General features: G+C 63.4%; 121 protein-coding genes and 1 pseudogene (1 of these 122 only partly in view). 70 read left to right on the plus strand and 52 right to left on the minus strand.

The features are described from left to right. From CIT25_RS12710 to rpsP, 4 genes are all read left to right on the plus strand, one after another. Window positions 1-10, plus strand: partial view of a glycosyltransferase gene (locus CIT25_RS12710; RefSeq protein ID WP_095484841.1) — the final stretch only. The gene continues 932 nt to the left of window position 1, outside the view; 10 of the gene's 942 nt are visible here — the last part of the coding sequence; its start codon lies off the left edge, out of view; the stop codon is at window positions 8-10. A gap of 445 nt (window positions 11-455) precedes the next feature. After that, window positions 456-2,063 carry a signal recognition particle protein gene (gene ffh, locus CIT25_RS12720; protein WP_095484843.1) on the plus strand — a complete coding sequence of 536 codons (1,608 nt, stop codon included), beginning with the start codon at window positions 456-458 and terminating at the stop codon, window positions 2,061-2,063. 7 nt (window positions 2,064-2,070) lie between these two features. Beyond that, entirely contained in the window at window positions 2,071-2,397 is a 327-nt protein-coding gene (locus tag CIT25_RS12725; protein ID WP_095484844.1) for a chorismate mutase, read from the plus strand. 51 nt (window positions 2,398-2,448) lie between these two features. Then, entirely contained in the window at window positions 2,449-2,850 is a 402-nt protein-coding gene (gene rpsP, locus CIT25_RS12730) for a 30S ribosomal protein S16 (protein WP_095484845.1), read from the plus strand. A 79-nt stretch (window positions 2,851-2,929) separates the two neighbouring features. On the opposite strand, the gene CIT25_RS12735 is transcribed toward rpsP, so the two are convergent. The 3 genes from CIT25_RS12735 to CIT25_RS12745 all read right to left on the minus strand — a co-directional run bounded on the left by CIT25_RS12735 (window position 2,930) and on the right by CIT25_RS12745 (window position 4,800). Further along, window positions 2,930-3,193 carry a glycine zipper domain-containing protein gene (locus CIT25_RS12735; RefSeq protein WP_095484846.1) on the minus strand — a complete coding sequence of 88 codons (264 nt, stop codon included), beginning with the start codon at window positions 3,191-3,193 and terminating at the stop codon, window positions 2,930-2,932. 156 nt (window positions 3,194-3,349) lie between these two features. Further along, complete coding sequence (locus CIT25_RS12740) at window positions 3,350-3,760, minus strand: DoxX family protein (RefSeq protein ID WP_095484847.1); 411 nt, start codon at window positions 3,758-3,760, stop codon at window positions 3,350-3,352. A 134-nt stretch (window positions 3,761-3,894) separates the two neighbouring features. After that, on the minus strand, window positions 3,895-4,800 hold the full coding sequence (locus tag CIT25_RS12745; protein ID WP_095484848.1) for a bestrophin family protein: 906 nt from the start codon (window positions 4,798-4,800) through the stop codon (window positions 3,895-3,897). Between the two features lie 158 nt (window positions 4,801-4,958). On the opposite strand from CIT25_RS12745, the gene CIT25_RS12750 reads away from it, so the two are divergent. Next, window positions 4,959-5,384: an ACT domain-containing protein gene (locus CIT25_RS12750; protein WP_095484849.1), complete on the plus strand. Its 426-nt coding sequence runs from the start codon at window positions 4,959-4,961 to the stop codon at window positions 5,382-5,384. Window positions 5,385-5,501: 117 nt separating this feature from the next. On the opposite strand, the gene CIT25_RS12755 is transcribed toward CIT25_RS12750, so the two are convergent. Then, window positions 5,502-6,536 carry an aspartate-semialdehyde dehydrogenase gene (locus CIT25_RS12755; RefSeq protein ID WP_095484850.1) on the minus strand — a complete coding sequence of 345 codons (1,035 nt, stop codon included), beginning with the start codon at window positions 6,534-6,536 and terminating at the stop codon, window positions 5,502-5,504. A gap of 627 nt (window positions 6,537-7,163) precedes the next feature. Between CIT25_RS12755 and CIT25_RS12760 the strand changes: the two genes are divergently transcribed. From CIT25_RS12760 to CIT25_RS37470, 4 genes and pseudogenes are all read left to right on the plus strand, one after another. After that, window positions 7,164-9,026: a DEAD/DEAH box helicase gene (locus CIT25_RS12760; protein WP_095484851.1), complete on the plus strand. Its 1,863-nt coding sequence runs from the start codon at window positions 7,164-7,166 to the stop codon at window positions 9,024-9,026. A gap of 121 nt (window positions 9,027-9,147) precedes the next feature. Beyond that, window positions 9,148-9,327 (plus strand): annotated as a pseudogene (locus CIT25_RS38455) (hypothetical protein); the annotation flags it as partial. A 119-nt stretch (window positions 9,328-9,446) separates the two neighbouring features. Next, window positions 9,447-10,133: a DUF805 domain-containing protein gene (locus CIT25_RS12765; RefSeq protein WP_095484852.1), complete on the plus strand. Its 687-nt coding sequence runs from the start codon at window positions 9,447-9,449 to the stop codon at window positions 10,131-10,133. 313 nt (window positions 10,134-10,446) lie between these two features. Continuing rightward, window positions 10,447-10,842: a DUF805 domain-containing protein gene (locus CIT25_RS37470; RefSeq protein WP_245329828.1), complete on the plus strand. Its 396-nt coding sequence runs from the start codon at window positions 10,447-10,449 to the stop codon at window positions 10,840-10,842. Here the strand turns inward: CIT25_RS37470 and CIT25_RS12775 are convergent. From CIT25_RS12775 to CIT25_RS12790, 4 genes are all read right to left on the minus strand, one after another. Continuing rightward, the gene (locus CIT25_RS12775) at window positions 10,832-11,320 is read right to left on the minus strand and encodes a GNAT family N-acetyltransferase (protein WP_095484853.1); all 489 of its coding nucleotides are present in this window, start codon (window positions 11,318-11,320) and stop codon (window positions 10,832-10,834) included. The two genes, CIT25_RS37470 and CIT25_RS12775, sit on opposite strands and share 11 nt — an antisense overlap. Window positions 11,321-11,324: 4 nt before the next feature. Next, a complete protein-coding gene (gene leuB, locus CIT25_RS12780; RefSeq protein WP_095484854.1) occupies window positions 11,325-12,428 on the minus strand; it encodes a 3-isopropylmalate dehydrogenase in 1,104 nt (367 codons plus the stop codon). A 214-nt stretch (window positions 12,429-12,642) separates the two neighbouring features. Further along, complete coding sequence (locus CIT25_RS12785) at window positions 12,643-13,026, minus strand: RidA family protein (RefSeq protein WP_095484855.1); 384 nt, start codon at window positions 13,024-13,026, stop codon at window positions 12,643-12,645. A 126-nt stretch (window positions 13,027-13,152) separates the two neighbouring features. Further along, window positions 13,153-14,376, minus strand: coding sequence for an argininosuccinate synthase (locus CIT25_RS12790; protein ID WP_095484856.1), 1,224 nt, complete (start codon window positions 14,374-14,376; stop codon window positions 13,153-13,155). A 184-nt stretch (window positions 14,377-14,560) separates the two neighbouring features. Here CIT25_RS12790 and CIT25_RS12795 point away from each other — a divergent pair, with 184 nt between their 5' ends. Beyond that, window positions 14,561-15,202, plus strand: a complete 642-nt coding sequence (locus CIT25_RS12795) for a LysE family translocator (RefSeq protein WP_095484857.1) — start codon at window positions 14,561-14,563, stop codon at window positions 15,200-15,202. Here CIT25_RS12795 and CIT25_RS12800 read toward each other — a convergent pair. The 6 genes from CIT25_RS12800 to CIT25_RS12825 form a co-directional block, all read right to left on the minus strand. Beyond that, a complete protein-coding gene (locus CIT25_RS12800) occupies window positions 15,174-15,659 on the minus strand; it encodes a hypothetical protein (protein WP_095484858.1) in 486 nt (161 codons plus the stop codon). The genes CIT25_RS12795 and CIT25_RS12800 overlap by 29 nt on opposite strands. Next, complete coding sequence (locus CIT25_RS12805) at window positions 15,656-16,120, minus strand: hypothetical protein (RefSeq protein WP_095484859.1); 465 nt, start codon at window positions 16,118-16,120, stop codon at window positions 15,656-15,658. Before CIT25_RS12805 ends, CIT25_RS12800 begins: the two co-directional genes overlap by 4 nt. Continuing rightward, window positions 16,117-17,352, minus strand: a complete 1,236-nt coding sequence (rlmN, locus tag CIT25_RS12810; protein ID WP_095484860.1) for a dual-specificity RNA methyltransferase RlmN — start codon at window positions 17,350-17,352, stop codon at window positions 16,117-16,119. Before rlmN ends, CIT25_RS12805 begins: the two co-directional genes overlap by 4 nt. A 194-nt stretch (window positions 17,353-17,546) precedes the next feature. Beyond that, a complete protein-coding gene (locus tag CIT25_RS12815) occupies window positions 17,547-18,050 on the minus strand; it encodes an invasion associated locus B family protein (protein WP_095484861.1) in 504 nt (167 codons plus the stop codon). A 240-nt stretch (window positions 18,051-18,290) separates the two neighbouring features. Next, window positions 18,291-18,653, minus strand: coding sequence for a YkvA family protein (locus CIT25_RS12820; RefSeq protein ID WP_095484862.1), 363 nt, complete (start codon window positions 18,651-18,653; stop codon window positions 18,291-18,293). A gap of 229 nt (window positions 18,654-18,882) precedes the next feature. Next, window positions 18,883-19,176: a 4a-hydroxytetrahydrobiopterin dehydratase gene (locus tag CIT25_RS12825; protein ID WP_095484863.1), complete on the minus strand. Its 294-nt coding sequence runs from the start codon at window positions 19,174-19,176 to the stop codon at window positions 18,883-18,885. 52 nt (window positions 19,177-19,228) lie between these two features. Between CIT25_RS12825 and CIT25_RS12830 the strand changes: the two genes are divergently transcribed. Then, on the plus strand, window positions 19,229-19,747 hold the full coding sequence (locus CIT25_RS12830) for a low molecular weight protein-tyrosine-phosphatase (RefSeq protein ID WP_095484864.1): 519 nt from the start codon (window positions 19,229-19,231) through the stop codon (window positions 19,745-19,747). Here CIT25_RS12830 and thpR read toward each other — a convergent pair. Both thpR and CIT25_RS12840 read right to left on the minus strand, forming a co-directional pair. Then, a complete protein-coding gene (gene thpR, locus CIT25_RS12835; RefSeq protein WP_095484865.1) occupies window positions 19,651-20,247 on the minus strand; it encodes an RNA 2',3'-cyclic phosphodiesterase in 597 nt (198 codons plus the stop codon). The genes CIT25_RS12830 and thpR overlap by 97 nt on opposite strands. A gap of 138 nt (window positions 20,248-20,385) precedes the next feature. Beyond that, window positions 20,386-21,030 carry an arylesterase gene (locus CIT25_RS12840; protein WP_095484866.1) on the minus strand — a complete coding sequence of 215 codons (645 nt, stop codon included), beginning with the start codon at window positions 21,028-21,030 and terminating at the stop codon, window positions 20,386-20,388. 85 nt (window positions 21,031-21,115) lie between these two features. Here CIT25_RS12840 and CIT25_RS12845 point away from each other — a divergent pair, with 85 nt between their 5' ends. From CIT25_RS12845 to CIT25_RS12860, 4 genes are all read left to right on the plus strand, one after another. Beyond that, on the plus strand, window positions 21,116-21,811 hold the full coding sequence (locus tag CIT25_RS12845; RefSeq protein ID WP_095484867.1) for an ABC transporter ATP-binding protein: 696 nt from the start codon (window positions 21,116-21,118) through the stop codon (window positions 21,809-21,811). Between the two features lie 187 nt (window positions 21,812-21,998). Next, window positions 21,999-24,497, plus strand: a complete 2,499-nt coding sequence (locus tag CIT25_RS12850; RefSeq protein WP_095485112.1) for an ABC transporter permease — start codon at window positions 21,999-22,001, stop codon at window positions 24,495-24,497. Window positions 24,498-24,726: 229 nt separating this feature from the next. Continuing rightward, window positions 24,727-25,506 (plus strand): Bax inhibitor-1/YccA family protein, encoded by a 780-nt coding sequence (locus CIT25_RS12855; protein ID WP_095484868.1) that lies wholly within the window; start codon window positions 24,727-24,729, stop codon window positions 25,504-25,506. A gap of 165 nt (window positions 25,507-25,671) precedes the next feature. After that, window positions 25,672-26,244, plus strand: a complete 573-nt coding sequence (locus CIT25_RS12860; protein ID WP_095484869.1) for a GNAT family N-acetyltransferase — start codon at window positions 25,672-25,674, stop codon at window positions 26,242-26,244. Here CIT25_RS12860 and CIT25_RS12865 read toward each other — a convergent pair whose 3' ends face one another. Continuing rightward, window positions 26,245-26,631, minus strand: coding sequence for a DUF2794 domain-containing protein (locus CIT25_RS12865; RefSeq protein ID WP_095484870.1), 387 nt, complete (start codon window positions 26,629-26,631; stop codon window positions 26,245-26,247). 604 nt (window positions 26,632-27,235) lie between these two features. Then, window positions 27,236-28,030, minus strand: coding sequence for a DUF1223 domain-containing protein (locus CIT25_RS12870; protein WP_095484871.1), 795 nt, complete (start codon window positions 28,028-28,030; stop codon window positions 27,236-27,238). 176 nt (window positions 28,031-28,206) lie between these two features. Here CIT25_RS12870 and CIT25_RS12875 point away from each other — a divergent pair, with 176 nt between their 5' ends. Beyond that, window positions 28,207-28,869 carry a ceramidase domain-containing protein gene (locus tag CIT25_RS12875; protein ID WP_095484872.1) on the plus strand — a complete coding sequence of 221 codons (663 nt, stop codon included), beginning with the start codon at window positions 28,207-28,209 and terminating at the stop codon, window positions 28,867-28,869. A 63-nt stretch (window positions 28,870-28,932) separates the two neighbouring features. On the opposite strand, the gene acnA is transcribed toward CIT25_RS12875, so the two are convergent. Further along, complete coding sequence (acnA, locus tag CIT25_RS12880) at window positions 28,933-31,623, minus strand: aconitate hydratase AcnA (RefSeq protein ID WP_095484873.1); 2,691 nt, start codon at window positions 31,621-31,623, stop codon at window positions 28,933-28,935. A 284-nt stretch (window positions 31,624-31,907) separates the two neighbouring features. Between acnA and ccmA the strand changes: the two genes are divergently transcribed. The 5 genes from ccmA to CIT25_RS12910 all read left to right on the plus strand — a co-directional run bounded on the left by ccmA (window position 31,908) and on the right by CIT25_RS12910 (window position 35,356). Further along, window positions 31,908-32,516 (plus strand): heme ABC exporter ATP-binding protein CcmA, encoded by a 609-nt coding sequence (ccmA, locus tag CIT25_RS12885; RefSeq protein ID WP_095484874.1) that lies wholly within the window; start codon window positions 31,908-31,910, stop codon window positions 32,514-32,516. Window positions 32,517-32,745: 229 nt separating this feature from the next. After that, the gene (gene ccmB, locus CIT25_RS12895; RefSeq protein ID WP_095484876.1) at window positions 32,746-33,411 is read left to right on the plus strand and encodes a heme exporter protein CcmB; all 666 of its coding nucleotides are present in this window, start codon (window positions 32,746-32,748) and stop codon (window positions 33,409-33,411) included. 137 nt (window positions 33,412-33,548) lie between these two features. Beyond that, the gene (gene ccmD / locus CIT25_RS12900; protein ID WP_095484877.1) at window positions 33,549-33,722 is read left to right on the plus strand and encodes a heme exporter protein CcmD; all 174 of its coding nucleotides are present in this window, start codon (window positions 33,549-33,551) and stop codon (window positions 33,720-33,722) included. Then, window positions 33,719-34,297 carry a DsbE family thiol:disulfide interchange protein gene (locus CIT25_RS12905; RefSeq protein WP_095484878.1) on the plus strand — a complete coding sequence of 193 codons (579 nt, stop codon included), beginning with the start codon at window positions 33,719-33,721 and terminating at the stop codon, window positions 34,295-34,297. The genes ccmD and CIT25_RS12905 overlap by 4 nt, the downstream gene beginning before the upstream one ends. A gap of 15 nt (window positions 34,298-34,312) precedes the next feature. Beyond that, window positions 34,313-35,356 (plus strand): DUF2332 domain-containing protein, encoded by a 1,044-nt coding sequence (locus CIT25_RS12910; protein WP_095484879.1) that lies wholly within the window; start codon window positions 34,313-34,315, stop codon window positions 35,354-35,356. A 94-nt stretch (window positions 35,357-35,450) separates the two neighbouring features. On the opposite strand, the gene CIT25_RS12915 is transcribed toward CIT25_RS12910, so the two are convergent. Further along, window positions 35,451-35,618, minus strand: a complete 168-nt coding sequence (locus CIT25_RS12915) for a hypothetical protein (RefSeq protein ID WP_095485113.1) — start codon at window positions 35,616-35,618, stop codon at window positions 35,451-35,453. 290 nt (window positions 35,619-35,908) lie between these two features. On the opposite strand from CIT25_RS12915, the gene CIT25_RS12920 reads away from it, so the two are divergent. After that, window positions 35,909-36,829, plus strand: a complete 921-nt coding sequence (locus CIT25_RS12920; protein WP_095485114.1) for an SMP-30/gluconolactonase/LRE family protein — start codon at window positions 35,909-35,911, stop codon at window positions 36,827-36,829. A 66-nt stretch (window positions 36,830-36,895) separates the two neighbouring features. Beyond that, entirely contained in the window at window positions 36,896-37,072 is a 177-nt protein-coding gene (locus tag CIT25_RS12925) for a tautomerase family protein (protein WP_245329829.1), read from the plus strand. Window positions 37,073-37,167: 95 nt separating this feature from the next. Here CIT25_RS12925 and CIT25_RS12930 read toward each other — a convergent pair whose 3' ends face one another. The 7 genes from CIT25_RS12930 to CIT25_RS12960 form a co-directional block, all read right to left on the minus strand. Next, window positions 37,168-37,788 carry a pyridoxamine 5'-phosphate oxidase family protein gene (locus tag CIT25_RS12930; RefSeq protein WP_095484880.1) on the minus strand — a complete coding sequence of 207 codons (621 nt, stop codon included), beginning with the start codon at window positions 37,786-37,788 and terminating at the stop codon, window positions 37,168-37,170. A 16-nt stretch (window positions 37,789-37,804) separates the two neighbouring features. Beyond that, window positions 37,805-38,479 (minus strand): septation protein A, encoded by a 675-nt coding sequence (locus CIT25_RS12935; protein ID WP_095484881.1) that lies wholly within the window; start codon window positions 38,477-38,479, stop codon window positions 37,805-37,807. A 61-nt stretch (window positions 38,480-38,540) separates the two neighbouring features. Next, window positions 38,541-40,241, minus strand: coding sequence for a signal recognition particle-docking protein FtsY (gene ftsY, locus CIT25_RS12940; RefSeq protein WP_095484882.1), 1,701 nt, complete (start codon window positions 40,239-40,241; stop codon window positions 38,541-38,543). Between the two features lie 11 nt (window positions 40,242-40,252). Then, window positions 40,253-41,554 carry a tRNA (N(6)-L-threonylcarbamoyladenosine(37)-C(2))-methylthiotransferase MtaB gene (gene mtaB / locus CIT25_RS12945; protein ID WP_095485115.1) on the minus strand — a complete coding sequence of 434 codons (1,302 nt, stop codon included), beginning with the start codon at window positions 41,552-41,554 and terminating at the stop codon, window positions 40,253-40,255. Then, window positions 41,554-42,438, minus strand: a complete 885-nt coding sequence (dapF, locus tag CIT25_RS12950; RefSeq protein ID WP_095484883.1) for a diaminopimelate epimerase — start codon at window positions 42,436-42,438, stop codon at window positions 41,554-41,556. The genes mtaB and dapF overlap by 1 nt, the downstream gene beginning before the upstream one ends. 122 nt (window positions 42,439-42,560) lie before the next feature. Beyond that, the gene (locus CIT25_RS12955) at window positions 42,561-42,722 is read right to left on the minus strand and encodes a DUF1328 family protein (protein WP_095484884.1); all 162 of its coding nucleotides are present in this window, start codon (window positions 42,720-42,722) and stop codon (window positions 42,561-42,563) included. Between the two features lie 120 nt (window positions 42,723-42,842). Beyond that, window positions 42,843-43,853 (minus strand): MBL fold metallo-hydrolase, encoded by a 1,011-nt coding sequence (locus tag CIT25_RS12960; RefSeq protein WP_095484885.1) that lies wholly within the window; start codon window positions 43,851-43,853, stop codon window positions 42,843-42,845. 295 nt (window positions 43,854-44,148) lie between these two features. Here CIT25_RS12960 and CIT25_RS12965 point away from each other — a divergent pair, with 295 nt between their 5' ends. Next, the gene (locus tag CIT25_RS12965) at window positions 44,149-44,700 is read left to right on the plus strand and encodes an AprI/Inh family metalloprotease inhibitor (RefSeq protein ID WP_095484886.1); all 552 of its coding nucleotides are present in this window, start codon (window positions 44,149-44,151) and stop codon (window positions 44,698-44,700) included. 183 nt (window positions 44,701-44,883) lie between these two features. Continuing rightward, window positions 44,884-46,086 (plus strand): cell division protein ZapE, encoded by a 1,203-nt coding sequence (gene zapE, locus CIT25_RS12970; protein ID WP_095484887.1) that lies wholly within the window; start codon window positions 44,884-44,886, stop codon window positions 46,084-46,086. Here the strand turns inward: zapE and CIT25_RS12975 are convergent. Beyond that, window positions 46,083-46,511 (minus strand): GNAT family N-acetyltransferase, encoded by a 429-nt coding sequence (locus CIT25_RS12975; protein WP_095484888.1) that lies wholly within the window; start codon window positions 46,509-46,511, stop codon window positions 46,083-46,085. The genes zapE and CIT25_RS12975 overlap by 4 nt on opposite strands. Window positions 46,512-46,750: 239 nt before the next feature. Here CIT25_RS12975 and mdh point away from each other — a divergent pair, with 239 nt between their 5' ends. From mdh to lpdA, 9 genes are all read left to right on the plus strand, one after another. Next, complete coding sequence (mdh, locus tag CIT25_RS12980; RefSeq protein ID WP_095484889.1) at window positions 46,751-47,719, plus strand: malate dehydrogenase; 969 nt, start codon at window positions 46,751-46,753, stop codon at window positions 47,717-47,719. Window positions 47,720-47,750: 31 nt separating this feature from the next. Next, complete coding sequence (sucC, locus tag CIT25_RS12985; protein WP_095484890.1) at window positions 47,751-48,944, plus strand: ADP-forming succinate--CoA ligase subunit beta; 1,194 nt, start codon at window positions 47,751-47,753, stop codon at window positions 48,942-48,944. Between the two features lie 4 nt (window positions 48,945-48,948). Continuing rightward, window positions 48,949-49,320 carry a cupin domain-containing protein gene (locus tag CIT25_RS12990; RefSeq protein ID WP_095484891.1) on the plus strand — a complete coding sequence of 124 codons (372 nt, stop codon included), beginning with the start codon at window positions 48,949-48,951 and terminating at the stop codon, window positions 49,318-49,320. Between the two features lie 64 nt (window positions 49,321-49,384). Continuing rightward, complete coding sequence (gene sucD, locus CIT25_RS12995) at window positions 49,385-50,287, plus strand: succinate--CoA ligase subunit alpha (RefSeq protein ID WP_095484892.1); 903 nt, start codon at window positions 49,385-49,387, stop codon at window positions 50,285-50,287. 123 nt (window positions 50,288-50,410) lie between these two features. Beyond that, window positions 50,411-53,398, plus strand: coding sequence for a 2-oxoglutarate dehydrogenase E1 component (locus tag CIT25_RS13000; protein WP_095484893.1), 2,988 nt, complete (start codon window positions 50,411-50,413; stop codon window positions 53,396-53,398). 31 nt (window positions 53,399-53,429) lie between these two features. Then, complete coding sequence (gene odhB, locus CIT25_RS13005; protein ID WP_095484894.1) at window positions 53,430-54,731, plus strand: 2-oxoglutarate dehydrogenase complex dihydrolipoyllysine-residue succinyltransferase; 1,302 nt, start codon at window positions 53,430-53,432, stop codon at window positions 54,729-54,731. Window positions 54,732-54,755: 24 nt separating this feature from the next. Further along, entirely contained in the window at window positions 54,756-55,286 is a 531-nt protein-coding gene (locus tag CIT25_RS13010; protein ID WP_425351742.1) for a hypothetical protein, read from the plus strand. Beyond that, window positions 55,283-56,038 (plus strand): SDR family oxidoreductase, encoded by a 756-nt coding sequence (locus tag CIT25_RS13015; RefSeq protein WP_095484896.1) that lies wholly within the window; start codon window positions 55,283-55,285, stop codon window positions 56,036-56,038. The genes CIT25_RS13010 and CIT25_RS13015 overlap by 4 nt, the downstream gene beginning before the upstream one ends. Window positions 56,039-56,078: 40 nt before the next feature. Further along, entirely contained in the window at window positions 56,079-57,485 is a 1,407-nt protein-coding gene (gene lpdA / locus CIT25_RS13020) for a dihydrolipoyl dehydrogenase (RefSeq protein WP_095484897.1), read from the plus strand. Window positions 57,486-58,052: 567 nt separating this feature from the next. Here lpdA and CIT25_RS13030 read toward each other — a convergent pair. From CIT25_RS13030 to CIT25_RS13040, 3 genes are all read right to left on the minus strand, one after another. After that, window positions 58,053-58,268, minus strand: coding sequence for a hypothetical protein (locus CIT25_RS13030; protein WP_095484899.1), 216 nt, complete (start codon window positions 58,266-58,268; stop codon window positions 58,053-58,055). A 170-nt stretch (window positions 58,269-58,438) separates the two neighbouring features. After that, a complete protein-coding gene (locus tag CIT25_RS13035; RefSeq protein WP_245329830.1) occupies window positions 58,439-58,636 on the minus strand; it encodes a hypothetical protein in 198 nt (65 codons plus the stop codon). 112 nt (window positions 58,637-58,748) lie between these two features. After that, complete coding sequence (locus CIT25_RS13040) at window positions 58,749-59,687, minus strand: tyrosine recombinase XerC (RefSeq protein ID WP_095484900.1); 939 nt, start codon at window positions 59,685-59,687, stop codon at window positions 58,749-58,751. Between the two features lie 145 nt (window positions 59,688-59,832). Between CIT25_RS13040 and rimM the strand changes: the two genes are divergently transcribed. After that, complete coding sequence (rimM, locus tag CIT25_RS13045) at window positions 59,833-60,432, plus strand: ribosome maturation factor RimM (protein WP_095484901.1); 600 nt, start codon at window positions 59,833-59,835, stop codon at window positions 60,430-60,432. After that, complete coding sequence (gene trmD, locus CIT25_RS13050; RefSeq protein ID WP_095484902.1) at window positions 60,429-61,127, plus strand: tRNA (guanosine(37)-N1)-methyltransferase TrmD; 699 nt, start codon at window positions 60,429-60,431, stop codon at window positions 61,125-61,127. Before rimM ends, trmD begins: the two co-directional genes overlap by 4 nt. Here trmD and CIT25_RS13055 read toward each other — a convergent pair. Next, entirely contained in the window at window positions 61,109-61,861 is a 753-nt protein-coding gene (locus CIT25_RS13055; protein WP_095484903.1) for a sulfite exporter TauE/SafE family protein, read from the minus strand. The genes trmD and CIT25_RS13055 overlap by 19 nt on opposite strands. Window positions 61,862-62,178: 317 nt before the next feature. On the opposite strand from CIT25_RS13055, the gene rplS reads away from it, so the two are divergent. The 5 genes from rplS to leuC all read left to right on the plus strand — a co-directional run bounded on the left by rplS (window position 62,179) and on the right by leuC (window position 67,343). Beyond that, window positions 62,179-62,718, plus strand: a complete 540-nt coding sequence (rplS, locus tag CIT25_RS13060) for a 50S ribosomal protein L19 (protein ID WP_095484904.1) — start codon at window positions 62,179-62,181, stop codon at window positions 62,716-62,718. A 255-nt stretch (window positions 62,719-62,973) separates the two neighbouring features. Continuing rightward, complete coding sequence (locus CIT25_RS13065) at window positions 62,974-63,762, plus strand: transporter substrate-binding domain-containing protein (protein WP_095484905.1); 789 nt, start codon at window positions 62,974-62,976, stop codon at window positions 63,760-63,762. A gap of 263 nt (window positions 63,763-64,025) precedes the next feature. Beyond that, window positions 64,026-64,841, plus strand: a complete 816-nt coding sequence (locus tag CIT25_RS13075; RefSeq protein WP_095484906.1) for an amino acid ABC transporter permease — start codon at window positions 64,026-64,028, stop codon at window positions 64,839-64,841. Window positions 64,842-64,897: 56 nt separating this feature from the next. Further along, window positions 64,898-65,533, plus strand: a complete 636-nt coding sequence (locus tag CIT25_RS13080) for a class I SAM-dependent DNA methyltransferase (protein WP_095484907.1) — start codon at window positions 64,898-64,900, stop codon at window positions 65,531-65,533. 400 nt (window positions 65,534-65,933) lie between these two features. Then, window positions 65,934-67,343, plus strand: coding sequence for a 3-isopropylmalate dehydratase large subunit (gene leuC / locus CIT25_RS13095; protein ID WP_095484909.1), 1,410 nt, complete (start codon window positions 65,934-65,936; stop codon window positions 67,341-67,343). Between the two features lie 83 nt (window positions 67,344-67,426). Here the strand turns inward: leuC and CIT25_RS13100 are convergent, their stop codons facing one another. Further along, window positions 67,427-67,738: a hypothetical protein gene (locus CIT25_RS13100; protein WP_095484910.1), complete on the minus strand. Its 312-nt coding sequence runs from the start codon at window positions 67,736-67,738 to the stop codon at window positions 67,427-67,429. 179 nt (window positions 67,739-67,917) lie between these two features. Here CIT25_RS13100 and CIT25_RS13105 point away from each other — a divergent pair, with 179 nt between their 5' ends. Together CIT25_RS13105 and CIT25_RS13110 are read left to right on the plus strand one after the other, a co-directional pair. Next, window positions 67,918-69,129 (plus strand): GGDEF domain-containing protein, encoded by a 1,212-nt coding sequence (locus tag CIT25_RS13105; RefSeq protein ID WP_095484911.1) that lies wholly within the window; start codon window positions 67,918-67,920, stop codon window positions 69,127-69,129. A gap of 76 nt (window positions 69,130-69,205) precedes the next feature. Next, window positions 69,206-70,417: a GGDEF domain-containing protein gene (locus tag CIT25_RS13110; protein WP_095484912.1), complete on the plus strand. Its 1,212-nt coding sequence runs from the start codon at window positions 69,206-69,208 to the stop codon at window positions 70,415-70,417. On the opposite strand, the gene CIT25_RS13115 is transcribed toward CIT25_RS13110, so the two are convergent. Then, window positions 70,401-70,751 (minus strand): hypothetical protein, encoded by a 351-nt coding sequence (locus CIT25_RS13115; protein ID WP_095485116.1) that lies wholly within the window; start codon window positions 70,749-70,751, stop codon window positions 70,401-70,403. The genes CIT25_RS13110 and CIT25_RS13115 overlap by 17 nt on opposite strands. A 231-nt stretch (window positions 70,752-70,982) precedes the next feature. Between CIT25_RS13115 and CIT25_RS13120 the strand changes: the two genes are divergently transcribed. The 7 genes from CIT25_RS13120 (at window position 70,983) to CIT25_RS13150 (ending at window position 76,029) form a co-directional block, all read left to right on the plus strand. Next, the gene (locus tag CIT25_RS13120) at window positions 70,983-71,327 is read left to right on the plus strand and encodes a hypothetical protein (protein ID WP_095484913.1); all 345 of its coding nucleotides are present in this window, start codon (window positions 70,983-70,985) and stop codon (window positions 71,325-71,327) included. A 226-nt stretch (window positions 71,328-71,553) separates the two neighbouring features. Continuing rightward, window positions 71,554-71,973, plus strand: coding sequence for a succinate dehydrogenase, cytochrome b556 subunit (sdhC, locus tag CIT25_RS13125; protein ID WP_095484914.1), 420 nt, complete (start codon window positions 71,554-71,556; stop codon window positions 71,971-71,973). A gap of 23 nt (window positions 71,974-71,996) precedes the next feature. Beyond that, a complete protein-coding gene (gene sdhD, locus CIT25_RS13130; RefSeq protein WP_370453314.1) occupies window positions 71,997-72,371 on the plus strand; it encodes a succinate dehydrogenase, hydrophobic membrane anchor protein in 375 nt (124 codons plus the stop codon). A gap of 4 nt (window positions 72,372-72,375) precedes the next feature. Then, on the plus strand, window positions 72,376-74,214 hold the full coding sequence (gene sdhA / locus CIT25_RS13135) for a succinate dehydrogenase flavoprotein subunit (protein WP_095485117.1): 1,839 nt from the start codon (window positions 72,376-72,378) through the stop codon (window positions 74,212-74,214). Between the two features lie 2 nt (window positions 74,215-74,216). Continuing rightward, a complete protein-coding gene (locus CIT25_RS36850) occupies window positions 74,217-74,369 on the plus strand; it encodes a hypothetical protein (RefSeq protein WP_167391050.1) in 153 nt (50 codons plus the stop codon). After that, window positions 74,369-75,148, plus strand: coding sequence for a succinate dehydrogenase iron-sulfur subunit (locus CIT25_RS13140; RefSeq protein ID WP_095484916.1), 780 nt, complete (start codon window positions 74,369-74,371; stop codon window positions 75,146-75,148). Before CIT25_RS36850 ends, CIT25_RS13140 begins: the two co-directional genes overlap by 1 nt. A gap of 236 nt (window positions 75,149-75,384) precedes the next feature. Beyond that, window positions 75,385-76,029 (plus strand): YceH family protein, encoded by a 645-nt coding sequence (locus CIT25_RS13150; RefSeq protein WP_095484917.1) that lies wholly within the window; start codon window positions 75,385-75,387, stop codon window positions 76,027-76,029. A 310-nt stretch (window positions 76,030-76,339) separates the two neighbouring features. On the opposite strand, the gene CIT25_RS13155 is transcribed toward CIT25_RS13150, so the two are convergent. After that, complete coding sequence (locus CIT25_RS13155) at window positions 76,340-76,765, minus strand: OsmC family protein (RefSeq protein ID WP_095485118.1); 426 nt, start codon at window positions 76,763-76,765, stop codon at window positions 76,340-76,342. A gap of 224 nt (window positions 76,766-76,989) precedes the next feature. Here CIT25_RS13155 and CIT25_RS13160 point away from each other — a divergent pair, with 224 nt between their 5' ends. The 3 genes from CIT25_RS13160 (at window position 76,990) to CIT25_RS13170 (ending at window position 78,212) form a co-directional block, all read left to right on the plus strand. Beyond that, complete coding sequence (locus tag CIT25_RS13160) at window positions 76,990-77,214, plus strand: hypothetical protein (protein ID WP_095485119.1); 225 nt, start codon at window positions 76,990-76,992, stop codon at window positions 77,212-77,214. After that, window positions 77,211-77,567, plus strand: a complete 357-nt coding sequence (locus CIT25_RS13165) for a YciI family protein (RefSeq protein ID WP_095484918.1) — start codon at window positions 77,211-77,213, stop codon at window positions 77,565-77,567. Before CIT25_RS13160 ends, CIT25_RS13165 begins: the two co-directional genes overlap by 4 nt. 117 nt (window positions 77,568-77,684) lie before the next feature. After that, window positions 77,685-78,212: a hypothetical protein gene (locus CIT25_RS13170; protein WP_095484919.1), complete on the plus strand. Its 528-nt coding sequence runs from the start codon at window positions 77,685-77,687 to the stop codon at window positions 78,210-78,212. Between the two features lie 46 nt (window positions 78,213-78,258). Here CIT25_RS13170 and CIT25_RS13175 read toward each other — a convergent pair whose 3' ends face one another. After that, window positions 78,259-79,521, minus strand: coding sequence for a ubiquinone biosynthesis hydroxylase (locus CIT25_RS13175; protein WP_095484920.1), 1,263 nt, complete (start codon window positions 79,519-79,521; stop codon window positions 78,259-78,261). 121 nt (window positions 79,522-79,642) lie between these two features. Here CIT25_RS13175 and tesB point away from each other — a divergent pair, with 121 nt between their 5' ends. The 6 genes from tesB to CIT25_RS13205 all read left to right on the plus strand — a co-directional run bounded on the left by tesB (window position 79,643) and on the right by CIT25_RS13205 (window position 87,394). Then, the gene (gene tesB / locus CIT25_RS13180) at window positions 79,643-80,518 is read left to right on the plus strand and encodes an acyl-CoA thioesterase II (RefSeq protein WP_095485120.1); all 876 of its coding nucleotides are present in this window, start codon (window positions 79,643-79,645) and stop codon (window positions 80,516-80,518) included. A gap of 220 nt (window positions 80,519-80,738) precedes the next feature. Further along, window positions 80,739-81,077 (plus strand): P-II family nitrogen regulator, encoded by a 339-nt coding sequence (locus CIT25_RS13185; protein ID WP_073985197.1) that lies wholly within the window; start codon window positions 80,739-80,741, stop codon window positions 81,075-81,077. Between the two features lie 31 nt (window positions 81,078-81,108). Continuing rightward, on the plus strand, window positions 81,109-82,536 hold the full coding sequence (locus CIT25_RS13190; protein WP_095484921.1) for an ammonium transporter: 1,428 nt from the start codon (window positions 81,109-81,111) through the stop codon (window positions 82,534-82,536). Between the two features lie 258 nt (window positions 82,537-82,794). Then, entirely contained in the window at window positions 82,795-85,449 is a 2,655-nt protein-coding gene (locus CIT25_RS13195; protein ID WP_095484922.1) for an FtsK/SpoIIIE family DNA translocase, read from the plus strand. Between the two features lie 166 nt (window positions 85,450-85,615). Next, a complete protein-coding gene (locus CIT25_RS13200) occupies window positions 85,616-86,299 on the plus strand; it encodes an outer-membrane lipoprotein carrier protein LolA (protein ID WP_095484923.1) in 684 nt (227 codons plus the stop codon). 288 nt (window positions 86,300-86,587) lie between these two features. Then, window positions 86,588-87,394, plus strand: coding sequence for an exodeoxyribonuclease III (locus tag CIT25_RS13205; protein ID WP_095484924.1), 807 nt, complete (start codon window positions 86,588-86,590; stop codon window positions 87,392-87,394). A gap of 73 nt (window positions 87,395-87,467) precedes the next feature. On the opposite strand, the gene CIT25_RS13210 is transcribed toward CIT25_RS13205, so the two are convergent. Both CIT25_RS13210 and CIT25_RS13215 read right to left on the minus strand, forming a co-directional pair. After that, the gene (locus CIT25_RS13210) at window positions 87,468-87,923 is read right to left on the minus strand and encodes a cyclic nucleotide-binding domain-containing protein (protein WP_095484925.1); all 456 of its coding nucleotides are present in this window, start codon (window positions 87,921-87,923) and stop codon (window positions 87,468-87,470) included. Between the two features lie 230 nt (window positions 87,924-88,153). Next, entirely contained in the window at window positions 88,154-88,837 is a 684-nt protein-coding gene (locus CIT25_RS13215; RefSeq protein ID WP_029349304.1) for a response regulator transcription factor, read from the minus strand. 147 nt (window positions 88,838-88,984) lie between these two features. Between CIT25_RS13215 and CIT25_RS13220 the strand changes: the two genes are divergently transcribed. After that, entirely contained in the window at window positions 88,985-89,518 is a 534-nt protein-coding gene (locus CIT25_RS13220) for a L,D-transpeptidase family protein (RefSeq protein ID WP_245329832.1), read from the plus strand. Between the two features lie 108 nt (window positions 89,519-89,626). On the opposite strand, the gene CIT25_RS13225 is transcribed toward CIT25_RS13220, so the two are convergent. Beyond that, the gene (locus tag CIT25_RS13225; RefSeq protein WP_095484927.1) at window positions 89,627-89,866 is read right to left on the minus strand and encodes a hypothetical protein; all 240 of its coding nucleotides are present in this window, start codon (window positions 89,864-89,866) and stop codon (window positions 89,627-89,629) included. 163 nt (window positions 89,867-90,029) lie between these two features. Between CIT25_RS13225 and gcvA the strand changes: the two genes are divergently transcribed. After that, window positions 90,030-90,950 carry a transcriptional regulator GcvA gene (gene gcvA, locus CIT25_RS13230; RefSeq protein ID WP_095484928.1) on the plus strand — a complete coding sequence of 307 codons (921 nt, stop codon included), beginning with the start codon at window positions 90,030-90,032 and terminating at the stop codon, window positions 90,948-90,950. Window positions 90,951-91,069: 119 nt separating this feature from the next. Here gcvA and CIT25_RS13235 read toward each other — a convergent pair whose 3' ends face one another. The 6 genes from CIT25_RS13235 to tsaD form a co-directional block, all read right to left on the minus strand. Beyond that, window positions 91,070-91,486 carry a DUF1761 domain-containing protein gene (locus CIT25_RS13235; RefSeq protein ID WP_095484929.1) on the minus strand — a complete coding sequence of 139 codons (417 nt, stop codon included), beginning with the start codon at window positions 91,484-91,486 and terminating at the stop codon, window positions 91,070-91,072. Between the two features lie 129 nt (window positions 91,487-91,615). Continuing rightward, window positions 91,616-92,314 carry a class I SAM-dependent methyltransferase gene (locus tag CIT25_RS13240; protein ID WP_206072937.1) on the minus strand — a complete coding sequence of 233 codons (699 nt, stop codon included), beginning with the start codon at window positions 92,312-92,314 and terminating at the stop codon, window positions 91,616-91,618. Then, entirely contained in the window at window positions 92,269-92,694 is a 426-nt protein-coding gene (locus CIT25_RS13245) for an EVE domain-containing protein (protein ID WP_095484931.1), read from the minus strand. Before CIT25_RS13245 ends, CIT25_RS13240 begins: the two co-directional genes overlap by 46 nt. A 126-nt stretch (window positions 92,695-92,820) precedes the next feature. Continuing rightward, window positions 92,821-93,117, minus strand: a complete 297-nt coding sequence (locus tag CIT25_RS13250; RefSeq protein WP_095484932.1) for a YciI-like protein — start codon at window positions 93,115-93,117, stop codon at window positions 92,821-92,823. A gap of 130 nt (window positions 93,118-93,247) precedes the next feature. Further along, window positions 93,248-94,258: an NAD(P)H-dependent glycerol-3-phosphate dehydrogenase gene (locus CIT25_RS13255; protein ID WP_095484933.1), complete on the minus strand. Its 1,011-nt coding sequence runs from the start codon at window positions 94,256-94,258 to the stop codon at window positions 93,248-93,250. Continuing rightward, window positions 94,255-95,340: a tRNA (adenosine(37)-N6)-threonylcarbamoyltransferase complex transferase subunit TsaD gene (tsaD, locus tag CIT25_RS13260; RefSeq protein WP_206072946.1), complete on the minus strand. Its 1,086-nt coding sequence runs from the start codon at window positions 95,338-95,340 to the stop codon at window positions 94,255-94,257. Before tsaD ends, CIT25_RS13255 begins: the two co-directional genes overlap by 4 nt. A 112-nt stretch (window positions 95,341-95,452) precedes the next feature. Between tsaD and hemC the strand changes: the two genes are divergently transcribed. From hemC to CIT25_RS13290, 6 genes are all read left to right on the plus strand, one after another. Next, complete coding sequence (gene hemC / locus CIT25_RS13265) at window positions 95,453-96,379, plus strand: hydroxymethylbilane synthase (RefSeq protein WP_095484935.1); 927 nt, start codon at window positions 95,453-95,455, stop codon at window positions 96,377-96,379. Between the two features lies 1 nt (window position 96,380). Next, window positions 96,381-97,097 (plus strand): uroporphyrinogen-III synthase, encoded by a 717-nt coding sequence (locus tag CIT25_RS13270; protein WP_095484936.1) that lies wholly within the window; start codon window positions 96,381-96,383, stop codon window positions 97,095-97,097. A 92-nt stretch (window positions 97,098-97,189) separates the two neighbouring features. Further along, on the plus strand, window positions 97,190-98,662 hold the full coding sequence (locus tag CIT25_RS13275) for a COG4223 family protein (protein ID WP_095484937.1): 1,473 nt from the start codon (window positions 97,190-97,192) through the stop codon (window positions 98,660-98,662). 10 nt (window positions 98,663-98,672) lie between these two features. Then, the gene (locus tag CIT25_RS13280) at window positions 98,673-100,274 is read left to right on the plus strand and encodes a heme biosynthesis protein HemY (protein ID WP_095484938.1); all 1,602 of its coding nucleotides are present in this window, start codon (window positions 98,673-98,675) and stop codon (window positions 100,272-100,274) included. Between the two features lie 45 nt (window positions 100,275-100,319). Further along, complete coding sequence (locus CIT25_RS13285) at window positions 100,320-100,871, plus strand: tellurite resistance TerB family protein (protein WP_245329833.1); 552 nt, start codon at window positions 100,320-100,322, stop codon at window positions 100,869-100,871. Beyond that, on the plus strand, window positions 100,756-101,385 hold the full coding sequence (locus CIT25_RS13290; protein ID WP_245329843.1) for a glutamine amidotransferase: 630 nt from the start codon (window positions 100,756-100,758) through the stop codon (window positions 101,383-101,385). The genes CIT25_RS13285 and CIT25_RS13290 overlap by 116 nt, the downstream gene beginning before the upstream one ends. A 71-nt stretch (window positions 101,386-101,456) precedes the next feature. Here CIT25_RS13290 and CIT25_RS13295 read toward each other — a convergent pair whose 3' ends face one another. Together CIT25_RS13295 and CIT25_RS13300 are read right to left on the minus strand one after the other, a co-directional pair. Further along, window positions 101,457-101,894: a VOC family protein gene (locus CIT25_RS13295; RefSeq protein ID WP_095484940.1), complete on the minus strand. Its 438-nt coding sequence runs from the start codon at window positions 101,892-101,894 to the stop codon at window positions 101,457-101,459. Window positions 101,895-102,029: 135 nt separating this feature from the next. After that, on the minus strand, window positions 102,030-102,683 hold the full coding sequence (locus CIT25_RS13300; RefSeq protein ID WP_095484941.1) for a TetR/AcrR family transcriptional regulator: 654 nt from the start codon (window positions 102,681-102,683) through the stop codon (window positions 102,030-102,032). Between the two features lie 78 nt (window positions 102,684-102,761). On the opposite strand from CIT25_RS13300, the gene CIT25_RS13305 reads away from it, so the two are divergent. Continuing rightward, window positions 102,762-103,376 (plus strand): NAD(P)H-dependent oxidoreductase, encoded by a 615-nt coding sequence (locus CIT25_RS13305; RefSeq protein WP_095484942.1) that lies wholly within the window; start codon window positions 102,762-102,764, stop codon window positions 103,374-103,376. Window positions 103,377-103,493: 117 nt separating this feature from the next. Here CIT25_RS13305 and CIT25_RS13310 read toward each other — a convergent pair whose 3' ends face one another. Both CIT25_RS13310 and CIT25_RS13315 read right to left on the minus strand, forming a co-directional pair. Further along, complete coding sequence (locus CIT25_RS13310) at window positions 103,494-104,309, minus strand: oxidoreductase (protein ID WP_095484943.1); 816 nt, start codon at window positions 104,307-104,309, stop codon at window positions 103,494-103,496. Between the two features lie 88 nt (window positions 104,310-104,397). Next, window positions 104,398-104,856, minus strand: a complete 459-nt coding sequence (locus tag CIT25_RS13315) for a hypothetical protein (RefSeq protein WP_245329834.1) — start codon at window positions 104,854-104,856, stop codon at window positions 104,398-104,400. An 88-nt stretch (window positions 104,857-104,944) separates the two neighbouring features. Between CIT25_RS13315 and CIT25_RS13320 the strand changes: the two genes are divergently transcribed. Continuing rightward, window positions 104,945-105,376 (plus strand): winged helix-turn-helix transcriptional regulator, encoded by a 432-nt coding sequence (locus tag CIT25_RS13320; protein ID WP_206072938.1) that lies wholly within the window; start codon window positions 104,945-104,947, stop codon window positions 105,374-105,376. Between the two features lie 41 nt (window positions 105,377-105,417). On the opposite strand, the gene fabF is transcribed toward CIT25_RS13320, so the two are convergent. Together fabF and CIT25_RS13330 are read right to left on the minus strand one after the other, a co-directional pair. Next, on the minus strand, window positions 105,418-106,722 hold the full coding sequence (fabF, locus tag CIT25_RS13325; RefSeq protein WP_095484944.1) for a beta-ketoacyl-ACP synthase II: 1,305 nt from the start codon (window positions 106,720-106,722) through the stop codon (window positions 105,418-105,420). Window positions 106,723-106,769: 47 nt separating this feature from the next. Continuing rightward, window positions 106,770-107,348: a TetR/AcrR family transcriptional regulator gene (locus CIT25_RS13330; protein ID WP_095485123.1), complete on the minus strand. Its 579-nt coding sequence runs from the start codon at window positions 107,346-107,348 to the stop codon at window positions 106,770-106,772. Window positions 107,349-107,555: 207 nt separating this feature from the next. Here CIT25_RS13330 and CIT25_RS13335 point away from each other — a divergent pair, with 207 nt between their 5' ends. Next, the gene (locus tag CIT25_RS13335; protein ID WP_095484945.1) at window positions 107,556-108,014 is read left to right on the plus strand and encodes a nuclear transport factor 2 family protein; all 459 of its coding nucleotides are present in this window, start codon (window positions 107,556-107,558) and stop codon (window positions 108,012-108,014) included. 150 nt (window positions 108,015-108,164) lie between these two features. On the opposite strand, the gene CIT25_RS13340 is transcribed toward CIT25_RS13335, so the two are convergent. Then, a complete protein-coding gene (locus CIT25_RS13340; RefSeq protein ID WP_095484946.1) occupies window positions 108,165-109,403 on the minus strand; it encodes an MFS transporter in 1,239 nt (412 codons plus the stop codon). Between the last annotated feature and the right edge of the window lie 141 nt (window positions 109,404-109,544).

A 109,544-nucleotide genomic window follows, 5' to 3' on the forward strand; every position in this document is an offset into this window, starting at 1 on the left:
GCTGCCGTGAATCGCCCCTTTTTTCCTTCTCCCCTTGTGGGAGAAGGTGGATTGGCGCGTAGCGCCGAGACGGATGAGGGGTGTTGGACGGAGTGCCGTCGCAGCCAAGCTGGAGCACCCCTCATCCGAAGAGCTTCGCTCGGCCACCTTCTCCCACAAGGGGAGAAGGGAAGGGCCGCACCTGGCCGTATTCGGCCCACGCCTTGACTCCGCGCCCGATTTCCTGTCTACACGCCGCGAATTCCGCGACGAGTATCCCTCCGAGCAAGCCGACCGGGACGCCGAAACCTCGTTGAGGTGACGTGCTGTAAATCGATCCTGGAGGCCAACATCCGGCAGCGCTGTGCGCCCCCGGGTGCTTTTTGGCTTTGGACTTTTGCTCGGATTGTTTGGACACTGGGCGCGAACGCATTACCTCTCGGGCATCATCCGGGTGCCAGGGAAAAGGAAAAAGAATGTTTGAATCGCTACAGGAGCGTCTTGGCTCGATCCTGAACGGCCTCACTGGCCGCGGTGCCCTGTCCGAGGCCGATGTCTCGGCGGCGCTGCGCGAGGTGCGCCGTGCGCTGCTCGAGGCAGACGTGGCGCTGGAAGTGGTGCGTTCCTTCACCGACAAGGTGCGCGAGAAGGCCGTCGGCGCTGCTGTGGTGAAGTCGATCAAGCCGGGCCAGATGGTCGTCAAGATCGTCCATGACGAGCTGGTCGAGATGCTGGGCGCCGAGGGCGTCGCCATCGACCTCAACGCACCGGCTCCGGTCGTCATCATGATGGTTGGCCTGCAGGGCTCCGGCAAGACGACGACATCGGCCAAGATCGCCAAGCGCCTCAACGAGCGTCAGAACAAGAAGGTCCTGATGGCCTCGCTCGACACGCGGCGTCCCGCCGCGCAGGAGCAGCTCCGTCAGCTCGGCGAGCAGGTCAATGTCGCCACGCTGCCGATCGTCGAGGGCCAGACGCCGGTCGACATCGCCCGCCGCGCCGTGCAGGCGGCAAAGCTCGGCGGCCATGACATCGTGATCCTCGACACCGCCGGCCGCACCCATATCGATGAGCCGCTGATGGTCGAGATGGCCGACATCAAGAAGGTGTCGTCGCCGCACGAAATCCTTTTGGTCGCCGATTCGCTGACCGGCCAAGACGCCGTCAATCTGGCGAAAAGCTTCGATGAGCGCGTCGGCATCACCGGACTGGTGCTGACCCGCATGGATGGCGACGGCCGTGGTGGCGCAGCACTTTCCATGCGCGCCGTCACCGGCAAGCCGATCAAGCTGATCGGCACCGGCGAGAAAATGGACGGGCTGGAGGAATTCCATCCCAAGCGCATCGCCGACCGCATCCTCGGCATGGGCGACATCATCAGCCTCGTCGAAAAGGCTGCCGAAAACATCGACGCCGAACAGGCAGCGGCGATGGCCAAGAAGATGCAGTCGGGCAAGTTCGACCTGAACGACCTTGCCGGCCAGCTTCAGCAGATGTCGAAGATGGGTGGCATGGGCGGCATCATGGGCATGATGCCGGGCATGGGCAAGATGAAGGACCAGATGGCCGCCGCCGGTCTCGACGACAAGATGTTCGGCCGCCAGCTCGCCATCATCTCGTCGATGACCAAGGCCGAGCGCGCCAACCCCGACATTCTGAAGCACTCGCGCAAGAAGCGCATCGCCGCCGGCTCCGGCACCGATGCGGCCGAAATCAACAAGCTCCTGAAGATGCACCGCGGCATGGCCGACATGATGAAGGCGATGGGCGGCAAGGGCAAAGGTGGTGGCCTGATGCGCGGCATGATGGGCGGCCTGGCGCAGAAGATGGGCCTCGGCGGCATGATGCCAGGGGGTATGGGCGGCCCGGGCGGCATGATGGGCGGCGGCATGCCGGACCTGTCCAAGATGGACCCCAAGCAGCTCGAAGCCTTGCAGAAGCAGGCGCAGGCAGCCGGTCTCGGCGGCATGAAGGGTCTTCCCGGCGGCCTTCCCGGTGGTGGCGGCCTGCCCGGGCTGCCCGGCGGCATGAAGCTTCCTGGTTTGGGCGGTGGCGGGCTGCCCGGACTCGGCAAGAAGAAGTGAGGGCGCCATGAACGAAGAAAAGGACATGGCCGACGCACGTGCGGCGCTGGTCGACTACCGCGCCTCGATCGACAACATCGACGCGGCGCTCATCCACATGCTGGCCGAGCGTTTCCGCTGCACCAAGGCGGTCGGCGTGCTGAAGGCGTCGCATGGCCTGCCGCCGGCCGATCCGGCGCGGGAGCAGCAGCAGATCGCCCGCCTTCGCCAACTGGCGAAGGACGCCCATCTCGACCCGGATTTCGCGGAGAAGTTCCTGAACTTCGTCGTCCGCGAAGTGATCCGGCATCACGAGCAGATCGCCGCATCAAACGGCGTTACGAAAACCGGCTGACAACAATCATAAACCCCGATCAACGAAAATAAGAGTTTTAGGAGAAAAGAAATGCCACTGAAAATCCGACTGGCCCGTGCGGGCTCGAAGAAGCGTCCCTATTACCACGTCGTCGTCGCCGACGCCCGTTCGCCGCGCGACGGCCGTTTCATTGAGTCGCTCGGCTCGTGGAACCCGCTGCTCCCCAAGGACGGCGAGCGCGTCAAGGTCGACGCCGACCGCGTCAAGCATTGGCTCGAGCACGGCGCCCAGCCGACTGACCGCGTGCTGCGCTTCCTCGACGAGGCCGGCATTGCCAAGCGAGAGGCCCGCTCCAACCCGAAGAAGGCCGAGCCCGGCAAGAAGGCGCAGGAACGCGCCGCACTTCTGAAGAAGGCTCAGGAAGACGCAGCCGCCGCTGTTGCCGCCGCGGCAGCCGCGCCGGCCGAGGCGGAAGCCGCGACCGCCGAATAATTCGCTTTCTATCCCCTACGAAACGGCGGGCGCTTTTGTCCGCCGTTTTGCTGTTTCGTCCGATTTATGACGTGGCCGATCAATAGCCTTCCGGGCAGCGGGCGATGTAGACACGCCCATTGCGACCGCGATAGCGGCACTGGCCGCTTTCCGTGGCACGACCGATCAGTGCGCCGGCGACGGCGCCGACAGCACCACCGACCAGCGCACCTCCAACTGCGTCATCGGCCACTGCAGCACCGACCGCAGCGCCGCCCAGGCCACCGACCGCAGCGCCCTGTTCTGTCCGGGAGCAGGCTGCGAGCGAGGTTGCCAATACCATCAGGACTACCAGTTTCTTCATTGTCGTTCCTCCCAAAACGGGGGTTTTCCGTCCTCACCGCCACATCTCCTAACTCGCAACCGGGCGATTTGATCCAAAGGCAACGAAGAAGGGCAGCGGCAGAAAGCGCCCTCTCTGGTGGCGCGACCGCCATAGAACGGCTTTCGAGACCGCCGCTTAACGCGTGAAAGGGATCAGCGCGCGCACCCTGGGATCGCGCAGGAAAAGGCCGCCCCACAGGATGACGCCGAGATAGACGCCGAACAGTGTGTGCGAGAATAGCGGGCTGCCGATACGTATATGGGTCGCGATCGCGCCGCCGAGATAGGCGGTGAGCAGGATGGCGCCGAGCACCGAGGTGCGCGGCACCGCATAGAGCGCGGTCGAGACCAGCCCGATGACGCCGAGCATGCGCGAGACGTTGGGATCGGCCGGCCAGCCGAGCTCAACCATGGTCTGGGTGACGATATCGAGCGGCGGCAGCTTGATGACGCCGTCGAAGATCATGAACAGCACGATGAGGGCGCTGAGCCCGCGGCCGGTCCACAGCGCGCGCGGCGTGACGGATGCTGTTGGAGAAATGGTCATTGATGTTCCCTTCGGCTGTTTTGAGCACTGATCCTCTTAGCCAGGACCCGAACCAAGGACGCGGCGTGAGATGGCGATCCGACACGCCTCTGGTTTTTGGGCGCGCGGTGCTGCGATGGGCGCGGGAACAAACCCTAGGAAAAATAGAACTTTTCGGCGGGGATCATTTTCGGCGGCGCCTCGCCGAGCGCCTCGAACACCGAGATTTCACAGACGCGGCAAAGGCCGTCGAGGGCGAGATCGTTGGCCTCGGTGCCGAACGGGTCCTCCAGTTCTTCCGAAAGCGCGTCGAGGCCGAAGAAGGTGTAGGCGATCAGCGCGGTGAACAGCGGCGTCGCCCAGCCGGCCGTCGAAGCGAGCCCAAACGGCAGCAGCAGGCAGAAGATATAGGCGGTGCGCTGCAGGAGCAGCGTGTAGGCAAACGGAAGCGGTGTTCCCATGATGCGCTCGCAGCCGGCCTGCGCTGCGGCGATTTCAGCCAGGCGCTCGTCGAGGATGCGATAGCCCATGACGTCGATCGCCCCGGACTTGTACAGCGCGGCGGCTCGCTCGCCCATCCGCCGCACCATGGCGTCGGGCGGGTTGGCCGCGCTGGCGGCTTTTTCGGCTTCGTCGCCGATGAACGCGCGTGCATCCGACGTGGCGTCCACCCGCCTGAGCAGGCCGCGCAGGAAGTGGCAGAAGGCGATCGCCTCCATCAAGAAGCCACGCAGTTCCGCCCGGTTTTCGATCAGCCCGGTACTGGCACGTGCCAGATTGCGGATGTCGAAGACAAGCTGGCCCCACAGCTTGCGCGCCTCCCACCAGCGGTCATAGGCGGCATTGTTGCGGAAGCCGAGATAGATCGACAGCGCCACACCGAGCAAGGCGAACGGCGCGGGGCCGGCATTGCCGAAATCGAGCTTCAGCGCCCTGACCGCCAGCACCACCAGCGCGCCATAGACGCCGAAGCCGAAGATTTGCGGCAGGATGCGCGGCACCACCGAGCCGCGCATGATGAAGAACAGATGCAAGAATCCCGGCCGCGGGCGAACGATCATCGAAACCCCTTTCACGGACCGACAATGGTCCTGAATCAGTTACATTGTGCGATGCAGTACACGAACAAGCCCGGCCGCCAGCGACATGGCGATGTCGTCTTGCCGGTTTGGGGCAAAGTAAATTATCGAAAATCCGCAAGACACTCGGGAGCAAATCGATGGCCGGCGAGACCGATCTGAAAAAACTGCTGGCGACGATGGCGCCGGAATTGCGACCCGGCATCCATGTCTTCGCCAAACTGCCGCCCGATGCGCCCATGCCAGACAGCCTCGAGCCGGTGATGCTGTTTCGCGAGCGCGAGGGCACGACGGTGATCGCGCTTGAAGAGAAAGCCAAGGCCGCTGGCCTGGAAACCGTCTTCCGCTGCCGGATGGTGACGCTGAACATCCATTCGTCGCTGGAGGCGGTAGGCTTCCTCGCCGCCATCACCACGCGTCTGGCCGCCGCCGAAATCGGCGTCAATCCGGTCTCGGCCTTCTATCACGACCATTTGTTCGTCCCGGCCGACCGGGCGGAGGAGGCGATAGATGTGCTGCGGAGGCTGGCGGAGGAGAATCGGGGGGTGACTACCTTTCCCCCGTGAGCTGGGAGAAGGGAGCTATCCGGCCGAAGGCCGAGCCCGCGTCCGCGGGCCGCCGGCTGTCCGGCACCCCCGCGGAGGGCCCGCCGCGGCAGCGGCGATACGGCCCGTGAGCGAAAACTAAGCCGCCTTCTTCTTCGGCTGGATCAGTCCGCGCTCGATCAGCAATTCGGCGATCTGCACCGCGTTGAGTGCGGCGCCCTTGCGCAGATTGTCGGAGACGATCCACATCGACAGGCCATTGTCGATGGTCGAATCTTCGCGAATGCGCGAGATGAAGGTGGCATCCTCGCCGGCCGAATCCAGCGGCGTGATGTAGCCGCCGTCCTCGCGCTTGTCGAGGACCTGACAGCCTGGCGCCTCGCGCAGAATCTCACGTGCCTCGTCTGCGGTTATCGGCTTTTCGAACTCGATGTTGACCGCTTCCGAATGGCCGATGAACACCGGCACGCGCACGCAGGTCGCCGTCAGCTTGATCTTGGGGTCGAGCATCTTTTTGGTTTCGGCCACCATCTTCCACTCTTCCTTGGTGAAGCCGTCGTCGAGGAAGACGTCGATGTGCGGGATGACGTTGAAGGCGATGCGCTTGGTGAACTTCTTGACGTCGACCTGGTCGGCGACGAAAACCGCGCGTGTCTGCGTGAACAGCTCGTCCATGCCTTCCTTGCCGGCGCCGGATACCGATTGATAGGTGGCGACGACGACGCGCTTGATGGTGGCGAAGTCGTGCAGCGGCTTCAGCGCCACGACGAGCTGCGCCGTCGAGCAATTCGGGTTCGCGATGATGTTCTTGCGCGTGAACAGCGAAATCGCGTCCGGGTTCACTTCCGGCACGATCAGCGGCACGTCCTGGTCATAGCGGAAGGCCGACGAATTATCGATGACGACGCAGCCCTGCTTGCCGATCTTTGGCGACCATTCCTTCGAGACATTGCCGCCGGCCGACATGATGCAGATGTCGGTGTCGGAAAAATCATATTGGTCGAGCGTCCTGACCTTCAGCGTGCGGTCGCCGAACGACACTTCCGTGCCCTGGCTGCGCCGCGAGGCCAGCGCCACCACCTCGCTCACCGGAAAGCCGCGCTCTTCCAGTATGTTGAGCATTTCCCGGCCCACATTGCCCGTGGCGCCGACGATTGCAACCTTGAAACTCATCGAAATCTCCTGTCCTCTCCGCTCGGTTTTTGGAGAAAACCCGCCGGCCGATGCGGGTTTCAACCCCCGGGCCGGACCCGGGAGAGGGTGGTTAGGCCAAGGGAACTCAGACCGTTTTAGTGGTCGTTTTAGCCGTAGTTTTGCTGGAACGAGGAGACGCGCCGACGCGCCCGGCCCAATGGTTTGCATTGCGGCCGGGGAGGTCGAATGCAAGAAGCGCCATCAAAAGGCCGCGCATCGAAACTATCCCGTTCGGTGCCGGCTTTTACGCGGTTTGCGTAAAGAGTCAATCGCGACGAGCGAGGCGGCAACGCAATCGCGAGGTTGAATAGCCCGCCCCTTTTTGGGCGTTTGCGCTGCCCCTCACCCTTACCCTCTCCCCGTGAAAAACGGGGAGAGGGGTCGCCGGCGTTGCGGCTAAGCCCCTTCTCCCCGTTCTTCACGGGGAGAAGATGCTGGCAGGCAGATGAGGGGCAGCGCCGACATTGACAATTGATCGCGGTTTTTTGCGCACCCTGTACAATGATGGTCGCGCGAAGTACGAACGGCCAAGATTGTTTGGCTGGCGCTGCGCCGGCCCCGGCATGCGCTCCGATGAGCACAGACCTTGAATTCCGAAAGAAGCATATGTCCAATTTCGAAGCTATTGTCCCCGCGCTGGCAAAGGCGCTGGAAAACCGCGGCTATGTCGAGCTGACGCCGGTGCAGAAGGCGGTTCTCGAGCTCGGGCAGGCCGATGCGCTGGTTTCGGCGCAGACCGGCTCCGGCAAGACCGTCGCCTTCGGGCTGGCTCTGGCGCCGACCCTTCTCGATGGCGCCGAACGCTTTTCCCACGCCGCCGCACCGCTGGCGCTGGCCGTGGCGCCGACGCGCGAACTGGCCCTGCAGGTAACGCGCGAGCTGGAATGGCTCTACGAACTGACCGGCGCGACCGTGGCATCCTGCGTCGGCGGCATGGACATGCGCACCGAACGGCGCACGCTGGAACGCGGCGCCCACATCGTCGTCGGCACGCCTGGCCGGCTGCGCGACCACATCACTCGGCATTCGCTCGACATGTCGGCGCTCAAGGCCGTGGTGCTCGACGAGGCCGACGAGATGCTCGATCTCGGCTTTCGCGAGGATCTCGAATTCATCCTCGACGCTGCCCCGGCCGAGCGCCGCACACTGATGTTTTCCGCCACCGTGCCGCGCTCCATCGCCACGCTGGCCAAAGGCTACCAGCGCGACGCGGTACGCATCTCGGCCTCCGGCGAGGAAAAGCAGCATCTCGACATCGAATACCGGGCGCTGAGCGTAGCCCAGGCCGACCGGGAAAACGCCATCATCAACGTGCTGCGCTATTACGAGGCGAAGAACGCACTGGTGTTCTGCAACACGCGCGCTGCCGTCAATCACCTGACCGCGCGCTTCAACAACCGCAACTTTTCCGTCGTGGCGCTTTCGGGCGAGCTGAGCCAGAACGAGCGCAGCCACGCGCTGCAGGCGATGCGCGACGGCCGCGCAAAAGTCTGCATCGCCACCGACGTGGCGGCGCGCGGCATCGACCTGCCCAACCTCGAACTGGTGATCCACGCCGACCTGCCGACCAATCCGGAGACGCTTCTGCACCGAAGCGGGCGGACGGGCCGGGCGGGACGCAAAGGCGTCAGCGCGCTGATCGTGCCCAACAATGCCCGCAGGCGCACCGAACGCCTGCTGCAAAGCGCCGGCCTTGCGGCGACATGGGCAAGCCCGCCTTCGGCCGACGACGTCCTGCGCCGTGACGACGAGCGCATCCTCGCCGACCCGGTCTTGAGCGAACCTGTGACGGACGATGAGCGCGGCTTCGTCAGCACGCTTCTCGACCAACGTGGCGCCGAACTGGTGGCGGCGGCCTTCGTGCGTCTCTGCCGCTCCAGCCGATCGGCGCCCGAGGATCTCTTAGACGTCGCTCCGTTCACGCCGTCGGGCGACGGGCCCTCTGGCGATAAATCCGTCCGTCGCGACGAGGCGCCAAGCCGCCGCGACGATTTCGGCGACAGTGTCTGGTTCTCGCTGTCGGTGGGGCGCCGGCAGAATGCCGAGCCGCGCTGGCTGATCCCGATGCTGTGCCGGACAGGCGGCATCAGCAAGCGCGAGATCGGCGCCATCAAGATGCAACCGGAGGAAACCTTCGTGCAGATCGCGGCCGACTGGGCCGACCGGTTTCTCCAGGCGATCGGCCCGGACCGCAAGCTGCAGAACAACATCAGCGTGAGGCGGCTGGACGGCACTCCCGACCTGTCGCGGGCCGGCTATCAGGAACCACGGCCGGACAAGAAACCGCATCGTGGCAAGCGGACGTTCGACCAGAACGCGCCGAAGCCGAAATTCGAGAAGCGCGCGGCGCCGGCGGGACAGCGCGACGCCGCGTTCGAGGCAAAGCCCTGGGCCGGTAAGGCAGGCAAACCGAAATTCGAAAAGACCGGACCCGCCAAGAACAAGAAGTCGAAGAAGCGGCCGGCTTAGTTCCTCGACACGGTGATTCCGTCAGGCCGATACGAAGCGAACGTCGACAGTTCCTTTCTATAGCAGAGACCCTGGGATCTATGCGGTAACAGGAAGAAGACCGTAGCGTCGGCGATCCTTCGCGCCCCCCTCTGTCCTGCCGGACATCTCCCCCACAAGGGGGGAGATTAGATGTCACCTCGGCTTTCGCCAATCTCCAACGTTGAAAGAGGGCAGGACGGCGAGGCTGCCGATCTCCCCCCTTGTGGGGGAGATGTCCGGCAGGACAGAGGGGGGCGCTGTCCCGCCGACGCCTCCCGCAAAGTTCTCCACCACCGCATCGTCGTGACACAGGTCGATGCACTGCATTTCGCAGACACCCCTTGCGATCCGCCGCAACTCTAGACAGTCTGGGCGAGACGCGAATGGGGGTGGGCAAGCATGCGCGGCGAGGTTCTTCACTATGACGAAACCCAAGGCTTCGGTTTCATCACCGGAGCGGACGGCAACCGCTACAGCTTCGCGCGCGAGAATCTGCGCCGCGAGACGTCGATGGCCAAGGGCGCGCTCGTTGAGTTCCAGCCGGGTGGCGGGCATGCGCGCGATGTCTTTTCGATTAACGCCCAGACGGCTGCGGCCGGTGCTCCTGCTGCTCCCTCTCGGACCGGCAACGCGCCTGAGGCGCCTAAGCCGCAACATTTCGGCCGGTCCGCCGACAACGAGCCCGCTGCCGCTACCGGATTGTGGGATTACTTCTGGCGGGGCCTGACTGAAAATTACTTCAACTTCGCCGGTCGTGCCCGCCGCAAGGAATATTGGGGCTTTTGCCTGTTCTGGACGATCGCGCTGACCGTGGTCGTCGGCATTGGCCTCCTCATCGACGACTCCATGGGCAATATGGAGGAGTTGCCGGCAGTAACGGTCGGTCTTTGCGGCGTGTTTGTGCTGGCGACAATCCCGCCATGGATCGGACTGAACGTGCGGCGCCTGCATGACATCGGCTTGACCGGCTGGCTTTTTCTGGTGGTGTTCATCCCGACCATCGGCGGGCTGATCATCCTGGTCTTCGCGCTGGTCCCGACGCAGGCCCGTGAAAACCAGTGGGGCTCGGTGCCGGCAGGCGTCTAGCTTAAAACGTGTACCTTGCAACTGACTACAACTCTTGATAGTATCAAGGCGGCACAGTATTTGGGGGCAAGGCAATGCGCGGCGCGGTTTGCCAGGATCAGGGTTTTGGATACATCAATGGGGCCGACGGCAAGCGCTACATCGTCGGGCATGAGGATCTGAGTCCCGGCGTGGTGTTGGTCAGAGGCGCGCCCGTCGAGTTTCAGCCGGACGATGGGGCTGCGCGCGCCGTCATTGCAGGAAGGCCAAGCGCTGCCGAATCCAGCAGCCTCATTCCCCGTGGCGTTGAACCTGCCCAATCCACCACCGGATTATGGACGTATTTCTGGCACGCATTCAAAGTGAGACATGTCAGCTTCACCGGCCGCGCCGCAAGGAATTTTGGGGCTTTTTTCTGTTCACGCTGATCGTGTTCTTCGCGCTTTTTGCCTTCGGCGTTCTCATCAATGCAGCGATCACAGCTATCGTAGGCGACCTGGAATTTGGAGCTTTGGGTTATGCGCCAGCCTTCTTGTTCCTGCTTCTGACTGTCTTGCCGTGGTTTGCCCTTATGGTACGACGCCTGCACGACATCGGCGTGAGCGGCTGGTTCGTTTTGCTGTACTTCGTTCCCGGCTTCAACACGCTGGGTGTGTTGGCCCTTGGGCTTATCCCATCCAAGGTCGGTGAAAACCCTTGGGGGCCGGTGCCGGCGGGCGTCAGGATTTAATCGCGATCGCCTTCAGCGCCTCGCCGGACAGCCTGAGAAAGACTTTCTGGCCATGGCGGTCGGCACCAAGCCCGTCGTAGAAGCGTAGCGCACCTTCGTTCCAGTCCTCGGTGGTCAGGTCGATGCGGCCGATGCCTTCGCGCAGGCAATGGCCGGCGAGAAATGCCATCAGAGCCCGACCGACACCGGCATTGCGGACGTTTTCCCGCACGAACAGATCCTTGAGGAACAGCAGCCGTTCGAGATCGATGCCGGGATGTGCGATCGCAACCGACGCAAGCCCGCAAATCTCGCCCTCGGCGAAGGCGAGTGCGAAATGCGGATAGGCCGGGCTTTCCTGGTCAAGCCATTTCTGCGAGGCAGACAGAGCCCGGTCGGCATCGATCGGCGGCTGCCGGTAATGCACCGCCATCTCGCACAGCATGGCGGCGAGTGCAGCCGCATCCCCGGTCGTCGCCCAGCGGACGTCGACCGCCACAGGCTCAGCCCAGGAACTTGGCGATGATCGCATCGCCCATCTCGGTGGTGCCGACCTCGGTCATCCCTGGCGAATGAATATCCCTGGTGCGCAGGCCGTCGTCGAGCACGGCGGCGATGGCGCTTTCCAGACGGTCTGCTTCGGTTACCATGCCGAAGGAATAGCGCATGCACATGGCGAAGGAGGCGACCATGGCGATCGGATTGGCGATGCCCTTGCCTGATATGTCGGGCGCCGAGCCATGCACAGGTTCGTAGAGCGCCTTGCGCTTTTTCGTCTTGGCATCCGGCGCGCCGAGCGATGCCGACGGCAGCATGCCGATCGAGCCGGTCAGCATGGCGGCGATGTCGGACAGCATGTCGCCGAACAGATTGTCGGTGACGATGACGTCAAACTGCTTGGGCCAGCGCACCAGCTGCATGCCGCCGGCGTCGGCCAGCATGTGATCGAGCTTGACGTCTGCGTAGCGCGCCTTGTGGGTCTGGGTGACGACCTCGTTCCACAAAACGCCGGATTTCATCACATTGCGCTTTTCCATTGAGGTGACGTGGTTCTTGCGTGTCCGCGCCAGCTCGAAGGCGACGCCGGAAATGCGCTCGATCTCGAACGTGTCGTAGACCTGCGTGTCGATGCCGCGCTTCTGGCCGTTGCCGAGATCGATGATCTGCTTCGGCTCGCCGAAATAGACGCCGCCGGTGAGCTCGCGCACGATTAGAATGTCGAGACCCTCGACCACGTCCTGCTTGAGCGAGGAGGACGCCGCCAGCGCTGGATAGCAGATGGCCGGCCTGAGATTGGCGAACAGCTCCATATCCTTGCGCAGCCGCAGCAACCCGGCTTCCGGGCGCACTTCATAGGGCACCGCATCCCATTTCGGCCCGCCGACGGCGCCGAACAGCACCGCGTCGGCAGCCATCGCCTTGGCCATGTCGGCATCGGAAATCGCCGCGCCATGCGCGTCATAGGCGCAGCCGCCGACGAGCCCCTCATCGGTGACGAAACCACTGCCGAGCTTGTCGTTCATGGCTGATATCAGCTTCTTCACCTCGGCCATGGCCTCGGGGCCGATGCCGTCGCCGGCGAGCAGGAGAAGATTTTTCGAAGCCATCAGAACCGTCCTAATTGTGGCGCATGACCCCGAAATCGGAATCGATTTCGGAAAGGATCATGCGCAGAAACAAAATTCTACAGCGTCCTTTGCGCGTCCAAAAGGACGCGCGGCGCTGTCGTGAGCCGCGGCCTTGCTAAACGCCAAGCGGGCTATGCGCAAGCGTTTGGTTCAGAGCATCTTTGGCGATCCTTGGCGCCCCGCACCGACGCGCTCAGGCCGTGCGCTTGAGTGCCGTCACCTCAATCTCGATCTTCATTTCCGGCTTGTTGAGCTGGCAGACGATCATCGTCGCCGCCGGCCTGATGTCGCCAAAGGCTTCGCCGAGGATCGGAAAGACGATGTCCACGAAAGCCGCGTCGGTGATGTAGTAATGCGCCCGCACCACATCGGCGATCTCGAAGCCGCCGTCCTGCAACGCCTTGGCGATCGTCGCCAGGCAATTGCGCGTCTGCGCCTCGACCGTCTCCGGCATCGACATCGTCGTATAGTCGTAGCCGGTCGTTCCGGAGACGAAACACCAGTCGCCCTGCACCACGGCGCGCGAATAACCGGCGGCCTTCTCGAACGGCGAGCCGGTAGAGATCAGTTTTCGCATGGTCCTTCCCTCGCGTATTCTTCAGGCAATGTTGAGCTGAAGAAGTGCCTTTCGGCTGCAGGCCGGCCGCCACAGTCCCTTTAAGGCTCAGTCAGAGAGCCAAATCCCTCTGTGCAGAGGAACTGGCTAGTTTTTTCGACTACGCGCCGCCAGCGTCCGCAGCCTCAGTGCGTTGAGGCGGATGAAGCCCTCGGCGTCCTTCTGGTCGTAGGCGCCACGATCGTCCTCGAAGGTGACCAGCGCATCGGAATAGAGCGTCTTCTTCGACTTGCGGCCGGTGACGATGACGTTGCCCTTGTAGAGCTTCAGCCGCACCGTGCCTTCGACATCTTCCTGGCTCTTGTCGATCATCGCCTGCAGCATCAGGCGCTCGGGCGCGAACCAGAAGCCATTGTAGATCAGCTCGGCATAGCGCGGCATGAACTCGTCCTTGAGGTGGGCGGCGCCGCGGTCGAGCGTGATCGATTCGATCGCCCGGTGGGCGGCGATAAGGATGGTGCCGCCGGGGGTCTCGTAGACGCCGCGCGATTTCATGCCGACGAAACGGTTCTCGACCAGGTCGAGCCGGCCGATGCCGTTGTCGCGGCCGAGATCGTTGAGCGCCGCCAGCATCGTCGCCGGCGACAGTTTCTTGCCGTTGAGCGCGATCGGATCGCCCTTCAGGAATTCGATTTCGATCTCGGTGACCTCGTCCGGCGCGTCCATCGGTGAGACGGTGCGTTGGTGGACGAATTCCGGCGGCTCGGTCCACGGGTCTTCCAGCACCTTGCCCTCGGAAGACGAGTGCAGCAGGTTGGCGTCGACCGAAAACGGCGCATCGCCCTTCTTGTCCTTCGGCACCGGAATCTGGTGCTGCTCGGCAAAGTTGATCAGGTCGGTGCGCGACTTGAACGACCAGTCGCGCCATGGCGCGATGACCTTGATGTCGGGGTTGAGCGCATAGGCCGCGAGCTCGAAGCGGACCTGATCGTTGCCCTTGCCGGTGGCGCCGTGGGCGATCGCATCAGCGCCGGTCTCGTTGGCGATCTCGACGAGGTGCTTGGAGATCAGCGGGCGGGCGATCGAGGTGCCGAGCAAATAGGTGCCTTCATAGACGGCGTTGGCGCGGAACATCGGGAAAACGAAGTCGGAAACGAACTCCTCGCGAACATCCATGATACGGATGTCCTTGATGCCCATCATCTCGGCCTTGCGCCGCGCCGGCTCCAGCTCGCCGCCCTGGCCGAGATCGGCGGTGAAGGTGACGACCTCGGCGCCGAGCTCGGTCTGCAGCCATTTCAGGATGATCGAGGTGTCGAGGCCGCCGGAATAGGCGAGCACGACTTTCTTGACGGCTTTTGCTTTTGGCATTGTGGGCGGTTCCGCGACGGGGTTCTTCGCGGGCGAGGTATCACGCCGGTTCCGGCTAGCGCAAGGGACGAACGATCCCCCGGTCGCTGCTGGCATACTGGATCAGCCGTGGTGCCGGCCAGAAGCTGGCGCCGGCTTGGCGCTTGCGGTATAGGCTGCGCCTTCTTCATTCAGGGGCCCGCCCATGTCCTTCATTCCCGACACCACCACGCTGATCCAGTTCGCCATCGCCACCGTGATCCTGGCGATCACGCCGGGTCCCGACATGACGCTGTTCGTCTCGCGCACGCTGAGCCATGGTCGCGCCGCCGGCTTTGCCTCGATGGCGGGCGCGCTGTGCGGCACGCTGATCCACACCACGCTGGTGGTGGTCGGCATCTCGGCGCTGATCGTTGCCTCGCCGGCGGCCTTTCTTGCGCTCAAGATTTTCGGCGCCGGCTATCTCGTCTTCCTGGCGTGGCAGGCGATCACCAAGGGATCGGCGTTTTCGCCCGAGAAGAAGAGCGGGCCTGAGATTTCGCTGTTCCGCGCCTGGGCGGCGGGGCTCGGCGTCAATCTGCTCAACCCGAAGATCATCCTGTTCTTTATGACTTTCCTGCCGCAGTTCGTCTCCGCACACGACCCGAACGCGCCCGGAAAACTGTTTTTCCTCGGCGCGATGTTCGTCGTGCTGTCGATCCCGGTAACGGCGCCGATGGTGTTTGCAGCGGAAAAATTCTCGGCGGCGATGAAGACCAGCCCGCGCGTCACACGCGTCGTCGATTATCTGTTCGCCGGGGTGTTCTCGGCCTTCGCGCTCAAGATCCTGACCGCCCAGGCGAAGTAGGCGCGGACCTTCCGGCTTGCCGCCAGCTCCCGGCCGAGCGCCCGGCGCTCAGCCAGTAGAAAATGCCGCCGACCATGCCGCAGCCGATCACGGCAGCGGCGACGCGCGGATCGGTGATCTCGAAATTGGCATCGGCGGTCTGGTAAGCGAAGCCGAGGAAGACCGCCGCGACCACCGCGCCCGCCAGCGCGTAGAACAGCCAATCACGCCGTCCCAGGATTTCGGAGACGAGGATGGCGACCGCCGCCGGCATGAAGGCGAAATAGGCGACGAACAGCGCAACGAAGGGGATCGAAAAATACAGGGAAGCAGTCGCCGTAGGGTGCGCGTGCTCCGGCGTGTAGCCCAGCGACGCCAGAAACATGACGTTGAGGAAGGCGCTGGCAGCCAGCGAGGCGACGACATAGCCGATCAGGATGACGGCGAAGCGGATGAGGTAGGCAAAGAGACGGTTCATGCCGAAACTGCTTCCCTTTGTTTGATAAGGAAACGCCCGGTTACTGCCCAGTAGGCATAACCGCCGGAGAATCCACCGGGTAGACAGGGCAGGAGTGGCGCAGCGGATATGTTCAACGGGGTCGTTTGTGTCCAGGCGCTTAAGACCAGAAGCGCGAGGATGGCGTTCAGGGCGCCAGCGCACGCAAATGGCAGCCAGCGGTTCCAGCCTTGTCCACGGGCGACAAGCAGCGTGAGCAGAAAACCGGGCAGCGCCGTCAGGAAAGTAGTCATGAGCACGGATTGGTAAACAAAGCCCACACCGCGGACGCTGCGGTAAAACGATCCCCAGGCGCCGCCATCCGGCAGGACGGTCGGGAGCAGCAACACGAAGAAGGTGGCGGCGACCGCAACCAGGACGGCAATGACATAACCCAAAGATATGAATGCGACGTGGCCGAACCAGGCAACAAGACGATTCACGCCTCGCCGTGCCCCGCGATCATCATCGCCTCCAGCGCCAGCCGGTCGACCTTGCGCATGCGCTCCGAGTCCGACTTGAGCTGGCCGCAGGCGGCGAGGATATCGCGGCCGCGCGGCGTGCGGATCGGCGAGGCATAGCCGGCATTGTTGATGTAGTCGGCGAACTTCTCGATCGTCTCCCAGTCCGAGCACTGGTAGTTGGTGCCCGGCCACGGGTTGAACGGGATCAGGTTGATCTTGGCCGGAATGCCCTTGAGCAGCTTGATCAATCCTTTGGCATCCTCGATCGAATCGTTGACGTCCTTCAGCATCACATATTCGAAGGTGATACGGCGGGCGTTCGACAGGCCGGGATAGGCGCGGCAGGCGGCGATCAGCTCTTTCAACGGATACTTCTTGTTGATCGGCACCAACAGGTCGCGCAGATCGTCATTGGTGGCATGCAGCGAGATCGCCAGCATGACGCCGATCTCCTCGCCGGTGCGGAAGATCTCCGGCACGACGCCGGAGGTCGACAGCGTGATGCGGCGCTTCGACAGCGACAGCCCGTCGCCGTCGGACGCGATCAGCAGCGCCTTCTTCACCGCCTCAAAATTGTAGAGCGGCTCGCCCATGCCCATCATGACGACGTTGGACACTTTCCGGCCCTCGGCCGGCACGATGGCGCCGTCGGGCGTGTCGCGGTCGGGGAAATCGCCGAGCCGGTCGCGGGCGGTCAGAAGCTGAGCGAGGATTTCTTCCGCCGTCAGGTTGCGCACCAGCTTTTGCGTGCCGGTGTGGCAGAAGGAGCAGGTCAGCGTGCAACCGACCTGCGAGGAGATGCACAGCGTGCCGCGGCCTTCTTCGGGGATGTAGACGGTCTCGATCTCGACCGGCCGGCCGGCACCGCGTGGCGGAAAGCGAAACAGCCATTTGCGCGTGCCGTCGGAGGAAATCTGCTCCTCGACGATCTCGGGCCTGGCGATGGTGAAATGCTTGTCGAGCTCGGCGCGCAGATCCTTGGAGATGTTGAACATGCCGGCGAAGTCGGAGACGCCGCGCACATACATCCAGTGCCAGAGCTGCTGGGCGCGCATCTTGGCCTGGCGCTCCGGCACGATGCCTGACGCAATGAGGGCGGCGCCAAGCTCGGCCCGTGTCAGGCCGATCAGGGACGGTTTTTCGGCCGGCATGGCGCGGGCGCGCAACGCGTCACGGGCGCCGTCAGTGGTAAGATCAAATGAAAGGGTCATTGTTGCGCCAATATAAGCGATTTGCGGCCGATTACAGCATCGTGCCCGAAATGAAGCGCGGCGCATAGCACAGGTTGATGGCGGAGTCATGGGCGGCGGCGGGGCAAGGCTCGCTGCAATGTGCCGGCCGGCGGCGCTTCAAAAGCAAAAAAGCCGGGCTTGCGGCCCGGCCCTTACTCAAACTCGGCCTATGGCTATTTGCACTTGGCGATAGACGACAGCGCCGCCGAGATGCCTTTCAGCGAAAACACATAGGTGGTGGTGTTGCCGCGGCCGGACTTCGCCTGCACCTTCATGTCGCTGCCGGACTTCATCGCGGCGATCAGCACCGGCTCCTCGGCGGCGTTCTCGACCCAGGCCGACTTGCCGCGGGTGAACATGGAAAAGCTCTTGCCGTCGATGGTGACGGTGGCCTTGGAGTTTTCCTGGAAATTGTAGCCGGCGATGAATTGCGGCTCATAGGACACCTGCTGTCCCGGCCGCTGGCTGACGAAGAAGAACATGTCGCCGTGATCAAGCGTCGGCGGCTGCTTGTCGGTCGGCACGGTCAGCACATAGCAAACCTTGCCGCCCGACGCCTGGTAGCTGTAAGTGCCCCAGGCATTGTGCTGGCCGATCTTGGTCGCCGACTGCGCCAACACCGGCGCTGTCATGGCCACCAGTGCCAGGCTCGAAATTGTAGCAATCAATCCGCGCATCGCTTTTCCCGTATTCCAAATGGTGCGGACGCAGGCCGGCTCGGCGTCCTGCCCGTCGCTTCATTTTGATTTAATCTGGGTTACCAAACGGTGAACTTCCCTTGGGAAAAGGACTTCCACCCCAGGAAACCGCCGCCATCCTTGCGCCCGTCGCTCGAAAAGCGGCAGTTGCAACGTCCCTGTCGCGACTTGGAGGCCACGAAAGCGGCAAGAGTTTGACTTTTCTGCCTTATCGCCGGCTCAGCTGTTGTCGGCTATCGCCTGCCTGGCGGCGAGCCGGTGCGCGGGGGTGATGTGGGCTTTGACGGCAGTGATCGCGGCGGTCAGCACGGCGATGTCGTCGGTAAAGCCCAGCCCGAAGACGAAGTCGGGGATGACGTCCGTCGGCAGCACGAAATAGCCGAGGGCCGCCAGCAAAATGCCCTTGGCGCGCAGCGGCGTGTTCTTGTCCATGGCGCAGTAATAGGCGGCGACCAGCTCTTCCATGAACGGGATTTGCCGGGCAGCCTTCTTGGCCGTGCGCCAGAAGTTCTCGCGCACTTCGCGCGCGTCGCCCGGCTTGCCGCCAAAGCCGAAGAAATCAAAACTGGATTTTTGCGCCATCAACCTCTCCTAACGAGGCTGCGCTCGTCGTTCCACGCGCGCCTGCCAGCGGGAAATGTGGTGAAAGCGCCCGTCCACTACAAGAGCTCGGCCGTTCCCGGCCTGAAAATCAGGTGATGCTGGCCTGCAAGTGGCGGGCAATCGCCCGCTTTGGAGTTTGCGGAAACGCCCCTCCCGTCGTCATCCTGGGCGGAGCGAGCGGCTACGGCGTCTTCAGATCTCCAACGACCTAATCGAAATAGCGGTTCATCGTCTTGGCCAGTTCGAAATCGAGCGCGGTCAGGCCGCCGGCATCATGGGTGTTGAGCGTCACGTTCACGGTCTTGTAGACATTCGACCAGTCGGGGTGATGGTCCATTTTCTCCGCCGCCAGGGCGACGCGGGTCATGAAGGCGAAGGCTTCGGAAAAGTTGTTGAAGGTGAAGCTGCGCGCGATCGAGCCGCCATCCTTGGCCAGCGACCAGCCATCGAGACCGGCCAGCGCCTCGGCGACCGCCGCCTTGCTCAGTTTCTCTCTCGCCATGTTCGTTTCCCGTGCTATCTGGATTTGCAGTCTTCAGCATAGTGCCGGATCGATGAGCGCAAAGCCGATAAAATCCATTCTTTTCGTCTGTCTCGGCAATATCTGCCGATCGCCACTGGCGGAGGGCGTGTTGCGCGCCGTCCTGGCGGAGCGCGGCCTCGATCGGGATATCCTGCTCGATTCGGCCGGGACCAGCGACTGGGAAGCCGGCGCGGCACCCGACCCGCGCTCTATGTCGATCGCAGAGCGGCACGGCATCGATATTTCCAGACAGAGGGCGCGCAAGCTGACACCGGACGATTTTTCGCGGTTCGACCTCATTCTCTCGATGGACAGATCGAATCTCCGGGATCTGAAAGCGCTGGTGCCTGCCGCCATGCGCGACCGTGTCCATCTGTTCCTGGAGTTTGCGCAGGGAAGAGTGAGCGACGTGCCGGACCCTTATCACGAGGGGCCGGAGGCGTTTGCCTCGGTCTACCGCATGATCCGCGAAGCATCGGAGGCGCTGGCGACGCGGCTCGAAGCGCGGCTGTCGGCGCCAGACAGCGGCCAGGCCTCCTCGACGATGTAGGGTCCGCCGCCGACCGAATCGCGCGATGACATCAGGACGAAGCGGCCGACGCGGAAGGGCAGCGTCGAAAAGTTGCCGCGTGCCGACAGATACTGGGCGACGTCGAGCGGGCTCGAATTGCGTAAGCGGGCCAGCGTTACATGCGGCATGAACTTGCGCGGATCGGCGGGGATGCCGAGGCGCTGGCAGATGCGCTCGATCTCGGCTTGCAGGGCTGAAAGATCGGGCGAGGCGGAAACGCCGGCCCACACCGCATGCGGTTTCTTCTGGCCGAAGGCGCCGACGCCGGACAGCGTCAGCTGGAAGGACGGGCGGTGGACACGATCGAGCGCGTTGGCGATCTCGTCGGCGACATGGCCCTCGACATCGCCGATGAAGCGCAGCGTCATGTGGTAGTTCTCGACGTCGATCCAGCGGGCCCCGGGCAGGCCGCCCCGGAGCAGGGACAGCGAAAGGGCGGCATCACGCGGTATTTCGAGGGCGGTGAAAAGACGCGGCATGGCAAGCCTCCTGTCCTCGAATCGAACTCTTGTCCCTAGCGAATCATCGATAATCGAGCGGGGCAAGTGGTTTGTTGGTCGCAGGCCCGCCTAAAATCTTCCCCTGGGGAAGGCGAAGCCTCCTCGAAGTCCAGTTCTTCAAGAGTTGCCCTGAATCACGGCAATGGCCTTTTCGACATCCGGCAGTATGCGCTCGACCATGCGGTCGATGCCCTTGGCATTCGGGTGCAGGCCGTCCTCGAGCTGCAAAGCGGGCTCGCCGGCGACGCCGTCGAGAAAGAACGGATAGAGCGGGACGCCGTATTTTTCCGCCAGTTTCGGAAAGATCGCGTCAAAGCCGTTCTGGTAGTCGGCGCCGAGGTTGGGTGCGGCACGCATGCCGGCCAGCAGCACGGCGATCTTGCGCTGCTTCAACTTCGCCAGCATGGCGTCCAGATTCTTTTGCGTGATATCGGGAGAAACGCCGCGCAGCATGTCGTTGGCGCCGAGCTCGAGGATGACAAGCTGGGTGCCGTCCGGCACCGACCAGTCGAGACGCGACAGGCCGCCGCTCGACGTATCGCCGGAGACACCGGCATTGGCGATCGTCACATCGTGGCCCTTGGCGCGAAGTGCTGCCTCGAGTTTTTGGGTGAAGCCTTCGTCCGGTCCGAGGCCAAAACCCGCCATCAGGCTGTCGCCGAAGCCGACAATCTCCAGGGGTTCGGCGCGCGCCGACGAAATGGCGCCGCAAATTCCGAGGAAAAGGATGAAGACTGCGGCAAGAGGGTGTTTGAAAGCCATGTGGCAGGCCCCATATGACCAAGAACATTACGTTGGCGGCAGGCCGAATTCTGGCCTCCACTCTCCCATATAGGACGATTTTATTTTGACAGAAGCCGTCATCGCGCTGAAAGACGTATCGCTGACGCTCGGCGAAGGAGCGTCTTCCGTTCATGTGCTGAAAGGTGTCAGCCTCGATGTGGCAAGTGGCGAGGCGACCGGCATCGTCGGGCCGTCGGGCTCGGGAAAGTCGACGCTACTGATGGTTCTGGCTGGGTTGGAAAGGGTCGATTCGGGCACGGTACGAATTGCAGGCGAATTGCTGAATGGCAAGAGCGAAGATCAGATCGCATCGTTTCGGGGGCGAAACATTGGCATCGTTTTCCAGTCCTTCCACCTCATTCCCAACATGACTGCGCTTGAAAATGTCGCAGTGCCGCTGGAACTTGCCGGCCATGCAGATCCGTTCGGGGTGGCGGCGCGGGAGCTGGAGGCGGTGGGGTTGAGCGATCGCGTCACTCATTATCCAGGCGAATTGTCCGGCGGCGAACAGCAGCGTGTGGCGATCGCCCGGTCGCTGGCGCCTTCACCGCGCATCCTGATCGCCGACGAGCCGACCGGCAATCTCGACCAGGCAACCGGGCGGCAGGTTGCCGATCTTCTGTTCGCCAAGGCGGCCGAGCGCGGCATGACGCTGGTGCTGGTCACCCATGATCCGGCGCTCGCCGCACGCTGCTCCCGGCAGGTGTCGATGCGGTCGGGCCGGATCGAGGACGCACCGTTGCTCAAAGTGACAGCGTAGCGCCATGGCTGACAAGGCCCCCTCATCCGGCCCTTCGGGCCACCTTCTCCCCGCCGGGGAGAAGAGGCTGACGCCGGCGTTGGCAACCTCTTCTCCCCTCGGGGAGAAGGTGGCCGCGAAGCGGCCGGATGAGGGGGTTGCCTGGTCGCGCACGCTGAAGCTCGCCTTCCGCTTCTCGCTGCGTGAGATGCGCGGGGGACTGTCCGGCTTCCTGATTTTCCTTGCCTGCATCGCGCTCGGCGTCGCGGCGATCGGCGGCGTCAATTCGGTGGCCCGGGCGATTACTGCCGGTGTCGCCAACGAAGGCCAGTCGCTGCTCGGCGGCGATCTTCGTTTCCAGCTTAACCAGCGCGCATCGACGCAAGCCGAGCACGTCTTTCTCGACGGGCTGGGCACGGTCTCGCACAGCGCCAACATGCGCTCGATGGCGCGGCTCGTGGACGGTTCCGACCAGGCACTGGTCGAGGCCAAGGCGGTCGACGGAGCCTATCCGCTCTACGGCGCGCTGGAGACCGAGCCGGCGCTGTCGAAGCAGGAATTGTTCGGCGAAAGATCCGGTATTTTCGGCGCCGCTGCCCCCGATCTTTTGTTCGAGCGGCTGAACCTTGGGATCGGCGACCGGCTGAAGCTCGGCAGCGCCACATTCGAACTGCGCGCCCGGCTCGTCAGCGAGCCGGACGCGGTATCCGACGGTTTCGGCTTTGCGCCGCGGCTGATGGTCTCGACGGACGGGCTTGCCGCTTCCGGCCTGATTCAGCCCGGCAGCCTTGTCGAAAATGCCTATAAGATCCGCCTGCCCGTCGGCACCAGCGAAGCGGGTATCAAGGCGATCCAGGAGCAGGCCGGGGAGAACTTTCCCGAGGCCGGCTGGACCATCCGCACGCGCAGCAACGCAGCACCTGCGTTGTCGTCTAACATCGAACGGTTCTCCCAGTTCCTGACGCTGGTCGGGCTGACTGCGCTGGTGGTCGGCGGCGTCGGCGTGGCCAATGCGGTGCGCGCCTATCTCGACGGCAAGCGCGGCGTCATCGCCACCCTTAAGAGCCTGGGCGCATCGGGCGGTTTCGTCTTTGCCGTCTACCTCGTGCAGATCCTGATGATCGCCGCCCTCGGCATCGCGCTTGGCGTTGTGCTTGGCGCGCTGATGCCGTTCGCCGCGAGCGCGGCACTCCAGTCGATCATTCCGGTGCCGGCGGAAGGCGGGTTCTATCCCGGCGCGCTCGGCATGGCGGCGCTGTTCGGGCTGCTGGTGACGCTGGCTTTCGCCTTGCTGCCGCTCGGCCGTGCGCGCGACGTTCCAGCGACGGCGCTGTTTCGCGAAATGGGTTTTGAGGGCCGCGGTTTTCCTCGCCCGCTCTACGTGGCGGCGGCGCTCGGCATCGCGCTGTTCCTGGCGGTGCTGGCCATCCTGTTTTCCGACGATCGCCGCGTCGCCTCGATCTTTGTCGGCGCCACCATTCTTGCCTTCCTGGTGCTGCGCGTCGTCGGCGCGCTGGTACAATGGGCCGCCAAAAAGAGCCCGCGCGTTGGCTCGACGGTACTCCGGCTCGCCATCGGCAACATCCACCGGCCGGGAGCCTTGACGCCGTCGGTGGTGCTGTCGTTGGGACTGGGGCTGACGCTTCTGGTGACGCTGGCGCTGATCGATGGCAATCTCAGGCGACAGATTTCCGGCAGCCTGCCGGAACGGGCGCCGAATTTCTTCTTCGTCGACATCCAGAGCAGCGATGTCGACGCGTTCTCCGCGCTGGTCGGCAAAGAGGCGCCGCAGGGCACGCTGGTCAAGGTGCCGATGCTGCGCGGCCGGGTGATGGCGCTGAACGGCGTCGACGTCGACAAGGTCAAGGTCCCGGCGGAAGGAGCCTGGGTGCTGCGCGGCGATCGCGGGCTGACCTACGAGGCCAGACTGCCGAAGAATGCGACGCTGACCGAAGGCACATGGTGGCCGGACAATTATGCCGGTGAGCCGCTGGTGTCGTTTTCGGCCGAGGAAGGCAAAGAGATCGGGCTGAAACTCGGCGACACCATCACCGTCAACGTGCTTGGCCGCAACGTGACGGCGAAGATCGCCAATTTCCGCCAGGTCGAGTGGGAGACGATGGGCATCAACTTCGTCATGGTGTTCTCGCCCAGCACATTTGCTGGCGCGCCGCATAGCTGGCTGGCGACCCTGACCGAAAAGGGCGCGTCGGGGGCCGACGATGCCCGTCTTCTCAACGCCGTCACCCGGGCCTTTCCCGCGGTGACGACGGTCAGGGTCAAGGACGCGCTCGACATCGTCAACCGGCTGGTGGCGCAACTCGGCACGGCAATCAGGGCCGCGGCCGGCGTGGCGCTGATCGCGTCGGTGCTGGTGCTGGCCGGCGCGCTGGCCGCCGGCAACCGGGCCCGCATCCACGACGCCGTGGTGCTGAAGACGCTGGGCGCCACCAGGAAAACACTGATCGCGGCCTTTTCACTGGAATATATGCTGATCGGCCTCGCCACTGCGATCTTCGCGCTGGCGGCAGGCGGGGTTGCCGCGTGGTTCGTTGTCGCGCGCATCATGACGCTGCCATCGCATTTCATGCCCGATGTGGCGGTGGCAACCATCGTCTTTGCGCTGGTGGTCACGGTCGGCATTGGCCTCGCCGGCACTTGGCGGGTGCTGGGCCACAAGGCGGCGCCGGTGCTGCGCAATCTCTGATCGCAAGGCTTGGCGAGGCTGTTTTTGATTAATTCTGCGTAATGTTGCGGCTTCGAAAGCCGAAAAAGCGGATTTCCGGGACTTCACGAAGCATTACGCTCCGTTACGGTCTTGTTCTTGACGCCAATAACCATCATATTTCGCCGCAGGCATGCTGGAGCCCCGCCAGCGGCGCCTGGGTCCAAATGGACCTGACACCGGACGGGGCAGAAGCAATATGAGGATTTCCATGGCTGAACCCGTTCGCAATTATCAGACGCGCGCCGTGCCCGGCGCCGGCGTCGATGCTGCCATCGACCAGGGCCTGCGCGCCTACATGATCAAGGTCTACAATCTGATGGGGCTTGGCCTCCTCATCACTGGCCTTGCCGCGGTCGGCACGATCATGCTGGCCACCACCACCGATCCGGCTTCGGCGGTTGCGACGCTGCCGAGCGGCGAGATGCTGACCTCCTTCGGCTACGCGATCTTCGGGTCGCCGTTGCGCTGGGTGGTGATGCTGGCTCCGCTGGCCGCCGTGCTGTTCCTGTCTTTCCGCGTCCAGTCGATGAGCGTTTCTGCCGCGCAGACGACGTTCTGGGTCTATGCCGGCCTGGTCGGCCTGTCGCTGTCGTCGATCTTCCTGGTCTACACGACCGCCAGCATTTCGCAGACCTTCTTTGCCACCGCAGCGGCTTTCGGTGCGCTGTCGCTTTACGGCTACACGACCAAGCGCGATCTGACCGCGTTCGGCTCGTTCCTGGTGATGGGCGTGTTCGGCCTGATCATCGCGATGGTGATCAACATCTTCCTGCAGTCGTCGGCTCTGTCCTTCGCCGTTTCGGCGCTCGGCGTGCTGATCTTTTCGGGCCTCACCGCCTATGACACGCAGAAGATCAAGGAGATGTATTTCGAGGGCGACGCCACCGACGTTGCCGGCCGCAAGGCGATCATGGGCGCGCTGACGCTCTATCTCGACTTCATCAACCTGTTCATGTTCCTGCTGCAGTTCATGGGCGACCGCCGCTAACAGGCTTTTGTTTGGACCATGATCTTTTCCGAAAGCCGGTTTCCACCTTTCGGGATCATGGTCTGACTGGACCAGCGAGTTTTGTAAGGGCGGCCCAACGGCCGCCCTTTTCTTTTGTTCCGGCCTCTGCTGTGATAGAAGGCAGATGAGCGATTTGCATAAATTATGAGCAGCATCACCATACGGGCCGCTACATCGGCGGACCTCGACCGGATCACCGACATCTATGCCGATGCGGTGACAAACGGCACGGCGAGCTACGAGCTGGAGCCGCCAAGCCGTGCCGAGATGGGCCAGCGATTCGACAGTTTGATAGCGGGCGGCTTTCCCTATCTGGTGGCGGAAAAAGACGGCATCGTGCTCGGCTATGCCTATGCCGGCGCCTTCCGGCCACGCCCCGCGTATCGCTTCGTCGTCGAGGATTCCGTCTATGTCGCGCCCGAGGCCAAGGGGCAAGGCGTCGGGCTCAAGCTGATGCAAGGGCTGATCGAGGCGGCCAAGGCGGCGGGCTTCCGCCAGGTTATCGCGGTGATCGGCGACGGCCGACCGGACAGTGCCTCGGTGCGGCTACATGAAAAACTCGGCTTTCGCCATTCGGGCCGCCTCGAAGGCTCCGGCTATAAGCACGGACGCTGGCTGGACACGGTGTTCATGCAACTGCCGATCAATGACGGGGCTCTAATTCCGCCCGATATCAACTCGTTGCCGGAACAGAAATTCCGCAGCCAGAATAAGTAGTTAGGCCTCGACCAGCTTCAGCGTGCGGTCGAAGACGCCAAGCACGCGGCCAAGTTCCTGGCCGCGCTTGAGGATGCGGCCGCCGGCGGCGATGACGGCGAATGCGCCTTGCCGGCGCGCCAGCTTCGGATCCTTGACGATCTGGAACAGCGGCACCTCGCTGGTGCGGCGGAACACGGAAAAGACGGCGCGATCGGTGAGATGGTCGATGGCGTAGTCGCGCCACTCATTGGCGGCGACCATGCGCCCGTAAAGCCTCAGGATCTGGTCCAGTTCGCGCCGGTCGAACCGCACCGGCTGGTCGAGGCGTTCGCGTCTTGCCTCATGCAGCGGGATCAGTATTGCGGATGCGTCCCCATCCTCCGTCCCACTGCCATGATCAGTCATGCCTCGATCCCTTCGAATGAATCTTATGCCAACCAAAGTTGGCGCTTTCGCCGTAGAATTGCAAGCCCGACCGAGCAAAGGCGGCGGCGCACCGTTTCCGCAGTGTCCAGTCACGTTTATAAAACGCCCGTTGGAATTGGTGATGCTTCGCCACAATTCTGCCTTCTTTTATCCGCGCTCATGCCCCAATGTCCGACGAATTTACGGGTGTTGCCTGAGACGGTTCGGTCCGGCACTGGCTCGTAAACCCCAAGCCCCCCGCCCACGGGTCTGCGTCGGATCGAACCAACCTCGGTTTTTCCTTGGAAAAATCGGGTGCGACGATCCCAAAACCTAAATGACCGGCGTCAGAAGCAAGCTGACGCCGGTTTTTTATTGGCTGAGACCATGGCGGGTAGCGCGGCTCTCCCTTCTCCCCTTGTGGGAGAAGGTGGCCTCGCGAAGCGAGGTCGGATGAGGGATGTTGGAAGGATCGCTGCGCTGAAGACGTAAGCGCCTAAAATCATTTCATATTTTAACGCCTCATTTCTTCCAGCACCCCTCAACCTCTCGGCGCTGCGCACCGATCCACCTTCTCCCACAAGGGGAGAAGGGCGCGCTGTGGTCAAGGCTTGTGGATTATGGCGGCGCCCAGAATGGGGCCTGGCAGGCCATCCTTGCCCACCGATTGCAGCAGCACGGCGCAGCCGCCTTTCTTGGAAATCACGCTCATCGGCAATTCGTAGCGCTGCGCCTTGCCGTGCCACATGCCGGCGGTCTGGATGCCGGAGACGGCATTCCAGTAGGTCATGCTGCGGCCGGTGTTTTCGCCCTTGCCGATCTTGATCGTCTGCGGCGGGTCGAAATAGACGATGACGACATGGGCATCGCTGGGGCCGGTCCCGGCATCGCCGGCGTCGATGATGACGCGGTCGCTGGTCCGGCTGACCTTGATGCTGACCCGCATGCCGTCGCCTGATTTCTCCATGCGGGCGAGCGCCCCGTCGACCTCCCTGCGGCTGGCTCCGTTGACATGACTGCGGCCATTGATGACGGCCTGCGGCGTATAGACCGAGCGATTGCCGAAGGCGCGCATATACTCATATTGCCGCTCCGTGTTCTCCTTGCGGCTCAGCGTGTCCTTCCAACCGAGATAATCCCAGTAGTCGACATGATAGGCGAGCGCGACGATGTTCTCCTTGGTGGCAAGATCGGCGAAGAATTCATCGGCCGGCAGGCAGGAATTGCAGCCCTGGCTGGTAAAGAGCTCGACCACGCCCAGCGGTTGATCGGTCAAGGTTTTGTCAGCCTGGGGCTTGTCGGCCTCGCCGGCAAGCACATTGCCGGCAAGTCCAGCGCCGGCAAACACCGAGAGGGCCAGCGCAAGTGCCGCAAGCCGCAATGGTCTTCGAGATGTCATGGCCGTTTGGACTCCCGCCGGTGATGCCGGCCTTGTTCTGATTGCTGAAATATGTGGCAGAAGCGACAGTCAACGGGAAGTCACGTTGCGGTGAAATTTGCCATTGCAACCAACTGCAAGGGCGCAATAGGAAGGGTCACACTTCACGGTAGAAGCCGATTCGGGCAACAATCAGCATGTGGCAAACCCTCCTGACGCCGGTCGATCTCTACTGCGAGCGGACCGGGCCGGAGTTCTGGGCCGAACCGGCCAACGCACTCACCAATCTGGCTTTTCTTGCCGCCGGGCTGTGGGGTGTCCGGGAGGTGCGCCGGCGCGGCACAGGCATCTTCGCCGAAGCGCTGGCCTGGTGGGTGGTGGCGATCGGCATCGGCTCGGCGCTGTTCCATACCTTTGCCAACCACGGCACGGTCTGGGCTGACGTGCTGCCGATCGCCGGGTTCACGCTGGCCTACACGCTGTTCAACCTGCGCCGCTTCCTCGGCATGAAATGGGGCAAGGCGATCGCCATCTTCGTCGCCTTCTATGCCGTCACCGGGTTGTTGACCTGGGCCGTGCCGGACTGGCTGCGCCAGGCGTCAAACGGCACGACCGGCTATCTGCCGCCTTTCCTGGCGCTCGCCTTCTTCGGCGCCTGGGTGGCCGCCAGCGGCAATCGCGCCGGCTGGTACAATCTGGCAGGCTCGGCGATCTTCGTCGTGTCGGTCATCTGCCGGATGATCGATCCGCTGGTCTGCGGCAGCTTTCCGCTCGGCACGCATTTCCTGTGGCACATCCTCAACGGGCTGATGCTCGGCGTGCTGCTGGCGGCGACGGCGCGCTTCGGAGCGCCAAAATAGGGGAATAGGGGAATAGGGGAATAGGGGCTGTCTTCCCTACTCCCTTACTCCCTTACTGCCCTACTAAGCTGCCAAATCGCGCAGCACATATTGCAGGATGCCGCCGTTCTTGAAGTAGTCGAGCTCGTCCAGCGTATCGATGCGGCAGATGATCGGAACGTCCTTCACCGTGCCGTCGCCATAGGTGATCTTCGCGATCATCTTCTGGCGCGGCTTGATGGTGCTCAGGCCGTCGATCTCGACCAGTTCGTCACCCCTAAGGTTGAGCGAGGCCCATGAGGTGCCCTCTACGAAGACGAAGGGAATGACGCCCATGCCGACCAGGTTCGAGCGGTGGATGCGCTCGAAGGACTGGGCGATGACGGCGCGGACGCCCAAGAGGTTGGTGCCCTTGGCCGCCCAGTCGCGCGACGAGCCATTGCCGTATTCGACACCGGCGAAGATGACCAGCGGCACGCCTTCCTTCTTGTACTCCATGGCGGCGTCGTAGATCGATGTCTCTTCCTTCGACGGATAGTGGATGGTGTAGCCGCCCTCGCGGCCGTTCTCGCCCAGCATATGGTTGCGGATGCGGATGTTGGCGAAGGTGCCGCGCATCATCACCTCATGATTGCCGCGCCGCGTGCCATACTGGTTGAAGTCGGCGACGCCGACGCCATGGTCGGTGAGATATTTGCCGGCAGGCGAGGCCGCCTTGATCGAGCCGGCCGGCGAGATATGATCGGTGGTGATCTTGTCGCCGAGCAGGCCGAGCACGCGGGCGCCCTTGATGTCGCCGATTGTGCCGAAACCCGCGGTCATGCCGTCGAAATAGGGCGGGTTCTGCACATAGGTCGAATGGTCGTCCCAGGCGTAGGTCTGGCCTTCCGGCGCCTTGACGTTCTGCCAGTACTCGTCGCCCTTGAAGACGTCGGCATATTTGCGGGCGAACAGTTCGCGCGTCACGTTCTTTTCGATGAACTCCTGGATCTCGACCGAGCTCGGCCAGATATCCTTGAGGTAGACCGGGTTGCCGTCACGGTCCTCGCCGAGCGGCTCGGTGGTCAGGTCCTTGGTCACGGTCCCGGCCAGCGCGTGGGCGACGACCAGCGGCGGCGAAGCAAGGTAGTTTGCCTGCACGTCGGGCGAGACGCGGCCCTCGAAATTGCGATTGCCGGACAAGACCGCGGCGGCGATCAAGCCCTTATCGTTGATGGTCTTGGAGATCGGCGTCGGCAGCGGGCCGGAATTGCCGATGCAGGTGGTGCAGCCGAAGCCGACCAGATTGAAGCCGATTTGGTCGAGTTCCTTCTGGAGGCCGGATTTCTCCAGATATTCGGCGACGACCTGGCTACCCGGCGCCAGCGATGTCTTGACCCACGGCTTCTGCTTGAGCCCGAGCCGGTTGGCGTTGCGCGCCAGCAGCCCGGCGCCGATCAGCACGCTCGGGTTCGAGGTGTTGGTGCAGGAGGTGATGGCGGCGATGACGACATCGCCATGGCCGAGATCATAGTTGGTGCCTTCGACGGCATAGCGCTTGTCGATTTCGGCGGCCTTCCGGTATTCGGTCTCCATCGCCTTGGCAAAGCCGTCCGGAATGCCTTCAAGCGCCACGCGGCCTTCCGGACGCTTGGGGCCGGCCATCGACGGCACCACATCGCCGAGATCGAGCTCGAGCAGGTCGGTGAAGACCGGGTCGGCCGAGCCGGTATCACGCCACATGCCTTGCGCCTTCGCGTACGCCTCGACCAGCGCGATACGGTTTTCCTCGCGGCCGGACATGGTGAGGTAGCGGATGGTTTCGCCATCGACCGGGAAGAAGCCGCAGGTGGCGCCATATTCGGGCGCCATGTTGCCGATGGTGGCGCGGTCGGCCAGCGTCATGTTGGACAGACCCGGACCGAAGAATTCGACGAATTTGCCGACGACGCCCTTCTTGCGCAGCATCTGGGTGACGGTGAGCACGAGGTCGGTGGCGGTGACGCCTTCCCTGAGCCTGCCGGTGAGGCGGAAGCCGATGACTTCGGGCAACAGCATGGAGACGGGCTGGCCGAGCATGGCGGCCTCGGCCTCGATGCCGCCGACGCCCCAGCCGAGCACGCCAAGACCGTTGATCATGGTGGTGTGGGAATCGGTGCCGACGCAGGTATCGGGGTAGGCGGTGGTTTCGCCATCTTCAGTGTTGGTCCACACGACCTGGCCAAGATATTCGAGATTGACCTGGTGGCAGATGCCGGTGCCGGGCGGCACGACACGGAAATTGCGGAAGGCCTGCTGGCCCCATTTCAGGAATTTGTAGCGCTCTTCGTTGCGCTCGTACTCAAGCTCGACATTGCGGGCGAAAGCCAGCGGCGTGCCGAATTCATCGACGATGACCGAGTGGTCGATGACCAGATCGACCGGCACCAGCGGATTGATCTTTTGCGGGTCGCCGCCAAGCGAGGCCATGGCGTCGCGCATCGCAGCCAGGTCGACAACGGCCGGAACGCCGGTGAAATCCTGCATCAGCACGCGAGCCGGGCGATAGGCAATCTCGACGCCGGCGGTGCCCCGGTCGGTCAGCCAGCCGGCGACCGCCTGGATGCTCTCCTTGGTGACGGAACGGCCGTCCTCGTTGCGCAGCAGGTTCTCCAGCAGCACCTTCATCGAATAGGGCAACTGGGCAATGCCGGTGAGGCCGTTCTTCTCGGCCTCGATGAGGTTGTAATAGACATATTCGGCGCCACCAGCAGTCAGCGTGCGGCGGCAATTGAAACTATCGAGGGATTTTGACACGTGCGGTCCGTCCTTGTCTGTTCAGCCTGAAAGGGAACGGACGCCGATGGCATGCAATCACGCGCAAAGGTGCGGGTACGGCCATTTCCGCTGTCCGTTCCCAGCCAACCCGAGCCGTTCAAGGCGGCGCGTGCGCTGGTTCGGCGCTAATTCTGTTCCCGTGCCGACCGCTGGCACGGATGACCCGCATATAGAGAATTTCCTGGAATAGTTCTAGACACGGAATCGCCATTTTTGTTGCGGCGCACCGAAGCCGCGCTAGGACTTCCGGCGAAGGGGAACGAATGCGGCTGATCGCCGAAAATCTGGGCGGCGAACGCGGCGGCGAGGCGGTCTTTTCCGGCATCAACTTTGCCCTTGAGAAAGGCCAGGCGCTTATCGTCACCGGGCCGAACGGCGCGGGGAAATCGACGCTGCTCAGGGTCGTCGCCGGGCTGCTTCCGGTGGCGGCCGGTCGTGTGCATATCGAAGGCGGCGGCGAGGATTTTCCGTCGGTTGCCTCGGCCTGCCACTATCTCGGCCACCAGAACGCGATGAAGACGGCGTTGACCGTGACGGAAAATCTGCGCTTCTGGCGCGATTTTTCGGGCGCGGATTTCTTGCGTGCCGAAGAGGCGCTGGAGACGGTCGGACTTGGTGATATCGGCCATCTGCCGTTCGGCTATCTCTCGACTGGGCAGAGGCGGCGCGCGGCGATCGCAAAACTGCTGGTCAGCCGGCGGCCACTGTGGCTGCTCGACGAGCCGACGGCAGGATTGGACAAGGCATCGGAAGAGCGATTCGCCGTGCTGATGCGGAAGCATCTGGAAGGCGGAGGGATCGTTGTGGCGGCCACGCATCTGCCGCTGGGAATTGAGGGAGCGAAGGAGTTGAGGATGGGGGAGGCCGTTTGATGTCGGAGCTCCACGGCGCCCCCCTCTGTCCTGCCGGACATCTCCCCCACTTGGGGGGAGATCGGCGGCTTCGGCGTCGCCGCCCAATTTGCAATGTTGAAAATTGGCGAAAGCGGAGCCGACAGCCAATCTCCCCCCAAGTGGGGGAGATGTCCGGCAGGACAGAGGGGGGCGTGAAGGAACTCCGGCCTTTGCCTGGCCATTACGAATACATCGGGGCTGCATCGTAATGTGGTCCCTCTTCCTTCGCGACATCCGCCTCAGTATCCGCGCCGGGGGCGGGGCGCTGACCGGCGTGATCTTCTTTCTCGCGGTGATCGCCACGATCCCCTTCGGCGTCGGACCGGACCTCAATCTGCTCGCCCGCATCGGCCCGGCAATCCTGTGGATCGGCGCCTTGCTCGCTTGCCTGCTCGGTCTCGACCGATTGTTCCAGGCCGACCGGGAAGACGGCTCGCTCGATCTTCTGGTGCTCGGCGACGACCGGCACGTGCTGGCGTTGACCGTGCTGACGAAATGCCTGGCGCATTGGGCGGGAAGCGTGCTGCCGCTGGTTATCGCGGCACCCCTGCTTGGCCTGTTCATGAATATGGAGCCGATCGGCATCGGCGCCACGGCGCTGACCCTTTTGGTCGGCACGCCGGCGATCACCTTCATCGGCGCTGCCGGCGCGGCGGTGGCGGTGGCGCTGCCGCGCGGCGGGCTGTTGATCTCGGTGCTGGTATTGCCGCTGACCATTCCGGTGCTGATCTTTGGCGTCTCGGCAAGCTATGGCGCGGTGGCGGACCCCGATCCGTTCCTGCAGCCTTTCCTCATTCTCGCCGCGCTGACCTTGTTTCTTGCCGTGCTGGGGCCGGTTGCAGCGGCGCTGGCGCTGCGTCATGGGGCGGACTAAATTAGACGGCCGCCTGACCTCAAGGGCTGCGGCGCTGCTGTCGATTGCGAAGCCGATAGCGCAAGGTTAAGGAAAGACATGTTCGAACGAAGCGAAATGGTCCGGCGGAAAGGCTTTGCGCCGGCGGAGCGAACCATATGAGCGCGCATGCGCTCTATGTGACCGCCGCCTATGCCATCACGGCCGTAGTTCTGGCCGGGCTGGTCGGCTGGATCCTTCTCGACCAACGGGCACGCAAGCGGGATCTCGCCGAGCTGGAAGCGTCCGGCGTGCGGCGTCGCTCCGACAAGGCGGGGACAAGGAAGCGATGAGCATGGAGGCCAAAACGCCGGCGCGCGGGCGGCGCCTGATCGTGCTTTTGCCGCTGCTGATTTTCCTCGGGCTGGCTGGGCTGTTCCTGACGCAGCTGCTGTCCGGCCGCGACACCTCGGAGGTGCCATCGGCGCTGATCGGCCTGCCGGCGCCGCAGACCAATCTGCCGGCGCTGGAGGGCATGAATTTGCCGGGGCTCGACTCCAAGCAGTTCGCCGGCAAGGTCACGCTGGTCAACGTCTTCGCGTCCTGGTGCGGGCCATGCCGTGACGAACATCCGGTGCTGCTGGCGCTGTCGCAGGACAAGCGCTTCGTCATCGCAGCGCTCAACTACAAGGACCAGCCGGAAAACGCCCGCCGGTTCCTCGGCGATCTCGGCAATCCGTTCCAGGCGATCGGCGTCGACGCGGCAGGGCGCGCGGCGATCGACTGGGGCGTCTACGGCGTGCCGGAAACCTTCGTCGTCGGCAAGGACGGCAATATCGCCTACAAGCATGTCGGCCCGCTGACGCCAGGCTCGGCGCAGACGCTGCTTTTGCCGGAGATCGAGAAGGCGCTGGCCGCGCCGGGCTGAGACGGCGGAAACGCGATGGTCGAACGGGACATTCGCGATCATTTTCTGGCTCAGGCGAAAGCCTGCGATGGACTTGGCTCGCCCTTCACCGCGAATTTATGCCGTGCGTTGGCCAAGGTTCTCGACGCAAACACCAGGACCGGGCAGGCGGTGCTCGGCTGGCCGGGCGACGCGCGCGCCGACGCCCTCGCATTGCGGGTCTGCGGCGCGCTGCATGCGTTGGTCCTGACGGGGTCCAGTGAGCGACTGGCACTGATCTATCCGCCCAACCAGACAAGTGAATCCGAGATCGCGGCGGTGCTGCCGGAGGCAATTGCGCGATCCGACGAGCGGATCGTCGCCGGCCTCGCCGGCGCGCCGCAGACCAATGAAATCGCCCGGTCGGCGATGCTGCTGCCTGGATTTCTGACGGTCGCGCGGGAAACCGGCCTGCCGCTGGATCTGTGCGAGATCGGCGCCAGCGCCGGGCTCAATCTCCTGTTCGACAGCTTTCACTACAGCTACCGCGATGCCGAGTGGGGCGACCCGGCCTCCCCCGCCCGGTTGGCGCCGGAGGCGCGCGGCCGCGCTGTTCCGCTTGGTGGGGCGATCGACGTCCGCTACCGCGCCGGCTGCGACGTCGCGCCGGTGGACGTCGCCGACGCAGCGGCGCGGTTACGGCTTCGGTCTTTTGTCTGGGCCGATCAGGCAGCGCGGCTGGCCCGGCTCGACGCCGCGCTGTCACTTGCCGAAAAATTTCCACCGCTGCTTGTCAAAGCGGACGCGGCGGATTTTGTCGAGAAGGCACTGGCCGCACGGCAGCGGGGCGGCGCCTTCGTGCTCTACCATTCGATCATGTGGCAGTACCTGCCGCGGGCGACCAAGGATGCCATCACCGCTGCGCTGGAGCAGGCGGGCAGACAGGCCACGGCCGCTGCGCCTATCGCAAGGCTGAGGATGGAGCCGCGCGATCCCACAAACAATTGGGCGGTACTCAGCCTCACTCTATGGCCCGGCGGCGAGACACGCCGCTTGGCCCATTGCGATTATCACGGCCGCTGGATCGAATGGATCGGCTAAGCCCGATCAAACAGTTCTGGTTGCGCATGATCTCGTCCGAAAAGTCTGCAACTTTTTGCTGCGCTGACCTTCGGTTCGGGATCATGCGTTCGCCTCAGCCGTAGATCTGCTTGTGGACCTGATAGAGCATTTCGCTGCGGTCGGCGCGCATGTCGGCCAGATCGCGGCTGGAAAAGGAGTCGATTTCGGCGACGAGGCGGTTGTATTGCCGGCGCTTGGCGATGGTGGCGCGAGCGCGGCTCATGAGGCTGTCGAGAATCATAGCGAGGTTCCTTTTGCGCCGCATTGTTGCGGCAGGTTGTTCCTCCCTTGATCTGTATGGAGCATGACATAGTTATGGTGCGTTGCAAAAAGAAGATGTTGCAATGCACCATTGCGCCGGACGCATAGCCGGTTAACGGCGCATGAACCCCGTCATTTGGGCAGGCGGCACTGCCGCAGCTTGCCTCGATGCCTCAAGATGCGGTGAGACTGATATCAGCGATCTTGCCATATTGATCGCCGGCTGGCTTGATCGCGCCGGCATCACCGATTTGCATGACTGGGAGGAAAATCATGGCCGCCGAAGACTACGAGATTCTCGATCCACGTTTTGCGCGGCTGTTCAACAGCAATGCGCAGGTGGAAAAGCTGTTCACCGGATGCCGTTGGGCGGAAGGGCCGGCCTGGTTCGCGGCCGGCCGTTATGTGGTGTGGTCCGACATCCCCAACAACCGCATGCTGCGTTACGACGAGACCGACGGCAGCGTCAGCGTGTTCCGGCAGCCGTCGGGTAATTCCAATGGCAACACCGTTGACCGGCAGGGTCGGCTGGTCACTTGCGAGCATTCGGGCCGGCGGGTCAGCCGCACCGAGCATGACGGCTCAATCACCACCATCGCCGACAAATGGCGCGGCAAGCGGCTGAACTCGCCCAACGATGCAGTGGTCAAGTCCGACGGGTCGATCTGGTTCACCGACCCAACCTACGGCATCGACACGGACTATGAGGGCGACAAGGCCGAGAGCGAGATCGGCGCCTGCCATGTCTACCGGGCCGATCCCGGCACCGGTGAGATCGACGCTGTCATCACCGATATGGTCAGGCCCAACGGGCTTGCCTTCTCGCTCGATGAAAGCAAGCTCTATGTCGTCGATACCGGCCGCACGCACGGCGCGCAGAATCCGGCGCATATGCGGGTGTTCAATGTCGACAAGGGTGGCAAGAAGGTGTCCGGCGAAAAAGTCTTCGCCGACTGCGCGGCCGGCCTGTTCGATGGCTTCAGGCTCGACGATCAAGGTAGGATCTGGACCAGTGCCGCCGACGGCATCCATTGCTACGATCCGGACGGGACGCTGATCGGCAGGATCAAGGTGCCGGAAGTCGTCGCCAATTGCGTGTTCGGCGGCAACAAGCTGAACTGCCTCTACATCGCCGGCACGACCTCACTCTACATGGTCCGGCTGATGGTCAACGGCGCAAAGACATTTTGAGCGGCCGCCAAGCAATATCCCAGGGGAGGGCGCCATGCCATTCGTGAACATCCGCTGGTCAAGGAGGTGATTGCCGATGACCCGGCCGGCAAGAAGGCCGCGATCGCCGCCCAGGTGACCGCGGCCATCACCGGCGCCACCGGCCTGACCAGCAACGACGTCTGGGTGGTTTTCGAGGAGGTCGCTGCGCGGGACTGGTTCGTTGGCGAGACCGATGTCGAGACGATGCGCAGCAAACGCTGAAGGAATTTCGCCGCGACCTTTGATGGTTGCAGCGCGGCCGGTCAGCAGGCGTCGAGGGCCGAGAGGTGTTTCGGACGGATCATGTCCGAAACAGTCTACCACATGGTGTGTTTGTATTCGTCATCCAGCCAGCGGTCGGTCGCCTCGGCCGAATCGGCGAGCGCCAACTGGTCGCGCAGGATCTGGCCGAGCGTCGGCAGCGTCGCGCGGTCGTACCAGCTTTCGGGCTTCCACAAATCGGAGCGCATGAAAGCCTTGGCGCAGTGCATGTAGGCGGCCTTGACCGTCACCAGGACGACGCTTTGCGGTTCCTTGCCGTCGACCGCGAGCCGCTCGCGCAAGCCCGCATCGACGGTGATGCGAGCATCGCCGTTGACGCGCAGCGTCTCGTTCATGCCTGGAATGAGAAAGAGCAGCCCGACCGAGGGGTTGATAAGAATGTTCTCAAGCGTGTCGAGCCGGTTGTTGCCGGGCCGGTCGGGGATGGCGATGGTCCTCTCGTCGAGCACGACGGCAAAGCCGGGCTTGTCGCCCTTCGGCGTCACATCGGCATTGCCGGCGCCGTCGGAGGAGCCGATCAGCACGAAGGGGCTTTTGCCGATGAAAGAACGGCTGTGACCATCCAGCGCCTTCAATTCCTTGCGGATAGAGCCGTCGGTCGGCCGAGGCGTCTTGTAGATCGTTCTCAGCTCTTCGCGCGTGGTGACGAATTCCATGCCCTCTCCCCAACTGTTACTTGCCGGCCTTCTCTTCTTTTCCGGGCTTGCCTTCAAGCGAATGGCGCATGATCAGCGGCATCTGGCTGAAGGTGAAAAGAAGCGTGATCGGCATGATTCCCCAAACCTTGAAGGTAACCCATGCGTCGGTGGAAAAATTCCGCCAGACCACTTCGTTGACAAGGGCCAGGAACAGGAAAAACAGGCCCCAGCGGAAGGTGAGTTTCTTCCAGCCTTCGGCATCGAGGCTGAAGGCCGAATCGAAGACGTAGCCGAGCAGTGATTTGCCGAAGAACAGGCCGCCGAGCAGGACGCCGCCGAACAGCATGTTGACGATGGTCGGCTTCATCTTGATGAAGATGTCGTCCTGCAGATAGAGCGTCAGCGCGCCGAAGACGAACACCACGACGCCCGACACCATCGGCATGATCGGCAAGGTGCGGGTGAGCAGCCAGGAGGCGATCAGCGCGATCGCGGTGGCCGCCATGAACAGGCCGGTGGCGACGAAGATCGGCCCGCCGAATTCGGCCAGCGCCGGAAATTTCTGCGTCAGCCACGCGCCACGCGCGTTGGCAAAGAAGAACACCATCAGCGGGCCGAGCTCCAGCACCAGCTTGAGCAGCGGATTGACGCCTTCCTTCTTCTGTTTCTGTGGGTCGGACGGGTCGCGTTCGAGGATGGGCGGGTTCATAGGCTTCCTTCTTACGCACGATCCTGTCCAAAAAGTCTGCAACTTTTTGGGATCATGCTTGTTAGGCCACTCCAGCGATCGCCCTGGCGAACTCGCTTGCGGAGAAAGGTTCGAGGTCGTCGACTTGTTCGCCGACGCCGATGAAATAAACCGGCAATTTGTGCTTTGCCGCGATCGCCACCAGAATACCGCCGCGTGCCGTGCCGTCCAGCTTGGTCATCACCAGGCCATTGACGCCGGCGACATTGCGGAAGATCTCGACCTGGTTGAGCGCGTTCTGGCCGGTGGTGGCGTCGACCGTCTGCAGCACGGTGTGCGGCGCCTCCGGATCGAGCTTGCCCAGCACCCGAACTATCTTTTCCAGTTCCGCCATCAGCTCGGTCTTGTTCTGCAACCGCCCGGCGGTGTCGATGATCAGCACGTCGGAGCCGGCTTGCTTGGCCTGTTCGAAGGCGTCGTAAGCGAGGCCGGCGGCGTCGGCGCCAAGCTTCGAGGCGATGACCGGCGATTTGGTGCGCTCGCCCCAGATCTTCAACTGCTCAATCGCGGCGGCGCGGAACGTGTCGCCGGCTGCGAGCATCACCGACAGGCCGCCATCGGTCAGCTTTGCCGCCAGCTTGCCGATGGTTGTGGTCTTGCCGGTGCCGTTGACGCCGACGACAAGGATGACATGCGGCTTGTGACTGAGATCAAGCTCCAGCGGCATGGCGACGTGGGTCAGCACCTTCTCCACCTCCGTCGCCATGATGGCGCGGACTTCCGTCTCGGAGACGTCCTTGCCGTAGCGGCTGGCGGCCAGCGAATCGGTGATGCGCAATGCCGTCTCCATGCCGAGATCGGCGCGGATCAGCACGTCCTCGAGATCCTGCAGCGTGTCCTCGTCCAGCTTGCGCTTGGTGAAGACGCCGGCGATGTTGCCGGACAGTTCCCGGGAAGAGCGGGCAAGCCCCTCCTTCATACGCTGGAACCACGAGCGTTTCGGTGCCGGTTCCGGCGCCTTCTGTGGCTGGGCTTTCTGCTCGACCTTCTTGGTTACGGTCACCTTGCCGGGGGCTGGCTTTGGCTCCGGCGGTGGTTGCGGAACGGCCTCCGGCTCCGGTGCGATCTCAGCAAGGATTGGCTTTGCCTCGACCGGCGCCGGCTGGCGAATGGGGGGCGGGATTTCGGCCGGCGGCGCCTCAGGCTTGGGCGCCGTTGAGGGGATCTCGGCGGGCGGCGCCGGCATGTCGACGGGCGCCGGCTCAGGCCGTTTTTCCGGCTGGGATGGGGCGACTTCTGGTGGCTGAGGCTCTGGTGCAGGAGCCGGCTCAGGGATGACGGGAACGGCCGGGATTTCCTCGGGCGCTGCCTGTTCAGCAGGCGCTTCCGGCTCCGGTCCCAGCTCCTCGACCGGAACCGGCTGGATTTCAGGCTCTGGCGCCGGCTCCTCGGCAGGCGCCTCCGGCTCCTCGATCGGAGCGGGTTCCGGCTGGATGTCTGGCCCGGGCGGAATGGTTGGTGCAGGAGCGGGCGCGGCCTCTTCAACAGGCGCCGGCTGCGGCGCGAGCGGTGCTTCCGCCTCGACTGGCGGCGGAGGCGCAGCTTCTGTTTCGGGCTGACGCTCTTCCCGTTTCAAAAATTCCGGAACGGCCTGCTCAGAAGCCGGTTTCAGCGCCTCCAGCGCATCCCATTTGATCGGCGGCAGAGGTGCCGACTCGTCGATCCGCTCCTCGACCACTTCCTTCTTGCCGAACGAAAATATCTTCTTGAAAAAACCAGCCATGTCTTTGCGTCTCAGGCGACGCTGGCGGCAAGCGGCGCCGCAATCAGTCTGATACCATCATGGCCGGCGATATCAGCCTCAACGATTTCGCCCGGCGCGCCGGCGGAGACCGCGGCGAGCGTAAACCCTTCGGTGCGGCCGAGCCCGTCGCGCTCGACCAGGATCGACTGGCGCGTTCCGGCGAGTGCGGCGAGGTGACTGACATAGGCGGCGCCACCGGCGGCGCGCAGCCGTGCAGCACGCTGCTTGACCACCTCGCGGCGAAGCTGCGGCATGCGCGCCGCGGGGGTGCCTTCGCGCGGTGAAAATGGAAAAACGTGGAGATGCGTCAGCCCGCATTCCTCGACGATCTCCAGCGATTTTTCGAACATGGCGTCCGTCTCGGTCGGGAAGCCGGTGATGATGTCGGCGCCGAAGACGATGCCGGGGCGCAATTTGCGCAAATCCTCGCAAAAACGGATCGACTGATCCCGGTTGTGTCGGCGCTTCATCCGTTTCAGGATCATGTCGTCGCCCGCCTGCAGCGACAGATGCAGATGTGGCATCAGTCGGGGCTCGGTGGCGATCGCGTCGAGCAGATCGTCGTCGGCCTCGATCGAATCGATCGAGGAGAGGCGCAGGCGTTTCACGTCAGGCACCTGCTTGAGGATTGTCTTGACCAATTTGCCGAGTTTCGGGCTGCCCGGCAGGTCGGCGCCGAAGCTGGTCATGTCGACGCCGGTCAGCACGATCTCGGCATAGCCATTGCCGCTCAGCCGCTTGACCTGCTCGACTACGGCGCCCATCGGCACCGAGCGCGAATTGCCGCGGCCATAGGGGATGATGCAGAAGGTGCAGCGGTGGTCGCAGCCGTTCTGCACCTGGACGAAGGCTCGCGCCCGGCCTTCGATGGCGTCGACCATGTGGGCGGCCGTCTCGCGTACCGAAAAGATATCGTTGACGCGAGCCTTCTCGGTATCGTTGACGCCGAAATCCGGCAGCGCGCGATAGGAATTCGCCTTCAGCTTCTCCTCATTGCCGAGGACGAGATCGACCTCGTCCATGGCGACGAAATTCTGCGGCTCGGTCTGCGCGGCGCAGCCGGTGACGATGATGCGGGCGGCCGGGTTCTCGCGGCGGGCCTTGCGGATCGACTGCTTTGCCTGGCGCACCGCCTCGCCGGTGACGGCGCAGGTGTTGAAGATGATGGCGCCGCCTGCCAGCGCGCCAAGGCCGGCGCTTTCCGCCTCGCGCCGCATCACCTCGGATTCGTAGGTGTTCAGCCGGCAGCCGAAGGTAACGACGTCAATGCCCTTCTTGGGAAGAGCGGGCATCAGGCGGCGCTTTCGGTGTCGCGGGCCCACACGCCGGTCGACGGGTCGAAGCTGCCGGAAAATTCCCATTCGGCGGCACCGGTGAGGACGACGTGGTCGTCGCCGCGCCATTCGACATGCAAGGAGCCGCCGCCGGGCGTCACCAAGGAGACGCTGCGTCCGGTCCGCTTGGTGCGGGCGGCAGCGACGACGGCGGCACAAGCCGCCGTGCCGCAGGCCTTGGTCAGGCCGGCGCCGCGCTCCCAGGTGCGGATGACCATCGTCTCGGGCGAGGTCACCTGCGCGATTGTGATGTTGGCGCGTTCGGGGAAGATCGGGTGGTTTTCGAGCAGCGGACCGAAGCGGTCGAGCTCGTAGGACCAGACGTCGCGGTCGACCCAGAAAATGGCGTGCGGATTGCCCATCGACACGACCGAGGGCGAGTGCAGCACAGGCGCGTCGATCGGGCCGATCTGCAGCTCGATCATGCGGGTGTCGCGGAATTCCTCGGCCAGCGGAATATCCTGCCAGCCGAAACGCGGTCTGCCCATGTCGACCGAGATCAGCCCGTCGGCATGTTCCTCGGCGTTGAGGATGCCGGCGACCGTCTCGAAGGCGAATGTCTTCTGGCCGGTCTCGGCAGCAAGCGCTTGCACCACACAGCGCATGCCGTTGCCGCAGGCCTGCGCGCCGGTTCCGTCGGAATTCAATATGTCGATGAAAAAGGCGGTGCCCGGCGTCCTGGCATCGTGGATCGCCATGATCTGATCGAATTTCGTCGCGGCATCGGCGTTGAGCGCAAGGGCGGCAGCCGGCGTCACCCGATCGGCGCGACCGTGCATGTCGGCAACGATGATCTCGTTGCCGATGCCGTTCATCTTGGCGAAGGGGACAGTGCTTGCCATGGATCGAAAGGTCTCATGCCGGTTTGGCGCCTATATGGCGGATACCGGCCGAAATTACCAGTGCGCGGACATTTTGAATCCGCGCATCGTGCTTTCCAAAAATCGATTTTCGGGCCGATGCGCTACGTCACCGCGAAGACGCCGAGCATGACCAGCAGGAAGATGATCAGCACGATGCCGATGAGGATACGGGCACCGGTGGCGGCAGCTCCGGCCAAGGCCGGCATGCCGAGCAGGCTTGCCGCGGCCGCGATGATCAGAAGAATGATGATCCATTTGATCATGAGAAAAAACCTCGCGGCCGACGGTTGTGGAAACTACCTACAAACGCGTCTGCGATGGCTTGGGTTCCGATTCCTTGGATTTGCCTGGAAATTCCCTGCGCCGCGAAGCCGGTCGCCTGCCTAGGCCGTCGGCACGTCCCAGACCTCGCCGGGACGCAAGGCGCGAAAGCGTTCGCGCGGGACGCTCTGGTCATCCAGGGCCTCACCAAGCTTTCTTGCCGGCTCGTCGATCGGCTCGTTGGTGAGCCGGAACGTGCCCCAATGGCAGCCGGCAGCATAGGCGGCGTTGCACAAAAGCATGCCTTGCACCGCCTCCTCAGGGTTCTGGTGGTGTGGCGCCATGAACCAGCGCGGCTCGTAAGCGCCGATCGGCAGGATGGCGAGGCGGAAGCCGCCGTGCCTTTCGGCCATCAGCCGATAGTTGATGCCATCGTGGAAACCGGTGTCGCCGGCGAAATAGATCTTTCCGCCCGGCGTCTTGACCACAAAACCCGCCCACAGCGCCATGCGCCGGTCGCGGGTGCCACGCGCCGACCAGTGGTGCACCGGCTCGACATGGACGGCCACGTCCTTGCCGATGTCGACCCGCTCGCCCCAGTCATGCACGGAGAGCCGCATGCCGGGAACGCCATCTTCGATAATGACGTCGTTGCCGAGTGGCGTCAGCACCAGCGGGTCATGCTTTGTCTTCAGCCGCTTCAGCGTGGCGAGGTCGAGATGGTCGTAGTGATTGTGGCTGACCAATACGAGGTCGATCGGCGGCAGGCTGGAAAACGCGATGCCCGGCAGGTTGACCCGTTTCGGCCCGGCAAAGGAGAGCGGCGAGACGCGCCGCGACCAGACCGGGTCGGTGAGGATATTCAGGCCGGCTGTCTGGATAAGCAGCGTGGAATGGCCGACCATGGTCAGCCTCAGCCCGGGGCCTTCGATCCGCTCGGCCGGCGTGGCCTGATGAAACGGGCTCGGATTCGCCGCTGGCCATTTCGAGCGCTCGCCGCCCAGCTGCCACTTCAAAAGATCGGAAAAACGCGCAGGCAGCTTGCCGTTGGGATTGAAGAACAAGGTGCCGTCGAAATGATCGCTGGGCGGGCCGCTGTAGTAGCGATTGGCGGCTCTTTTTCTTGCAGCCAAGGTTTCGCCTCCGGCAGAGTTCCGTTTCACCAGAGATAGGACCGAAGCCGGCTAGCGCAAGCATCTGGGGCCGAATGCCAAGGGCACGCCTCTCCAGGCAAAACCGCTGTGCACGGTCGGGTCAGACCCACAGGGCAGGCTTTTAGGCGGCACGTATTTTGTGGTAAAGTTGCAACAGATGCTGCCGCAAATGGTATTTTAACCATATCGGGTTGAAATTCTGCCACCTTCTCCATCTTGGTGGGGGAAGACATTGTGCGGACGGCAGCCCCAGCCGGATCGACGGAGGTTTGAAATGGATTTTTCGAAAACCGGTCTGCTGGCCGTATCGCTTGCCGCGCTCGTTGCGAGCGGCTGTTCAACGTCACGGTTCTCATCGATGGACCAGGAGCAGCCAGCGCCGCTGCAAGCCGCGCCCTCCGGCAAGGTAACCGGAAATCAGCTGCCGCCGCCGGCGTCGCCCGGCACGGCCGACCCGTCGAAATTTCCGACGGCGCCGCAAGGCACGCTAAACCCCCAGGTCGCCTCGTTGCCGCCGGACGGAACGGCACCGGCCGGAGCCCCGGATCTTACCGCAGGCAGCGTCGCCGGCGTGTGGAAGGCCAGCGTGTCCGGCCAGAGCTGCCAGGTGGCAACGCCGCAGACGAAATTCGGCGCCGGCTATCGGGCCGGACCGCTGCATTGCCCGGCGCCGATCGACGGCATCAAATCATGGAACGTCGCCGGCAAGCAGCTGACGCTGTATGATGAGAATGGCGGCACGCTGGCACGGCTCTATTCCTCGGGCGGAGAGAAATTCGACGGCCAGACTTCCAACGGCCTGCCGATTTCGCTTACAAGAGGCTGACCCGCCTCCTATTTGTTTTTACGCAATTCCTAGGGAAAACCGCTACACACTTTTCCTGGGATTGCTCTAGAGCAGGATGAATTCAAATTGAGTCGGTCATCCTGCTCTAAGTCTTTTTTTGCGTATGATCTTGTCCGAAAAGTCTGCAACTTTTCGGGATCATACTTCAGAACGACGTGACCGATGCATCTGCGTGACGGCCTTCAGACCCATGCGACCGTCCGGCAGCGCTACGACCATTTGGTCGATACGGGCCTGATCGACCGCGATCCGGCACAGGAGCGGATCGTCGCGGCACTCGACCGGCTGATCGACGAGATTTCGGCAAAGCGGCTGGCGCACAAGTCGAGCGCGCTGGGCTGGCTGTTCGCGCGCAAGCGCGAGACGCGCGAGGCCGTCAAGGGCCTCTACATCCATGGCGGCGTCGGCCGCGGCAAGACCATGCTGATGGACATGTTCTTCGAGCTGGTGCCGGTCAGGCGCAAGCGCCGTGTGCACTTCAACGACTTCATGGCCGATGTGCAGGACCGCATCCAGAAGCATCGGCTGGAGCGCAAGAATGGCACCGTCAGGGAAGACGACCCGATCGCGCCGGTGGCCCGCTCGCTGGCCGAGGAAGCCTGGGTGCTGTGCTTCGACGAGTTTTCCGTCACCGACATCGCCGATGCGATGATCCTGTCCCGACTGTTCTCGGCGCTGTTTGCCAACGGCGTCGTGCTGGTCGCCACGTCCAATGTCGCGCCGGAGGATCTCTACCGCGACGGTTTGAACCGCAAGCTTTTCCTACCCTTCATCGGCACCCTGGAGCGGAATGCGCAGGTGCTGGCGCTAGACGCCGACAAGGATTATCGGCTGGACAAGCTCAGCCGCCTGCCGGTCTATGTCACCCCCGCCGATGCCGCCGCCGATGCTGTCCTCGACGAGGCCTGGGAGGTGATGACGCATGGCAGGCCGACGGAGGCGGCGGCGCTGACGGTAAAGGGCAGGCAGATCGTGGTGCCGCGTGCTGCCGGCGATGCGGCGCGGTTTTCTTTTGCCGATCTCTGCGAGAAACCGCACGGCGCCCGCGATTTCCTGGCGATTGCCAGCCGCTTCTCGACCATCTTCATCGATCATGTGCCGGTGCTCGGCGAAGGCAGCCGCAACGAGGCCAAGCGCTTCATCCTGCTGATCGACACGCTCTACGATCATCATGTGCGGCTGGTGGTGAGCGCTGCTGCACCGCCACCGCAGCTTTACACGGCCAAGCGCGGCACCGAGGTCTTCGAGTTCGAGCGCACGGCGTCACGGCTGATCGAGATGCAGAGCCACGAATGGCTGGAGGACTGGGCGAAACGGCAGAGTGCGCCGCCGCCGTCGCCGGAAGCGCAACAGGCTCAGGCCTAGAGTCGATAAACATACATGACAAAGCCTTCCGCCTCGCCATGCGGCTCCCTTCGCGCCTCATACAGTGCGCGAGCGGCAACATTGTCCGGCTCGGTGCCGACCCAGGCCTCCTCGCAGCCATGCTCGCGGCCGAGCGCAAACATGGCGTCGAGCATTCTTGTCGCTGTGCCCTGGCGCTGGAAGGCCGGCGCCACGCCGACTTCGTCGATGTAGAGTTCGCTCACCTTGTCCGGATGGCGGTGGATGACGGCAGCGCACTGGCCGACGACCACGCCGTCGGCGAGCGCCACAATCATGAAATGTCCTGGTGAGGCGAGGTAGGCGGCAAGGCGATCAGGCCTCACCGGCTCGTCGAACACGTCTTCGGCGACCCGCATCACAAGGGCGTCATCGCCGGGAAGCAGCCTTCTTATTTCCATCTTCATTGTGTAAATATGCCAAAGTCGGCTTAATTCTTTTGACGCTTACGTAATTCCCATTGTTTCTAACCGATTGAAATTATTCACTCCGAAATAATCGTTTGAATTTTTTTTGCACCGGGGCTATTGGGTGCGGCGAAATCCCGCGGCTTCCCCGCAGCATTCCGGCCTCCTTCCTCGACGTCGTCATCCCAAGTCGTTAAAGATTGGGGCGCCGTCACAGTCTAAAGGGAAAACATCCTGACATGGCACGCAACAAGATAGCGCTCATCGGCTCGGGCATGATCGGCGGCACGCTCGCCCATATGATCGGCCTCAAGGATCTCGGCGACGTTGTGCTGTTTGATATCGCCGAGGGCATCCCGCAAGGCAAGGGGCTGGATATCGCGCAGTCATCGCCGGTCGATGGGTTCGACTCCAGGCTGACCGGCGTCAACGATTATGCCGGCATCGAGGGCGCCGACGTCTGTATCGTCACCGCCGGCGTGCCGCGCAAGCCGGGCATGAGCCGCGACGACCTTCTCGGCATCAACCTGAAGGTCATGGAGCAGGTTGGCGCGGGTCTCAAGAAATACGCGCCGAAAGCCTTCGTCATCTGCATCACCAACCCGCTCGACGCCATGGTCTGGGCGTTGCAGAAGTTCTCAGGATTGCCGAAGAGCCATGTCGTCGGCATGGCTGGCGTGCTGGACAGCTCGCGCTTCCGCTATTTCCTGGCCGAGGAATTCAAGGTGTCGGTCGAGGATGTCACCGCCTTCGTGCTCGGCGGCCATGGCGATTCCATGGTGCCGATGATCCGCTATTCGACGGTCGCCGGCATCCCGCTGCCCGACCTCATCAAGATGGGCTGGACCTCGAAGGAAAAGCTCGACCAGATCGTGCAGCGCACCCGCGACGGCGGCGCCGAGATCGTCGGCCTGCTCAAGACCGGCTCGGCCTTCTACGCACCGGCCGCCTCGGCGATCGCCATGGCCGAAGCCTATCTCAAGGACAAGAAGCGCGTGCTGCCGTGTGCTGCGCATCTCTCCGGCCAGTATGGTGTCAAGAACACCTATGTCGGGGTGCCGGTGGTGATCGGCGCCGGCGGCGTCGAGCGCATCATCGAGATCGAGCTCAGCAAGCCCGAGCAGAAGATGTTCGACAGTTCGGTGGCGGCGGTGCAGGGCCTGTGCGAGGCCTGCGTCAAGATCGCTCCGCATCTCGCAGCCAAGTGACCCGCCGCCAAGTGACCCGGAGACAACGCGCATGAACATCCATGAATATCAGGGCAAGGCGCTGCTGAAGGGCTTTGGCGCACCGGTGGCCGAGGGCGTGCCGGTGTTCGAGGCAAGCGAGGCGGAAGCCGCCGCCAAGGCGCTGCCCGGCCCGCTCTATGTGGTGAAGAGCCAGATCCATGCCGGCGGCCGCGGCAAGGGCAAGTTCAAGGAGCTCGGCCCCGACGCCAAGGGTGGCGTCAGGCTGGCGAAGTCGGTCGCCGATGTCGTCGCCAACGCCAACGAGATGCTCGGCCACACACTGGTCACCAAACAGACCGGTCCGGCGGGCAAGCAGGTCAACCGCCTCTACATCGAGGACGGCGCCGACATCGAGCGCGAGCTCTATCTGTCGCTGCTGGTCGACCGCTCGGTCGGCCGCATCGCCTTCGTCGTTTCGACCGAGGGCGGCATGGACATCGAGGCGGTCGCCCATGACACGCCGGAAAAGATCATCACCGTCGCCATCGACCCGGAAAAGGGCGTGACGGCGGATGATTTGAAAGAACTCAACAGCGCGCTGAAGCTCGACGGCGACGCCGCCAAGGACGGCGAGACACTGTTCCCGATCCTCTACAAAGCCTTCGTCGAAAAGGACATGAGCCTGCTCGAGGTCAACCCGCTGATCGTCATGAGGAACGGCCGGCTGCGCGTGCTCGACGCCAAGGTGTCGTTCGACAACAACGCGCTGTTCCGCCATCCCGACGTGATGGAGCTGCGCGACATCACCGAAGAGGACGAGAAGGAGATCGAGGCGTCGAAATACGACCTCGCCTATGTCGCGCTCGACGGCAATATCGGCTGTATGGTCAATGGCGCCGGCCTCGCCATGGCGACGATGGACATCATCAAGCTCTATGGCGCCGAACCCGCCAACTTCCTCGATGTCGGCGGCGGCGCGTCGAAGGAGAAGGTGACGGCGGCGTTCAAGATCATCACCAAGGATCCGGCGGTCAAGGGCATCCTGATCAACATCTTCGGCGGCATCATGAAATGCGACATCATCGCCGAGGGCGTCATCGCGGCGGTCAAGGAAGTTGGGCTGCAAGTGCCGCTGGTGGTGCGGCTCGAAGGCACCAATGCCGAGCTAGGCAAGAAGATCATCAATGACAGTGGCCTCAATGTCGTCTCGGCCGACGACCTCGACGATGCCGCGAAGAAAATCGTGGCGGCGGTGAAGGGCTGATCTGGTGCCTCCGCACAAGATAAACCTGGTCGAGGCGGCGGATGCGAAGATCAAAAAGGTCTTCGATCCGCATATCGCCGGCGACGTCAACGATGCCCAGGTCAAGATCGCCAAGTTCGGCGATGTCTTCGACTGGCATGCGCATGACAACGAGGACGAAGCGTTCCTCGTGCTGCGCGGCCGCATCGCCATCGATTTCCGCGACGGCACGGTGGAGCTTGGCAGCGGCGAGTTCATCGTCGTGCCGCGGTCCGTCGAGCACCGGCCGCGCTCGCTGAGCGAGGAGCCAGTGGTGCTGATGTTCGAGCCGGCGACGACACTCAACACCGGCAACGCCAAGAGCGACCTCACCGTCGCCGATCTCAAGCGGCTCTGACCATGGCATCTCTGACGATGACCACGCAGCCTTCCTCGATCAACGGTTTGTAAAAAGGACCACCATGTCCATTCTCGTCGACAAGAACACCAAGGTGCTCGTGCAGGGCCTGACCGGCAAGACCGGCACGTTCCATACGGAGCAGGCGCTGGCCTATCACGGGACGAAAATGGTCGGCGGCATCCACCCCAAAAAGGGTGGCGAGACGTGGACCGGTGCCAAGGGCGAGAGCCTGCCGATCTTTTCCACCGTCGCTGAAGGCAAGGCGAAGACCGGCGCCAACGCTTCTGTCGTCTATGTGCCGCCGGCGGGCGCCGCAGAGGCGATCCTGGAAGCGATCGAAGCCGAGATCCCGCTGATCATCTGCATCACCGAGGGCATCCCGGTGATCGACATGATCAAGGTCAAGGCGCGGCTCGACCGCTCGACATCGCGGCTCATCGGCCCCAACTGCCCCGGCGTCCTGACCCCCAACGAATGCAAGATCGGCATCATGCCCGGCAACATCTTCCGCAAGGGCTCGGTCGGCGTTGTTTCCCGCTCGGGAACGCTTACCTATGAGGCAGTGTTCCAGACCACCAATGTCGGCCTCGGCCAGACCACCGCCGTCGGCATCGGTGGCGACCCCGTCAAAGGCACGGAGTTCATCGACGTGCTGGAGATGTTCCTCGCCGACGACGAGACCCGATCGATCATCATGATCGGCGAGATCGGCGGCTCGGCCGAGGAAGACGCCGCGCAGTTCCTCAAGGACGAAGCCAAGCGTGGCCGCAAGAAGCCGATGGCCGGTTTCATCGCCGGGCGCACGGCGCCGGCCGGGCGCACCATGGGCCATGCGGGCGCCGTCATCTCCGGCGGCAAGGGCGGCGCCGAGGACAAGATCGCGGCGATGGAATCGGCCGGGATAAAAGTTTCGCCCTCGCCGGCCCGGCTCGGCACGACGCTGGTCGAGGCGATCAAAGGTTAGGGCAGTAAGGGAGTAGGGCAGTAGGGCGGTAGGGACAAGACGAGGGCATTGCCCTACTCCCATACTGCCCTATTGCCCTACTCCCCTCCAAAACAGGAGACGGAGCCAGGCTCCGCTGAAAAAATGGCAAGACAAGATCAGGCCAACGACCAATTTTCGCTTACCTCTTTCCTCTATGGCGGCAATGCCGATTATATCGACGCGCTCTACGCCGCCTATGAGGACGATCCCTCTTCGGTCGACCCCGAATGGCAGGATTTCTTCGCGGCGCTGAAGGACGACGCCGGCGATGTTCGCAAGAATGCCAAGGGTGCCTCATGGGCTAAGCCCTCGTGGCCGTTGCAGGCCAATGGCGAGTTGGTGTCGGCGCTCGACGGCAATTGGGGCATCGTCGAGAAGCACATCGAGAAGAAAGTCCAGGACAAGGCGGTGATGAACGGCGTCGCCCTTTCCGACGCCGACGTGCACCAGGCGACGCGCGATTCCGTGCGCGCCATCATGATGATCCGCGCCTACCGCATGCGGGGCCATTTGCACGCCAATCTCGATCCGCTCGGCATCGCCAAGCCGCTCGAGGACTATAACGAGCTGTCGCCGGAAAATTACGGCTTCACATCAGCCGATTACGATCGCCCGATCTTCCTCGACAATGTGCTCGGGCTCGAATTCGGCACCATCCGGCAGATGCTCGACATCCTGACCCGCACCTATTGCTCGACGCTCGGCGTCGAGTTCATGCATATTTCCGATCCCGAGGAGAAGGCCTGGATCCAGGCGCGCATCGAGGGCACCGACAAGGAGATCTCCTTCACCGCCACCGGCAAGAAGGCGATCCTGCAGAAGCTGGTCGAGGCCGAAGGCTTCGAGCAGTTCATCGACGTCAAGTACAAGGGCACCAAGCGCTTCGGCCTCGACGGCGCAGAGGCGCTGATCCCGGCGCTGGAGCAGATCGTCAAGCGCGGCGGCCAGCTCGGCATGAAGGAGATCGTGCTCGGCATGGCGCATCGCGGCCGGCTGAACGTGCTCTCCCAGGTGATGGCCAAGCCGCACCGCGCCATCTTCCACGAATTCAAGGGCGGCTCGGCCGCACCCGACGAGGTCGAGGGCTCGGGCGACGTGAAGTACCATCTCGGCGCTTCGTCGGACCGCGAGTTCGACGGCAACAAAGTGCACCTGTCGCTGACCGCCAATCCTTCGCATCTGGAAATCGTCGATCCGGTGGTTATGGGCAAGGCGCGGGCCAAGCAGGACTCTCTGTTCGGCCGCAGTCGCGAGGAGATCGTGCCGCTGGAAGAGCGCGCCAAGGTGCTGCCGCTGCTCCTGCATGGCGACGCCGCCTTTGCCGGCCAGGGCGTGATTGCCGAAATCCTCGGCCTGTCGGGCCTGCGCGGCCACCGCGTCGCCGGCACGCTGCATTTCATCATCAACAACCAGATCGGCTTCACCACCAATCCGCGCTTCTCACGCTCGTCGCCCTATCCGTCGGATGTGGCCAAGATGATCGAGGCGCCGATCTTCCACGTCAATGGCGACGATCCGGAAGCCGTGGTCCATGCCACCAAGGTGGCGATCGAATTCCGCATGAAGTTCCACAAGCCTGTCGTGGTCGACATGTTCTGCTACCGCCGCTTCGGCCACAATGAAGGCGACGAGCCGGCCTTCACCCAACCGATCATGTACAGCAGCATCCGCAGCCACAAGACGACGGTGCAGATCTATGCCGACCGGCTGATCGCCGAAGGCCACCTCACCCAGGCCGAATTCGATAAGCTCAAGGCCGACTGGCGGGCACATCTCGAGCAAGAATTCGAGGTCGGCCAGCATTACAAGCCCAACAAGGCCGACTGGCTGGATGGCGCCTGGTCTGGCCTGCGCACGGCCGACAACCAGGACGAACAGCGGCGCGGCAAGACCGCCGTGCCGGTCAAGACGCTGAAGGAGATCGGCAAGAAGCTGACCGAGGTGCCGAAGGATTTCGCGGCCCACAAGACGATCATGCGGTTTCTCGAGAACCGCCGCCAGGCGATCGAGTCGGGCGAAGGCATCGACTGGTCGACGGCCGAGGCGCTGGCCTTCGGCGCCATTCTGCTCGACGGCAATCCGGTTCGACTGTCTGGTCAGGATTCGGAGCGCGGCACGTTTTCGCAACGCCACTCCGTGCTCTACGACCAGCGCGACGAGACACGCTACATCCCGCTCAACAATCTGTCGGCGGCGCAGGCCGGCTTCGAGGTCATCAACTCGATGCTGTCGGAAGAGGCCGTGCTCGGCTTCGAATATGGCTACAGCCTGGCCGAGCCGAAGGCGCTGACGCTTTGGGAAGCACAGTTCGGCGATTTCGCCAACGGCGCCCAGGTGGTGTTCGACCAGTTCATCTCGTCGGGCGAGCGCAAGTGGCTCAGAATGTCGGGGCTCGTCTGCCTGCTGCCGCATGGCTATGAAGGCCAGGGGCCGGAACATTCATCGGCCAGGCTCGAGCGCTTCCTGCAGCTTTGCGCCGAAGACAACATGCAAGTGGCCTACTGCACGACGCCGGCCAACTATTTCCACATCCTGCGCCGGCAGTTGAAGCGGGATTTCCGCAAGCCGCTGATCCTGATGACGCCGAAGTCGCTGCTGCGCCACAAGCGGGCGGTGTCGACGCTGCCGGAGATGTCGGGCGAAAGCGCGTTCCACCGGCTGTTGTGGGACGATGCCCAGCAGCTCCCCGGCCAGGCGATCAAGCTCACCAAGGATTCGAAGATCCGCCGTGTCGTGCTCTGCTCGGGCAAGGTCTATTACGACCTCTACGAGGAGCGCGAGAAGCGCGGCATCAACGACATCTATCTGCTGCGCGTCGAACAGCTCTATCCGTTCCCGGCCAAGGCGCTGATCACCGAACTGTCACGCTTCCGCAACGCCGAGATGGTGTGGTGCCAGGAGGAGCCCAAGAACATGGGCGCCTGGTCGTTCATCGATCCCTATCTGGAATGGGTGCTGGCGCATATCGACGCCAAGCATCAGCGGGTGCGCTATACCGGCCGGCCGGCAGCCGCGTCGCCGGCGACCGGATTGATGTCGAAGCATCTCGCCCAGCTTGCCGCCTTGCTCGAAGACGCGCTCGGCGAATAGAACAGAACCGACAAAAAAACGGACAGGCACAATGGCTACCGAAATCCGCGTCCCCACACTTGGCGAATCCGTCACCGAGGCGACCATCGGCAAATGGTTCAAGAAGGTGGGCGACGCGATCGCCACCGACGAGCCGCTGGTCGAGCTCGAAACCGACAAGGTAACGGTGGAAGTGCCGGCCGCGGCCGCGGGAACGCTCAGCGAGATCGCCGTCAAGGAAGGCGAGACGGTCGAGGTCGGCGCTTTGCTCGGCATGATTTCGGCGGGCGACGGCGCAAAAGCGGCAGCACCCGCTAAGGCGTCAACTTCCGAACCGAGGCAGGACGCGGTATCGCAAGCCTCGGCACCGACCGCCGCATCAACCGTCAAGCAAGCCGCGGCCGAGACCGCCAAGATCGCTGGCGATGCCGGGCCGATCGAGGCGCGCACGATGCCGCCGGCGCCAGCGGCGGCGAAGCTGCTGGCCGAGAGCAATCTCGCCGTCGACCAGGTCTCGGGTTCCGGCAAACGCGGCCAGGTGCTGAAGGGCGACGTGCTCGACGCAATCGCCAGGGGCGCGCCGTCGCAACCGGCCGAGACGCCGAAGGCGCCTGCACCGGTCGCTGCCCGTGCGCCGTCCTCGGCCGATGACGCGTCGCGCGAAGAGCGCGTGCGCATGACCAAGCTGCGGCAGACCATCGCGCGCCGCCTCAAGGAAGCGCAGTCGACCGCCGCCATGCTGACCACCTTCAACGAGGTGGACATGAGCGCGGTAATGGCGCTCAGGACCAAATACAAGGATGTGTTCGAGAAGAAGCACGGCGTGAAGCTGGGCTTCATGGGCTTCTTCACCAAGGCCGTCACCCATGCGCTGAAGGAGATCCCTTCGGTCAATGCCGAGATCGACGGCACCGACATCATCTTCAAGAACTACGCCCATATCGGCGTCGCCGTCGGCACGGAAAAAGGCCTTGTCGTGCCAGTGGTACGCGATGCCGACCAGATGTCGATCGCCGAGATCGAGAAGGATATCGGCAGGCTGGGCATCGCCGCGCGTGACGGCAAGCTTTCCGTGGCGGATATGCAAGGAGGCACGTTTACGATTTCCAACGGCGGCGTTTACGGGTCGCTGATGTCGACGCCGATCCTCAACGCGCCGCAGTCCGGCATTCTGGGCATGCACAAGATCCAGGAGCGGCCGGTGGTGGTCGGCGGCCAGATCGTGATCCGGCCGATGATGTATCTGGCGCTCTCCTACGATCACCGCATCGTCGACGGCAAGGAAGCGGTGACCTTCCTGGTCCGCGTCAAGGAAAGCCTGGAGGATCCGGAGCGGCTGGTGCTCGATCTCTAAGGGTCGGTCGAGGTGAGCCGGAGAATGGATCTGCGCCACCGAACGAGCTTCTCTCGTTTGCGCTCCGGATTGTTTTTCACGCTGTGCGTGGCCGGCCTTGCGCTGACGGCATCGACGGCGCACGCTGCCTGCCCGCTCGAGCTCGCCGTCTATGGCGATGCCGAAAGTGCCGCCGAGATCGATTTCAGGCCGACCATGGAATCGGCTGTTGTCACCAACACGTTCAAGATGGTGCTCGACAACAGTGTCGTGCTCGAAGGCATCGTCATGTGGACGGAAGGCGTGGCGCGGCCGCATGGTTCGCTGATGTACAAATGCCCGACAGGCGACGTCACCGGCGACGAACTCGCCGCTTGCACGGTGTGGGAGGGGGTCGTCTACAGTGCTGACGACAAGGGCAACATCGCTCTGCTGCCAGCCGAAGGCGTGGCCGCGCCGAAGACTCTTATCTTTCCCGACCTCGGACCGTCGCTGCAGATGTCGGCCGCCTATGGCACCAACGGGTTTTCGAAAGTGCCGTGGGATGTTTTTTCGTTGAAGGGCTGTCAGGAATGAGCGCGACCAAAAAAGTGCTGCTGGTGACCGGTGGTAGTCGCGGCATCGGCGCGGCCACGTCCAGGCTTGCCGCCAAGGCTGGATACCGTGTTGCGGTCAACTATGCCTCCAATGAGGCTGCGGCCACGGCGCTTGTCGAGGCAATCGCGCAGGCTGGCGGCGAAGCGCTGGCCATCAAGGGCGACGTCGGCAGCGAGGCCGATATTCAGGCGATATTCGAGAGGATCGATCATGCCTTCGGTCCGCTCGATGCGCTCGTCAACAATGCCGGCGTGGTCGACCGGAAGGCGCGTGTCGACGAAATGAGCGGAGCAAGGTTGGAGCGCATGATGCGCATCAACGTCATTGGCTCAATACTGTGTGCCCGCGAAGCGGTGAAGCGCATGTCGACCAGCCATGGCGGCAAGGGCGGCGCTATCGTGAATATCTCCTCGATTGCTGCGAGAATCGGCGGGCCGGGCGAATATGTCGACTACGCCGCCTCGAAGGGCGCGATCGATTCCTTCACTATTGGCCTGGCGCGCGAAGTGGCCGGGGAAAGCATTCGCGTCAACGCGGTCAGTCCAGGCATCATCGACACCGAAATTCACGCCTCCGGCGGACAGCCGGATCGCGTCGAGAGGATGCGTCACCTCGTGCCCATGCAGAGGGCGGGAACCGCCGAAGAGGTCGCCGCGGCAATTCTTTGGCTCCTGTCGGACGGGGCGTCCTTTACGACAGGCGCGAATTTGGAAGTGGGCGGCGGCCGCTAATCCCAGCCAAGGCTGAGTGCCAGACCAGAAGGACAGTATCATGGCTTATGACGTCGTTATCATCGGATCGGGACCGGGCGGCTATGTCTGCGCCATCAAGGCGGCACAGCTCGGCCTGAAGACGGCGGTGATCGAGAAGAACCCGACCTTCGGCGGCACCTGCCTCAATATTGGCTGCATCCCGTCCAAGGCGCTGCTGCATGCCTCCGAGATATTCGCCGAGGCCGGCCATTCCTTCGACACGCTGGGCGTCGAAATCGGCGCACCGAAGCTCAATCTCGGGAAGATGATGGCGCACAAGGACGCGACGGTGGCGTCCAACGTCAATGGCGTCGCCTTCCTGTTCAAGAAGAACAAGATCGACTCGTTTCGCGGCACCGGCAAGGTCCTGTCCGCCGGCAAGGTCTCGGTGACCGGCGAGGACGGCAAGGTCGAGGAGATCGAGACCAGGAACATCGTCATCGCCACCGGCTCCGACGTCGCCGGCATCCCGGGCGTCAAGGTCGATATCGACGAGAAGGTGATCATGTCCTCGACCGGCGCGTTGGCGCTGGACAAGGTGCCGGGCCATCTTGTGGTGGTCGGCGGCGGCGTCATCGGGCTGGAGCTCGGCTCGGTATGGGCGCGGCTCGGCGCGAAGGTCACCGTCGTCGAGTTCCTCGACACCATACTGGGCGGCATGGACGGCGAGGTCGCCAAACAGTTCCAGCGCATGCTGTCCAAGCAAGGCATCGAATTCAGGCTCGGCGCCAAGGTGACCGGTGTCGCCAAGGCCAAGAAGGGTGTCACCGTCACCTTCGAGCCGGTCAAGGGGGGTGCTGCCGAGACCATCGAGGCGGATGCGGTGCTGATCGCGACGGGACGTCGGGCCTATTCGGACAGTCTCGGGCTGAAGGAAGCCGGCGTCGATGTCGACGAGCGCGGCCGGGTCAAGACGGACGGCCATCTCAAGACCAATGTGCCCGGCATCTACGCCATCGGCGACGTCATCGCCGGGCCGATGCTCGCCCACAAGGCCGAGGACGAGGGGGTGGCGGTGGCCGAGACCATCGCCGGCCAGGCCGGCCATGTGAACTACGAGGTGATCCCGAACGTCGTCTACACCAGTCCGGAAATCGCCTCGGTCGGCAAGACCGAGGAAGAGCTGAAGGCGGCCGGCATCGACTATAAGGCCGGCAAGTTTCCGTTCAGCGCCAATGGCCGGGCGCGCGCCATGCTGCATACCGACGGCTTCGTGAAGATCCTGGCGGACAAGCAGAGCGATCGCGTGCTCGGCGTCCACATCGTCGGCTTCGGCGCCGGCGAGATGATCCACGAGGCGGCGGTGCTGATGGAGTTCGGCGGCTCGTCGGAAGATCTTGCCCGCACCTGCCACGCCCATCCGACGATGTCGGAGGCGGTGAAGGAAGCGGCACTGGCGACCTTCTTCAAGCCGATCCATATGTAGGCCGTCCTAGAGCGGTTCAGCTTTTGATAGAATCGCCGAACCGCTCTAAGTCTTTGTTTTTACGCAATTCCGGACGGAAAACCGCTGCGCACTTTTCCTGGAATTGCTCTAAGCTACTCCGGCAGCCATCTGATGGCTCAAAGCAAAACGGCCCGCTTTTCAGCGGGCCGTTCGTATTTGAAGTCAGCAGCCGATCACTGCGCCGGGGCTGGTGCGGGCGCCGGAGCAGGCGCTGGCTCTGCAGGCGCCGGAGCCGGTGCAGGTGCAGGCGCCGGAGCAGGCTCTGCGGGTGCCGGGGCTGGCGCAGGCTCTGCCGGGGCCGGGGCAGGTGCCGGTTCTGCGGGCGCCGGCGCTGGGGCTGGCGTGCTGGCGGCCGGCGGCTCAGCAGGCGCGGGCGTCTCACCGCTTCTTCCAAAAATATAGTAAGCGACAATAGCCAGGATAACGACAACCAGGGCAATCAGCCAGCCGCTGCCGCCGCCACCCGACTTGGGAGGGGGGGTCGGAGTGGTGTACGGGTCGTTTGGATTCGCCATAAAAGTGTCCTCCGTGGATGAAAAGTATCAATCAACACAAATCAACGCGCAATCGTTGAACAGGTTTCACGCTAGGTATCGAAAACGCCGAAAACAGGGCAATCTGCGCCTGGAATCGTTTGTCCGCACGCATTTCCCTCGCAAAATTGGCAATGATCGAGCCAAAACGAGCATTTTCAGCGATCTTGCACCAAGACCGGACCGCCGCCCTCGCGTCCTGATTCGGGAAGGCATCGATCGGAATCATGTCTTCCTGGTCCGCAACTCAACCGTGCAACTCAGTAAACGACGGTCAGGGTTCAGGCGGCCTTGCGGAAATCTTCGACGAGACCTCCCCGTCGGGAGGATGCAGGGCGTCATGAAGGCAGCGAGGGATCGGCCCGGCATGATCGATAACTTGTTGGGGCCGGCGAAAAGTCATTTTCTCGATACGGCGCAGCCCGCCGGACTCGACGGCATGTCGGCGCCGCCGCAAGCCGGGCTCCCGGCGTGCGCCTTGCCGGCCGCGAGCAACGCGACGACGAGAAAAGAGACAAGAAACAGGGCGTTGAGTACCACAAGCAGCTTCAGCGACACAAAAGCCGCGCGGTCGGTAATGGCGATGACGCGTTTCATGGCTCTTTCTAGGCCTAAAAAAGCGGCGAAACGGTTAACCGGCTTATCCAAATTGTCTTGAACGGGGCTCGTTGCGCGTGCGCTGTCCGGACTTTGCAGGCCTGCACGTCGCTCACGCCCGCGGATGGGCGGCTTCGTAGATTTCGAGCAGCCTCGCGGTGTCGACGCCGGTGTAGATCTGCGTCGTCGACAGGCTGGCGTGGCCCAAAAGTTCCTGGATGGTGCGCAGGTCGCCGCCGCGCCCAAGCAGATGCGTGGCGAAGGAATGGCGCAAGGCATGCGGCGTGGCGGTATCGGGCAGATTAAGCGCCGAGCGCAGCTTCGCCATGTCGCGCTGGACGATGGCCGGGTTGAGCGGGCCGCCGCGGGCGCCGCGAAACAGCAGGCCCTTCGGATCGAGATGATAGGGGCAGAGCCGGCGGTATTCGGCGATCGCCCTCAGCGCCACCGGCAGCACCGGAACCAGCCGGGTCTTGCCGCCCTTGCCGGTGACGCGCAGCACGCTATCGCCAGCCGACGACAGATCGGCGCCCGACAATCCGAGCGCCTCGGAAATGCGCAGGCCCGAGCCGTAGAGCAGCGTCAGCACGGCGGCGTTGCGGGCGGCGATCCACGGCTCCTCCGCCAGCTGGCCTTCCACCGAAACGACGTGTTTCGCATCGCTGGCCGTCAGCGGCTTGGGCAGCGACTTCGGCTGCCGTGGCGCGCGCAGTGCCGCAGCGCCCGCCGCATTGACGAGGCCGCGCCGCTCCAGAAAGCGCAGCAACGAACGGATGCCGGCGAGCCCCCGCCCGAGCGTGCGGGCGCCGGCGCCCCCGGCGCGGCGAGCGGCGAGAAAACCGCGGAGATCGGCCGGGCGCAGATCGGCGATATCCGAAATGCCGGGCGAACCGCCGCAATGGCCGGTCAGGAAGTGCAGGAACTGGCGCGTGTCGCGCTCATAGGCCTCCACGGTTTCCGGCGATAGCCGGCGTTCGCGCGCCAGCATCTTCAGCCAGGTTTCGCGGGCCGCCTGAAGGTCTGGTTTGGCTGGAATAAGAAATTCCTGCATTGGCTCTTTCGATATTCCGTTCTTCCAATTCGTTCTTCCAATTCTGGGCCATCTTCCGGCAGCCGGGTTAGGAAGCGGTGAAGAGCCGCGTCATTGAAATGACAAGAGGCTGGAGCTAGAGCAAGGCCAAAGGATTTTTCCACCGATGACCAAACCACAAAACCCCGTCCAGATGGCCGTGATCGGCGCCGCCCACGGCATCAAGGGCGAATTGCGCGTGAAAACCTTTACCGGCGATCCGTTGGCGCTAGCCGACTATGGGCCGCTCTACGCCAGGGACGGCCGCGCCTTCCAGATCGTCGACATCAGGCCGGCCAACACGGTCGTCGTGGTGCGCTTCAAGGGCATCAGCGACCGCAACGCCGCCGAGGCGCTTGCCGGCACGGAATTGTTCGTCGACCGCTCGATGCTGCCGGACGATGGCGAAGAGGACGAATTCTATCATGCTGATCTCGTCGGGCTGGCGGTCCGGGACGATACCGGTGCTGACATCGGCAAGGTCGTGGCCGTGCATAATTTCGGTGGCGGCGACATTCTCGATGTGATGCTTGGCGAGCGCAAAGGCGTGCTGATCCCGTTCACGCAGGCCGCCGTGCCTGACGTGTCTATCAAAGAGGGTTTCGTCCGAATCGATCCGGCGGCGGCGGGACTGGTCGAGGACGAAGACGGCGAGCCTCCCGGTGGCGACGGTTTCGACCCGAAGGGCAGGCCGCGCGGGCCGAAGGACGCCGGGGGCAACCGGTGAGCTTTTCCGCCTCGGTGCTGACGCTCTATCCGGAGATGTTTCCCGGCGCGCTCGGCCTGTCGCTGGCCGGCAGAGCGCTGGAGGCTGGCACGTGGGAGCTGGAAGCAATCCAGATCCGCGATTTCGCCAGCGACCGCCACCGCACCGTCGACGACACACCGGCCGGTGGCGGCGCCGGCATGGTGATGCGCGCCGACGTTTTGGCCAAGGCGATCGACCATGCCTCGCCACCGGGTGATCCACGGCCACGGCTGCTGATGAGTCCGCGTGGAAAACCGCTGACGCAGTCCCGCGTGCGCGAACTGGCCGCCGGGCCGGGCGTCGTCATCGTCTGCGGACGCTTCGAAGGCGTCGACCAGCGGGTGATCGACGCGCGTGGGCTCGAGGAGGTCTCGGTCGGCGACTTCATCCTGTCCGGCGGCGAGCCGGCAGCGCTCGTGCTGCTCGACGCCGTGGTGCGGCTGTTGCCCGGCGTGATGGGCAATGCGGTATCAGGCGATGAAGAGAGTTTTGAAAACGGCCTGCTCGAACATCCGCACTACACGCGCCCGCAGGAATTCGAAGGCCGGCAAATCCCCGAGGTTCTCACCTCGGGCAATCACAAGAAGATCGCCGCATGGCGGCGCGCTGAGTCGGAAAAGCTGACCAGGGAAAGGCGGCCTGACCTGTTAGCCGCTCAGCCCTTGGCAAAATAGTAAAAGGCCAGGAACACGCCGATCCCAACCACGAAGCCGCGCACGGCAATTTGCGGCACGCGCTTGGCGATCCAGACGCCGGCATAGCCGCCCAGCGCGCCGCCCGGTATCATGATGATCGCTTGCGGCCAGGCGATCACGCCGCCGGAGACGAAGACCAGGATGGCTATCGCCGCGATGACCACGGCCAGCATGTTCTTCAGCGCGTTCAGGCGGTGATAGTCGCCGGGCTGGGTGAGGCCGAGCGTTGCCAGCATCATGACGCCCATGCCGGCGCCGAAGAAACCGCCATAGACTGCGGTGGCGAATTGCGCCAGGGAGCCGACCAGCGAACCCACCGCGGCCTCATGCCCCGGCTTGGGTGCCGGCTTCAGCCACGGCCCGGCGGCGAATAGCGCGGTCGCCGCCAGCAGCAGCCATGGCACCAGGACGCGGAACGACGGATTGTCGAGCGCCAGAAGGATGAGCGCACCGGCCAGCGCGCCGAAAGCCGATATGAGGCCGAGCAGCAACGCCGTGCGCCAGAAATGCTTGATGTCGGACCAGTAGGCGAGCGTCGAGGTGATGTAGCCGGGAAACTGTGTCACCGACGAGGTCGCGTTAGCGACGATCGGCGGCAAGCCGACCAGCGTCATGGCGCCGAAGGTTACGAACGTCCCGCCGCCAGCTATCGCGTTGACGGCACCTGAGAGAAAGCCCGCGAAAAAGAGCAGGGCCGCATCGAGAACTGGCATGGGGGTATTGCCGCCGGAGGAAAGTCACGTTTTACCCGCCTTAAAAAGCTTGGGCCTTCGACGCAACCCCTGCTGAAAGATTGCAATGTCGGCCAACGACCAAAAAAGAACACGGCAAAGGCGTGACAAAGCGTCGAAATAGCTGTATGTGCCCGCCCGAACCGGAAGAAAAATCTGCCGGACCCGTCAACAATGGCGGTGTAGTCGCCCCTGCCTGATGTTCTCGCGAACGAAGGGCATAGCCGAGTGGTCAATGGAACTGCAAAGCGAGTGTCGGACGCTCTGACTGTCGGAAGAACAAGAAGTGGATTACTGAGATGGACATCCTCCGTCAGCTCGAGGCCGAACAGGCCGCCAAGATCGAAGCCAAGCGCAAGCTTCCCGAATTCCAGCCCGGCGATACCGTGCGCGTCCAGGTCCGCGTGACCGAAGGCACCCGTACCCGCGTCCAGGCTTATGAGGGTGTCGTCATCGCCCGCGCCGGCGCCGGTTTCCAGGAGAGCTTCACCGTTCGCAAGATTTCCTACGGCGAAGGCGTGGAGCGCGTGTTCCCGGTCTATTCGCCGATGGTCGAGGGCGTCGAGATCGTGCGCCGCGGCAAGGTGCGTCGCGCCAAGCTTTACTACCTGCGCGATCGCCGCGGCAAGTCGGCCCGTATTTCGGAAAACACCGGCGTGCGCGCCCGCAAGCTGAACGATGAGGAGCGCGATGCGCTGAACGCCGAAAAGGCCCGCATCGAGGCCGAGAAGGTGGCCGCCGCGCAGGCGCTGGCCGCCGAGAAGGCAGCCCAGGACGCCGCCGAGAAGAAGGCCGCCGACGAGGCCGCCAAGGCTGCGGAAGCGGCTGTCGCCGAATAAGTTTTTTCAACAACCGTGCTTCGGAAAGGCGGCTTCGGCCGCCTTTTTTGTCCCTGAGGTGACGCGCCGGACGGGGTTTGATCCGCAAGGCACGAATCGTTGCGCAAGCGCTCGGTTGGAAGCATTAGAATCCGTTTTAGCGCAAAGCGGCCCATCGGACCGGCTTGCAAGCCGCTAACGGAAAGCTAAAGTCGGCGCCGGGTTTTCCTGCAAGCCTCGACAATGTCCAGGCTGTTCAAGTTCTTGGGGTGTGTCATGACCAAATCGAAACTGCTGTTGGCCGGCCTGTTGGCTCTGATTCTCGCGCCCGTCGTCGCCCTGGCGCAGGCGCTGCCCGATCTCGGCGGCAAGAAGGTGGTGGTAGTGACGGAGAACGCCTATCCGCCGCTGCAGTTCATCGACGCCAAGACCGGCAAGCAGATCGGTTGGGAATATGACGCGATGAACGAGATCGCCAAGCGGCTGAATTTCCAGGTCGAGTACCAGAACACCTCCTGGGACGCGATGATCCAGGCGGTTTCCGACAACCAGTACAACATCGGCATGACCGGCATCACCATTAAAGACGACCGCAAGCAGAAGGTCGATTTCTCCGACCCTTATATGCGCTCGGAACAGTTCATGCTGGTGCGCGGCGACGAGAAGCGCTTCACCGACGCCAAGACCTTCGGCGCCTTCAAGGATGGGCTGATCGGCGCGCAGGCCGGCACCACGCCCTTCTACACCGCCGTCTACAGCGTGCTCGACGGCAATGAGCAGAACCCGCGCATCAAACTGTTCGAAGCGACGGTGCAGGCGCTGAAGACTGGTGACGTCGATGTCGTTTTGACCGACGGCACTGCCGGCAAGGGCTATGTCGAGGCGTCCAATGGCGGGCTGAAGCTGATCGGCGGACCGCTCGGCACCGAGGATTTCGGCTTTATTTTCCCGAAAGGCTCGGATCTGGTGAAGCCGGTCAATGCGGCGATCGCCGCACTGAAGGCCGACGGCACGCTCGACGCGCTCAACAAGAAATGGTTCCTTGATTACAAGATGGGGCAGTAGCTTCCATTGTTGCGCACGTTGGGTGATGCGCAGGAACTCGCGCTGACTCCGCGCTCGTCCACCCCCCTCTGTCCTGCCGGACATCTCCCCCTCAAGGGGGGAGATTGGCAGCTTCGCTGGCCGCGCTTTTTCTCTAACGTTGGAGATTGGCGAAAGCAGAATGAACAGCCAATCTCCCCCCTTGAGGGGGAGATGTCCGGCAGGACAGAGGGGGGTGCCTTGGCACCATGCCTTCGCGATGTCTGCTTCACCGGCGTCGCCTGATGGCAACGCCCGCGTCTTCCACCTCCAAAACCGACTTTCCCTGGTGGCTTGCCGCGGCGATCGCGCTCGCCGTGGCCGCCGCCATCTTCATCGCCGCAAGCGACCTCTACGCCCAGGTTTTCGCGACCGTCGCCAAGGGCATCGGCATCACTGTCTTCGTCACCGTGGTCGCCTTCGCGCTAGCCTCCGCAATCGGACTCGGCATTGCGCTGATGGGACTGTCGGGGTCGCGCTGGCTGCGCCAGATCGCTCGTTTCTATGTCGAGATCATCCGCGGCGTGCCAATCCTGGTGCTGTTGTTCTGGATCGCGTTTGCTGGCGCGCCAGCTTTCGTCGCGGCATGGAACGCGCTGACCGCGCCGCTGCAAAGCGCCGGCGTCTTCGGCGAGCTGCTGGTGCGAGACGTGTCGCTGCTGTGGCGCGCCATCATGGCGCTGACCATCGGCTACTCGGCCTTCATCTCGGAGGTCTTCCGCGCCGGCATCCAGGCGGTCGAGAAGGGCCAAATCGAGGCGGCGAAGGCGCTGGGGCTGACGCGCACGCAGCGTTTCCGGCTGATCGTCTTTCCGCAGGCGATCCGCACCATCTTGCCGCCGCTCGGCAATGATTTCGTCGCCATGGTCAAGGATTCGTCGCTGGTCTCGGTGCTCGGCGTCGCCGACATCACCCAGATGGGCAAGATCTACGCCGCCGGCTCGTTTCGCTTCTTCGAAACCTATTCGATCGTCGCCTATATCTATCTCATCCTGACGGTTGGCCTGTCGCTGGCCTTGCGGGCGCTGGAGAAGCGGTTGCGCCGCCAGCATGAGGAATAGAAGGCAGGCGAAGACGGCGCTACGATTGACCTGCCCGGTTGCAGAGGAATTGATCCATGAACATCGACAAAGCCAATGCGGCGCTGGAGTCCGTCTATACGGCGGATACACCGGAAGCGCTGGCGCAAGCTTATGCCGCATGGGCTGCGACCTATGACAGCGAAACCGCCTCGCTCGGCTATCTCCTGCCGTTCCTGATCGCCGCCTGGGTGGCGCGCCATGTGCCATCGGGCGAGGGGCCGCTGCTCGACGCCGGCTGCGGCACGGGCCTGTCGGGACCGTCGCTCAAGGCGCTGGGCTATCAGGACATTGCCGGGCTCGACCTGTCGGAGGACATGCTGAAAATCGCCAGCAGCCGGCAGGCCTACAGCGAGTTGAAACAGGCGATGCTCGGCGGTCCGCTGCCTTGGCCCGACGGGTATTTCCGCGCCTTCTTTTCGACCGGCGTGTTCACCCTCAGCCACGCGCCGGCTTCCGGCCTGCATGAACTGGTGCGCATCACCCGCAAGGGCGGCCATGCCATCTTCACCGTTCGCGACCAGGTGTTCGAGAGCGGCGGCTTTCGTGACGTTTTTGCCGAGCTGGAGCAGGCGAAGAAATGGCGGCCGGTCGAAGAAAGCCCATGGTTCCGCTGCTATGCCATCGCCGAACCCGAGGCGTTGGTGAAGACGTTTGTGTTTGAAGTGCTTTGAGGGGCGGCACTTTCCCTTCTCCCCCCTGTGGGAGAAGGTGGCCGAGCGAAGCTCGGTCGGATGAGGGGTGTTCCAGCTTGGCAACGACAGCGATCCGTCCAGCACCCCTCAACCGTCTCGGCGCTGCGCGCCGATCCACCTTCTCCCACAAGGGGAGAAGGGGAAGCCGCGCCACACCCTACCAATTGCCGAAAACCCAAAACATTGATATGAGCCACGCCATGGAACAGCTTTTTGGCGATCCGGCCTACAAGGGCTTCGTGCTGCAGGATAGAAAACGCCTGCCGTCGCGATTCTCCGCGCGCGTTTCCGGCGCTCTGACCAGCCGACTTCGCTAGGCCGTGTTCGCCGGCTAGCCGGCGCTTGTCCTTCCCATTTTCATATCGACGGATTTACGCACATGAGCGCACCGCGCACCCTCTACGACAAGATATTCGACGACCATGTCGTCGACCGCCAGGACGACGGCACCTGCCTGCTCTATATCGACCGCCACCTCGTCCATGAAGTGACCAGCCCGCAAGCCTTCGAAGGCCTGCGCATGACCGGCAGAAAGGTCCGCCATCCTGAAAAGACGCTGGCCGTGGTCGACCACAATGTGTCGACCTCGCCCGAGCGCAAGTTCGGCATCAAGAACGAGGAAAGCCGCATCCAGGTCGAGGCGCTGGCCAAGAATGCCAAGGATTTTGGCGTCGAATATTATTCCGAAAAGGACATCCGCCAGGGCATCGTCCACATCATCGGCCCCGAGCAGGGCTTTACTCTGCCCGGCATGACCATCGTCTGCGGTGACAGCCACACCTCGACGCACGGCGCTTTCGGTGCTTTGGCGCATGGCATCGGCACCTCGGAAGTCGAGCATGTGCTGGCCACGCAGACGCTGATCCAGCGCAAGGCCAAGAACATGCTGGTGCGCGTCGACGGCGTGCTGCCGGAAGGCGTCACCGCCAAGGACATCATTTTGGCGATCATCGGCGAGATCGGCACTGCCGGCGGCACCGGCTATGTCATCGAATATGCCGGCGAGGCGATCCGGGCGCTGTCCATGGAAGGCCGCATGACCATCTGCAACATGTCGATCGAGGGCGGCGCCCGGGCCGGCCTGATCGCGCCCGACGAGACGACCTTCGCCTATGTCAAAGACAAGCCGCGCGCTCCCAAGGGCGAGGCGTGGGACGCCGCGCTTACCTACTGGAAGACGCTGCAGTCCGACGAAGGCGCGCATTTCGACAAGGTGGTCGTGCTCGACGCGGCGAAATTGCCGCCGATCGTCTCCTGGGGCTCTTCGCCCGAGGACGTCGTCTCGGTCCAGGGCATCGTGCCGAACCCCGACGATATCGCCGACGAAAACAAGCGCACCTCGAAGCAGCGCGCGCTCGACTACATGGGCCTGACGCCAGGCACCAAGATCACCGACATAGCGCTCGACCGCGTCTTTATCGGCTCCTGCACCAACGGTCGCATCGAGGATTTGCGCGCCGTCGCCAAGGTGGTCGAGGGCAAAAAAGTCAGCCCGCATGTCGATGCGATGATCGTGCCGGGGTCAGGCCTGGTGAAGGAGCAGGCGGAGGCCGAAGGTCTCGACAAGATCTTCCTCGCCGCCGGCTTCGATTGGCGCGAGCCGGGCTGCTCGATGTGCCTTGCCATGAACGACGACCGCCTGAAGCCGCATGAGCGCTGCGCCTCGACCTCGAACCGCAATTTCGAGGGCCGCCAGGGCTTCAAGGGCCGCACCCATCTGGTGTCGCCGGCCATGGCGGCAGCAGCGGCGATCGCCGGCCACTTCGTCGATATCCGTGAGTGGAAATAGATTCAGGCGTGAGTGGAAATAACTCGGGCCGCCACAGTTGAGTGCATGCCAGAACCCGAACCGCGATGCGGTTCGGGTTTTCTTCACGCCGGGCGCCTTACGAACTCATGGAATTGCTCACGCCGGCCGGGTTGCTCCGCAGCGACTACGAGTGCCAGCTGACGTTCGTCGAAGAGCTTGAACCATTCGTCCCATTCGACCAGCTCGTAGCCGCCCGCATTGACCGGACGTTCGCCCAGATCTTGGTCCTGATAAGCGTGCTGGCCGAAGACCAGCCTCAGCATGGCTTGCGTTCCCGTTTCGGGCGACACGTCGACGATTGCCGGAAATCCGGCGCGCGCCGCGACCCATGAGCGAATTGCTTCGTGATCAGTCAGCATGATCGTATCGGCCATGAAGCGTCTCCATCGATTGCTGCTGGAAAACGCCGATCGCGGTTTCAAGTTCCGCGCATCAGCTTCATGGGCGACCCGGCGCATATTCGACTTTGCTCAACGGCTTGCTTGGACTTAACCGCTTGTTTGGGCTTCCGCCCTAAGGTCTTCCCTGGCGGAAGCGTGGGGGTCACGGTCCTTTGGACACCGGTTTGCTGGTAGCGTTGCTCAATCCGACGATCGCGCTTGCGCTCGGCGCGGTGTTTCTCGTGCTGTGGTTCTACCAGCGCCACCGCCCCTATCTGGCTGTGCTCGCCGCCAGCTACTCGCTCTCGGCGGCGGGGTTCCTGTTGCAGTACTTCACCCTGCCCGTCGGCATGGCGCCGACCAAGCTGCTCTCCAATACATGCTTCACCTTTGCCGCCTGCTGCCTCTGCAGCGCGATCGTGGCACGCTATGGGCGGCGCGTGCCCTATGTCGGGATCGGCGTTCTGGCGGGCGGCGGCCTGACCGCATTCTGCTGGTTCCTGTTCGTTCAGCCAGACCTCACTTGGCGGATCCTGGCGATGAATTTTGGCTTCGGCGGCCTCAGCCTGCTTGTGGCGGCCGAACTGCGCCCGGTGCGCGGCAGGGGTCCGACCGAAATGATCCTGTTCGTGCTGTCGCTGCTTTCCGGCCTGAATTTCTTCGTGCGGACACTGGCCGTCATCGTCGCGCACGGACCCTTCACCAGCTATGACGGCTTTTACGCCTCGTCCTACTGGACGACGGCGTTGCTGTCGCATGCGCTGCTGTCGCTGCTCATCGCGCTTTGCCTGTTCTGCGCGGCGGCGCTCGATGTGATGAAGGCGCTGAAGGCCGAGGCGTATACCGATCCGCTGTCGGGCCTGCTCAACCGCCGCGGCTTCGAGGAGCGCGCCAGGCTTCTCCTGCTTCACTGCGCCACCGCCAAAATGCCGGTCGCGCTGGTGCTCGCCGACCTCGATCATTTCAAGGCGCTCAACGACCTTCACGGGCATGCGGCGGGCGATCGCGTGATCGCCGACTTCGCCGCCAAGCTTCTATCGGCTGCCGGCACGGGCGGCGTCGCCGGCCGTATCGGTGGCGAGGAGTTCGCCGTGCTTTTGCCGCTGAGCGACCTCGGCGCGGCAAGGCTGTTTGCCGAAGCCATTCGCACGCTCTATTCGGCGGGCAGCGTCGACGGGCTTCCGCCCGGCACAAGAGTGACCGCGAGCTTCGGTGTGACGGCTCGCACCGGCGACGAAGGACTTGAGCCGCTGATGCGCCGCGCCGACGAGGCGCTCTACAAAGCCAAAGGGAATGGCCGCGACAGCGTGCGGCTATCTTATGAACGGTCGGCCTATGAACAGCCGGAATCGGTATCCGTCGTGGAACCGCTCAAAGCCGGCTGATCATACGCGCTTGGGTTCGCATTAACGTCTTTTTCGCCCGTCCGTGATTTGCTTTCGCAGGGAGTGCGAAAATCACATGGGCGGCGCAGGCTTCATCCTTGCAATCAACCTGTTCGTTGCCGGCCTGCTGGCCGCAGCCTTCATGACGATCGCGTTCTACGATGTAGGGCGTGTGTCGGCACGCTGGCTGGCCCTCGGCTATCTGCTCGGCGTGGGCTATTACATCGTCGAATTCAGCATTCCGGTCTTCGACAATGCGCGACCTGCGGTCGTTACGGCTTTCGCCGTTTTCCTCGGCGCCACCATCGTCTTCAATGCTGGGCTCGCCCATAAATACGGCGTGGCGACGCCTTGGCGTCCGATGCTTCTCTTCCTACTTGCAGCCACCGTCACAGTGTATTTCGTGCAGGATCTGCCACGTCAGTCGCTCGCCCGCATGATGGCCTACCAGCTCCCCTATGCGGCCATGCAGTTCGTCGGCCTCGGCATCGTCTGGTCGTCCAGGCAAAAACGCGACCGGCTCGACCGTGTGCTCATGGCCGTTCTGGCGGCCAGCGCCCTGCAATTCGTGAGCAAGCCGTTCATCGCCCACGCTCTGGGTGGCTGGGGCGTCAATCCGCAGGCCTATATGCGGAGCGACTACGCTCTGGTGTCGCAATCGCTTGGCACTGTATTCGCCATGGCAATCGCGCTTCTTGTTCTGATCATCCTGGTCCGCGATGTGCTCGCCGAGGCGACGTCGAAGTCGGAGACGGACACGCTTTCAAGGTTGTTCAACCGGGGCGGCTTCGAACGTCACGCGGAGCTCGCGATGCGCGACGCCGTGCGCAAGGGCGTCCCGGTCGCCCTGGTCATCGCCGACCTCGATCATTTCAAGAGCGTCAACGATAGTTTCGGCCATGCGTCCGGTGACCGGGTCATCGGGACCTTTGCTGGTTTCCTGCGTGACGCCGCCGCCGACCATCACGTCGCCGGCCGCATCGGCGGAGAAGAGTTCGCCATCATACTGCCGGGGACCAACCTCGCCGCGGCGCGGCTCCTTGCCGAAGGGACACGCAGCGCTTTCGGTGCCTTGCCGATCGACTGCCTGCCGGCGGACCATCGGTGCACCGCCAGCTTCGGCGTTGCCGAGCTTCAACCGGGCGAGGGTTTCGCCGATCTCATGCGGCGCGCGGACGAAGCGCTTTACCAAGCCAAGCGCGGCGGGCGCGATCGCGTGCGTATTGCGTTAGAGCCAGCCCTGCAGACCCCGGTGGCGACGCCTGACAGAATCAGCGGCAGGGGCTGAGTTCGGGCATCTCGCCGTCGGAAAGGCCGTACATGTAGCTGCGGCCTTTCACGAAAACCGGTGGCCTGTAACAGTCGCGGCTGCTGACGTCATCCGCTTCGTTTTCATAGATTTTGGGCTGACCGGCGCCGGTGTAGTCCGACAGTTCCTTGGCCAGGTTGCCCTCGCCAACGAGGATGCGCTTGTAGCCGGCGGCGCTCTCGATGACCAGATTTCCGAAGGAATCGGCGTAGACGCGGTCGCGCGTCCCGGCGAGTGCCGGTGCTGCGAAGCCGATGGCCACCGCCATCAAGATGAGCGCCGAAAGGCGCGATCTGCCTGAGTTCGAACGCATGGCGTCCTCCATTTGTCAGAGGCGAACTTCCTCTGACTCGGAAATTAACCTTTTATTAACCTTTGTTAAGAGGCTAGCCCTGCTAGCCGTCAGGTCTCGGCAAACATGGTTAATATCCGGCGCCTGGGCGGCCGCGGTCATCTTTCGGCCATGCTTGCCCGCACCATCGCGCCCGGTGTCGGGTGATCTTGGCAAGCATCGCGGCTGGTTTGATGCGTAGGGAGACAGCATATGGCGTTACGCCGGACGTTTCGGGTGACGCTTGCCCTTTTTTCATTGCTGATCACTGCTGCCTGCGTGTCGCAGACCAATGCGCCGAAGGCCGGCACGACCGATTTGACGGCACCGCAGCCGCGCACCGCTACCTACAATTGCGCCGATGGCACCAGGATCACCATCGAAAACCTCGGCACATCGGTGCGCGTGCTTGGCCCAGACGGCGCCAGCGAGGAACTGCCGGCCTCGCCGGCCAATCAAAGCAGCCGCTTCGGCGAGGCGCATGACGCAATCGTGATCGACGGGCGCGATGCGCTGGTGATGAAGGGCGGTAAGACGCCGCTGACCTGTAAGCGTTAATCAGTTTACCGCACTGCAGCGAACATAGCGCCGGCTTTGGGTCGTGCCCTAATCGATTGAAGCAAAGACCGCCCCTTTTGTCAGACTAAATTACGTTTTCGAAACGGTTTTCTGGCTTTGACGCGGTGCAAAAAGAGCATTAGAAACCGGCTGTCCGAAGTCGCAACCGGAAGCGGTAACGCCGCATTTCCACCTGGGGCTCCAGAGACGCCGAACTGGGGGAGCCATGAGCAAATCACCAGCCACCCGCGAATTTGCCGGACGTGAACGGCCGCTTTCGCCGCATCTGACCGTCTATCGGCCGCCGATCACGATGACGATGTCGATCATCCATCGCATCACCGGCGGGGCGCTCTATTTCGGCACGCTGCTGGTCGCCCTGTGGCTGATGGCGGCGGCGAGCTCGCAATCCACCTTCGATGCCGTCAACTGGGCCTTCGGCTCGTGGCTGGGGCGGCTGGTGCTGTTCGGCTATACCTGGGCGCTGATGCACCACATGCTGGGCGGCGTGCGCCATCTGATCTGGGACACCGGGGCAGGTCTTGAAAAGGACACCGCCTCCAGGATCGCCTGGGCGACGCTGGCCGGCTCGATCGTGCTGACGCTGCTGATCTGGGTCGCCGGCTATATGGCGCGGGGAGCCTGATCGTGAGCCACCACAACACCGACATGCGCACGCCGCTGGCGAAGGTCCGCGGCCTCGGCTCCGCCCGCGAGGGCACGGAGCATTTCTGGCGCCAGCGCCTGACGGCGATCGCCAACATCCCGCTGATCCTGTTCTTCGTAGGCTTCCTGATCGCGTTGAATGGCGCCGGCTATGTGGAGGTGCGCGCCGCACTTGCCAACCCGTTCGTGGCGCTGGTCCTGGCCCTGGTGCTCTTGTCCGGGCTTTATCATATGCGGCTCGGCATGCAGGCGATCATCGAGGACTATGTCCATGGCGAGGGCATGAGGCTGGCGCTGCTCGCGCTCAACACATTCTTTCCCGTGGTGGTTGGCGTCGCCTCGATCTTCGCCCTGCTCAAACTGGCATTTGGAGGCTGAAATTTTGGCCAAGGACGCGAAAAACGCCAACACGGCGTCCGCCTATACCTATGTCGACCACAAGTTCGACGTGGTGGTCGTCGGCGCCGGCGGTGCCGGCCTGCGCGCCACGCTCGGCATGGCCGAACAGGGCCTGCGCACCGCCTGCATCACCAAGGTGTTCCCGACGCGATCGCATACGGTGGCAGCGCAGGGCGGCATCGCCGCCTCGCTCGCCAATATGGGCCCCGACAACTGGCAGTGGCATCTCTTCGACACGGTCAAGGGCTCGGATTGGCTCGGTGACACCGACGCACAGGAATACATGGTGCGCGAGGCGCCGGCGGCGGTCTACGAGCTTGAGCATTACGGCGTCCCCTTCAGCCGCACGGAGGACGGGAAAATCTACCAGCGGCCATTCGGCGGCATGATGATGAATTTCGGCGAGGGACCGCCGGTGCAGCGCACCTGTGCCGCCGCCGACCGCACCGGCCACGCCATGCTGCACACGCTCTACGGCCAGTCGCTGAAGCACAACGCGCAGTTCTTCATCGAGTATTTCGCGCTCGACCTGATCATGGAGCCGGACGGCACCTGCACCGGCGTCGTTGCCTGGAACCTCGACGACGGCACCATCCATCGGTTTTCGGCAAAAATGGTGGTGCTGGCGACCGGCGGCTATGGCCGCGCCTATTTCTCGGCGACCTCGGCGCATACCTGCACCGGCGACGGCGGCGGCATGGCAGCGCGGGCCGGGCTGGCGCTGCAGGACATGGAGTTCGTGCAGTTCCATCCGACCGGCATCTACGGCGCCGGCTGCCTGATCACCGAAGGCGCGCGCGGCGAGGGCGGCTATCTCGTCAACTCCGAGGGCGAGCGCTTCATGGAGCGCTATGCGCCATCGGCCAAGGACCTTGCCTCGCGCGACGTCGTCTCGCGCTGCATGACGCTGGAGATCCGCGAAGGCCGCGGCGTTGGACCGAAGAAGGACCATATTTTTCTCCATCTCGACCACCTTGATCCGGCCGTTTTGCATGAGAGACTTCCGGGTATTTCGGAATCGGCAAAAATCTTTGCCGGCGTCGACCTGACCAAGGAGCCGATCCCGGTGCTGCCGACGGTCCACTACAATATGGGCGGCGTGCCGACCAATTACTGGGGCGAGGTGCTCAATCCCACTGCCTTGAACCCGGACCAGGTGTCGCCCGGGCTGATGGCGGTCGGCGAGGCGGGCTGCGCCTCCGTCCATGGCGCCAACCGGCTGGGCTCGAATTCGCTGATCGATTTGGTGGTGTTCGGCCGCGCGGCGGCGATCCGGGCCGGCCAAGTGATCGACCGCAACGCGGCGATCCCTTCGCCCAACGAAGCCTCGGTCGAGAAGATCATGGATCGCTTCGACCGGCTGCGTCATGCCAACGGCTCGACGCCGACGGCGGTCTTGCGCGAAAAGATGCAGAAGGCGATGCAGGATGATGCGGCGGTGTTCCGCACGCAGGAATCGCTGGAAAGCGGCTGCAAGCGCATTTCGCAGATCTGGGGCGAGCTCAAGGACGTAAAAGTGTTCGACCGCTCGATGATCTGGAACTCCGACCTGGTCGAGACGCTGGAGCTGGAAAATCTGATGGCCAACGCCATCACCACGGTCTACGGCGCCGAGGCGCGCAAGGAGAGCCGCGGCGCGCATGCGCGGGAGGATTTTTCGGCTCGCGATGATGCGAACTGGCGCAAGCATACGCTGTCCCGGCTCAGCGAGGCCGGAAAGGTGACGCTCATCTACCGGCCGGTGCACACTGATACGCTGCTCAAGGAAGCAGACGGCGGCATCAACCCGGCCAAGATCGCGCCGAAGGCCAGGGTGTATTGACGATGGCGCTGGCGGTCTCAGGATATTCCGGCACGCCCCTTCCGGCCAAGCTCGGCCTGAAGGACGAGATGATTGCGGCCTTCATCGCGAAGGTGTCCGCCGTGAACGGGATCTGGTCCGGGCTGAAGCTCGTCATCCGAAAGGACCTGAGGTAATGGTCGAACTGACGCTTCCGAAAAACTCGAAGATCAAGGCCGGAAAAACCTGGCCGAAGCCGGAGAATGCTACCAATCTGCGCGAATACCGCATCTACCGCTGGTCGCCGGACGATGACGAAAACCCGCGCATGGACACTTATTTCGTCGATATGGACGATTGCGGTCCGATGGTGCTCGACGCGCTGCTCTGGATCAAGAACAAGATCGACCCGACGCTGACCTTGCGCCGCTCCTGCCGCGAAGGCATTTGCGGCTCCTGCGCCATGAACATCGACGGCTCCAACACGCTCGCCTGCACCAAGGGCTGCGACGACATCTCCGGCGCGATCAAGGTCTATCCGCTGCCGCATATGCAGGTGGTCAAGGATCTGGTGCCCGACCTCACCAATTTCTACGCCCAGCACGCCTCGATCGAACCGTGGCTGAAAACTGTGTCGCCCGAGCCGGCCAAGGAATGGCTGCAGAGCCATGAGGACCGCGAAAAGCTCGACGGGCTCTACGAGTGCATCCTTTGCGCCTGCTGCTCGACCTCCTGTCCGAGCTACTGGTGGAACGGCGACCGCTATCTCGGGCCGGCGACACTGCTTCAGGCCTATCGCTGGCTGATCGATTCCCGGGACGAGGCTACGGGCGAACGGCTCGACAATCTCGAAGACCCGTTCCGGCTCTATCGCTGCCACACCATCATGAACTGCGCCCAGACCTGCCCCAAGGGGCTCAACCCGGCCAAGGCGATCGCCGAGATCAAGAAGATGATGGTGGAGAGAAGGGTGTAGACGGACGGGTGCCGTCGAGATCGTGTCGTCTGTAGCGATCCTTCGCGCCCCCCTCTGTCCTGCCGGACATCTCCCCCACGAGGGGGGAGATCGGCCGTCACGCCGACTTTCGCCAATCATCAGCGTTGCAGAAGTGAGCAGAGCGCTGAAGCTGTCAATCTCCCCCCAAGTGGGGGAGATGTCCGGCAGGACAGAGGGGGGCGCTGTCCCGCCAGCTTCAAAAGGATAGCCGATCTATGACTGACTCTGACTTTCCCATCCTTTCTCCCGTCGAAGCGCGCGTGCTCGGTTGTCTGATCGAAAAGAAGGAGCTGACACCTGATATCTACCCGCTGACGCTCAATGCAGCACTTGCCGCTGCCAACCAGAAGACGGCGCGCGAGCCGGTGATGTCGGTCGAGCTTGGCGAAGTAAGACGAGCGCTTGGCCAGCTGGAGCACAAGGGCCTGGTCAGGCAGGTCTTTGCCTCGCGCGTCGAGCGCCACGAACATATCGTCGCGCAGCGCTTTTCGCTGACCTCGGCGCAGATCGCGCTGCTTGGCCTGCTGTTGCTGCGCGGTCCGCAGACCGCTTATGAATTGCTGGCGCGGAGCGAGCGCATGGCGCGGTTACCCTCCATCGACGAGCTTCGCAGCAATCTCGACCTGTTGATCGGCCGCAAGCCGCCGCTCGTTCAGCAGATCGATCGTGGACCCGGCCAGCGTGAGGACCGCTATGTGCATCTCTTGAGCGGAGTGCCGCAGATTGCAGCCGTCGCCTCACGTCCGGCGCAATCAGCCACCTCGTCAGCCTCCGATCTCGAGGCGCGAATGCAAGCTCTCGAGGAGGAGGTCGCGACGCTGCGCGCGCGCATCGACGCGCTGACTGGCGAAGGACAGTAGCGCAGTAGGCTCAATTGTGTTTCCAGATTGAATTTGCCCTCACGCTTACCTTCGAGGCGTTGGCGCTGCCCCTCACCCGCCTGCCGGCGACCTCTCCCCGTATAGTGACGGGGAGAGGGACGCTCTGATCGACGGTTTCGCCACATAGTCAGCGTTGCAACAAGGGCGCCGCGGCTGCGGCCCGCCTCTTTCTCCCCGTCACTATACGGGGAGAAATGCCCGGCAGGGCAATGAGGGGCGGAGCCGACGTCAACAATTGATGGTCTCCAACCCAAGCTGGAGGAGACGGTCACATGTGGGAAGCGGCCGCTCAGCCGAGCTTGGCGTCGAGCGACACGTTTATGGCGCCGAGCGCCTTCGATACCGGACACCCGGCCTTGGCCTGTTCGGCCAACTCCTTGAACTTGGCGGCATCGATGCCCGGCACCTTGCCGACCACCGTGAGAGCGCTGCCTGTGATCCCCGTGCCGGGAATCAGCGTCACCACCGCCTTGGCGTCGAGTTCGTCGGCGGGGGTGCCGTTCTCGGCCAGGAAGTGAGAGAACTGCATGGCGAAGCAGCCGGCATGCGCCGCAGCGATCAACTCCTCCGGATTGGTGCCGGACTTGCCGCTCTCGTCCTCGAAACGTGCCTTGAACGAATAGGGCGTGCCCTTCAGGGTCCCGCTCTGGGTGTCGAGCGTGCCCTTGCCCTCCTTCAGATTGCCTTTCCAGACGGCGTTTGCGGTGCGGTCCATGAAATTCTCCTTGATTGTCCGGATTGCGCCGGCCCGGCGCCAGCGTTCTTCAAGACTATAGCGCGGGCGCGGGCGAAGACCACCGCGCTCTTTGCGCAGTCGCGCAAAATTGGCGGCGGCGGCTGAATTTTTCTTGAAAAAAAACACGTGCAAGAATGTCGACTTCGATCGGCCTCGACCGTCCTGCGGGCGGTCACGGATTTCGCGGCCGGATGGAGGTTCACATGGATGGCTTGTTTTTTGCACTGTGGAAGGGCTCGGGCCGCAAGCCCAAACGACGGGAAGATTACGGGCTACATCCGCCGCCTTCCGGTTTCGGCCGGCTTCTGGCGGCGGTTGCCATCATCGGGGTCGCGGCAAGCGTTCTCGATCACATGGCGGCACGCAAAGGCGCCGCTGACGCCGTGGCCGCATCCTATGGTTCGTCACCACAAGGGAGCTGGAAATGAAATATGTCCTGCTGGTCTACGGTGAGGAAAAAGACCTCTACGCGCTCACTCCGGAGGGATCGGCAAAGCTCGACGCCGATTCGCTGGCCTATGACAGGTCATTGGATCAGCAAGGCAAGCTGATCATCGCGCAGGCGCTGCAATCGGTGAAGACCTCAAAGACCGTGCGCCGGCGCAAGGGCAAGCGGCTGATCACCGATGGCCCTTTCGCCGAGACCAAGGAGCAATTGCTCGGCTTCGTCATGATCGAGGCCGGGGACATCGACGAGGCGCTGGAGATTGCCGGCGGCATTCCGCTGGCGGAAATCGGCACGATCGAGGTCAGGGCGATCTACGAGGTGCCGGGGTCCTAGACAACCATCTGCCCCCGGCGGTGCCGCCCTGACCCGGATTCTTCTGCCGGCGCAACTTTTGCGTGTTGAAGCGGGACAGCACTTCTCCTATCGTCGCTGCGGTTGGGGGATTTCTGCATGCCGTTCTTGATTGCTATCCTTGGCGTGTTGGGCGCGGCAGCATTCTGGTGGTACCGGATGAAGGCTATGAACGATGCGGCGCGCGAGGTCGCGGACGTCGTCGGGCGGGTGCAAGGGAACATTCGGCGCAAGAGACTGCGTAACCAGGCGGCGCTCTCACCGCTGACGGCGATCGACGATCCGGTCGTGGCGGCCGCGACGCTGATCACTGCGATCGTCTCCGAGAACGGCCCTGTCCTGCCGCAGCGCGAAGCTGCCATTCGATCGGTGATTTCGGAGATTGCGGACGAGAAGAAGACCGATGAGGCTGTGGTCTATGCCAAATGGGCGGCGTCACAGATCGACGATGCCACGATCGTCATCGACAAGCTGGCGCCATTTCTGCGCGAGCGCCTGGATGTGACTGAGCGAAACGATTTGCTGCAGATGATGAACCGCGCAGCGCAGGCTGGTGAGCAGCCCCTGCAGATATCCGATCAGCGGATGCTGCGGCTGCGCCAGAAGCTGGGCTTCGAAGTCAACTGAACGAAATTGCCTGATGCTCAATATGGTTTGCCGCCCCTTCCGGGCGCTAGATCGCCTCGCCCTTGAGCAGTTTCGGTGTGTCGCCGGACAGTCCGGACGCCTGGCGGATAAAGAAATCCTTCAGCCGCGGCATGCGTTCGACGAGGCCGAGGCCGACGTCGCGGACGGCGCGCAGCGGGCCGATGTCATTGGAAAACAGCCGGTTCAGGACATCGGTGGTGATGCCCATTTGCAGCGTGTCGAAGCGCCGCCACTGCTGGTAGCGTTCGAGAACGTCGAGCGCGCCAATATCCTGGCCGAGCCGGTCGGCCTCGACCACCACTTCAGCCAGTGCCGCCACGTCCTTGAAGCCGAGATTGAGGCCCTGGCCGGCGATTGGATGGATGCCATGGGCGGCGTCGCCGGCGAGCGCAATACGCGGCGCGACGAAGGCGCGGGCAAGCGTCAGGCCGAGCGGCCAAGCGCGTGGCTTGTCGGCGACATGGATTTCGCCGAGCTTTAGGCCAAAGCGCTGTTCCAGCTCATGCTCGAAGACGAGATCGTCGCCGGCGACCAGTTTTTCGGCATCTTCCGAGCGCTCGACCCAGACGATCGACGAGCGGTTGGTCCCGTCCTTGTCCGGCTTGAGCGGCAGCGTGGCGAAGGGGCCGGCCGGCAAGAAGTGCTCCTCGGCGCGGCCATTGTGGGGCCGTTCATGCGCGACGGTGCAGACGATGCCGGACTGGCCATACTCCCATTTCACCGTCTTGATGCCGGCCATGTCGCGCAGCTTCGAGTTGACGCCGTCGGCAGCGATCAGCAGCCGCGCCTTCAGCGTCGCGCCGTCGGCAAGATGCACGGTGATACCGGCGCCGTTGACGTCGAAGGCACTGACTGCGACGCCTTCGATGATGTCGATGCCGAGTTTTTCAGCGCGCCGGCGCAAGGCGCCGTTCAAATCCCTGTTGGCGACCATATGCGCAAAGGCTTCGCCGGGTGCGACTTCGCCATCGAAGGTGAGAAACACCGGGCGCACCGGATCGGAAGTGCGCGAATCGGTGACGATCATTTCGGTGATCGCCTGCGCCTCCGGCGCGATTTCGGCCCAGACGCCGAGCTGGTCGAGCATGCGGCAAGCGGCAGCGGCGATGGCCGAGGCGCGGCCGTCCTTTTGCCAGACGCCGGCGGGCGCGGCGTCGACGACAGCGACGGCGAGGCTCGGCCGCGCCTGTTTCAACGACACGGCGGCGGCAAGGCCGACGTAGCCGGCGCCGGCAACCAGAATGTCGAGCGAAGTTCGGTTTTTTGCATCCGCCTTGCGGTCCACCATGGCAAATTCCTTTCCGGCCAAATTTCTTTCCGGCCTTGACTGCCCGTCATTCCTGTCGGAAACCGCCATAACACTTCTGCGGCTGGACGAAGTTCGAAATCAAAACGACAGGGCGCGAAACATGACGGCGGCCATGGACGAGCTTCTCAGCATTCTCGACCTCGAGCAGCTGGAACACAACCTGTACCGTGGTCGCAGCCCCAAGCTCGACTGGCAGCGTATCTTCGGCGGCCAGACCATCGCCCAGGCGCTGGTCGCCGCCCAGCGAACGGTGGAGCCCGAACGCCACGTGCATTCGCTGCATGGCTATTTCATGCGGCCCGGCGACACCAAGGTGCCGATCATCTACCAGGTCGACCGCATCCGCGATGGCGGCTCCTTCACCACGCGGCGTGTCGTGGCGGTCCAGCACGGCCAGGCGATCTTTTCGCTGGAAGCCTCGTTCCAGCAGGACGAAGTCGGGCTCGAGCATCAGGTGCCGATGCCGCAGGACGTGCCGGCGCCCGACACATTGCTGTCGCAGCGCGAATTGATCGGCAAGTTCGGCGAGGCCGTCCCAGACGGCATCAGGCGCTACTGGGAGCGTGACCGGCCGATCGAGATGAAACCGGTGATGCTGGAGCATTACACCAGCCGGGAAAAGCTGGAGCCGAAGCAGAACATCTGGATCCGCACGACCGGTCCGGTTCCGGCCGATCGCGCCACGCAGGCGGCCGTGCTTGCCTATCTTTCCGATATGACGCTGCTCGACACCTCGACCTTTGCGCATGGCCGCGCCATTTTCGACAGCGACATCCAGGCGGCGAGCCTCGATCACGCAATGTGGTTTCACCGCAGCCATCCGCTCGACGACTGGATGCTCTACACGCAGGACAGCCCGTCGACGCAAGGGTCGCGGGGGTTCACCCGCGGGTCGCTGTTTGCCCGCGACGGCACGCTGATCGCCTCGGTTGCCCAGGAAGGCCTCATCAGGCTGAAGCGGTCGCCTGCCGAATAGGCAAATTTCCAAAATTGCCTACTTTTTAATCAGCTGCGCTGCCGCGACTATGAACAGTCAGCCGACAAACCTTCCCCAATTCCTTATTTAACAACAGGTTAACACCCTGCTTCGGCAATTGGCACGGAGCTTGAATCCTAGCGGGCACTCTCCGGCTCTCATGGGGATCGGCGAAGTCGTATAAACGCGGGGGACCCGCAACAGCAAAGGGTGAAACCTTATGAAAATCGTGATGGCAATCATCAAGCCGTTCAAGCTCGACGAGGTGCGCGAAGCGCTCACCGCAGTCGGCATCCAGGGCCTGACCGTCACCGAAGTCAAAGGCTACGGGCGTCAGAAGGGACATACGGAAATCTATCGCGGGGCGGAATACGCGGTCAGCTTCCTGCCGAAGATCAAGATCGAAGTCGCGGTCGGCGTGGACATGGTCGACAAGGCCGTCGAAGCCATCACCGCGGCGGCCAAGACCGGACAGATCGGCGACGGCAAGATCTTCGTTTTCGGCATCGACCAGGCGGTGCGCATTCGCACCGGCGAAACAGACACCGACGCGCTTTGAGCTGCGGACACGTATTCCAATGGAGAGTTCAATGAATATTCCTTCTACTTTGAAGTCCGCGGCGCGCACCGCGCTGCTGGGCGCGTTCACACTTGGAGCCTTAGGCACGATTGCCGCATTTGCGCAGGAAGCAGCTCCGGCCGCACCGGCAGCGCCAGCGGTGCCGGCCTTTACCGTCGACAAGGGCGACACGACGTGGATGATGATTTCCACCATTCTGGTGCTGTTGATGACCATTCCCGGCCTTGCACTTTTCTACGGCGGCCTGGTTCGCGCCAAGAATATGCTGTCGGTGCTGATGCAGGTTTTCACCATCACCAGCGTGGTCATGATCGTCTGGGTTTTCTACGGCTACAGCCTTGCCTTCACCCCCGGCAATGCCTTCATCGGCGGCCTTTCCAAGATGTTTCTCGCCGGCGTCGACGTGACGACGCTGTCGGAAACCTTCACCAAGGGCGTCGCCATTCCTGAGCTGGTGTTCGTCATCTTCCAGATGAGCTTCGCCTGCATCACGCCCGCCCTGATCGTCGGCGCCTTCGCCGAACGCATCAAGTTCTCCGCCGTGATCCTTTTCACCATCCTCTGGGTCACGTTCGTCTACTTCCCGATCGCGCATATGGTCTGGTTCTGGGGTGGCCCGAGCGCTTATAGCGACCCGTCAGGGCTCATCTTCAGCTTCGGCGCCATCGACTTCGCCGGCGGCACCGTCGTTCACATCAATGCGGGCATCGCCGGCCTTGTCGGCGCGCTGATGGTCGGCAAGCGCATCGGCTACAACAAGGACGTCATGGCGCCGCACTCGATGACGTTGACCATGGTCGGCGCTTCGCTGCTGTGGGTCGGCTGGTTCGGTTTCAACGCCGGTTCGAACCTCGAAGCCAACGCCTACGCGGTGCTGGCGATGGTCAACACCTTCGTCGCCACAGCGGCGGCGGCCGTGACCTGGATCGTGCTTGAAACGCTGCTCCGCGGCAAAGCGTCCATGCTCGGCGCGGTTTCTGGCGCTGTTACCGGCCTTGTCGCCGTCACGCCCGCTGCCGGTTTTGCCGGACCGATGGGCGTCATCGTGCTCGGCATCGTCGCCACCTGCGTCTGCTACTTCTTCGTCTCGGTCGTGAAGAACAAGTTCGGCTACGACGATAGCCTTGATGTCTTCGGCATCCACTGCATCGGCGGCATCATCGGCGCGCTCGGCACCGGCATCCTGGTCAATCCCGCCCTTGGCGGCGCCGGCGTCGTCGATTATTCGACAGCCGACTTCGCCGCCGGCTATGCCGGCACGGCCACCCAGCTGTGGTCGCAGTTCAAGGGTGTCCTGGTAACCGTCCTGTGGTCGGGCATCGGCAGCGCGATCCTCTACAAGATCGTCGATATGATCGTGGGCCTGCGTCCGACAGCCGATGCAGAACGTGAAGGGCTCGACCTCACCTCGCACGGCGAAGCGGCCTATCACCCGTAAGCCTTGTCTAGGGCGGCCTTGGCCGCCCCGCATCCTCCCATCCCGTCGTGACGCTCCAGAAGGGCTCACGCATTGAGGCCCGGAACGTTTCCGGGCCTCTTTTTTGCGCGCAGATGCCGTGCCAGATACCCGCCGCAAGATACTTCCCCCAATCCCTTATAGTTAATGCTGCCTTAACCTTCCCGCCGATAGTCTGGTGCCCGAATCTGCCGAGCTGCGCGCACGCGTCCGGCCGGGCAATGACAGACGGGGAAGAGCATGCGTTCAGGGGCTTCAGCACCGCTCGCGCTGGCCGATACGGGGCACGGCATCGGGGCATTCGCGCGGCGGCAGGTCGGCCGGCTGGTCGGCGCCGGCCTGTTTGCGCTGGTCGCCTTCGGTATCGCCAGCCTCGCCACCTGGAACGTAGCCGACCCAAGCTTCTCCCACGCCACCGATAACATCGTCACCAACGCCATGGGCTATGTGGGCGCTGTCTTCTCCGACCTTGCCATGCAGTTCTTCGGCCTTGCCGCGGTCGCGGCGCTGGTGCCGGCAGTGGTCTGGGGATTTCTGCTGTTTTCGGCGCGCGGCGTCGACAGGCTGCCGAAGCGCGGGCTCGCCTGGTTCGGCTACGCGGTGCTTGCCGCGGCCATGGCCGGCTGCGTGGTGCCGCCCAAGACCTGGCCGCTGCCGACCGGTCTCGGCGGCGTGTTCGGCGACATGGTGCTCAACATTCCCGGTTTCTTCGTCGGCGGCTACCCGACCGGTCTCATCGCCAGCGTGCTCGCCGTGCTTCTGGCGGCGCCGGCACTGTGGCTGTTTGCCTATGGCTCGGCGCTGATTGCACGCAAGAACGGTTTCGCCGTCCTCGAGCAACAGGCCGCACCTGATTCCCGGGATCAGGACGACCTGCTTTTCGACAATGACGAGGATGAAGGCGACGAGGGCATTCTGGCGCTTGGCGCGATCACCCATTGGTGGCTGTCGTTGCGCGCCTATCTCCGCCGCCGCGCCGCTCGCCGCCGGGAACGCGACGATTTCGAACCGGAGATGGAACCGCGCGCCAGCGCCTGGCGCCGCGCTGCCGAGAGGGTCGAATCGGCCGAGTTCGCCGAAGCGCGGATGAGCCCGGATGGCCGCGCCCGCGTCGAGCCGGAATTCTTCGCCGCGCTGGTCAACGACCGCAGTGCCTCGCTCGATCCCGACGATGCCGATGTCTTCGACGAGGACGACGCCATGGATTTTGCGCCGGAGCCCGCGGGCCAGCGCCGCGCCGCGCCCAATGCGAAGGTGCAGCCGTTCCGCTCCGATGCGGCCACACGCGTCGAGGCGCCGGCGCCCCGGCCCGTTCCGGGCGCTCGTGTCCAGCGCGAAGCGCAGACGTCGCTGATCGGCTCCGAAACATTCGAAATGCCGTCGCTGCATTTCCTGTCCGAGCCGAAGAACGTCGTGCGCGACGCCAGCCTGTCCAAGGACGCGCTGGAGCAGAATGCCCGCTTGCTCGAGGGCGTGCTGGAGGATTTCGGCGTCAAGGGCGAGATCATCCATGTCCGTCCCGGTCCGGTCGTCACGCTTTATGAGCTGGAGCCGGCGCCCGGCATCAAATCGTCGCGGGTCATCGGCCTGTCCGACGACATCGCCCGCTCGATGAGCGCGATCGCCTGCCGCGTCGCCGTGGTGCCCGGCCGCAACGCCATCGGCATCGAGCTGCCGAACGCCAAGCGCGAGACCGTCTATCTCAGGGAGATCATGGCCAGCCGCGATTTCGAGACCACCAAAGCCAAGCTGGCACTGGCGCTCGGCAAGACCATCAATGGCGAAGCGGTCATCGTCGACATCGCCAAGATGCCGCACGTGCTGGTCGCCGGCACCACCGGTTCGGGCAAGTCGGTCGCCATCAACACCATGATCCTGTCGCTGCTCTACCGGCTGACGCCTCAGGACTGCCGACTGATCATGATCGATCCGAAAATGCTGGAGCTCTCGGTCTATGACGGCATCCCGCATCTTTTGACGCCTGTCGTCACCGACCCGAAGAAGGCGGTGGTGGCGCTGAAATGGACCGTGCGCGAGATGGAGGACCGCTACCGCAAGATGTCGAAGGTCGGCGTCCGCAACATCGACGGTTTCAATGCGCGGGTGCAGCAGGCGGAGAAGAAAGGCGAGAAGATCTCGCGCACCGTGCAGACCGGTTTCGACCGGCAGACCGGCGAAGCCATTTATGAGACGGAAAACCTCGATCTCGAGCCGATGCCCTACATCGTCGTCATCATCGATGAGATGGCCGACCTGATGATGGTCGCCGGCAAGGACATCGAAGGCGCAGTGCAGCGCCTGGCGCAGATGGCGCGTGCCGCCGGCATCCACGTCATCATGGCGACACAGCGGCCGTCGGTCGACGTCATCACCGGCACGATCAAGGCCAACTTCCCGACCCGCATTTCCTTCCAGGTGACGTCGAAGATCGACAGCCGCACCATCCTGGGCGAGCAGGGCGCCGAACAGCTGCTCGGCATGGGCGACATGCTTTACATGGCCGGTGGCGGCCGCATCCAGCGCGTCCACGGTCCCTTCGTTTCCGATGACGAAGTCGAGAAGATCGTCGCGCATCTGAAGCTGCAGGGCGTGCCGGAATATCTCGACGCCATCACCGAGGATGACGACGAGGAAGACGAGCCGTCGGGCAAAGGTAGCTCCGGCGGCGGTGGCAGCGGCAATTTCGAGGATTCCGACGATCCCTACGATCAGGCGGTTTCGGTGGTGCTGCGCGACGGCAAGGCCTCGACCAGCTACATCCAGCGCAGGCTCGGCATCGGCTACAACCGCGCCGCCTCGATCATCGAGAAGATGGAGAAGGAAGGCATTGTCGGCCCGGCCAACCATGCCGGAAAACGCGAGATTCTGGTGCCGACGGAGGACGACAAGTTCTGATCAGGCCGGCAACAACTGGCAGACCTGCCCGCCACAACCTTGACGGGCGGCAACTTTGAACCTTTTGGCGCGTTGCAACGACCAAGCGCTGTTCGCCCGCCAAACTTAAGCCCAACTGGGGGGCCAAACACTGCGACAACAGATAAACCAGACGAGAGTGACCGGCATGAAAAACTCTTCTTTCGCCACGATCAGCGATTTTGCCCCGACCCGCCGCCAGTTGCTTGGCCTCGGCCTGGTCCTGGCAGGTGCTGCGGCCATCAATGTCGTGCCCGGGGTCCAGTTGCTGGCGTCGGCGCAAGCGGCGGTGCCACCCACCGCGCAGAAGATCGCCGACCATTTTTCCTCGGTCAAATCGATGGCCGGCGAGTTCGTGCAGTTCGGACCCAAGGGCGAGCAGACCGGCGGCAAGTTCTTTCTGGAACGGCCGGGCAAGATCCGCTTCAACTATGACGGGACGTCGAATTTCAGGGTGATTTCCGACGGCAGGTCGGTGGTCATCCTCAACAAGCGGCTGAAAACGTCCGATCTCTACCCGTTGTCGAAGACGCCGCTCAAGCTGCTCCTCGACACCAAGATCGACCTCTCCGGCGGTCGCGTCAAAAGCGTCAAGGAAGAGAACGACGTCACCACCATCCAGCTTGCCGACAAATCCGTGTTCGGCAGCTCGAAGATCACCATGATGTTCGATCCGAAATCCTACGAATTGCGCCAGTGGACGATCACCGACGCGCAAGGCAAGGACACGACGGTGATGATCTTCAACGTCAGGGAAGGCGTAAGCTTTGCCCCCGACACTTTTGCCATCGACTATACGGCTAACCGGGAACTGAACACCAAGTCGCGGTAGGGTCCGCTGTTATTCAGGTGAGGCCGGCCTGCGAACGGCGGTTTCCTGCGCTTCCGGTGCTCACGTACTTTGAGTACGCTCCGCTCCGGTTCTCGGAATCCGCCATTCTCGACTCGGCCTGACCTGAATCTCAGCGAACCCTGGTGCCAGCCCGGGCAGCGCTTCGAGCGCGGCCCGGCTTGTTTTTGAAGCTCGCGGCTGGCAGGTTCTGGCCCGACTCTCTCATGGGCGCATGACTCGCCAAAGGTGTTTGCCTCTGGCGGCCATGTGCTGCCCCGGATCCTGTGCATGCCCTTTTCCATCGCCACTTGGAACATCAATTCCGTCCGCCTGCGCATGCCGATCGTCGAACGCCTGCTTAGGGAACAGGCGCCGGATGTGCTCTGCCTGCAGGAAACCAAAGTTCCGGACGAGCTGTTTCCCGAGAAGGCGTTCCGCAAGCTCGGCTACGAACACATCGCCCTCCACGGCCAGAAGGGCTATCACGGCGTGGCGACGGTGGCCCGGCGGCCGATCGAGATCGTCGAAAAGCGTCGGTTCTGCGAGATCGAGGATTGCCGGCATCTGTCGGTCACCGTGCGGGCCGGCGGCAAGGCGATCCTGCTGCACAATTTCTACGTTCCGGCCGGCGGCGACGAGCCCGATCCTGAGATCAACCGCAAGTTCAGGCACAAGCTGGATTTCGTCGCCGAAATGAACGCCATCCGCGCCGAGCATAACGAGGTCTCCGGCTCGATCCTGGTCGGCGACCTCAACATCGCGCCGCTCGAGCACGATGTCTGGTCGCACAAGCAGCTCTTGAAAGTGGTGAGCCATACGCCGGTCGAGACGGAAAATTTCGAGGCGATGCGGCTCGCCGGCGACTGGGTCGACCTGATGCGGCTCAACGTGCCTTATGAGCAGAAGCTCTACACCTGGTGGAGCTATCGCGCGCAGGACTGGGAAGCGTCGAATCGCGGCCGGCGGCTCGACCATGTCTGGTCGTCGCCCAATCTGGTGTCGAGCTTTGCCGGCTATGAGATCCTGCGGCTGGCGCGCGGCTGGGAACGGCCGTCGGACCATGTGCCGGTGATCGCGCGCTTCGATTTAGAGTAGTGCGGACTGCCGCCTGTAGCGCGTCCCCTCTGTCCCGCCGGCGTTTCAGAAGTTCCGTACTACCGTTGCTCACTCAACTGTCGAAGCGCGACGCCAGCTCTTCGATGCGGCGGATCATTGCCTGAAAATCCTCGGAAATGCGCTGGTGCAGATGGACCGCGATATCGGGATATTCCTCCAGGATGCGGCGGAACATCTTGCGGCTGAGCCGCAGCACTTCCGAATCGATCTCGGCGGATGCGCTGGTCAGCCGGTTGGTGTCGGCGATCAGCGCCAGTTCGCTGAGCGTCGTGCCGGGGCCGGCCGTGCCTATCGGGACGCGGTCGCCATTCTGCTCGCGATACAGCACGATGCGCCCGCTGACCACGATATAGGCGCAATCGGCCTCGTCGTCCTCGCGGTAAAGCTTGTGGTCGGCCCGCAGCCTTGTGGTTTCCGCGCCAAAGGCGAGCAGACGCAACTGTTCGTCCGTGAAGCCCTCGAAGAGCCTCACGGTGGACAGGATGCGGATGTCGTCATCCAACGCCATCTAGCTATGTCCCCGAACGGTCAGTCCAATCCCTCCCTTAGGGCGCCGAGCGTCCCTTTGGATGCGCAAAGGACGCTCTAAACGCTTGAAATCGACGCACCGTGCTTTCCAAAAAATCGATTCCGATTTTTGGGCCGATGCATCAGCGAGTCCGATCCAGAACCACCTCCAGTCTCAGGATCGTACCCGAAAGCGGCCCCGCCCCGACCGCTCATTGGATAATTAAATGTTTAAGGAACCAGCTTGTAGCCGCCGCTTTCTGTCACAAGAATTTCCGCATTGGAAGGATCGCGCTCGATCTTCTGGCGCAGCCGATAGACATGGGTTTCCAGCGTGTGCGTGGTGACGCCGGAATTGTAGCCCCACACTTCCTCGAGCAGCACGTCGCGCGTCACCACCTTCTGGTCGGCGCGGTAGAGATACTTGATGATCGAGGCCTCCTTTTCGGTCAGCCGCACCTTGGCGCCGCGCTGGTCGATCAAAAGCTTCTGGCTGGGCTTGAAAGTGTACGGGCCGACCGAAAAGGTGGCGTCTTCGCTCTGCTCATGCTGGCGAAGCTGCGCACGAATGCGGGCTAAGAGAACAGCGAAGCGGAACGGCTTGGTCACATAGTCGTTGGCGCCGGCTTCGAGGCCGAGAATCGTGTCGGAATCGGTGTCGTGTCCAGTCAGCATGATGATGGGCGACTTGTAGCCGCCCTTGCGCAGTATCTTCACTGCCTCCCGGCCATCCATGTCGGGCAGGCCGACATCCATGATGAGCAGATCGATGAGGCCGCCGCGGGCCGTGGCGACGCCTTTGGCGGCGGTTGATTCCTGCAGGACGTCGAATTCCTCATAGAGAGACAATTGCTCGACGAGCGTGCCGCGCAGGTCGTCATCGTCATCGACGATCAGAATGGTGCGTGAAGTCATGGATCAATCCGTTGTTTTGAAAAGAAAATTCAGTTGACCGCTGCCTGTTTATGCGGAAGCTGACCGGCACAACAGCCGATCACAGTGATTTGTTCCGTGGCACGATCATACAAGAAAAAACGCGCGTGCAATGAGGCGAGCGCATTTTTGCGAAAAGGGCTCCGTGTTCTCACGGTGCGCGCCAGGCCCGGCCACGCCAGCCAGGGGTTCCTGCAGGCTGGCAAACTGGTGTTTTCATGTGCGCTGGGACGCGGCGGCATATCGGCCGGCAAGCGCGAAGGCGACGGCGCCACGCCACTTGGTTCAATGCGGATACTGTCGGGATATTTCCGTAACGATCATTTTTCCGAGGGCCGCAAAACCCGGCTGGCGATGGCGCCGATCGGCCCAGATCTCGGCTGGTGCGAGGTGCCTGAGGACCGCAACTATAACCGCCCGGTCAGGATTCCTTATGGTGCCAGCCACGAGCGGATGCTGCGCGCCGACCGGCTCTACGACGCCTGCCTGGTGCTGGACTGGAACATTGCGCCGCGCCGCCGCGGGCGCGGCAGCGCGATCTTCTTTCACCTGGCGCGCCCCGGCTTCACGCCGACGCAAGGCTGCGTCGCGGTGACGGCACGCACGATGGCCCGGCTGTTGCCGCTGCTGTCGGACCGCACGGTGGTGAGAGTGGTGAGGTAGAGGTAGGGGAATAGGGCAGTAAGGGAGTAGGGGAATAGCGAAAGTAAGGGTGGCGCAGTCCGGCGCATATCTATTGGCGATTTCCTACTGCCCTACTGCCCTACTGCCCTACTGCTTCCGCGGCCTCTGCCAGCCGATGTCGAGAAGACCGAGCCGACCGAGTTCCCTGTCCATCACACGTGCGACATCCTTTCGTTCGGCGCCGATGTCGCGCAATTGGCGATCCGGAAGATCCTCGATGTTCTCCTGCGGAAGGTTGACCGCGATTTTTGCATGGCGGAACCAATCAAACACCGCGCGCACCCAGGCCGGGCGGATGGTTGCAGAGCTCAAGACAATGTGGGACATGGTGCAATCCGCTTCTCCGGACATCAAATCCGGTTTGCTGTTATTTCGATAATCGCATCATGCCGGATTGAAATTAAAACGAGAAACGAGTAGTTTTCTCAGCATCTTCAAGTTTTCTTTGAGGATTGGAAATGCTCGACCGACGTCTCCTCGTCCTACTGTGATGGCGCGCCTGCTGCCTGGAACCCGTGCACTGAGGACGCTGGAAGCGGCGGCCCGGCACCTCAATTTCACCCGCGCCGCAGACGAGCTCGGTCTGACGCCGGCCGCGGTCAGCCACCAGATCAAGGAAATCGAGGATCAGCTCGGCATCGTGCTGTTCACGCGCACCAGCCGCACCATCCGGCTGACCGAGGCGGGCGCGGTGCTGTTCGAGGCCGCTACCGACGCGCTCGACCTGCTTGGCCGGGCCGTCTCACGGGCGCACAAGGTGGCGCGTGGAACGGCGCTGCTGAAAGTCACTCTCGACGCACAGTTCGCGACAAAATGGCTGATGCGGCGCGTCGACGGGTTTCGCAAGCATCAGCCCGACATCGAGCTCCGCTTCGACATCAGCTATGAGGTGCGCGACTTCGATCTCGATGATGTCGATATCGGCATCCGCTTCGGCGCCGGGAAATATCCGGGACTTTGCGCCGACCGGCTGTTCGAAAACGTCATCATTCCTGTCTGCAGCCCGGCGTTGCTGCGGGCGGGGCCGCCGCTGAAGGAGCCGCGCGACCTGTTTCACCACACGCTTGCCCACATCGAGTGGGCGCGCCAGGGTGTGACATGGCCGAATTGGCGCATGTGGATGGCAGCGGCGGGCGTCGACGATTTCGACGACAGCCGAACGATGGTCTTCGGCACGTCCTCGGATGTCGTTCAGGCTGCGCTCGACGGCAATGCCGTCGCGCTCGCCGATTTCGCCATGGTGGCAAACGACCTTTCCGAGGGCAGGCTGGTGCGACCGTTCGAACTGGGCATCAAGGTTGCGCCCGAATTCGCCTATTTCCTGGTCTACCCAAAAAGCGCGGCGCACGACCCGCGCATCGTCGCTTTTCGCGAATGGCTTCTCGACGAAGTCGCGAAGACGCCAACCTGACGATCGGATCCTTAGAGCGGTTCAGCGATTAAGAGAATCGCTGAACCGCTCTAGCTGTTTGTTTTTTGCGCAATTCCGGACGGAAAACCGTTGCACACTTTTCCTGGAATTGCTCCAGCTCAAGCCGCCGCCGCGCCGAACCAGCCGATCACCGCGCCAATGATAAGCAGCACACCAAGCCAGTGGCCGCAGTCTATGATGGTCAGGTCCCAGCCGAAACCCTCGTAACGATGATTGACGGAAAGCGTCGTGGCGACGAATCCCAGCCAGAGAACGAAGCCGAAGACCAGCCCGGCAATGAGGCTCGGCTCGCCGCCGGTCATTGCTCCGATGACCAGGGACATGACGAACGCCATGACAAGTTCCGCGATGAAGCTGATGACGAAGGGCAACGCCGATTTGCTCATGGTCGCCGGATCAAGCTTGGCGGCCTTGAGCCAGGGCTTGCTCAAGCCCATGTACCAGGCCGCGCCGAACAACCACGCCACCACGGCGGCGATGATCACCGCCAGCCAGTTCACTGCTGAAAAATCCATGATTTCCCTCCCCCGGAAGCATGTCGCCCAAAAGCCTGCCCTCGGGCCTGACCCGAGGGTGCCCAGCGGTTCTGGGACAACGACATTCTCAAAATCGATGCATGATGGAGCGCCTGTTCGGCGGTGCCGTCAAGCAAACCGCCAGACGGTCGTGCGCTTGACCAGGGAATCTTCCAGCGCCCGGGTCACCGCCACTTCGTAGGCGGCGAGCGGCTCCAACCCGGTCTTCGGCAGATAAGAGCGGCCGGGATCGCCAACGAGGATGTCGGCGCCGCGCGACTTCAGTGCTGCGAACCACGGCATCAGCCTGTCGGCAAAGGATCTGTCGTAGAAGACGTCGCCGGCCAGAACCACATCCCAGTCCGCATCGGTTCCGATGCAGTCCGAGCCGAGGAATTTGATCCGGACATCATTGGCCTCGGCATTGAGGCGGATCGCGGTCGCGCAGAACGGGTCGATGTCGGCAGCGATCACCTCTGCCGCGCCGGCCTTCACTGCCGCAATGGCGACAAGGCCGGAACCGGAGGCGAAGTCGAGCACGCGCTTGCCGTGCACATCGGACGGATTGTCGAGGATATAGCGGGCAAGGCCTTGGCCGCCGGCCCAGGCGAAGGCCCAGAAGGGCGGCGGCAGGCCGATTTCGGCCAGTTCGTCCTCGGTCCGCTGCCACAGATCGTGCGCCTCGTCGGCCAGATGCAGCAGGATCTCCGGCACATGCGGCGGCGCCATCAGCGCCGTGTTGTCGAGGATGAAGTTTTTCGCACTGTTTGGCGTCAGTGCCGTCACGGAGCCGGCGTCAGGTCGCCCATGCGGCAGACCTCTTTCCATTCGGCCGGCGTCACCGGCTGCACGGAAAGCCGTCCGAGCCGGACCAGTGCCATCTCGGCAAGCTTGGGATTGGCCTTGACCTGTTCCAGCGTCACCGGCTTCGGCATATCCTTGACGGCACGGATATCAACGCATTCCCAACGCGGATCGTCGGTAGTGCTGTCCTGATGGGCCAGCCCGCAGACCTCGGCGATGCCGACCACGTCGAGCCCGTCATTGGAATGGTAGAAGAAGCCGAGATCGCCGATCTGCATCGCCTTCATGTTGTTGCGCGCCGCATAGTTGCGCACGCCGTCCCATTGCGTGCCGGCCTTGCCCTTCGCCTTCAGCGCTTCAAAGGAGAAGACCGAGGGTTCCGATTTGAACAGCCAGTAGTTCATCGTTTTTGCTCCTCCTGAAGGCTGGAAATCAGCTACAGCGCCGCGCGTCTCTCAGACGCGCAAAGGACGCTGCAGCACTTTGATTTGCGCATGATCCCCAGCGAAAATCGATTCCGATTTTCGGGGTCATGCGCTCGCCGGCTTGTTGAAGGTCCAGTTCCATTGCCTGATTTCGACGCTTTCGAACAGCCCGGCCTTGGCGTAGGGGTCTGCCGCCGACAGGGCCTCTGCCGCGGCCAGATCGGGCGCCTCGACCACGACGAGGCTGCCGTTCGGCTTGCCGTCGGCGTCGAGGAACGGACCGGCGAAGGCCAGCTTCTTCTCGCCGTTCAATCCTTCCAGGAAGGCAATATGCTCGGGCCGCGTATCGAGCCGCACCTGCAGGTTTTCAGGCTTGTCCTTGCAAATCAACGCAAACAGCATTTTTCGATCTCCGGATTGTTCGAGATTTATCGCATCGGCCCGAAAATCGGAATCGATTTTCGGAAAGCACGATGCGCAGGTTCAAAGTTGTTAGAGCGTACTTTGTGCGTCCAAGCGGACGCACGTCGCTCTAAACATCGGTTTCGGTCTTCAGCGGCCTTGTCATCAGCGCCGACACAGCCTGGCGAATGGTGATCGTGCCGTCCAGTATGGCGGCGACGGCGGTGATGATTGGCGCGTCGATCCGACGCTCGGCGGCGATGCGGGCGGCGATCGCTGCCGTCGGCACGCCTTCGGCCAAGGGCAGCCCGGCAAGCGGCTTGCCTTGCCCCAGTGCCAGCCCGTAGGCGAAATTGCGCGACTGGGCGGACGAGCAGGTCAGCAGCAGGTCGCCGAGGCCGGAAAGCCCCATCAGCGTTTCCGGCCTGGCGCCGAACGCAGCACCGATGCGACGCAATTCGACAAAGCCGCGCGTCACCATGGCGGCCTGGGCGCTGGCGCCGAGCCCGGCGCCGGTGACCGCGCCGGCGGCAATGGCGAAGACGTTCTTCAGCGCGCCACCGATCTCGACGCCGATGAGATCGTCGCTCGAATAGCAGCGCAGGTTCTGCGCGGAGAAGCGGGCGGCAAGATCGGCCGCCAGACCCTCGTTGCGGGCCGCGACCACCACGGCCGTCGGCAGGCCCCTGGCAACGTCGGTGGCGAAGCTCGGGCCGGACAGGGCGGCAACCGGGTTTTCAGGCAGAATCTCTTCGACTATCGCCGACAGCAGCGCGCCGGTGTCGCGCTCGATGCCTTTGGCGCAGAGGACCAGCGGGGTGTCTTTCGGCATATGGATCTTTGCGGTCGCCAGCATGGCGCGCAGCGACTGCGCCGGCGCCACCGCCAGCACGCAGTCTGCGCCGTCGAGCACGGCCTCGATGTCGCTCGTTGCCACGATGCCGGCCTGGAGCGCGATGCCAGGCAGATAGCGCGGATTTTCGCCACGGTCGATCGCGGCGACGGTCTCCGGGTCGCGCGCATAGAGGCGGACGAAATGACCGGCTCGCAGCATGGCCAGCGCCAGCGCCGTGCCCCAGGCGCCGCCGCCAAGCACCGCGACGCGCCAGCCGCTTGGCGCCCTGTCCTCGCCGCCGGTCATGCCTTGGCTCCACGCCGGCCCGAGCCGACCATCGGGGCGGAGATGCTGTCCAGCGGCCAGCGCGAGCGCGGCACGAAATCGGCGGTGTTTTCACCCGCGATGCCGGCGCGCAGCCGCTCGATGCCGGCCCAGGCGATCATCGCCGCATTGTCGGTGCAGAGTTTGAGCGGCGGCGCGACGAAAGCAAAGCCGGCTTTTTCGCACAAGGCTTCCAGCGTCGCCTTGATCGTCCGGTTGGCAGCGACACCGCCGGCGACAACGAGCGCAGGTTTCGCCTCGCCTGGAAACTCCTGACGGAATCGGTTCAGCGCTCTCGAAACACGATCATCCAGCGCATCCGCCACTGCCGCCTGGAATGAGGCGCAGATGTCGGCGACGTCCTGGTCGCTCAATGGGGCGATGGCCGTCGCTGCCTGGCGCACGGCGGTCTTCAACCCGGAAAAGGAGAAATCGGGCTGCGCCGAGCCCTTCATCGGCCGCGGGAAGGCGAAGCGCGTGGCGTCGCCGGTCGCCGCCACCTTCTCGACATTCGGTCCGCCGGGATAGGGCAGGCCAAGCATCTTGGCCGTCTTATCGAAGGCTTCGCCGAGCGCATCGTCGATGGTTGTCGCCCAGCGCTGATAGTCGCCGACGCCACGCACGGCGACGATCTGCGTGTGACCGCCGGACACCAGCAGCAACAGGTAGGGAAAATCGAGACCGTCTGTCAGCCGCGCGGTCAGCGCGTGGCCTTCGAGGTGGTTGATGGCGATCAGCGGCTTGTTTGCGGCCGCGGCAATGGCTTTCGCCGTCATCAGGCCGACGATCAGCCCGCCGACGAGGCCGGGGCCGGCGGTCGCGGCGATCGCGTCGATGTCGGCGAGATCGACGCCCGAATCGGCCAGCGCTGCCTCGATGATGCCGTCCAGCGCCTCGACATGGGCACGTGCGGCGATTTCCGGCACGACGCCGCCGAAGGCGGCATGCTCCTCGATCTGGCTGAGCACGATATCGGACAGGATTTTGGGTGCGCCGCCGCCATCCAGCGTCACCACGCTGGCGGCGGTCTCGTCGCAACTCGTCTCAATGCCCAGAACGCGGATCAATTCGTCGCTGTCCCTAGAAGATTGTACAACCGGGCTTTCCCCGGTAGGAGAAGGCCCGGCAAAGCCCTCGCCTGAAATGTTCTGGCCGGGTTATCACGGACCGCGCGCCATGCAAACAACCTTGAAAATCGGAACACGCGGCAGCCCGCTGGCGCTGGCGCAGGCGCATGAAACGCAGGCGCGGCTGATGGCCGCGCATGGCATGCCGGTTGAGGCGTTCGAGGTGGTCGTCATCTCGACCAGTGGCGACCGCATCCAGGACCGGCCGCTGTCGGAAGCCGGCGGCAAAGGGCTGTTCACCAAGGAGATCGAGGAAGCGCTGCTGGCGCGCCGTATCGACATCGCCGTGCATTCGTCGAAAGACATGCCGACGGTGTTGCCCGACGGGCTGGAGCTGTCCGCCTTCCTGCCGCGCGAGGATGCCCGCGACGCTTTCGTCGGCAAAGCGGCGAAGACAATCGCCGGACTGCCGCAGGGCGCGAAGGTCGGCTCGTCGTCGCTGCGGCGCCAGGCATTGATTCGGCGCATGCGGCCGGACCTCGACGTGGTGATGTTCCGCGGCAATGTGCAGACGCGGCTGCGCAAGCTCGACGAGGGCATGGCCGACGGCACCATCCTCGCCTATGCCGGGCTGAAGCGGCTTGCCCTGGAGCATGTCGTCACCGACCTGATGCCGCTCGACACCTTTCCGCCGGCGCCCGGGCAAGGCGCGATCTGCATCGAAAGCCGCATCGGCGACCGCGACGTGGAAAGGATGCTGACGGCGATCCATGATTTGCCGACCGGACAGGCGCTGGCCTGCGAGCGCGCCTTCCTGGCGGCGCTCGACGGGTCATGCCGAACGCCGATCGCCGGCCATGCGACGATATCAGACGGAACGGTCTTCTTCGCCGGGCTGATCATCTCGCCGGACGGCACGCAATCCCATGAGGTCAAGGCGGAAGGCCCGGCGCAAGATGCCGCCCGCATCGGCAACGAAGCTGCTAGGACCGTGCGGGCCAAGGCCGGCGAAAAATTCTTCGACGGCTGGGCCTGACATGGTTCGCGTGCTGGTGACGAGGCCGGAACCGGGCGCCTCGCGCACGGCGCAGCGGCTTGAGGACCAGGGATTCCAGCCGATCCTGCTGCCATTGACCGAAACGGTGGCTCTGCCCGTCGACGTGGAGGGGGTCGCAAACAATGCCGTGGCCGTTGCGGTCACCAGCGCCAATGCCGTGCGCCATGCGCCGAGGGAAATTGTCGCGGCGCTCGCCGCTTTGCCCTGCCATGCCGTCGGCAAAAGGACAGCGGAAGCGGCCCGCGCTGCGGGTTTCCTGTCCGTCAGCGAAGGCCCCGGCGATGCCGAGGCGCTGGCGGATGCGCTTGCCGGCGGCTTCACGGCAAAGACGATCATCTATCTGTGCGGACGCGTGCGGTTTCCGGCGTTCGAGGCGCGGCTGAAGGCCGCTTGTGTCGACGTCCGCGCCATCGAGACCTACGACACAGTCACCCTGGACCATTCGGACGCCGCAATCCTTGCATGCCTGTCCGGCCAGCCGGTTGAAGCGGTGCTTCTTTATTCGGCCAAGGCGGCGACAGCGATGCAGGCCCTGGCCGGCCGGCCGGCGCTGCGTGATCTTTTTGAAGAGACATGGTTTTTCGTCCTGTCCGGACGCATCGCCGCAGCCTTGGAGGCTGTCGCCTCAGAAAAGCTCCGTGTTGCGCCGGAGCCCAGCGAGGAGGCGTTGCTGGAGCTTTTGCGGACGTGGCGGTGACCCCGTGTCATCACGCCGCCCCTTTTCACCGCTTGGTGATGTGCTAGACCCTTTCTGAACCATCCCGAAGCGAATTTTTGCGGAGCCCAAGCATGGTCAAGACGCCGAAGATGCGGCATTCGAAAAGCCGTCGCGAGCCGGTGACCATCGAACTCGAACCCGGCGCCGTCTCGCGCGTTGCCGACGAGAATGCCGCCAACGGGCGGACCGACGAGGCGAAGGCGGAGGAGGCGGCGAACGCGTCGCAGCCAGGAGCGCCTGAAGAACCCATGCATGCCGACCAGACCGACATCGAGCCGTGGGAACATGCCGATGCGGCCCCGCCCGCCGGTCCGGAAGAGCCGGCAGAGGGCGGCACCAAAGGTCCTGAAGGACCCAAACCGACTTATCCGGCCGGCTCAGACGCATCGGCGAAACGGGCCTTCGACTACAGCTTCGACGACGCATCTGCCAAAGCCAGCGGGATGGGGGCCAAAGAAGCGCCGAAGGAAGCCCAGGCAGGGGATGAAGGCATGGCAGCACAGCCGAGGCGTGGCGGCATCAACGGCATCGCTGCCGGCATTATCGGCGGCGTCATCGCGCTCGCCGCCGCCGGAGGGCTGCAGTTTGCCGGCCTGCTCGGCGCGCCGGGTTCGGGCGGCGTGTCGCTCGATGGCGTCAATGGCGAAATCGCTTCGCTGAAGAGCGAGATTGCCGGGCTCAAGGACACAGCCGGCAACAATGATGCGTCGGCCAAGGTGGACGGGTTGTCGTCGGCCCTGGATCAGGTCAAGACGGATGTCGCGGCGCTGAAATCGGCGGTCGAGCAGGGTGGGGCCGGCGACACTGCCGGGCTTGCTGCCCTTGGCGACAAAGTCAGGCAGATCGAGACGACTGTTGCTGCCCTTGGTCAGGCAGGCAATACGGCGCCGGTCGATCTCGGGGCGCTCAACGAAAAGCTGGCCGGGCTCGACGCGGCGGTGAAATCCGCCGGTGAGGCGGCATCGGCGCAGGAAGGCCGGCTTGCGGCGCTGGAACAGTCAGTGTCGCAGCTTTCCGGCAAGGTCGAGGCACAGGCGGGACAGCCGAAGATCGCGCTCGCCATCGCCGCTTCGGCGCTGAAGGCAGCAGTCGACGGCGGTGCGCCGTTCGCCGCCGAGCTCGAAACGTTTGCGGCGATTTCACCGGGCGCACCGGAGATCGCAACCTTGCGTCCCTACGCCGAAAAGGGCGTTTCGACACGTGCCGAGATCGCCGCCGAAGTGCCCGCCGCGGCCAATGCCATGGTCGCTGCCACCGAGCCCGTCGACCAGAATGCCGGCTTCCTGCAGAACCTTTTGTCGAGCGCCGAATCACTGGTCAAAGTCAGGCCGATCGGTGCCGTCGAAGGCGCCGGCGCACCGGAAACCGTCGCGCGCATGGAGGTGGCGGTCAGCCAGGGCGACTACGCCAAGGCGCTCAGTGAATACGATACACTGCCCGAGGCGGTGAAGGCCGCCGGCGCCGACTTTGCCGGCAAACTGAAGGCGCGGATCGAGGTCGAGACACAGGTCGACGCGTTGATCGCTGGTGCGATGAAGGCGTGAGGAAAACCCGATGATTCGCATTCTGCTTTTCCTCGCCGTCGTTTTCGCGCTCGGGCTGGGTTTCGCCTGGCTGGCCGACCGGCCGGGCGAGATGGTCGTCACCTTCAGCGGCTATCAGTATCAGGTCAGCCTGATGGTGGCGGCGGTGGCGGTCGTCGCCGTGGTTGCCGCGGTGATGATCGTCTGGTGGCTGATCAAGTCACTGTGGAACAGCCCCTACACCATCTCGCGCTATTTCCGCGTGCGCCGCCGCGACCGTGGCTATCAGGCGCTATCGACCGGCATGATCGCCGCCGGCGCCGGTGACGGAGCACTCGCCCGCAAGAAGACCAAGGAAGCGGCAAAGCTGATCCGCTCTGACCAGGAGCCGTTGATCCAGCTGCTGGAGGCGCAAGCCTCTCTGCTCGAAGGCGACCACGAGGGCGCCCGCGAAAAGTTCGAGACCATGCTCGACGATCCCGAAATGCGGCTGCTTGGCCTGCGCGGGCTTTATCTCGAGGCCGAACGCCTCGGCGATCGCAACGCGGCGCGCCACTATGCCGGCCGCGCCGCGGCGATGGCGCCGCAGCTGGCCTGGGCCGCTGAATCGACGCTGGAAGACCTGACCGGGCGCGGCGACTGGGACAGCGCGCTGAAATTGGTCGAGGCGCAGAAATCGACGCGCCAGATCGAGCGCGACGCCGCCAACCGGCGCCGCGCTGTGCTGCTCACCGCCAAGGCACAGGCGCTGATCGACAGCGATCCCAATGCCGCCAAAACCGCTGCTCTCGAGGCCAATCGACTGCGGCCGGATTTCGCGCCGGCGGCGGTCGTCGCAGCCAAACTGCTGTTCAGGCAGAACGATGTGCGCAAGGGCGCGAAGATCCTCGAAGCGGCGTGGAAAGCCGAGCCGCATCCGGAGATCGCCGAGCTTTACACCCACGCCCGGCCTGCCGATGCTGTCCTCGACCGTCTGAACCGGGCGAAGAAGCTGCAGGAGATGAAGAAGAACCACGCCGAATCCTCGCTGACGGTGGCGCGCGCCGCGCTCGATGCGCAAGATTACAAGACCGCCCGCCAGGAGGCCGAGGCAGCCATTCGCATGGATCGCCGCGAAGGCGCCTATCTGCTTCTGGCCGACATCGAGGAGGCCGAGACCGGCGATCAGGGCAAGGTGCGGCAGCTTCTGTCCAAGGCGGTGCGTGCACCGCGCGATCCGGCCTGGGTTGCCGACGGCCTCGTCTCCGAACGATGGGCGCCGGTGTCGCCGATCACCGGCAGGCTCGACGCCTTCGAATGGCGGGCACCGATGGAGCGGCTCGGTCAGCTCATCGACAGTAATGAGGACGCGGCGGATGCCACGGTGCCGACCATTGCGGCGCCAATCAAGCCGGCAAAGGAAAATGTGATCGAGCTGAACCCCGCTGTTTCGGCCGAAAGACCGACCACCGCGACGGCATCGGAAAGTGACGAAGACCAGGTAGCGCCGGTCACCGCCGCGGCCTTTGCCGCGGTGCCGCCGGATGCCGAATCTGTCGAACCGGCGGAGGAACTGGCCCGGCTGCCCGACGATCCTGGCGTCGATCCGGACGACGAAGACCAAAAATCACCACGCAAGTTTCGGTTGTTTTGATTTGGCTGAGCTTGATAGTTTTGGCCGATGGGAAGTAAGAATCACATGTTCGAACGTGTTCTGTCGTTTCTGAAGGACCTGCCAGCAGGTGGCAGCGCCCGCAACAACGCCGATGATCCGCGCGTTGCCGCATCCGCCCTTCTCTACCATGTGATGAGTGCCGACGGCGTGCGTCAGGATGCCGAATGGGAGCGCTTCAAGGCGGTGCTGGCGGAAAGCTATTCGATCAGCGGCGACGAGCTCGACGCGCTGGCCGCCGCCGGCGAGCGGGCCGACAATGAGGCGATCGACCTCTACGCCTTCACCAGCGTGTTGAAGGGCCAGCTCGATCCGGACGCGCGAAAAGCCTTCATCGGCCTGATGTGGGAAATCGTCTATGCCGATGGCGAATTGCATGAACTTGAGGACAATATCGTCTGGCGGGTCGCCGAGCGTGCTGCATCAGGAGAGTTCGAGCCCCGGGCGCGTCGGCCACATGCTTATCGAAGAAGGCTTCGACCTCGATCTCCGCTGCCCGCCGCTCGGCGACGCCTTGCCGGAAACACTGGACGGTCATGCCGGAACCGTGGTGTTCGGCGGACCGATGAGCGCCAATGACGAGGATGACTTCGTCCGCCGCGAGACCGACTGGCTGAAAGTTCCGCTCAGGGAGAACCGGCCGTTGCTCGGCATCTGCCTCGGCGCGCAGATGCTGGTCAATCATCTTGGCGGCAAGGTCGAGGGTCATGGCGAGGGGCTGGTCGAGATCGGCTGGTATCCGCTGAAGGCGACGGAGGATGGCCGGAAGCTGATGCACTGGCCTGACATGGTCTACCAGTTTCACCGCGAGGGCTTTTCGCTGCCGCGAGACGCGACGCTGCTGGCGACGGCCGAAACCTATCCCAACCAGGCCTTTCGTTATGGCGACAATGCCTGGGGCATCCAGTTCCATGGCGAATTGACCCGGGCGATGATGCAGCGCTGGGTCGTTCGCGGCGCGCACCGCTTCGAGTTGCCCGGCGCGCAGCCCGGCCGCGACCACCTCGGCGGCCGGCTGATCTGGGACATGCATCTGAAGCGCTGGCTCGGCGAATTCCTGCAGACGATCTTCGGCAAGCCCGCGCTGTCCTAATCTAGTCTAACAGCTGACCCTTTGTGAGACGCGCTCGCTGGTCGCCCTTCGTCATTGTCGTCGTCTTGCGCTCAGCTGAGTTCTTGGGCGAGCCCGATGAGAAGCCCTTCAGGCCCGCGGATGTAGCAGAGCCGATACGCGTCCTTGTACTGGACTACTTCGCCTACGAGCTGCGCGCCGCGATTGCGGAGCCTTTCAAGCGTCTCGTCGATGTCGTCCACGGCGAACATGACGCGGAGGTAGCCTAGAGCGTTAACCGGGGCGTTGCGGTGATCCGCGACGGCAGGCGGCGTGAGGAAGCGGGATAGCTCGAGCCGGCCGTGGCCGTCCGGCGTGCGCATCATGGCAATCTCGACGCGCTGATCGCCCAGTCCAGTGACCCGTCCGGCCCATTCTCCTTCGATCGTGCCCCGCCCTTCGAGCTCAAGACCGAGCTCGCGAAAGAAATCGATCGTCCCTTCGAGGTCATCGACGACGATTCCTACGTTGTCCATCCGTTTGAGCGCCATGTGTCCAATCTACAAGGTGTCGTCCTAGGCCGTAAACTCATAAAACTGCTTGCCAGGTGAGCATTCAGGGCTCTGGAAGGGAGCCTTGTGATGCGTCGCTGGTTGATCTGAGGGATTTTGCTCTTCGCTACTGGATTAAAAGGTTATGAGACTGCGGCCTAACGTATGCCGGGGCGCGCTTCTGGCGACCATTGCGACGATTGTTTCGAAGAGTTCGTCCCGCGCCTGCGCGGCCGTGATTTCTTCGGTCGCGGCAGCATAGGACAGGGCCTCGGCTGCGCCGAGCATCGCCCAGAGGCCCGCTGAAGCGACAGCACCAGTTCCGGCGAATGGGGCAAGCGCAATCCGGCACCTCTCGATGAACGCCGTCTCGCAGTCGCGCTTGATCCTTTCAAGCTCAGGCGAACCGGCCAGCGCCGCGATGACACCGGGTATCTCGCGGCCTTGGAGAAGCACGCAGTCGACATAGGAAGACGCGATGACCGCGGCTCTGCCCGTCAAGGTCGGTTCGCTCGCCTGAAGCGCTGCGTCCATGAGCGAATTCTGGCGCGCGTCGAATTCCCGGTAGAGCGCCGCCAGCAGCCCGGACCGCGTGCCGAAATGGTCGTAAACGACGGGTTTTGTAACAGCCGACTGCTCGGCCAGCCGCCCGAGCGTCAAGGCTTCCGTTCCTTCTTCCCCGATCAGCCGCCATGCGACGTCCAGAAGTTGGCGATGCCGTTCCTCCCGCGACAGGCGGCGACGCGGTCGCGAATGGGAAGTCTGCTCCCTTGATCCGGCGCTTGACATGCTTATGTACCATTAGTAACTTACTAAGAGTATATAAGCCTGGCCCTTCGGCCGCAACCAATCAGCAGGAGTTTTGATATGCACGCGCTGATCGTTATCGCGCATCCCGATCCCAGCTCGCTCAGCCATAGCGTCGCCAGGCATGTCGCCGAGGGTGTGTCCCTATCCGATCCCGGCAATTCCTTCGAAATTGCGGACCTTGCGGCGGAAGCTTTCGATCCAAGGTTCACCGCGACTGATCTCGCCGTTCATCGCAAGGGAGCACCGCCCTCAGCCGATGTTGCCGCCGAGCAAGCGAGGATCGATCGCGCCGATGCTCTTGTGCTGGTCTATCCCGTCTACTGGTGGTCGATGCCGGGGCTTCTCAAGGGATGGATCGATCGGGTATTCGCGAACGGTTGGGCTTACGATGAAGGCCCGGACGCCAAACTGGTGAAGAGGCTTCGCCACCTCCGGGTTCATTTGGTTGCCATCGGCGGCGCCAATTTGCGAACCTATGCGCGGCACGGCTATTTCGGAGCCATGAAGACGCAGATCGACCATGGCATCTTCGATTATTGTGGTGCGTCCGTCGTGACGTCCGAGCTCCTGCTCGGCTCGGAGACGCAGGATCCGGCCTCTCATTTCAGCGCCGCGCGCGCCATCGGCGGCAACCTCTTCAAGGCGTCCGCGCGAGGCGCGGAGGCAGCATGACCGCGTAGCGCACCGGCAGCACATGGGCACGGTGTTCGCGGCCCCCGTGCCTGGATCAGTGCCGCCTGAAGCGCCTACAATTCCTGCCGGTTCGACCGAAGCAGGATGTCGTTGACGTCAGACCGGCAGGCCGTTCTGCTTTCGCAGGCTTTTGTCGAATGCGGATGCGGGGACGAAACGGCGCAGGAAACTGACCTGGCGTGCCATTTTTCCCGCCGCATAGCGCCTCCTCGGAACGGAATCGGTCGCTGCTTTCAAGACCGTCCCGGCTACAATTTCGGGAGCATCACCTGTTTCCATCGCTTTGCGCAGGATCACATCCATGCCAGCGCGCGCAGCGTCATAGATTTCAAGCAACTGGTCCGGCCTGGCGAGATTTTCTTCAAATGACGTACGGGTATAGGCAGGCTCGACCAACACGACTCGAATTCCGAGAGGGCGCAGTTCGTGGTCGAGCGATTCGGAATAGCCCTCGATGGCATGTTTGGTCGACGCATAGAGCGCGGAATAGGGTGCTGGGATCAAACCCAGCACAGAACTCAAATTGACGATTCTGCCCGTCCCTTGACGGCGCATTGTCGGCAGGACTGCGTTGGTCACGCGGAGAACGCCGAAGACGTTCACGTCGAACAGCGCCTGAGCCTGGACGGTCGAGGACTCCTCTGCGCCTCCGAGCAGGCCGACGCCGGCATTGTTGACGAGCAGGTCGATACGCCCGGCTTCAGCCAACACGTCATCGACCAGTTTCGCAACGGACGCGTCATCGGTGACGTCGCAGGTCAGCATGGTAACGCCGTCGGATCGTTCGGCGACCGCACGACGGCTGGTTCCGAACACGCGAAAGCCCGCGTTCTGCAGGGCTTTGGCCGTTGCGTGCCCGATGCCGGTGGATGCGCCCGTCACCAGGGCGACGCCTAGATTGGTCTTGTTCATGGAAATCACTTCTTTCTTTGTGCTGGATTTGCCGGCTGCAGGCGTGCGCAAATGGAGATAGGCGCACGCCCCCGCTCCGATGAGGCCATTACTCGGCAATGGCCCCAGTTTGCTGGTTGGACACTGGTCCCACCTCGGTGACGGTAAGCTTGTCGCCGGAGCGCGAAATCTCGAGGTTTTGCTCAGGCTCGCCCAATTTCCGCGGCACGGATATCGTAGCCGACTGCCCTTCGGCGAGAGTGGCCGAGAAGCGCAAGGGAATCCCGGTCTCTCCTTCCGCTATCGTTGCGATCACCCGATAGCCGTCATTTTCGTCGGTGTAGTGTACGACGCCGCGAAAACCGCCGAGATCGATACTCTCCCCGGCCATGGCCGACAGCTCACCGGCATGCAACGGGGACGCGGCCAGGAAGAATGCCGCCACGCCACCAATAAGGTTGATCATCGCGAGGCTCCGTTTGGATGGCGCCGATCTCGGCTGGCCGGCGGCGACATGATGCATCGGTTGCGCGCTCTGACGGTTAAATTCCGGGTTGGTCTTGTTCATGAGGGTCACTCCTTCTTTGTGCTGGATTGCATTTCAAAAAGATGTTACTATCATTTCGATATTAAGTCACTATCAAAATGATATTAACATGAAAAATCTTTCCGATGCCTTTTGCCCGATCGCCCGCGGCCTCACCTGCGTCGGCGATGCGTGGAGCATGTTGATCCTTCGCGACGCGAGCCTGGGCCTCACGCGCTTTGACGAGTTCCGGAAAAGTCTGGGCATCGCTCCCACCATTCTGACCCGGCGGCTGGCGACGCTGACGGAAGAGGGACTTCTGGAAAAGCGGCGCTACTCGGAGCGGCCTCCGCGCGATGAGTATGTGCTGACGGCGGCCGGACGCGATTTCTTGCCGGTGCTCATCTTACTGGGTGCGTGGGGACGCCAGTACCGCGGCGAAGGCAGGTTGGCGCGATACGTCGACGCAGAGACAGGAGAAGAAATCGAGCCGGTGGCCGTGGATGCCGTCACAGGGGCAAAGATCGGCACCCGCCCGATTCGCGTTGCAACACCCGAATAGCATCCGCGATCGCAAGCGCCGGGCTGCCAGGCGGTCGGAAGTCAATCACCGGACTCTGCGATGCTTGCGCCGGCCAGCTGGTCCGTCCAGCGCCGGAATAGCGCGCTGGCATTGACGCCTCCGAAGCCGAAGCCGTTGGAGATCGCGTAGTCCATTCCCATCGGCCGGGCTTGGTTTGCGACGAAGTCGATCCCGTCGCCCGCTGGATCCGGAGCGCTCAAATTAAGGGTTGGTGGCGCCACTTGATCCCTCAGCGCCAGGATTGCGAAGATGGCTCCAAGCCCGCCGGCGGCTCCGAGCAGGTGTCCGGTCGCCGATTTGGTTGCGCTGACAGCTATGCTGGAATCTGCGCCGAAGATTCTTTTGATCGCCGCGATTTCCCCGAGATCACCGACTGGCGTGGAGGTCGCGTGCGCATTGAGATGATGCACCTCACGCGCCGAAATGCCGGCTTGGGCAATCGCGATCTCGATGGCTCGGCGCGCGCCCTCGCCGTCCTCGGGACCGGAGGTGACGTGATGAGCATCCGCCGTCGTGCCGTAGCCGACGAGCTCGGCGAGTGGTTTCGCGCCGCGCGCAAGCGCGTGGCTCAGTTCCTCGATAATCAGGATGCCGGCCCCTTCACCCATGACGAAGCCGTCCCGCGACGTGTCGAAGGGGCGCGAGGCTTGAGCCGGCGTCTCATTGAAGCCGGTGGAAAGAGAGCGTGCGGCAGCAAACCCACCGAGACTGACGATGTTCATGCATGCTTCCGTGCCGCCGCACACGGCGATATCGGCTTCATTGGCGCGGATAAGACGGGCCGCGTCGCCGATCGCCTGAATGCCGGCCGCGCACGCCGTCACCGGTGCGCCGAGTGGCCCCTTGAGACCATAGCGGATCGAGATGTGGCCTGCCGCAAGGTTAACCAGGAAGGACGGCACCGTAAAAGGCGAGAGACGGCTGACGCCGCGCCCGTCGACCGTGCGCACCGCCTCGGTTATGGCTGGGAACCCGCCGACCCCTGAAGCAATGATCGTTGCCGTGCGCAGGCGAGCCGCTTCCAAGGCAGGCTTCCATTTCGCCTGCGCAAGCGCCTCTTCTGCCGCCGCCAGCGCAAAGAGAATGAACCGATCCACCTTGCGCCGATCTTTCGCAGCCAGGATGGCATCGGGATCGAAACCAGCGTCCGGATCTTCTTCCAAGGAGGGAACCACGCCGCCGATCTTCGCCGGCAGGTCTCCCACGACATCGTCCGAAAGTCTACGAATGCCCGAGCGACCGGCCAGGAGGCGTGACCAGGACGCTTCGACATTGGCAGCAAGGGGCGTGACCGCTCCCATGCCTGTAACGACAATTCGTCGCATCTACTCTCCTATCAATTTGGGTGCGCCGCCAGCGTTGCCTACGCCGTTCAAGCGGCGACTGCTTCGCGAACCTGATCGGTCGCCGCATCCAGAAAAGCCTGCGCGAGATCGGGGTCGTTGACGACGCGCGAGAGCAGCACCGCGCCGACCATTGTCGAGAGAATGGCCATGGTCTTGCCGCCAGCCTCCTCGCCGTCGGCCTCGCTAATCCAACTGCCGAGCATCTCAAGGTATTCCCTGATCCCGGCCTCGAATGACGCCTTGACCTCGGCACCCTGTCTGGCGGCATCCGAGCCGAGCGCCACGACCGGGCAGCCGTCCATCTTTTCTCCGCGATGGCCCATGCTGAGGTAGAATGCGATCACCGCGCCGAGCGGATCCTCAGGCTTTGCCGCAGTCGCGGCCGACCATCGGTGAGTGGCGCTCTCCATCGCCCGCCTGGACGCCTGCGCCGCCAGGTCCTCCTTTGATGCGAACTGCTTGTAAAAGGCGCCCTGGGTCAGACCGGCTCCCTTCATAAGATCTTTAAGGCCGATGCCGTCAAAGCCGCGCTCCCGAAAAAGGCGGCTTGCCACATTGATCACGGTTTCACGGTTTTCCGCGGCCTGCATGCGACTCACGCGCATCATCATCTCCTTTTTTAGATTGCATTCGTAATCTATAACCCTTATAGAGGACGAACGCAATCTATTTCGAGATGAGGCGATGGGCATGAAAAAGAGACCCGCCATCTTGCTGGCGGGCGTGGCGGCGAACGTCGTCAAAATCACCGGACGGGAGCGCCACACGGTGCCCTCGATCACGCCATCGAATAAGTTTGGAGGAGAGGTCAAATGCTATACAGTTATTTTGTCGAGAAATCGATCCGACAGAGCTTCGACCACGTCAACAACCATCGCTGGAATGAGGCGGTGAAAGCACTCGTGCCGCGTGTCCGTCACCGCGTTTCCGGCGCCCACGCGCTTGGCGGTGAGCGCCACGACAAAGAAGCCGTGCGCCGCTGGTTTGAGCGCCTCGGCCGCGTCCTGCCCAATCTCCATCTCACGGTCAACCATATCTGGGTGAAGGGCTGGCCGTGGCATACCACCGTATTTGCCCAATGGGACGGCACCGCAACGCTGCTCAACGGCGACGCGTCGTACGTCAACCGTGGTCTCCACGTGTTCACCCTGCGGTGGGGCAGGGTCTATGCACTCGAGGAATTTTACGATTCACAAGCAGCGGCCCGCGGTCTTGCCGCCCAAGCGGCAGCTGGCCTCGAAGAAGCTGCCGCCGAACAAATTGTGAGCTAGCAGCTCGCTTGGACGGGCACCTCGACGGTGACGCCGCGGGGTCGCCTTCGTCGTTGGCGCGGTCCTCGCTGGGCATCGCCCGCAGACGACCCATCCGCCCGAATTCGATCACCTCTGCCGTCTGCTGCGCCCGGATCAGTGCGCTCTGGATCAGTTTCGCCCGTTGAGGTGGCGCACCTTGCGCAGCTGCGGGAACAGCACCGCCCACAACCCGGCGACAATGACTGCGCCGACGCCGCCAATCACCACCGCGGGCACGGTGCCGATCAACGCCGCCATGGTGCCTGCGCGGAATTCGCCGAGCTCGTTGGAGGCGCCAACGAAGACCTGGTTGACGGCGTTGACGCGACCGCGCACCTGGTCCGGGGTCCACAGCTGGATCAGCGTCTCTCTGATATAGACGCTGAACATGTCGGTGGCGCCGAGCAAGGCGAGTGCTGCGATCGACAGCCAGGTGATAGTGGAGAGGCCGAACACCACGGTAAAGGTGCCGAACAGCGCGACGAAGCCGAGCATCACTAGGCCGGCGTGGTTGCGGATCGGATGTCCGGCCAGCCAGATGGCAACGCAGATGGCGCCGATGCCCGGTGCCGAGCGCAACAGTCCGAGGCCCCACGGGCCGAGTTCGAGGATGTCGCGCGCGTAGACCGGCAGCAGTGCTGTGGCGCCGGACAAAAGCACGGCGAACAGATCGAGCGAAATGGCGCCGAGCACGATCTTCTCGCTCCAGATATAGCCGAAGCCGGCAAACAGGGTCTGCATCGTCGGCTTGTCGGTCTCGCTGCGCTGGGCTGGCTTCGGGATGGTGAAGATCAGCACCGCGGCGACAAACATCAGAACGGCAGCGGTGCCGTATGCTGCTTCGGCCGAAAGCCCGTAGAGCAGGCCGCCGGCGACGGGTCCAATGATGGTTGCCGTCTGCCAGGCTGACGAATTCCAGGCGATTGCGTTGCCAAAATCCTCTGGTGGCACGAGATTGGCGAACAGCGACGCTGCGGCCGGTCCGAAGAAGGCGCGCGCGATGCCGAACATGGCGAGCACGCCGAAGATCAAGCCCGGTCCGCTAAGGCCGCGCAGCGTCAGCAGCAGCAGAGCCAGCGCGCAGATCGCCTCCAGCAGGACCGTCAGCGCCATAATCAGACGGCGTCCGAAACGGTCGGCGACCACCCCGGTGACCAGCACCAGCAGCAGCGAAGGCAGGAACTGGACAATGCCGACAAGCCCGAGATCGAACGGATCACGGGTCAGGTCATACACCTGCCAGCCGACGGCGACGGATACGATCTGGGTGGCGAATGTGGAGAGGAAGCGCGCCGCCCAATAGCTCAGGAAGGGTTTGTGGCGGAAGGCGGCATAGCGCTGGTCGGGTGATGTTTGTTCGGCTGTCATTTGTGAATGGCCCCGGCGAGACTGTGTATCGGCCGGCGGGGCTCTTCCACAATGGGCGCTGGTCCGACCACAGCGCTTTTTAGCGCAGTTCGGTGCGGGGCGCGCGCAAAAATCGGCTCTGGATCAAGGGTTTCCAGGTGA

Source organism: Mesorhizobium mediterraneum (assembly GCF_002284565.1).
Taxonomy (GTDB): domain Bacteria; phylum Pseudomonadota; class Alphaproteobacteria; order Rhizobiales; family Rhizobiaceae; genus Mesorhizobium; species Mesorhizobium mediterraneum.

Coding starts and splice junctions, on each gene's coding strand:
- ffh (WP_095484843.1), top strand. CDS start 456: ATGTTTGAATCGCTACAGGAGCGTCTTGGCTCGATCCTGAACGGCCTC.
- CIT25_RS12725 (WP_095484844.1), top strand. CDS start 2,071: ATGAACGAAGAAAAGGACATGGCCGACGCACGTGCGGCGCTGGTCGAC.
- rpsP (WP_095484845.1), top strand. CDS start 2,449: ATGCCACTGAAAATCCGACTGGCCCGTGCGGGCTCGAAGAAGCGTCCC.
- CIT25_RS12735 (WP_095484846.1), bottom strand. CDS start 3,193: ATGAAGAAACTGGTAGTCCTGATGGTATTGGCAACCTCGCTCGCAGCC.
- CIT25_RS12740 (WP_095484847.1), bottom strand. CDS start 3,760: ATGACCATTTCTCCAACAGCATCCGTCACGCCGCGCGCGCTGTGGACC.
- CIT25_RS12745 (WP_095484848.1), bottom strand. CDS start 4,800: ATGATCGTTCGCCCGCGGCCGGGATTCTTGCATCTGTTCTTCATCATG.
- CIT25_RS12750 (WP_095484849.1), top strand. CDS start 4,959: ATGGCCGGCGAGACCGATCTGAAAAAACTGCTGGCGACGATGGCGCCG.
- CIT25_RS12755 (WP_095484850.1), bottom strand. CDS start 6,536: ATGAGTTTCAAGGTTGCAATCGTCGGCGCCACGGGCAATGTGGGCCGG.
- CIT25_RS12760 (WP_095484851.1), top strand. CDS start 7,164: ATGTCCAATTTCGAAGCTATTGTCCCCGCGCTGGCAAAGGCGCTGGAA.
- CIT25_RS12765 (WP_095484852.1), top strand. CDS start 9,447: ATGCGCGGCGAGGTTCTTCACTATGACGAAACCCAAGGCTTCGGTTTC.
- CIT25_RS37470 (WP_245329828.1), top strand. CDS start 10,447: ATGGACGTATTTCTGGCACGCATTCAAAGTGAGACATGTCAGCTTCAC.
- leuB (WP_095484854.1), bottom strand. CDS start 12,428: ATGGCTTCGAAAAATCTTCTCCTGCTCGCCGGCGACGGCATCGGCCCC.
- CIT25_RS12785 (WP_095484855.1), bottom strand. CDS start 13,026: ATGCGAAAACTGATCTCTACCGGCTCGCCGTTCGAGAAGGCCGCCGGT.
- CIT25_RS12790 (WP_095484856.1), bottom strand. CDS start 14,376: ATGCCAAAAGCAAAAGCCGTCAAGAAAGTCGTGCTCGCCTATTCCGGC.
- CIT25_RS12795 (WP_095484857.1), top strand. CDS start 14,561: ATGTCCTTCATTCCCGACACCACCACGCTGATCCAGTTCGCCATCGCC.
- CIT25_RS12800 (WP_095484858.1), bottom strand. CDS start 15,659: ATGAACCGTCTCTTTGCCTACCTCATCCGCTTCGCCGTCATCCTGATC.
- rlmN (WP_095484860.1), bottom strand. CDS start 17,352: ATGACCCTTTCATTTGATCTTACCACTGACGGCGCCCGTGACGCGTTG.
- CIT25_RS12815 (WP_095484861.1), bottom strand. CDS start 18,050: ATGCGCGGATTGATTGCTACAATTTCGAGCCTGGCACTGGTGGCCATG.
- CIT25_RS12820 (WP_095484862.1), bottom strand. CDS start 18,653: ATGGCGCAAAAATCCAGTTTTGATTTCTTCGGCTTTGGCGGCAAGCCG.
- CIT25_RS12825 (WP_095484863.1), bottom strand. CDS start 19,176: ATGGCGAGAGAGAAACTGAGCAAGGCGGCGGTCGCCGAGGCGCTGGCC.
- CIT25_RS12830 (WP_095484864.1), top strand. CDS start 19,229: ATGAGCGCAAAGCCGATAAAATCCATTCTTTTCGTCTGTCTCGGCAAT.
- thpR (WP_095484865.1), bottom strand. CDS start 20,247: ATGCCGCGTCTTTTCACCGCCCTCGAAATACCGCGTGATGCCGCCCTT.
- CIT25_RS12840 (WP_095484866.1), bottom strand. CDS start 21,030: ATGGCTTTCAAACACCCTCTTGCCGCAGTCTTCATCCTTTTCCTCGGA.
- CIT25_RS12850 (WP_095485112.1), top strand. CDS start 21,999: ATGCGCGGGGGACTGTCCGGCTTCCTGATTTTCCTTGCCTGCATCGCG.
- CIT25_RS12855 (WP_095484868.1), top strand. CDS start 24,727: ATGGCTGAACCCGTTCGCAATTATCAGACGCGCGCCGTGCCCGGCGCC.
- CIT25_RS12860 (WP_095484869.1), top strand. CDS start 25,672: ATGAGCAGCATCACCATACGGGCCGCTACATCGGCGGACCTCGACCGG.
- CIT25_RS12865 (WP_095484870.1), bottom strand. CDS start 26,631: ATGACTGATCATGGCAGTGGGACGGAGGATGGGGACGCATCCGCAATA.
- CIT25_RS12870 (WP_095484871.1), bottom strand. CDS start 28,030: ATGACATCTCGAAGACCATTGCGGCTTGCGGCACTTGCGCTGGCCCTC.
- CIT25_RS12875 (WP_095484872.1), top strand. CDS start 28,207: ATGTGGCAAACCCTCCTGACGCCGGTCGATCTCTACTGCGAGCGGACC.
- ccmA (WP_095484874.1), top strand. CDS start 31,908: ATGCGGCTGATCGCCGAAAATCTGGGCGGCGAACGCGGCGGCGAGGCG.
- ccmB (WP_095484876.1), top strand. CDS start 32,746: ATGTGGTCCCTCTTCCTTCGCGACATCCGCCTCAGTATCCGCGCCGGG.
- ccmD (WP_095484877.1), top strand. CDS start 33,549: ATGAGCGCGCATGCGCTCTATGTGACCGCCGCCTATGCCATCACGGCC.
- CIT25_RS12905 (WP_095484878.1), top strand. CDS start 33,719: ATGAGCATGGAGGCCAAAACGCCGGCGCGCGGGCGGCGCCTGATCGTG.
- CIT25_RS12910 (WP_095484879.1), top strand. CDS start 34,313: ATGGTCGAACGGGACATTCGCGATCATTTTCTGGCTCAGGCGAAAGCC.
- CIT25_RS12915 (WP_095485113.1), bottom strand. CDS start 35,618: ATGATTCTCGACAGCCTCATGAGCCGCGCTCGCGCCACCATCGCCAAG.
- CIT25_RS12930 (WP_095484880.1), bottom strand. CDS start 37,788: ATGGAATTCGTCACCACGCGCGAAGAGCTGAGAACGATCTACAAGACG.
- CIT25_RS12935 (WP_095484881.1), bottom strand. CDS start 38,479: ATGAACCCGCCCATCCTCGAACGCGACCCGTCCGACCCACAGAAACAG.
- ftsY (WP_095484882.1), bottom strand. CDS start 40,241: ATGGCTGGTTTTTTCAAGAAGATATTTTCGTTCGGCAAGAAGGAAGTG.
- mtaB (WP_095485115.1), bottom strand. CDS start 41,554: ATGCCCGCTCTTCCCAAGAAGGGCATTGACGTCGTTACCTTCGGCTGC.
- dapF (WP_095484883.1), bottom strand. CDS start 42,438: ATGGCAAGCACTGTCCCCTTCGCCAAGATGAACGGCATCGGCAACGAG.
- CIT25_RS12955 (WP_095484884.1), bottom strand. CDS start 42,722: ATGATCAAATGGATCATCATTCTTCTGATCATCGCGGCCGCGGCAAGC.
- CIT25_RS12965 (WP_095484886.1), top strand. CDS start 44,149: ATGGATTTTTCGAAAACCGGTCTGCTGGCCGTATCGCTTGCCGCGCTC.
- zapE (WP_095484887.1), top strand. CDS start 44,884: ATGCATCTGCGTGACGGCCTTCAGACCCATGCGACCGTCCGGCAGCGC.
- CIT25_RS12975 (WP_095484888.1), bottom strand. CDS start 46,511: ATGAAGATGGAAATAAGAAGGCTGCTTCCCGGCGATGACGCCCTTGTG.
- mdh (WP_095484889.1), top strand. CDS start 46,751: ATGGCACGCAACAAGATAGCGCTCATCGGCTCGGGCATGATCGGCGGC.
- sucC (WP_095484890.1), top strand. CDS start 47,751: ATGAACATCCATGAATATCAGGGCAAGGCGCTGCTGAAGGGCTTTGGC.
- sucD (WP_095484892.1), top strand. CDS start 49,385: ATGTCCATTCTCGTCGACAAGAACACCAAGGTGCTCGTGCAGGGCCTG.
- CIT25_RS13000 (WP_095484893.1), top strand. CDS start 50,411: ATGGCAAGACAAGATCAGGCCAACGACCAATTTTCGCTTACCTCTTTC.
- odhB (WP_095484894.1), top strand. CDS start 53,430: ATGGCTACCGAAATCCGCGTCCCCACACTTGGCGAATCCGTCACCGAG.
- CIT25_RS13010 (WP_425351742.1), top strand. CDS start 54,756: ATGGATCTGCGCCACCGAACGAGCTTCTCTCGTTTGCGCTCCGGATTG.
- CIT25_RS13015 (WP_095484896.1), top strand. CDS start 55,283: ATGAGCGCGACCAAAAAAGTGCTGCTGGTGACCGGTGGTAGTCGCGGC.
- lpdA (WP_095484897.1), top strand. CDS start 56,079: ATGGCTTATGACGTCGTTATCATCGGATCGGGACCGGGCGGCTATGTC.
- CIT25_RS13030 (WP_095484899.1), bottom strand. CDS start 58,268: ATGATTCCGATCGATGCCTTCCCGAATCAGGACGCGAGGGCGGCGGTC.
- CIT25_RS13035 (WP_245329830.1), bottom strand. CDS start 58,636: ATGAAACGCGTCATCGCCATTACCGACCGCGCGGCTTTTGTGTCGCTG.
- CIT25_RS13040 (WP_095484900.1), bottom strand. CDS start 59,687: ATGCAGGAATTTCTTATTCCAGCCAAACCAGACCTTCAGGCGGCCCGC.
- rimM (WP_095484901.1), top strand. CDS start 59,833: ATGACCAAACCACAAAACCCCGTCCAGATGGCCGTGATCGGCGCCGCC.
- CIT25_RS13055 (WP_095484903.1), bottom strand. CDS start 61,861: ATGCCAGTTCTCGATGCGGCCCTGCTCTTTTTCGCGGGCTTTCTCTCA.
- rplS (WP_095484904.1), top strand. CDS start 62,179: ATGGACATCCTCCGTCAGCTCGAGGCCGAACAGGCCGCCAAGATCGAA.
- CIT25_RS13065 (WP_095484905.1), top strand. CDS start 62,974: ATGACCAAATCGAAACTGCTGTTGGCCGGCCTGTTGGCTCTGATTCTC.
- CIT25_RS13075 (WP_095484906.1), top strand. CDS start 64,026: ATGGCAACGCCCGCGTCTTCCACCTCCAAAACCGACTTTCCCTGGTGG.
- CIT25_RS13080 (WP_095484907.1), top strand. CDS start 64,898: ATGAACATCGACAAAGCCAATGCGGCGCTGGAGTCCGTCTATACGGCG.
- leuC (WP_095484909.1), top strand. CDS start 65,934: ATGAGCGCACCGCGCACCCTCTACGACAAGATATTCGACGACCATGTC.
- CIT25_RS13100 (WP_095484910.1), bottom strand. CDS start 67,738: ATGGCCGATACGATCATGCTGACTGATCACGAAGCAATTCGCTCATGG.
- CIT25_RS13110 (WP_095484912.1), top strand. CDS start 69,206: ATGGGCGGCGCAGGCTTCATCCTTGCAATCAACCTGTTCGTTGCCGGC.
- CIT25_RS13115 (WP_095485116.1), bottom strand. CDS start 70,751: ATGCGTTCGAACTCAGGCAGATCGCGCCTTTCGGCGCTCATCTTGATG.
- CIT25_RS13120 (WP_095484913.1), top strand. CDS start 70,983: ATGGCGTTACGCCGGACGTTTCGGGTGACGCTTGCCCTTTTTTCATTG.
- sdhC (WP_095484914.1), top strand. CDS start 71,554: ATGAGCAAATCACCAGCCACCCGCGAATTTGCCGGACGTGAACGGCCG.
- sdhD (WP_370453314.1), top strand. CDS start 71,997: ATGCGCACGCCGCTGGCGAAGGTCCGCGGCCTCGGCTCCGCCCGCGAG.
- CIT25_RS36850 (WP_167391050.1), top strand. CDS start 74,217: ATGGCGCTGGCGGTCTCAGGATATTCCGGCACGCCCCTTCCGGCCAAG.
- CIT25_RS13140 (WP_095484916.1), top strand. CDS start 74,369: ATGGTCGAACTGACGCTTCCGAAAAACTCGAAGATCAAGGCCGGAAAA.
- CIT25_RS13150 (WP_095484917.1), top strand. CDS start 75,385: ATGACTGACTCTGACTTTCCCATCCTTTCTCCCGTCGAAGCGCGCGTG.
- CIT25_RS13155 (WP_095485118.1), bottom strand. CDS start 76,765: ATGGACCGCACCGCAAACGCCGTCTGGAAAGGCAATCTGAAGGAGGGC.
- CIT25_RS13160 (WP_095485119.1), top strand. CDS start 76,990: ATGGATGGCTTGTTTTTTGCACTGTGGAAGGGCTCGGGCCGCAAGCCC.
- CIT25_RS13165 (WP_095484918.1), top strand. CDS start 77,211: ATGAAATATGTCCTGCTGGTCTACGGTGAGGAAAAAGACCTCTACGCG.
- CIT25_RS13170 (WP_095484919.1), top strand. CDS start 77,685: ATGCCGTTCTTGATTGCTATCCTTGGCGTGTTGGGCGCGGCAGCATTC.
- CIT25_RS13175 (WP_095484920.1), bottom strand. CDS start 79,521: ATGGTGGACCGCAAGGCGGATGCAAAAAACCGAACTTCGCTCGACATT.
- tesB (WP_095485120.1), top strand. CDS start 79,643: ATGACGGCGGCCATGGACGAGCTTCTCAGCATTCTCGACCTCGAGCAG.
- CIT25_RS13185 (WP_073985197.1), top strand. CDS start 80,739: ATGAAAATCGTGATGGCAATCATCAAGCCGTTCAAGCTCGACGAGGTG.
- CIT25_RS13190 (WP_095484921.1), top strand. CDS start 81,109: ATGAATATTCCTTCTACTTTGAAGTCCGCGGCGCGCACCGCGCTGCTG.
- CIT25_RS13195 (WP_095484922.1), top strand. CDS start 82,795: ATGCGTTCAGGGGCTTCAGCACCGCTCGCGCTGGCCGATACGGGGCAC.
- CIT25_RS13200 (WP_095484923.1), top strand. CDS start 85,616: ATGAAAAACTCTTCTTTCGCCACGATCAGCGATTTTGCCCCGACCCGC.
- CIT25_RS13205 (WP_095484924.1), top strand. CDS start 86,588: ATGCCCTTTTCCATCGCCACTTGGAACATCAATTCCGTCCGCCTGCGC.
- CIT25_RS13210 (WP_095484925.1), bottom strand. CDS start 87,923: ATGGCGTTGGATGACGACATCCGCATCCTGTCCACCGTGAGGCTCTTC.
- CIT25_RS13215 (WP_029349304.1), bottom strand. CDS start 88,837: ATGACTTCACGCACCATTCTGATCGTCGATGACGATGACGACCTGCGC.
- CIT25_RS13225 (WP_095484927.1), bottom strand. CDS start 89,866: ATGTCCCACATTGTCTTGAGCTCTGCAACCATCCGCCCGGCCTGGGTG.
- gcvA (WP_095484928.1), top strand. CDS start 90,030: ATGGCGCGCCTGCTGCCTGGAACCCGTGCACTGAGGACGCTGGAAGCG.
- CIT25_RS13235 (WP_095484929.1), bottom strand. CDS start 91,486: ATGGATTTTTCAGCAGTGAACTGGCTGGCGGTGATCATCGCCGCCGTG.
- CIT25_RS13240 (WP_206072937.1), bottom strand. CDS start 92,314: ATGGAAAGAGGTCTGCCGCATGGGCGACCTGACGCCGGCTCCGTGACG.
- CIT25_RS13245 (WP_095484931.1), bottom strand. CDS start 92,694: ATGAACTACTGGCTGTTCAAATCGGAACCCTCGGTCTTCTCCTTTGAA.
- CIT25_RS13250 (WP_095484932.1), bottom strand. CDS start 93,117: ATGCTGTTTGCGTTGATTTGCAAGGACAAGCCTGAAAACCTGCAGGTG.
- CIT25_RS13255 (WP_095484933.1), bottom strand. CDS start 94,258: ATGACCGGCGGCGAGGACAGGGCGCCAAGCGGCTGGCGCGTCGCGGTG.
- hemC (WP_095484935.1), top strand. CDS start 95,453: ATGCAAACAACCTTGAAAATCGGAACACGCGGCAGCCCGCTGGCGCTG.
- CIT25_RS13270 (WP_095484936.1), top strand. CDS start 96,381: ATGGTTCGCGTGCTGGTGACGAGGCCGGAACCGGGCGCCTCGCGCACG.
- CIT25_RS13275 (WP_095484937.1), top strand. CDS start 97,190: ATGGTCAAGACGCCGAAGATGCGGCATTCGAAAAGCCGTCGCGAGCCG.
- CIT25_RS13280 (WP_095484938.1), top strand. CDS start 98,673: ATGATTCGCATTCTGCTTTTCCTCGCCGTCGTTTTCGCGCTCGGGCTG.
- CIT25_RS13285 (WP_245329833.1), top strand. CDS start 100,320: ATGTTCGAACGTGTTCTGTCGTTTCTGAAGGACCTGCCAGCAGGTGGC.
- CIT25_RS13295 (WP_095484940.1), bottom strand. CDS start 101,894: ATGGCGCTCAAACGGATGGACAACGTAGGAATCGTCGTCGATGACCTC.
- CIT25_RS13300 (WP_095484941.1), bottom strand. CDS start 102,683: ATGTCAAGCGCCGGATCAAGGGAGCAGACTTCCCATTCGCGACCGCGT.
- CIT25_RS13305 (WP_095484942.1), top strand. CDS start 102,762: ATGCACGCGCTGATCGTTATCGCGCATCCCGATCCCAGCTCGCTCAGC.
- CIT25_RS13310 (WP_095484943.1), bottom strand. CDS start 104,309: ATGAACAAGACCAATCTAGGCGTCGCCCTGGTGACGGGCGCATCCACC.
- CIT25_RS13315 (WP_245329834.1), bottom strand. CDS start 104,856: ATGAACAAGACCAACCCGGAATTTAACCGTCAGAGCGCGCAACCGATG.
- CIT25_RS13320 (WP_206072938.1), top strand. CDS start 104,945: ATGAAAAATCTTTCCGATGCCTTTTGCCCGATCGCCCGCGGCCTCACC.
- fabF (WP_095484944.1), bottom strand. CDS start 106,722: ATGCGACGAATTGTCGTTACAGGCATGGGAGCGGTCACGCCCCTTGCT.
- CIT25_RS13330 (WP_095485123.1), bottom strand. CDS start 107,348: ATGCGCGTGAGTCGCATGCAGGCCGCGGAAAACCGTGAAACCGTGATC.
- CIT25_RS13335 (WP_095484945.1), top strand. CDS start 107,556: ATGCTATACAGTTATTTTGTCGAGAAATCGATCCGACAGAGCTTCGAC.
- CIT25_RS13340 (WP_095484946.1), bottom strand. CDS start 109,403: ATGACAGCCGAACAAACATCACCCGACCAGCGCTATGCCGCCTTCCGC.